The organism is Paenibacillus sp. DS2015, assembly GCF_050433705.1.
Classification (GTDB): domain Bacteria; phylum Bacillota; class Bacilli; order Paenibacillales; family Paenibacillaceae; genus Paenibacillus_AQ.
Map to the genome: position 1 here is coordinate 230,686 of NZ_JBNPWS010000001.1, position 115,343 is coordinate 346,028.

109 protein-coding genes (2 of these 109 only partly in view) are annotated in these 115,343 nt (G+C 41.8%); 28 read left to right on the top strand and 81 right to left on the bottom strand.

From position 1 onward, the window contains the following. On the bottom strand, window positions 1-69 hold the beginning of the coding sequence (gene pfkA / locus J2T13_RS01260; RefSeq protein WP_429367789.1) for a 6-phosphofructokinase. It extends 903 nt beyond the left edge of the window; the window shows 69 of its 972 coding nt (coding positions 1-69); its start codon is at window positions 67-69; the stop codon falls past the left edge of the window. Between the two features lie 24 nt (window positions 70-93). Then, entirely contained in the window at window positions 94-1,206 is a 1,113-nt protein-coding gene (locus J2T13_RS01265; protein WP_429367570.1) for a tetraprenyl-beta-curcumene synthase family protein, read from the bottom strand. A gap of 174 nt (window positions 1,207-1,380) precedes the next feature. Between J2T13_RS01265 and J2T13_RS01270 the strand changes: the two genes are divergently transcribed. Both J2T13_RS01270 and J2T13_RS01275 read left to right on the top strand, forming a co-directional pair. Next, a complete protein-coding gene (locus tag J2T13_RS01270; protein WP_429367571.1) occupies window positions 1,381-2,691 on the top strand; it encodes a multi antimicrobial extrusion protein MatE in 1,311 nt (436 codons plus the stop codon). 184 nt (window positions 2,692-2,875) lie between these two features. Beyond that, window positions 2,876-3,523, top strand: a complete 648-nt coding sequence (locus J2T13_RS01275) for a nitroreductase family protein (RefSeq protein ID WP_429367573.1) — start codon at window positions 2,876-2,878, stop codon at window positions 3,521-3,523. Window positions 3,524-3,599: 76 nt separating this feature from the next. Here the strand turns inward: J2T13_RS01275 and J2T13_RS01280 are convergent, their stop codons facing one another. Beyond that, window positions 3,600-4,346, bottom strand: a complete 747-nt coding sequence (locus tag J2T13_RS01280) for a YebC/PmpR family DNA-binding transcriptional regulator (RefSeq protein ID WP_429367575.1) — start codon at window positions 4,344-4,346, stop codon at window positions 3,600-3,602. 152 nt (window positions 4,347-4,498) lie between these two features. Then, window positions 4,499-4,696 carry a cold-shock protein gene (locus tag J2T13_RS01285; protein WP_429367577.1) on the bottom strand — a complete coding sequence of 66 codons (198 nt, stop codon included), beginning with the start codon at window positions 4,694-4,696 and terminating at the stop codon, window positions 4,499-4,501. 167 nt (window positions 4,697-4,863) lie between these two features. Between J2T13_RS01285 and J2T13_RS01290 the strand changes: the two genes are divergently transcribed. The 4 genes from J2T13_RS01290 to J2T13_RS01305 all read left to right on the top strand — a co-directional run bounded on the left by J2T13_RS01290 (window position 4,864) and on the right by J2T13_RS01305 (window position 8,715). Next, on the top strand, window positions 4,864-5,097 hold the full coding sequence (locus J2T13_RS01290; protein WP_429367579.1) for a hypothetical protein: 234 nt from the start codon (window positions 4,864-4,866) through the stop codon (window positions 5,095-5,097). Window positions 5,098-5,496: 399 nt separating this feature from the next. Continuing rightward, window positions 5,497-7,287 (top strand): oligoendopeptidase F, encoded by a 1,791-nt coding sequence (pepF, locus tag J2T13_RS01295; protein WP_429367580.1) that lies wholly within the window; start codon window positions 5,497-5,499, stop codon window positions 7,285-7,287. A gap of 77 nt (window positions 7,288-7,364) precedes the next feature. Then, the gene (locus tag J2T13_RS01300) at window positions 7,365-7,694 is read left to right on the top strand and encodes a LapA family protein (RefSeq protein ID WP_429367582.1); all 330 of its coding nucleotides are present in this window, start codon (window positions 7,365-7,367) and stop codon (window positions 7,692-7,694) included. After that, a complete protein-coding gene (locus J2T13_RS01305; protein ID WP_429367584.1) occupies window positions 7,666-8,715 on the top strand; it encodes a M42 family metallopeptidase in 1,050 nt (349 codons plus the stop codon). The genes J2T13_RS01300 and J2T13_RS01305 overlap by 29 nt, the downstream gene beginning before the upstream one ends. Window positions 8,716-8,862: 147 nt before the next feature. Here J2T13_RS01305 and J2T13_RS01310 read toward each other — a convergent pair whose 3' ends face one another. The 8 genes from J2T13_RS01310 to hemE form a co-directional block, all read right to left on the bottom strand. Beyond that, window positions 8,863-9,744 (bottom strand): EamA family transporter, encoded by an 882-nt coding sequence (locus J2T13_RS01310; RefSeq protein WP_429367586.1) that lies wholly within the window; start codon window positions 9,742-9,744, stop codon window positions 8,863-8,865. A 220-nt stretch (window positions 9,745-9,964) separates the two neighbouring features. After that, window positions 9,965-11,920 carry an ABC-F family ATP-binding cassette domain-containing protein gene (locus tag J2T13_RS01315; protein ID WP_429367587.1) on the bottom strand — a complete coding sequence of 652 codons (1,956 nt, stop codon included), beginning with the start codon at window positions 11,918-11,920 and terminating at the stop codon, window positions 9,965-9,967. A 42-nt stretch (window positions 11,921-11,962) separates the two neighbouring features. Beyond that, complete coding sequence (locus J2T13_RS01320) at window positions 11,963-12,772, bottom strand: DUF92 domain-containing protein (protein WP_429367589.1); 810 nt, start codon at window positions 12,770-12,772, stop codon at window positions 11,963-11,965. 3 nt (window positions 12,773-12,775) lie between these two features. Further along, window positions 12,776-13,399 (bottom strand): fumarylacetoacetate hydrolase family protein, encoded by a 624-nt coding sequence (locus tag J2T13_RS01325; protein ID WP_429367590.1) that lies wholly within the window; start codon window positions 13,397-13,399, stop codon window positions 12,776-12,778. Window positions 13,400-13,430: 31 nt separating this feature from the next. Next, window positions 13,431-14,177 carry a glycerophosphodiester phosphodiesterase gene (locus J2T13_RS01330; RefSeq protein WP_429367592.1) on the bottom strand — a complete coding sequence of 249 codons (747 nt, stop codon included), beginning with the start codon at window positions 14,175-14,177 and terminating at the stop codon, window positions 13,431-13,433. 13 nt (window positions 14,178-14,190) lie between these two features. Then, complete coding sequence (locus J2T13_RS01335; protein ID WP_429367594.1) at window positions 14,191-15,597, bottom strand: CapA family protein; 1,407 nt, start codon at window positions 15,595-15,597, stop codon at window positions 14,191-14,193. Between the two features lie 181 nt (window positions 15,598-15,778). Continuing rightward, on the bottom strand, window positions 15,779-16,720 hold the full coding sequence (gene hemH / locus J2T13_RS01340; protein WP_429367596.1) for a ferrochelatase: 942 nt from the start codon (window positions 16,718-16,720) through the stop codon (window positions 15,779-15,781). A gap of 46 nt (window positions 16,721-16,766) precedes the next feature. After that, complete coding sequence (hemE, locus tag J2T13_RS01345) at window positions 16,767-17,822, bottom strand: uroporphyrinogen decarboxylase (protein ID WP_429367598.1); 1,056 nt, start codon at window positions 17,820-17,822, stop codon at window positions 16,767-16,769. Between the two features lie 196 nt (window positions 17,823-18,018). Between hemE and J2T13_RS01350 the strand changes: the two genes are divergently transcribed. Then, window positions 18,019-19,230 (top strand): MFS transporter, encoded by a 1,212-nt coding sequence (locus J2T13_RS01350; RefSeq protein ID WP_429367599.1) that lies wholly within the window; start codon window positions 18,019-18,021, stop codon window positions 19,228-19,230. 339 nt (window positions 19,231-19,569) lie between these two features. On the opposite strand, the gene J2T13_RS01355 is transcribed toward J2T13_RS01350, so the two are convergent. Further along, complete coding sequence (locus J2T13_RS01355; protein WP_429367601.1) at window positions 19,570-20,202, bottom strand: O-methyltransferase; 633 nt, start codon at window positions 20,200-20,202, stop codon at window positions 19,570-19,572. A 192-nt stretch (window positions 20,203-20,394) separates the two neighbouring features. Here J2T13_RS01355 and J2T13_RS01360 point away from each other — a divergent pair, with 192 nt between their 5' ends. After that, window positions 20,395-21,546, top strand: coding sequence for a THUMP domain-containing class I SAM-dependent RNA methyltransferase (locus J2T13_RS01360; RefSeq protein ID WP_429367603.1), 1,152 nt, complete (start codon window positions 20,395-20,397; stop codon window positions 21,544-21,546). A gap of 199 nt (window positions 21,547-21,745) precedes the next feature. Continuing rightward, window positions 21,746-23,686 (top strand): LTA synthase family protein, encoded by a 1,941-nt coding sequence (locus tag J2T13_RS01365; RefSeq protein ID WP_429367791.1) that lies wholly within the window; start codon window positions 21,746-21,748, stop codon window positions 23,684-23,686. A gap of 216 nt (window positions 23,687-23,902) precedes the next feature. On the opposite strand, the gene J2T13_RS01370 is transcribed toward J2T13_RS01365, so the two are convergent. The 11 genes from J2T13_RS01370 to J2T13_RS01420 all read right to left on the bottom strand — a co-directional run bounded on the left by J2T13_RS01370 (window position 23,903) and on the right by J2T13_RS01420 (window position 30,536). Next, window positions 23,903-24,169: a hypothetical protein gene (locus tag J2T13_RS01370; protein ID WP_429367605.1), complete on the bottom strand. Its 267-nt coding sequence runs from the start codon at window positions 24,167-24,169 to the stop codon at window positions 23,903-23,905. A gap of 108 nt (window positions 24,170-24,277) precedes the next feature. Then, the gene (locus J2T13_RS01375; protein ID WP_429367607.1) at window positions 24,278-24,499 is read right to left on the bottom strand and encodes a DUF1450 domain-containing protein; all 222 of its coding nucleotides are present in this window, start codon (window positions 24,497-24,499) and stop codon (window positions 24,278-24,280) included. A gap of 29 nt (window positions 24,500-24,528) precedes the next feature. Further along, window positions 24,529-24,831 (bottom strand): HesB/IscA family protein, encoded by a 303-nt coding sequence (locus tag J2T13_RS01380; RefSeq protein ID WP_429367609.1) that lies wholly within the window; start codon window positions 24,829-24,831, stop codon window positions 24,529-24,531. A 139-nt stretch (window positions 24,832-24,970) separates the two neighbouring features. Next, window positions 24,971-25,222, bottom strand: coding sequence for a hypothetical protein (locus J2T13_RS01385; protein ID WP_429367611.1), 252 nt, complete (start codon window positions 25,220-25,222; stop codon window positions 24,971-24,973). A gap of 144 nt (window positions 25,223-25,366) precedes the next feature. Then, window positions 25,367-26,566: a M14 family zinc carboxypeptidase gene (locus J2T13_RS01390; RefSeq protein WP_429367793.1), complete on the bottom strand. Its 1,200-nt coding sequence runs from the start codon at window positions 26,564-26,566 to the stop codon at window positions 25,367-25,369. 243 nt (window positions 26,567-26,809) lie between these two features. Beyond that, entirely contained in the window at window positions 26,810-27,622 is an 813-nt protein-coding gene (racE, locus tag J2T13_RS01395; protein ID WP_429367613.1) for a glutamate racemase, read from the bottom strand. A gap of 146 nt (window positions 27,623-27,768) precedes the next feature. Further along, window positions 27,769-28,128 carry a YtxH domain-containing protein gene (locus J2T13_RS01400; RefSeq protein ID WP_429367615.1) on the bottom strand — a complete coding sequence of 120 codons (360 nt, stop codon included), beginning with the start codon at window positions 28,126-28,128 and terminating at the stop codon, window positions 27,769-27,771. A gap of 149 nt (window positions 28,129-28,277) precedes the next feature. After that, window positions 28,278-29,207 carry a DUF4261 domain-containing protein gene (locus J2T13_RS01405; RefSeq protein ID WP_429367617.1) on the bottom strand — a complete coding sequence of 310 codons (930 nt, stop codon included), beginning with the start codon at window positions 29,205-29,207 and terminating at the stop codon, window positions 28,278-28,280. Window positions 29,208-29,225: 18 nt separating this feature from the next. Further along, a complete protein-coding gene (locus tag J2T13_RS01410) occupies window positions 29,226-29,657 on the bottom strand; it encodes a DUF86 domain-containing protein (protein WP_429367619.1) in 432 nt (143 codons plus the stop codon). A gap of 85 nt (window positions 29,658-29,742) precedes the next feature. Further along, on the bottom strand, window positions 29,743-30,030 hold the full coding sequence (locus J2T13_RS01415; RefSeq protein WP_429367621.1) for a Dabb family protein: 288 nt from the start codon (window positions 30,028-30,030) through the stop codon (window positions 29,743-29,745). 86 nt (window positions 30,031-30,116) lie between these two features. Further along, complete coding sequence (locus tag J2T13_RS01420) at window positions 30,117-30,536, bottom strand: phage holin family protein (protein ID WP_429367623.1); 420 nt, start codon at window positions 30,534-30,536, stop codon at window positions 30,117-30,119. Between the two features lie 249 nt (window positions 30,537-30,785). Between J2T13_RS01420 and J2T13_RS01425 the strand changes: the two genes are divergently transcribed. Then, a complete protein-coding gene (locus tag J2T13_RS01425) occupies window positions 30,786-31,394 on the top strand; it encodes an XRE family transcriptional regulator (RefSeq protein WP_429367624.1) in 609 nt (202 codons plus the stop codon). A 119-nt stretch (window positions 31,395-31,513) separates the two neighbouring features. On the opposite strand, the gene J2T13_RS01430 is transcribed toward J2T13_RS01425, so the two are convergent. From J2T13_RS01430 to J2T13_RS01475, 10 genes are all read right to left on the bottom strand, one after another. Continuing rightward, window positions 31,514-33,187, bottom strand: a complete 1,674-nt coding sequence (locus tag J2T13_RS01430) for a ribulokinase (RefSeq protein ID WP_429367626.1) — start codon at window positions 33,185-33,187, stop codon at window positions 31,514-31,516. 1 nt (window position 33,188) lies between these two features. Next, window positions 33,189-33,893, bottom strand: coding sequence for an L-ribulose-5-phosphate 4-epimerase (gene araD, locus J2T13_RS01435; RefSeq protein WP_429367628.1), 705 nt, complete (start codon window positions 33,891-33,893; stop codon window positions 33,189-33,191). A gap of 345 nt (window positions 33,894-34,238) precedes the next feature. After that, window positions 34,239-35,336, bottom strand: a complete 1,098-nt coding sequence (locus tag J2T13_RS01440; protein ID WP_429367629.1) for a GntR family transcriptional regulator — start codon at window positions 35,334-35,336, stop codon at window positions 34,239-34,241. Window positions 35,337-35,438: 102 nt separating this feature from the next. After that, window positions 35,439-36,584 carry a sn-glycerol-1-phosphate dehydrogenase gene (locus J2T13_RS01445; RefSeq protein WP_429367631.1) on the bottom strand — a complete coding sequence of 382 codons (1,146 nt, stop codon included), beginning with the start codon at window positions 36,582-36,584 and terminating at the stop codon, window positions 35,439-35,441. Window positions 36,585-36,669: 85 nt separating this feature from the next. Continuing rightward, window positions 36,670-37,722, bottom strand: coding sequence for a sensor histidine kinase (locus J2T13_RS01450; protein ID WP_429367632.1), 1,053 nt, complete (start codon window positions 37,720-37,722; stop codon window positions 36,670-36,672). After that, complete coding sequence (locus J2T13_RS01455; RefSeq protein ID WP_429367634.1) at window positions 37,719-38,396, bottom strand: response regulator transcription factor; 678 nt, start codon at window positions 38,394-38,396, stop codon at window positions 37,719-37,721. Before J2T13_RS01455 ends, J2T13_RS01450 begins: the two co-directional genes overlap by 4 nt. Continuing rightward, entirely contained in the window at window positions 38,326-40,191 is a 1,866-nt protein-coding gene (locus J2T13_RS01460) for an ABC transporter ATP-binding protein (RefSeq protein ID WP_429367795.1), read from the bottom strand. The genes J2T13_RS01455 and J2T13_RS01460 overlap by 71 nt, the downstream gene beginning before the upstream one ends. A 117-nt stretch (window positions 40,192-40,308) precedes the next feature. After that, window positions 40,309-40,464 (bottom strand): hypothetical protein, encoded by a 156-nt coding sequence (locus J2T13_RS01465; RefSeq protein WP_429367636.1) that lies wholly within the window; start codon window positions 40,462-40,464, stop codon window positions 40,309-40,311. A gap of 32 nt (window positions 40,465-40,496) precedes the next feature. After that, the gene (locus J2T13_RS01470) at window positions 40,497-41,672 is read right to left on the bottom strand and encodes a S1C family serine protease (protein WP_429367638.1); all 1,176 of its coding nucleotides are present in this window, start codon (window positions 41,670-41,672) and stop codon (window positions 40,497-40,499) included. Between the two features lie 12 nt (window positions 41,673-41,684). Then, complete coding sequence (locus J2T13_RS01475) at window positions 41,685-43,052, bottom strand: FxLYD domain-containing protein (protein ID WP_429367640.1); 1,368 nt, start codon at window positions 43,050-43,052, stop codon at window positions 41,685-41,687. A 170-nt stretch (window positions 43,053-43,222) separates the two neighbouring features. Between J2T13_RS01475 and J2T13_RS01480 the strand changes: the two genes are divergently transcribed. Continuing rightward, a complete protein-coding gene (locus J2T13_RS01480; RefSeq protein WP_429367642.1) occupies window positions 43,223-43,420 on the top strand; it encodes a hypothetical protein in 198 nt (65 codons plus the stop codon). A 95-nt stretch (window positions 43,421-43,515) separates the two neighbouring features. On the opposite strand, the gene pstB is transcribed toward J2T13_RS01480, so the two are convergent. From pstB to J2T13_RS01500, 4 genes are all read right to left on the bottom strand, one after another. Then, the gene (gene pstB, locus J2T13_RS01485; RefSeq protein WP_429367644.1) at window positions 43,516-44,271 is read right to left on the bottom strand and encodes a phosphate ABC transporter ATP-binding protein PstB; all 756 of its coding nucleotides are present in this window, start codon (window positions 44,269-44,271) and stop codon (window positions 43,516-43,518) included. Between the two features lie 10 nt (window positions 44,272-44,281). After that, window positions 44,282-45,178 carry a phosphate ABC transporter permease PstA gene (gene pstA, locus J2T13_RS01490; RefSeq protein WP_429367646.1) on the bottom strand — a complete coding sequence of 299 codons (897 nt, stop codon included), beginning with the start codon at window positions 45,176-45,178 and terminating at the stop codon, window positions 44,282-44,284. Further along, entirely contained in the window at window positions 45,175-46,080 is a 906-nt protein-coding gene (pstC, locus tag J2T13_RS01495; protein ID WP_429367648.1) for a phosphate ABC transporter permease subunit PstC, read from the bottom strand. The genes pstA and pstC overlap by 4 nt, the downstream gene beginning before the upstream one ends. Before the next feature lie 90 nt (window positions 46,081-46,170). Beyond that, window positions 46,171-47,112 carry a phosphate ABC transporter substrate-binding protein gene (locus J2T13_RS01500; protein WP_429367650.1) on the bottom strand — a complete coding sequence of 314 codons (942 nt, stop codon included), beginning with the start codon at window positions 47,110-47,112 and terminating at the stop codon, window positions 46,171-46,173. Window positions 47,113-47,303: 191 nt separating this feature from the next. Between J2T13_RS01500 and J2T13_RS01505 the strand changes: the two genes are divergently transcribed. Beyond that, window positions 47,304-48,206, top strand: coding sequence for a LysR family transcriptional regulator (locus J2T13_RS01505; protein ID WP_429367652.1), 903 nt, complete (start codon window positions 47,304-47,306; stop codon window positions 48,204-48,206). 172 nt (window positions 48,207-48,378) lie between these two features. Here J2T13_RS01505 and J2T13_RS01510 read toward each other — a convergent pair whose 3' ends face one another. Genes J2T13_RS01510 through J2T13_RS01560 form a run of 11 tightly spaced genes read right to left on the bottom strand, consistent with a single transcriptional unit; the run spans window position 48,379 to window position 59,090 of the window. Next, complete coding sequence (locus tag J2T13_RS01510; protein ID WP_429367654.1) at window positions 48,379-48,921, bottom strand: flavodoxin family protein; 543 nt, start codon at window positions 48,919-48,921, stop codon at window positions 48,379-48,381. A 14-nt stretch (window positions 48,922-48,935) separates the two neighbouring features. Beyond that, window positions 48,936-50,171 carry an ATP-grasp domain-containing protein gene (locus J2T13_RS01515; protein ID WP_429367656.1) on the bottom strand — a complete coding sequence of 412 codons (1,236 nt, stop codon included), beginning with the start codon at window positions 50,169-50,171 and terminating at the stop codon, window positions 48,936-48,938. A 17-nt stretch (window positions 50,172-50,188) separates the two neighbouring features. Then, the gene (locus tag J2T13_RS01520) at window positions 50,189-51,406 is read right to left on the bottom strand and encodes an MFS transporter (RefSeq protein ID WP_429367658.1); all 1,218 of its coding nucleotides are present in this window, start codon (window positions 51,404-51,406) and stop codon (window positions 50,189-50,191) included. Beyond that, entirely contained in the window at window positions 51,396-52,325 is a 930-nt protein-coding gene (locus J2T13_RS01525; RefSeq protein ID WP_429367660.1) for a transketolase, read from the bottom strand. Before J2T13_RS01525 ends, J2T13_RS01520 begins: the two co-directional genes overlap by 11 nt. Beyond that, window positions 52,322-53,137: a 1-deoxy-D-xylulose-5-phosphate synthase N-terminal domain-containing protein gene (locus J2T13_RS01530; RefSeq protein WP_429367662.1), complete on the bottom strand. Its 816-nt coding sequence runs from the start codon at window positions 53,135-53,137 to the stop codon at window positions 52,322-52,324. Before J2T13_RS01530 ends, J2T13_RS01525 begins: the two co-directional genes overlap by 4 nt. Continuing rightward, the gene (locus J2T13_RS01535; protein ID WP_429367664.1) at window positions 53,130-54,971 is read right to left on the bottom strand and encodes a M20/M25/M40 family metallo-hydrolase; all 1,842 of its coding nucleotides are present in this window, start codon (window positions 54,969-54,971) and stop codon (window positions 53,130-53,132) included. The genes J2T13_RS01530 and J2T13_RS01535 overlap by 8 nt, the downstream gene beginning before the upstream one ends. Further along, a complete protein-coding gene (gene argC / locus J2T13_RS01540) occupies window positions 54,971-56,011 on the bottom strand; it encodes an N-acetyl-gamma-glutamyl-phosphate reductase (protein WP_429367666.1) in 1,041 nt (346 codons plus the stop codon). The genes J2T13_RS01535 and argC overlap by 1 nt, the downstream gene beginning before the upstream one ends. A 17-nt stretch (window positions 56,012-56,028) precedes the next feature. Continuing rightward, window positions 56,029-57,351, bottom strand: a complete 1,323-nt coding sequence (locus J2T13_RS01545; protein ID WP_429367667.1) for a DegT/DnrJ/EryC1/StrS family aminotransferase — start codon at window positions 57,349-57,351, stop codon at window positions 56,029-56,031. After that, window positions 57,305-57,997, bottom strand: a complete 693-nt coding sequence (locus J2T13_RS01550; RefSeq protein WP_429367669.1) for a degT/DnrJ/EryC1/StrS aminotransferase — start codon at window positions 57,995-57,997, stop codon at window positions 57,305-57,307. Before J2T13_RS01550 ends, J2T13_RS01545 begins: the two co-directional genes overlap by 47 nt. A 16-nt stretch (window positions 57,998-58,013) precedes the next feature. Then, complete coding sequence (locus J2T13_RS01555; RefSeq protein WP_429367671.1) at window positions 58,014-58,904, bottom strand: RimK family alpha-L-glutamate ligase; 891 nt, start codon at window positions 58,902-58,904, stop codon at window positions 58,014-58,016. 12 nt (window positions 58,905-58,916) lie between these two features. Further along, a complete protein-coding gene (locus tag J2T13_RS01560; protein ID WP_429367672.1) occupies window positions 58,917-59,090 on the bottom strand; it encodes a lysine biosynthesis protein LysW in 174 nt (57 codons plus the stop codon). A gap of 536 nt (window positions 59,091-59,626) precedes the next feature. Between J2T13_RS01560 and J2T13_RS01565 the strand changes: the two genes are divergently transcribed. From J2T13_RS01565 to J2T13_RS01595, 7 genes are all read left to right on the top strand, one after another. Continuing rightward, entirely contained in the window at window positions 59,627-60,976 is a 1,350-nt protein-coding gene (locus J2T13_RS01565; RefSeq protein WP_429367674.1) for an amidohydrolase, read from the top strand. Between the two features lie 3 nt (window positions 60,977-60,979). After that, complete coding sequence (locus J2T13_RS01570; protein ID WP_429367676.1) at window positions 60,980-61,942, top strand: ABC transporter ATP-binding protein; 963 nt, start codon at window positions 60,980-60,982, stop codon at window positions 61,940-61,942. 47 nt (window positions 61,943-61,989) lie between these two features. After that, window positions 61,990-62,982: an ABC transporter ATP-binding protein gene (locus tag J2T13_RS01575; protein WP_429367678.1), complete on the top strand. Its 993-nt coding sequence runs from the start codon at window positions 61,990-61,992 to the stop codon at window positions 62,980-62,982. Window positions 62,983-63,007: 25 nt separating this feature from the next. Next, window positions 63,008-63,958 carry an ABC transporter permease gene (locus J2T13_RS01580; protein WP_429367680.1) on the top strand — a complete coding sequence of 317 codons (951 nt, stop codon included), beginning with the start codon at window positions 63,008-63,010 and terminating at the stop codon, window positions 63,956-63,958. 15 nt (window positions 63,959-63,973) lie between these two features. After that, on the top strand, window positions 63,974-64,888 hold the full coding sequence (gene opp4C, locus J2T13_RS01585) for an oligopeptide ABC transporter permease (RefSeq protein ID WP_429367682.1): 915 nt from the start codon (window positions 63,974-63,976) through the stop codon (window positions 64,886-64,888). Between the two features lie 60 nt (window positions 64,889-64,948). After that, entirely contained in the window at window positions 64,949-66,628 is a 1,680-nt protein-coding gene (locus tag J2T13_RS01590; protein ID WP_429367684.1) for an ABC transporter substrate-binding protein, read from the top strand. Between the two features lie 210 nt (window positions 66,629-66,838). Further along, entirely contained in the window at window positions 66,839-67,204 is a 366-nt protein-coding gene (locus tag J2T13_RS01595; RefSeq protein ID WP_429367686.1) for a DUF2642 domain-containing protein, read from the top strand. A gap of 120 nt (window positions 67,205-67,324) precedes the next feature. Here the strand turns inward: J2T13_RS01595 and J2T13_RS01600 are convergent, their stop codons facing one another. The 4 genes from J2T13_RS01600 to J2T13_RS01615 all read right to left on the bottom strand — a co-directional run bounded on the left by J2T13_RS01600 (window position 67,325) and on the right by J2T13_RS01615 (window position 69,066). After that, complete coding sequence (locus tag J2T13_RS01600) at window positions 67,325-67,546, bottom strand: phage holin (protein ID WP_429367688.1); 222 nt, start codon at window positions 67,544-67,546, stop codon at window positions 67,325-67,327. Window positions 67,547-67,548: 2 nt separating this feature from the next. After that, window positions 67,549-68,097 (bottom strand): glucosaminidase domain-containing protein, encoded by a 549-nt coding sequence (locus J2T13_RS01605; protein ID WP_429367690.1) that lies wholly within the window; start codon window positions 68,095-68,097, stop codon window positions 67,549-67,551. 1 nt (window position 68,098) lies between these two features. Then, on the bottom strand, window positions 68,099-68,332 hold the full coding sequence (locus tag J2T13_RS01610) for a hemolysin XhlA family protein (protein WP_429367692.1): 234 nt from the start codon (window positions 68,330-68,332) through the stop codon (window positions 68,099-68,101). Window positions 68,333-68,616: 284 nt separating this feature from the next. Next, window positions 68,617-69,066 (bottom strand): MerR family transcriptional regulator, encoded by a 450-nt coding sequence (locus tag J2T13_RS01615; protein WP_429367694.1) that lies wholly within the window; start codon window positions 69,064-69,066, stop codon window positions 68,617-68,619. 173 nt (window positions 69,067-69,239) lie between these two features. Here J2T13_RS01615 and J2T13_RS01620 point away from each other — a divergent pair, with 173 nt between their 5' ends. Beyond that, window positions 69,240-70,091: an aldo/keto reductase gene (locus J2T13_RS01620; RefSeq protein ID WP_429367696.1), complete on the top strand. Its 852-nt coding sequence runs from the start codon at window positions 69,240-69,242 to the stop codon at window positions 70,089-70,091. Between the two features lie 147 nt (window positions 70,092-70,238). Here J2T13_RS01620 and J2T13_RS01625 read toward each other — a convergent pair whose 3' ends face one another. Further along, complete coding sequence (locus J2T13_RS01625) at window positions 70,239-70,439, bottom strand: hypothetical protein (protein WP_429367698.1); 201 nt, start codon at window positions 70,437-70,439, stop codon at window positions 70,239-70,241. A gap of 331 nt (window positions 70,440-70,770) precedes the next feature. Continuing rightward, window positions 70,771-71,985 carry an MFS transporter gene (locus tag J2T13_RS01630; RefSeq protein WP_429367700.1) on the bottom strand — a complete coding sequence of 405 codons (1,215 nt, stop codon included), beginning with the start codon at window positions 71,983-71,985 and terminating at the stop codon, window positions 70,771-70,773. Window positions 71,986-72,259: 274 nt separating this feature from the next. Here J2T13_RS01630 and J2T13_RS01635 point away from each other — a divergent pair, with 274 nt between their 5' ends. Next, window positions 72,260-73,024 (top strand): hypothetical protein, encoded by a 765-nt coding sequence (locus J2T13_RS01635; protein ID WP_429367702.1) that lies wholly within the window; start codon window positions 72,260-72,262, stop codon window positions 73,022-73,024. Between the two features lie 96 nt (window positions 73,025-73,120). On the opposite strand, the gene J2T13_RS01640 is transcribed toward J2T13_RS01635, so the two are convergent. From J2T13_RS01640 to J2T13_RS01690, 11 genes are all read right to left on the bottom strand, one after another. Beyond that, window positions 73,121-73,759, bottom strand: a complete 639-nt coding sequence (locus J2T13_RS01640; protein ID WP_429367704.1) for an NAD(P)-dependent oxidoreductase — start codon at window positions 73,757-73,759, stop codon at window positions 73,121-73,123. Window positions 73,760-73,912: 153 nt separating this feature from the next. Then, window positions 73,913-74,344, bottom strand: coding sequence for an Rrf2 family transcriptional regulator (locus J2T13_RS01645; protein WP_429367706.1), 432 nt, complete (start codon window positions 74,342-74,344; stop codon window positions 73,913-73,915). A gap of 92 nt (window positions 74,345-74,436) precedes the next feature. Further along, window positions 74,437-75,231 carry a (2Fe-2S)-binding protein gene (locus tag J2T13_RS01650; protein WP_429367707.1) on the bottom strand — a complete coding sequence of 265 codons (795 nt, stop codon included), beginning with the start codon at window positions 75,229-75,231 and terminating at the stop codon, window positions 74,437-74,439. A gap of 307 nt (window positions 75,232-75,538) precedes the next feature. Further along, entirely contained in the window at window positions 75,539-76,612 is a 1,074-nt protein-coding gene (locus tag J2T13_RS01655) for a protein-glutamate methylesterase/protein-glutamine glutaminase (RefSeq protein ID WP_429367708.1), read from the bottom strand. A 14-nt stretch (window positions 76,613-76,626) separates the two neighbouring features. Then, a complete protein-coding gene (locus tag J2T13_RS01660; protein ID WP_429367709.1) occupies window positions 76,627-78,618 on the bottom strand; it encodes a chemotaxis protein CheA in 1,992 nt (663 codons plus the stop codon). 7 nt (window positions 78,619-78,625) lie between these two features. Then, on the bottom strand, window positions 78,626-79,051 hold the full coding sequence (locus tag J2T13_RS01665) for a chemotaxis protein CheW (RefSeq protein WP_429367711.1): 426 nt from the start codon (window positions 79,049-79,051) through the stop codon (window positions 78,626-78,628). A gap of 33 nt (window positions 79,052-79,084) precedes the next feature. Next, complete coding sequence (locus tag J2T13_RS01670; RefSeq protein WP_429367712.1) at window positions 79,085-80,935, bottom strand: methyl-accepting chemotaxis protein; 1,851 nt, start codon at window positions 80,933-80,935, stop codon at window positions 79,085-79,087. Window positions 80,936-80,956: 21 nt separating this feature from the next. Continuing rightward, window positions 80,957-82,555 (bottom strand): methyl-accepting chemotaxis protein, encoded by a 1,599-nt coding sequence (locus tag J2T13_RS01675; protein WP_429367714.1) that lies wholly within the window; start codon window positions 82,553-82,555, stop codon window positions 80,957-80,959. Window positions 82,556-82,628: 73 nt separating this feature from the next. Then, the gene (locus J2T13_RS01680) at window positions 82,629-83,096 is read right to left on the bottom strand and encodes a chemotaxis protein CheX (protein ID WP_429367716.1); all 468 of its coding nucleotides are present in this window, start codon (window positions 83,094-83,096) and stop codon (window positions 82,629-82,631) included. A 243-nt stretch (window positions 83,097-83,339) separates the two neighbouring features. After that, entirely contained in the window at window positions 83,340-83,999 is a 660-nt protein-coding gene (locus tag J2T13_RS01685; protein ID WP_429367718.1) for a response regulator, read from the bottom strand. A 13-nt stretch (window positions 84,000-84,012) separates the two neighbouring features. Next, complete coding sequence (locus J2T13_RS01690; protein WP_429367719.1) at window positions 84,013-87,711, bottom strand: PAS domain S-box protein; 3,699 nt, start codon at window positions 87,709-87,711, stop codon at window positions 84,013-84,015. A 246-nt stretch (window positions 87,712-87,957) separates the two neighbouring features. Between J2T13_RS01690 and J2T13_RS01695 the strand changes: the two genes are divergently transcribed. After that, the gene (locus tag J2T13_RS01695; protein WP_429367721.1) at window positions 87,958-89,178 is read left to right on the top strand and encodes a GNAT family N-acetyltransferase; all 1,221 of its coding nucleotides are present in this window, start codon (window positions 87,958-87,960) and stop codon (window positions 89,176-89,178) included. 237 nt (window positions 89,179-89,415) lie between these two features. Here J2T13_RS01695 and J2T13_RS01700 read toward each other — a convergent pair whose 3' ends face one another. Both J2T13_RS01700 and J2T13_RS01705 read right to left on the bottom strand, forming a co-directional pair. Next, window positions 89,416-95,535 (bottom strand): carbohydrate binding domain-containing protein, encoded by a 6,120-nt coding sequence (locus J2T13_RS01700; protein WP_429367723.1) that lies wholly within the window; start codon window positions 95,533-95,535, stop codon window positions 89,416-89,418. Between the two features lie 211 nt (window positions 95,536-95,746). After that, the gene (locus J2T13_RS01705) at window positions 95,747-96,469 is read right to left on the bottom strand and encodes a response regulator transcription factor (protein ID WP_429367724.1); all 723 of its coding nucleotides are present in this window, start codon (window positions 96,467-96,469) and stop codon (window positions 95,747-95,749) included. A 360-nt stretch (window positions 96,470-96,829) separates the two neighbouring features. Between J2T13_RS01705 and J2T13_RS01710 the strand changes: the two genes are divergently transcribed. The 4 genes from J2T13_RS01710 to J2T13_RS01725 all read left to right on the top strand — a co-directional run bounded on the left by J2T13_RS01710 (window position 96,830) and on the right by J2T13_RS01725 (window position 99,437). After that, a complete protein-coding gene (locus J2T13_RS01710) occupies window positions 96,830-97,348 on the top strand; it encodes a PadR family transcriptional regulator (RefSeq protein WP_429367726.1) in 519 nt (172 codons plus the stop codon). Between the two features lie 86 nt (window positions 97,349-97,434). Beyond that, a complete protein-coding gene (locus J2T13_RS01715) occupies window positions 97,435-98,133 on the top strand; it encodes an ABC transporter ATP-binding protein (RefSeq protein WP_429367727.1) in 699 nt (232 codons plus the stop codon). Between the two features lie 26 nt (window positions 98,134-98,159). Next, window positions 98,160-98,936: an ABC transporter permease gene (locus J2T13_RS01720; protein WP_429367729.1), complete on the top strand. Its 777-nt coding sequence runs from the start codon at window positions 98,160-98,162 to the stop codon at window positions 98,934-98,936. A 168-nt stretch (window positions 98,937-99,104) separates the two neighbouring features. Further along, complete coding sequence (locus J2T13_RS01725; protein ID WP_429367731.1) at window positions 99,105-99,437, top strand: heme oxygenase; 333 nt, start codon at window positions 99,105-99,107, stop codon at window positions 99,435-99,437. Window positions 99,438-99,553: 116 nt separating this feature from the next. Here the strand turns inward: J2T13_RS01725 and J2T13_RS01730 are convergent, their stop codons facing one another. Together J2T13_RS01730 and J2T13_RS01735 are read right to left on the bottom strand one after the other, a co-directional pair. Beyond that, window positions 99,554-100,975: a hypothetical protein gene (locus J2T13_RS01730; protein ID WP_429367797.1), complete on the bottom strand. Its 1,422-nt coding sequence runs from the start codon at window positions 100,973-100,975 to the stop codon at window positions 99,554-99,556. A gap of 141 nt (window positions 100,976-101,116) precedes the next feature. After that, complete coding sequence (locus J2T13_RS01735; protein ID WP_429367733.1) at window positions 101,117-101,794, bottom strand: hypothetical protein; 678 nt, start codon at window positions 101,792-101,794, stop codon at window positions 101,117-101,119. A 97-nt stretch (window positions 101,795-101,891) separates the two neighbouring features. Between J2T13_RS01735 and J2T13_RS01740 the strand changes: the two genes are divergently transcribed. Beyond that, entirely contained in the window at window positions 101,892-102,695 is an 804-nt protein-coding gene (locus J2T13_RS01740) for an aminoglycoside N(3)-acetyltransferase (protein WP_429367735.1), read from the top strand. A gap of 91 nt (window positions 102,696-102,786) precedes the next feature. Here the strand turns inward: J2T13_RS01740 and J2T13_RS01745 are convergent, their stop codons facing one another. The 3 genes from J2T13_RS01745 to J2T13_RS01755 are packed head-to-tail and all read right to left on the bottom strand — an operon-like array spanning window position 102,787 to window position 105,706. Further along, window positions 102,787-103,596, bottom strand: coding sequence for an ABC transporter ATP-binding protein (locus J2T13_RS01745; protein WP_429367737.1), 810 nt, complete (start codon window positions 103,594-103,596; stop codon window positions 102,787-102,789). A gap of 54 nt (window positions 103,597-103,650) precedes the next feature. After that, the gene (locus J2T13_RS01750) at window positions 103,651-104,697 is read right to left on the bottom strand and encodes a FecCD family ABC transporter permease (protein ID WP_429367739.1); all 1,047 of its coding nucleotides are present in this window, start codon (window positions 104,695-104,697) and stop codon (window positions 103,651-103,653) included. Between the two features lies 1 nt (window position 104,698). After that, the gene (locus J2T13_RS01755) at window positions 104,699-105,706 is read right to left on the bottom strand and encodes a FecCD family ABC transporter permease (protein WP_429367741.1); all 1,008 of its coding nucleotides are present in this window, start codon (window positions 105,704-105,706) and stop codon (window positions 104,699-104,701) included. A 190-nt stretch (window positions 105,707-105,896) separates the two neighbouring features. Here J2T13_RS01755 and J2T13_RS01760 point away from each other — a divergent pair, with 190 nt between their 5' ends. Then, complete coding sequence (locus J2T13_RS01760) at window positions 105,897-106,892, top strand: ABC transporter substrate-binding protein (protein WP_429367743.1); 996 nt, start codon at window positions 105,897-105,899, stop codon at window positions 106,890-106,892. A gap of 154 nt (window positions 106,893-107,046) precedes the next feature. Here the strand turns inward: J2T13_RS01760 and J2T13_RS01765 are convergent, their stop codons facing one another. The 8 genes from J2T13_RS01765 to J2T13_RS01800 all read right to left on the bottom strand — a co-directional run. After that, window positions 107,047-107,202 carry a hypothetical protein gene (locus J2T13_RS01765; RefSeq protein WP_429367744.1) on the bottom strand — a complete coding sequence of 52 codons (156 nt, stop codon included), beginning with the start codon at window positions 107,200-107,202 and terminating at the stop codon, window positions 107,047-107,049. A 140-nt stretch (window positions 107,203-107,342) separates the two neighbouring features. Beyond that, a complete protein-coding gene (locus tag J2T13_RS01770) occupies window positions 107,343-108,287 on the bottom strand; it encodes an alpha/beta hydrolase (RefSeq protein WP_429367746.1) in 945 nt (314 codons plus the stop codon). A gap of 188 nt (window positions 108,288-108,475) precedes the next feature. Further along, window positions 108,476-109,561 carry a WG repeat-containing protein gene (locus tag J2T13_RS01775; protein WP_429367747.1) on the bottom strand — a complete coding sequence of 362 codons (1,086 nt, stop codon included), beginning with the start codon at window positions 109,559-109,561 and terminating at the stop codon, window positions 108,476-108,478. 135 nt (window positions 109,562-109,696) lie between these two features. Beyond that, window positions 109,697-111,160 (bottom strand): PstS family phosphate ABC transporter substrate-binding protein, encoded by a 1,464-nt coding sequence (locus J2T13_RS01780; protein ID WP_429367749.1) that lies wholly within the window; start codon window positions 111,158-111,160, stop codon window positions 109,697-109,699. Between the two features lie 68 nt (window positions 111,161-111,228). Further along, a complete protein-coding gene (locus J2T13_RS01785) occupies window positions 111,229-111,636 on the bottom strand; it encodes a MerR family transcriptional regulator (protein ID WP_429367751.1) in 408 nt (135 codons plus the stop codon). Between the two features lie 67 nt (window positions 111,637-111,703). Beyond that, window positions 111,704-113,161, bottom strand: a complete 1,458-nt coding sequence (locus J2T13_RS01790; protein ID WP_429367753.1) for a hypothetical protein — start codon at window positions 113,159-113,161, stop codon at window positions 111,704-111,706. Window positions 113,162-113,505: 344 nt separating this feature from the next. After that, on the bottom strand, window positions 113,506-113,793 hold the full coding sequence (locus tag J2T13_RS01795) for an immunity 53 family protein (protein WP_429367755.1): 288 nt from the start codon (window positions 113,791-113,793) through the stop codon (window positions 113,506-113,508). 176 nt (window positions 113,794-113,969) lie between these two features. Further along, on the bottom strand, window positions 113,970-115,343 hold the final stretch of the coding sequence (locus tag J2T13_RS01800; protein ID WP_429367756.1) for a carbohydrate binding domain-containing protein. The gene runs 3,897 nt beyond the window's last position; 1,374 of the gene's 5,271 nt are visible here — the last part of the coding sequence; the start codon falls outside the window, past its right edge; it ends in the stop codon at window positions 113,970-113,972.

Below are 115,343 nucleotides of genomic sequence, written 5' to 3' on the forward strand. Positions count from 1 at the left end.
TACTGCTGCATTCATACCTTGAGAATCTCCGCCACTTGTTAGAACTGCAATTTTTTTAACTGTCATGATTTCTAACCTCCCATTTCTCTATCATTACTTATACAAATGCTTACGAATCCAGCGACTATTCATGAAGAAGAAAAGCCTAGTCAATGGACTCTTTCTCATCAACCGCTTAGAAACGGAACGTACTTCCAGTTGCTCACTGACTTTAGGATCTGATAAATAAATGGCCAGCAAACCTTCAATAATAAGACGATGAAATGAAGGTGAGGGAATGTTGGCAACATCCTTCCTAGCAGATTCAACAAAGAACTCAATCCGATCTAGCAGGGTCTCAGTGTCTTTATAGTAATTACAAAAATTCAGATCTCCACCCACCCTATCTTCTTCTTGATCGATAAGATAGTCCAGCATAATATGCAAGCAGCATACATGTGGAAAGTAAGAAGTATGAATTGTGGTAGCCGTTGTTTCTGTCAAATGAGGATCACTTGCAGATAGAAACAGCATGAAGACACCTACGGTAGATCCCGTGGCGGCAGCAAATTCATTCCACCCCAAATGTGGTGTACGATCACGGTGTATTGACCACCAATTCAGCAAGGCTTCTTCTCTAAGATCAGGATCTATATGCTTATATACCTGCAAATCTGTATATAGCCCTACTAAATCCTGTATGAAAGGTAGTGCTGTAGCATAACCTGGGAGAAGTCGAATGCAGCTATGGCAAGTCTCAACTAATTTAAGTAAGTAACCCCCATCATTCTGTTCTTGACGGAGTTCGTAATAATGTAACGGCAGTGCGTCGGGATTAATGGCATCAAGCATAGACTGATGTAAGAGTCTGAAATCTTCCGGGTTCCTAGAAGTGCTACGATCACAAAGATTATCCAGATAATCACTGATGGTCTGATATGCCACAATTAATCTTATTAATGTATGTCGATCTGGTAGCTCAATTGCAGCATACACAGCCCCACCTTGACAATGAAACTGTTTGGTTTCAATGCTATCCAGTGCCTGCTTTCTTAGCTCTAGGTCTGGGATTTCACCAGCTACCTTACGCCAGCCGTCCAGTTCCTTACGCACTTCCGGTAATATATGCTTATATACCCGATTCATTAAATTTAATGGATTGCGCGGAACTTGATATTGGCTCTTCTCATTATCGTTCAATGACGTTGCCTCCACATTGTTGTACATTATTCTTATCAAATCATTCTTATTATAGTATGTACCACGATTTTGCACAAATAAACAAAGTCACAAATTTATTCTAGCTAAAAATGTTGAAACGATGATGAAATCACACCTTCCCCATTTTCTTTATGATATACTATCGGTGTTTCACAACACATCAGCCTGAGGAGACTTATCATGTCATCAACTGAGCCGCTCTCTTGGAGACGGTTGTTTTCTTTTTTTGTACCCCTTGGAATTTCCGCTTCATTAGTAACAATATCCCATGTCATTATTAATGGGACGCTAGCTAGATCCGACTATCCAGAAATCGTCATTGCTAGCTATGCCATCGCAGGTAGTATGCTTACCATCACAGAGCGTCCATCGACTCTGCTGAGACAAACATGTTCAGCCGTGGTCAAAGATCGTAATTCTTTTCGCGCGCTTATGTATATCACCAAAATATTTTTGGCGTTTGTGTTGCTCATAGGCTTTATTATTGTATATACGCCTATTGGTTATGCTATTTTCAAATATTTATTTGGTGTAGATAGAGATTTGTTGCCAGCCGTTATTGATGTCTATCAAATTCTAATGTTCGTCAGTATATTCTCAGTTATCCGTAATATATACCAAGGAGTTATCATTACCAACAACCGAACGAAATGGTTAACCATTGGCATGGCCATTCGTTTAGCGGGTATGTATGCCTTATCCCTATACTTCATTCTATCTGATAATATTGCAAGTGGTCGAGTAGGCGCCATTATTTTTTTAGTAGGGATGGTAATCGAAGCCTCTATTAGTTTTTGGGAAGGTCGTAAGATTGTAGCCAAAATGCCAGAAAAGGCAGAACTTCCTCTAGTTGAAACTAAAGGTGACGTATTTCGATTCTATAAACCGTTGTTGCTATCCTCCTTTGTCGCCATGTTTATAGGACCTGTCATTAATATTATGCTAGGAAAAACAACAGGAATTGTGTTAGCAATTTCAGCTTTCGCCGTGGCTAGCAGTCTGATGCAACTCATGCTTAGTTTCTTCACATACATCCATCAGATCGTACTTAATTTCCATTCCATAAACGCTGTACTAGTTAGAAAGTTCGCGCTTACGATTGGATTCATTCCGTTTATTTTGCTGGTAAGTATTGCCTACACCCCACTAGGACTATGGGTATTGGAACATCTGATGAGTGTCAAAGGTGACCTTTTAACCGAGAGTTTACGCACGTTAAAAGCTTTTGTGCTCTATCCACTTGTTATGCCATGGCTTGACTATGGGAATGGGCTAATCTTATTAAGAGGTCAGACAAAGACGATGTTTCGATCCCAGACCGCTAATGCCATCTGTACCGTTCTTGTTCTGTTATTGCTCATTTTCTTGTTTCCGCAGTGGAACGGGATGGTAGGTGCCATTGCACAATCACTTGGACTTCTTGCGGAAGCGGTCATTGTATGGATTGTCATCCGTAGAAATTATCGAGAACCTTCTTTAATACAAAAATAACATTACTACAACTTATATTCCATTTTCCCCAAAGCCTGAATTCAGATCTTCCACTGAATTCGGGCTTTCGTCATTTCATTTGCATATCAAGGTAGATTATCGGTATAATGTTTATTATCTAGTATTAGTATCAAGTACTAAATTGGTTATATTAAAAATATCTTAGAGAACAGGGGGTATCTCCGTGCAGTTTGACCAATTGAGGGAACTCATCCTCGCGCGCCGCAGCGTTCGGAATTTCACCGACCAGGATGTGTCTTTAGAAGATGTGAAAGATATGATCGATTGCGCCCGGTATGCTCCTAGTGATACCAATTCTCAAACATGGGAATTCATTGCTGTCATGAATCGATCCAAGATTAAAGAAATTGAACAGATGACATGGGAAAGGCTCCATCATATGGCTAAGGTAGCCGAAGACAACGGACTCGCACGTGAAGCCAAGCTTTTGGTGAAGTCGTTCGGTCCGTATGCCACAGCATTTGCCGATGCACCCGTTCTGATTGTTTGTTTAGCTACCCCCTATACTTCGAAATTTCGCGAACGAATTTTTGACCCTATTGGGTTCGGAAGTGAGACGATATGGCATGAAGAGGGAATTAAGAGCTCAAGCTTAGCTATCCAAAATTTAATGCTCGCTGCTCATGCAAAGGGACTGGCAACCTGTCCTATGACGGGGCCAGTTCTTCTCGCTGAGAAGCAACTCCGAGATTATTTAGACATTCCTCGGGATCGTCAACTTAACATGGTCATTGCACTAGGTCACCCCAAGATTCAACCGAAAGCAATATCACGTAAAGATATCGATGAAATATTACGTATTGTAGAATAGAATGAATAAAGGCACTGCCGCTTACGAGTTTCCATAAGCGTTCAGTGCCTTTATTCATTCACATGAAGATAGCCCTCTATCCAAGTCTAGCCATCTCTTCATCACTAATTTCAAAATTCGTATATACATCTTGTACATCATCATTGTCTTCAAAAGCATCCATCATCTTTAATAGTTTCTCTGCATTCTCACCTTCAACGCCAACCATATTCTGCGGAATCCAACTTACCTCAGAACTACTAAATTCAAATTTCGCTGCTTCCATTGCACTCTTAACAGATTCGAACTCATGCGGATGTGTCAACACTTCGAAACTATCCTCATTCGTCACAATATCGTCTGCACCAGACTCAATGGACTGCATCATGAGGATATCTTCATCTAGATCAGCGAATTTCTCACGATCAATAATTAGTATCCCTTTCTGATCGAACATATAGGCAACACAACCGGACTCACCCATGTTACCCCCGCGCTTATTAAAAATGGATCTAACATCAGCCGCGGTACGATTACGATTATCGGTTAAACATTTAACCATGATCGCTACGCCACCTGGACCATAACCCTCGTAGTAAATCTCATCGTATTCCACATTTTCTCCATTGCCCGATGCTTTTTTGATTGCACGTTCAATGTTATCCACTGGCATGTTGATCTGACGAGCATTATGGATAGCTGTCTTTAGACCAAAATTGGCATCCGGATTCGGACCCCCTTTACGTGCCTGTACATAAATCTCACGACCAAGTTTTACAAACTTATTGTTCTTAGCTTGGTCTGCCTTACCTTTACGATCTTTAAACAACTTAAACTTTGCCATAGCGATAGCGCTCCCTATAAAAATGTATAATTCGTCCCAAACAGTGTATCATTTGTAGACACAAAAAAAAAGCAGAGCCCTATTAAGAAATAGAACTCTACGTTCATGCTACGCTACATTATATGCTCAAGATATATAAAGATTAACATGTCTTATAATTTTTGCACGTTTGCTGCTTGAGGACCACGGCTACCCTCTGTTGTTTCAAATTCAACCGCTTGACCTTCATCTAAAGTCCTGAAGCCTTCCCCTTGAATGGCAGAAAAGTGAACAAATACATCCTCGCCGCCTTCTACCTGAATAAAGCCATACCCTTTTTCCGCGTTGAACCATTTAACTGTACCTTTCAAATAAATAACCTCCTAAGAATTACCGCCAATGATGGCGCATACCCTAATTATATTCATGAATTTCCACATCACGACGCATCTTTTACATCTTTTCAATGTTTATATTTGCTTTTTCAAGGGTGTCTGCGTTATCATTTTACAAAAAGAGTAAACGGAGAAATGTGCAGATGATTAAAAAACATGAAATATACAAAAAAGACAACTGGAATATGATGACGGTAGAGGTTCAAGGAAAATATATCGTTCTTCGTGAAATATCTGATCAATGGGGAGAAGATACACATACGTTCCTCAGTCGTCCAGCTTTGATGCATTGGGCTAATAACCGCTTTCCCAAGGAAGAGTTCCAGAATAATGAAGAAGAATGGCACCAACTAATGGCTGCTTTTAAAGAGGTATAATGCACTATGGATTCTAGAGACATACTTATCTTTATTATCCTTTCTTTCATACTTGGAGTTGCTTTGATTTTGGCCAAAAACTCCGTCCCACCTGCTTTAAAACGCTGGATGGCACTTACCGCCGTCATTATGATTCTGATTGCCTTTTCCTTAATCATATTCAGCTTCCTAAGCATGGGTTCCTAAAGTTAATGAAACAAGGATAAATAATCTTTTTTTGGTAGGGCCATACTAAGTGTGAATGTATATGTAAAGGAGGTACCTCTTGTGCAATTAACCAAGATCGTATCGTTCATACTCACACTTAGTCTTTTTCCTATCTCGTCAACTTCACCTTCTTTAGCAGCCCAGAAACAGACCCTTCAGTCTTCATCTCTAAATCATTTAAGGAGGATTCACATGGATCAAATTAAGAAACGTTCAGAAGTAGCTGTTGAGAATCAATGGAACTTACAAGATATGTTCACTAATCAAGCCGCTTGGGATCAAACCTATAACGAGGTTCAGAAAAAAACTAAAAAGGCAGACGATTTCCAGGGTACTTTAGATTCTGTTCAAGCCGTCAAAGCATGTTTCGAATTAGAAGACGAATTATCTCACCATATTGAACGTCTTTTCGTTTATGCTCACATGCATCATGATGAAGACACCACGGACCCTACATATCAAGCACTCACCCAAAAGGCCAAGAAATTAAGTGTTGAAGTCAGTGAAGCCCTCTCTTTCATCACACCTGAAATTCTATCTCTACCCGATGATAAACTTGACACCTTCATCGCTGATCCAGCACTAGCCGATTATAAATTTACCTTACAGGAAATGAAACGTGAGAAAGCTCATGTTCTGACTAAGACAGAAGAAGCGTTGCTAGCACAGGTCGGCAACTTATCCCAAGCGCCACAGACGATTTTTGGAATGCTTAATAATGCAGATATGAAATTCCCGAAAATTAAAGATGAGAATGGAAAAGAAGTTGAGCTTACCCATGGTAGCTATACTCAATATCTCGAAAGTCCTTATCGTGAAGTCCGGAGTCGTGCTTTTCATGCCGTATACGAAACTTATGCTAAGCAGAAGAACACGATTGCAGCCACTTTAAGTGCAAATGTAAACAAGAATATTTTCTATTCTCGTGTGCGTAAATATCCTTCTGTACTCGAGATGTCTCTCTATGGCGACAATATTGAGAAGGAAGTATACACGAACCTGATTGATACGATTCATGAAAGCTTACCTCTGATGCATCGCTATATGAAGTTACGAAAAAAACTACTAGGTGTCGATGAATTACACATGTATGATTTATTCGCGCCACTCGTAGATGAATACAAGATGGATATTACTTACGAAGAAGCAAAGAAAACCGTTAAAGCAGGCTTGAAACCGCTCGGTGAGAACTATCTTAATGCTCTACAAGAGGGTTACGACAAAGGTTGGATTGATGTGTATGAGAATGAAGGTAAACGTACAGGAGCCTATAGCTGGGGAGCTTACGGTACTCATCCCTATGTCCTTCTCAACCATAATGAAAACTTGAACAGTATGTTCACTTTGGCACATGAGATGGGCCACGCACTGCATTCCTATTATTCAGACAACAATCTGAAATACCGTGATGCGCAATACACCATTTTCTTAGCAGAAGTAGCATCGACTACCAATGAAGCATTACTTATGGATTACTTGCTCAAGAAATCAAAGGATCCTAAAGAAAAAATGTACCTTCTTACTTATTATGCAGATCAGTTCCGTACAACCGTATTCCGTCAAACGATGTTTGCTGAATTCGAGAAAATTATCCATGAGCAAGCGGAAAAAGGTGAATCTCTTACACCACAAGCTCTGTCAGACATTTACTATGATCTGAATCTGAAATATTATGGTAAAGACATGACTGTAGATAAAGATATTGCTATGGAATGGGCTCGTATTCCCCACTTCTACAACAGTTTCTACGTTTACAAATATGCGACAGGCTTCTCAGCAGCAACGAGCTTCTCTAAACAAATCTTGGAGGAAGGCCAACCTGCTGTTGATCGCTATCTCAACTTCCTGAAGAGTGGCGGTAGCGACTACTCTATTAATATACTGACCAAGGCTGGCGTTGACATGTCTTCACCACAGCCAATCCGTGAAGCGATGAGCGTATTCGGAGATTTAATTACACAAATGGAGCAATTGACGAAATAAACATGTGATTGTTATAAAATCCCTTGTCCAACTAGGTCAAGGGATTTTATAATATCATATAAGAAGGAGGTGCCCACATGAAAATGCAATGGTCATTAATAGCCGGATTATTATTCGCATTGTTGACTGCTATTTTTGCAGTAATCAATGTTAATTCTGTTGAAGTTAACCTTATGTTCAACGTCGTACATATTCCACTCATCGTTCTCATTCTAGGATGTACACTTATTGGTGGTATTATTGTTGGTTCTTATGGAATATTCAGGCAATATAGACTCCAAAAAGAAATAAAACGTCTAACTAAGCAGCTTGAACAATTGGAAGTCACACCCGATTACGTATACTCAAATATAGAAAAACCTAAGGAGGCAGAACCTTATGTCGATCCAACCGATCCAACCCGATGAACAATATCTACTAACGTTACTCCAGAAGCTACTTAATACTCCAAGCCCAACCGGCTTTACAAACGAAGTTATGAAGGTCGTGCAAGATGAGGCCACATCCCTTGGCGTGCCCCTCTCGTGGAATAACAAGGGTGGCGCCATCCTAAGTGTCGAAGGACATCAGAACAGCCGTACAGTTGCTTTGAGCGCCCATGTAGATACTTTAGGAGCTATGGTGCGAGCCATTAGACCCGACGGTACTCTTCGTCTTACGATAGTCGGTGGGTTCATGATGCAATCGATGGAGAATGAATACTGTATCATCCATACACGCAGAGGTCAGACATACACAGGTACCATTCTTACTACCCATCCATCTGTACATGTTTATAGCGATGCACGCGACTTCAAGCGTACAGAGGAGCATATGGAAGTCAGAATAGATGAACGTGTCGATACTGATGAAGACGTTAAGAAGCTTGGTATCTCTGTTGGCGACTTCATTTCATTTGATCCAAGAGTTGTCGTAACAGACAGTGGATATATTAAATCGCGTCATCTAGATGATAAAGCTAGTGTAGCCGCTCTGTTCGGGTTACTAGAATCCATGAAACGTGAAGGCTGGAAGCCTCAATATAATCTAAAACTCTTGATTTCAAATTATGAAGAAGTAGGTCATGGTGCCGCCTACATTCCTGACGATATTGAGGAATTGATTGCCGTCGATATGGGATGTATTGGCGACGATCTAAGTTGTAAGGAAACCGACGTATCTATTTGTGCCAAGGATTCTTCCGGTCCTTACGATTATGATATGACAAGTCGTCTTATAGCGCTGGCAGAGTCCCAAGGAATTCCTTATGCCGTCGATATTTATCCTCACTATGGCTCTGATGCCTCCGCTGCCCTTCGTGGCGGAAATAATATCCGTGCTGCATTAATTGGTCCCGGCGTTCATGCATCACATGCGATGGAGCGGACTCATAAGCAGGCAGTCTTCAACACAGCTAAGCTACTAGCTGCATATTTACAACAACCTTAAGCAGAATACGAAGGAAAAGAGCAGTTAGACTGTGGTAAGAATATCTTCAAAGATATTCACGAACAATGTTACTTAAAGACCAAAAAAGGGCACACCTTAGCCACCATGGCATGGGTGTGCCCTTTTTAATTTAATATAACTTAGAGTTTACAACAATCGGAGTGCTAGTATCCCTACTAATGATATGGCCATGCCTGTTACTTCTAATCTACTGAACTTTACTTTCACAAATACTCGCGTATATAGAAGAATCATGAGTACATTTATGGCAACTACGGCTGAGACCAGACTTGTAACACCGTACTTAAATGCACTAATGATTAATATCATTCCGAAGAAATTGGTTAGACCGATCAACATCCCCCATAAGAATGTCCGTTTCTCAGACCATCGATTTCCTTTCACTCGAACGACCTCAGAGCTCACTACCTTCTTGCTACTCTGCTTATTGGCGATAAACCACCATGATGCAAAAAAGAATGACCCAATGATAAACATAAAAGATAACGTTGGGAACAGTTCAGCTTCCAATTTAGTGGAATATTTACCTGCCATATCATTCATTCCAAAGAACAGCATAGCTAGCAATCCCCACTGAGCTCCTTGAAGGTTACCGATTCGCAGATCATTTGAATATCGTACTGTCAAAATACCAACAACGATGAGGACAAAAGCAAACAATTGCCCTATGGTTAATGTTTCTCCCCATAATAAATAGGCCAGAACCACAACCACCACTGGTGGAAGTCCTGTCAAAATAGCAATGAGTGATGACTTACCGACAGCGAATCCCTGAAACATACACGCGTTAGCTACACAGGAAAAAGTCCCCATAAGCAGGCCCGTTAGCGCACTTGTTGTCCATTCCTGACCAAATAAAAAACTAGCAAACACACTAGCGACAGCCCCTGTAAAAAATACCCCAAACAACATCAGATTTCGGTCTAATCCTTGCTGAGAAGACCAATGATAGAAAATACCCCGTAAACCGAAACAAATGGCTGAAAGGGCGGCGAGTAAAAGCCACATGATTGATTAAGCTCCTTCGTCTTGATGTCCATTTCTAATATGTATTTCATTGTTCACTATCATAATACCCTATTTCCAATCCACAAGCAGTGAATTAATCTATAGAGCTATCAAACTGCTAACATTCATGCTACGTCACTCCGCGCACTGGGACATTAAATAAATAAAGCGCAGTGCCTTGGAAGGGCACTGCGCTTTATTATCATCTATTAAGAAGAAGTTACGATTTACTCTCTTCAATCTTCTCAGCTAACTCATTCAGATATGTCCAACGACCCATCAAATGCTCAAGCTCCAACTGTGCCTCTTGTTGCTTCTGCATTAACTCTTGCAAGAGTGCAGAATCGTTAAAGGCTGCTTCCATTTTCAACGTAATATCTGCGATTTTCTGTTCACTTTTTTCAATCATTTGATCAATATTATCGTATTCTTGTTGCTCTTTGAAGCTGAATTTAACCTTCACCTGAGGTACGGATGAATCCTTCACTACCGGTGTGGCTTCTTTTACTTTAATCTCTGCTTTAGGGCTCTGCTGAGAAGCTGAATTTTCTTGAACACGCTCCGAACCTTTCGTCACATTACGCTTCATCCATTCCTCATATTCACTATAAGAACCAACATGAACTCTAAGATTTCCGTCCCCTTCAAAAGCAACGATCTTATCTACCGTACGATCCAAGAAATATCGATCATGTGAAACAGTAAAAACTACACCAGGAAAATCATCTAAATATTGTTCCAGTACAGCTAGTGTCTGGATATCCAAATCATTGGTAGGCTCATCCAGTAGAAGGACATTCGGTGCCGCCATTAGAACTTGAAGTAAGTATAAACGCCGCTTTTCTCCACCTGATAACTTAGAGATCGGTGACCATTGAAGTGTAGGTGGGAATAAGAAACGTTCTAACATTTGAGCGGCGGTAATCGTTCCACCATCAGCCGTCTTTATATTCTCGGCGACTTCCTTAATATATTCGATCACTCGCAATTTCTCATTCATCTCTTGATGTTCCTGCGTGAAATATCCTACTTTTACGGTAGAACCTAGCGTACTTTCTCCTCCACTCGGTTGAAGGTTCCCAGCTATGATATTTAATAATGTAGACTTCCCGCTCCCATTCGGACCGACAATACCCAATCGATCTTCCGGGACAGCAATATAACTGAAATCTTTAATAAGAATTTTGTCCTCTAAGCTATAGTTCAATTGATCAATTTCTAGAATTTTACGTCCCAAGCGGGTCGAACCCACCGATATATCCATAGCACCAGCACGTTGGATGCCTGGTTGATCCTTCAACTTCTCATAACGCTCAATCCGTGCCTTCTGTTTCGTTGATCTCGCCTTAGGACCACGGCGTACCCAAGCCAGCTCTGAACGCAATAGATTCTGACGCTTGTGTTCTGACGTAGCTTCTCTTTCTTCACGTTCTTCTTTTAATTCAAGGAATTTAGAATAGTTAGCTTCATACTTAAATAATCTTCCGTAATCCAACTCCAACATGACATTGGCTACGCGATCTAGAAAGTACCGATCATGGGTAATCATCAATAACGCTCCGCGGCGCTTCTGTAAATACTGCTCCAGCCAAGCCACTGAGTCATTATCTATATGGTTGGTTGGCTCATCAAGAATAAGCAACTCGCACGGTTGAATAAGTGCATTAGCCAAACCAACACGCTTACGTTGCCCACCGGAAAGTGTCCCCATAAGTGCGTCGAATTGCGTAATCCCAAGCTTGGAAAGGATAATCTTAGCTTCACTCTCCAACTGCCAAGCTTGCAATTCATCCAGTTCTTGATTCAACTCTAACATTCTTTCAACTAGCGTCATATCAGAAGGATTCAACTCAAGCAAGTCCATCGTCTGGATATAATCCCGTACCACTTTCATTTGTGGATCATTTCCTTGAAATACTTGCTGAAGTACTGTTAACTCAGGATCAAAATCAGGATTCTGTGCCAACATTCTCATCCGAACTGTATTTCCAATCGAGATTTGCCCTTCATCTGGCTTTTCTTGTCCAGCAATAATACGTAAGAAGGTTGATTTACCTGTTCCATTTACCCCGATGATCCCTACCTTGTCCTGATCTTCCATACCGAAAGAGGCATCTTGGAAAAGAACCTTTTCTCCATAAGTTTTGCTTATATGTTCAACAGTCATTATATTCATACCGTATATTCCCACTTCTCATATCTTATTTGGACAATTTATTTACAAACCCATCAGTATTGCAATAACTAGTGCTGCACATCCGCCCAGAATGGAGCTCCATATATTTACTGCATCATTATTCATTACATTCAAGCCTCGAATTTTTACTGTTGCTTGTCCACAGTGGTGTAACACTTCAACATCTTTCTCACAAACATGGCACTTATACATCACTTGTAACGACGCGCCTAATATCGAATCTGTGAAGGCTCCAACTAAACCTGCAATGAGCCCCACAAGTAACCATTTCAGAAGAGAAGGGTCTGGCGTTCCTGAACCGACTTCAAATAACCAAGCAAATCCCCCAATCATTGCCCCGCCCACAGCCGCTGCCATCGTGCCGAGTAGAGATACCCCACCAGACGTACCGGCAAGAAGCTTTCTACCATTCAGAACAGAACGAGGAGGTTTACGACTTAGACTACCCAATTCTGTAGCCCATGTATCCGCCGTAACCGTGGCCATGATGCCAATATACGCATATGCCCATCCTGAATGTGGCCATATCGCATTCGCAAGACACAACAACATACCCAGTCCACCGTTAGCTAGAACCTGTCCAGCGTCACGGCGACCTGTCTTGGCATAGGATTGTTCTAGTTCGGACTTATGACTTTGCTTGTATTTAGATAATACAGATCCGGAAACAAAAAATACAAGGAGTATGCCGAACCAGAATAGATGGCCTGCTGCAAAATAAATCGTTCCCATTACCGTAGCTGCTATTGCGCCCGATAGAGTAAGAGATTTCTTCCAGTAAGCTACCCCTGAGACAACTAGAGCACAGATGGCGCCGATGATCCACAACATCGATTAACCAACGACACAGCTACCTAGCTGCTGGTCCCCCCACAAAAGTTCGAACTCGTCACCCGAAGCTACAGGTCCAACACCCGCTGGCGTACCTGTAAAAATCAAATCTCCCTTGCCTAGTCCATAATGCAGTGCTATATAATCTACAATTTCCTGCAATGAAAATATCATATCACGAGTATTGCCTCGTTGGACTTCAGATTTATTGATCAACACGGTAAAGTCTTGATTTGCGATCTCCTCACTCCCAGGGAATGCAATATATGGGGAGAGTGGTGCTGAAGATTTGAACCCTTTAGCAGCTGTCCAAGGATGTCCCTTTTGTTTGATCGTACTCTGTACATCACGCAATGTAAAATCAATCCCTAACGCCATCACATCCACCAGCTCATTCACACGGTTTCCAGGTTCATAATCCCGTCCAATCAGGATCACGATTTCCCCCTCATAATGCACTTCTCCTTGATCCTTAGGTAGAGAAATCACGTGACCATCACAAGGAACTACCGCATGAGTAGGCTTCATGAAGATCATCGGTTCCTTAGGTACATCGTTCCCTAGTTCCAATGCATGTAACTTGTAGTTACGCCCAACACAGTATACATTTCGAATCAGTGAATTCATCGAAGTATCAGTCCTTTATTTTATTTATAGTTTATTGCCAAAAATATTTACGCGGCTTCATCGTTTTGTTCCATACATCTGGGCGGTTCGTACAGATCATAATCTCAGGATGGATCGATGCTATTCGCTTCATTCCCATTGCCTTATCGATTGTCCAGGCCATCACACTGATCCCTTTACTAACAAGGAGCGAAGCTAAACCTGAATCCAAATGAGAAGCTCCTATAGATAGATAGGAACAATCTAAATCCAATAGCTGCTTCACTAAATCAAGCGGTCTTCGATTGATAATCAGCCCCGTTCTAAAGGAGGGGTTGATTGCTTTCACTTTCCTCAAAGATTCGACTTCAAATGAAGTCAATACGACATCACTTTCCATCTTGTAGTAGGTAATCAAATCCATCACTGCTTGCTCTAGGCCAGGATACATGTTGCCCATTGTTTTCAGCTCAATATTTAAGTGGAGTCGTCCACAGGTCAGTTTCAGAACTTCATCCAGAGAAGGTATTCTCTCTCCTTCAAAAGCTTTCCCTTTCCATCGACCCGCGTCTAGTTGCTTAAGTATACTCCAAGTCTGATCCCTCACGTTCCCGCGTCCATTCGTTGTTCGCTCTAACGTAAAATCATGGATCACTACAGGTACACCATCTGATGAGAGCTGTACATCAATCTCTATCCACTGCACATAAGGCTCTTCCATCGCCAAAGTTATCGCAACTAATGTGTTCTCAGGAGCTTTTCCTGAGAACCCTCGGTGCGCTACACATGGGTTATTCATGGATTGTAACCCCCTATTCCGACTTCACCTTACCTTCTTTGTTAATGGTTACATTACCAACAGAGATATCTTGTACTTCTTTCATTAGTTTCTCGCCATCTGCAGCTAACATCGGTACAGGCTGACCAATTTCAGCATGAAAGGGAATTAGCTTCATTTCACATTTGCCTGTCTTCGTACAAGTCGTTTCAAATACAGCGGTTTTCCATGTAGCCTCTGTTGTGGATTTTGTAAATATGAAATTACCTGTGCTATATGCAATCCATTTACCTTTATATTGCTCAAGTCCCTGAAGAACATGGGGATGTCCCCCAATAACTAAATCTGCTCCAGCATCTACGAAACTATGCGCTAGTGTAGTCTGATGATCCTCAAGCACAGTAGCTTTCTCTTTGCCCCAATGGGCCATCACAATCACGATATCAGCGTTCTTGCGAGCTTCAGCAATTGAGCTTATCACCTGATCAGGATTATAAGCTTGAGCTACACCTGGCTTATCTTTACCTGCATACCAGCTTTCAACAGGTACGACCCGAGAAGCACTAACCAAAGCAATGTTCACCCCTTTACGAGTGAAATACTTAGGGGCATATGCCTCCGCTGCATTCTTACCAGCACCTGCGTACTCAACACCACTTTTATCAAGATATTCCAATGTATCTAATAGCCCTGATTCACCTTGATCGAGAATATGATTATTAGCTAAACTGACTGCATCAATGCCTGCTTGCTTGATCGCTTCAAGAGCCTCAGGTGATGACTTAAAGACAAATTGCTTATTCAGTGCACCTACTCCCATTGTTGTAACAGGGGTTTCCAGATTAGCAAAGGTCAGATCATCTTTCAGAAACATATCCCCCAAATGTTCAAAAGGGTATGAGTAGCCATTCTTCTTCAATTGATCCTCTACTTTACCTGAGAAGATCATGTCCCCTGCAAAATGAAACGTCAGCTTCTCATCTGATTCCACCTGGTCGTCAATATCTTCAACATCAATTACATCCGCTGGGAGTGTAGGGTTAACATCTTCAGATTCTTGTCTACTGCTCCGTGTATCAACAGGTTTCTGAGTAGGGGCATGCCCCTTTGATGGAACGGTATCCTTAGACTGTTCAACTTCTGGTTGTTGTTCTATCATAGTATCTGCTGAATCTTGCACTTTCTCATCTTCCAACCCTGCTGGTTCTTTGGATTCAGAAGGAACTTGAGTAGAACCGTCATCAGAACCCTTATTTGTTGTTAATGATGATGACACTGGTGAAGAAACAGAAGGGGATAAGTCCTTCTCTAGACTCATTAATAAAAGAATAATGGCAATCATCACGATGAGGCTTACATTTAACCATCCCCATACGCGTAATTTACGTTTCTGTCTGCCCTTCTTCTGGGCCTGGTTTTTTTGAGATCTTGGCGGGTACATATATACTCCTTCTTGGAACATGTTCATGACTCATACCTTTCATTATATCAGGTTCACATGAACAAAAAGAACCCCCCAGCGCAACTTGAGGAGTTCTTTACTAATTTTCTATACTTTAAGTCTCAGAGATTACCCATCGCGAAGCTAGTTCCATAGCCTACTTCATATCATGGGTTCTTCGTTATTCTCCATTTGTCAAATTACTCATAATGGAATCCCGAAGTGTCTCCATATACAATGGATCACTGTTCAATGAATCAATTCTCATTAAACGCATATCCAACTCTTTAGCTACCTGTTGAGCTTCTATATCTAGATCATATAGGACTTCTAAATGATCCGATACGAACCCTATAGGGGCAACTAGAACGTCTTCAACCTGTTCTTTACTCAGAGTTCGCATCGTATCAAGAACGTCAGGTCCAAGCCACGGTTCGCCCGTACGACCTGCACTTTGCCATGTGAACTGCCAAGCAGTAACACCTGTTCGTTCAGCAATAGCCTTAGATGTCTCCAATAACTGTTCAGGATAAGGATCACCCATCTTGATAATACGCTCGGGCAGACTGTGAGCACTGAACAACACCCTAACATCTTGACGATTCGCTCCAGCTTCCTCAAATCGATCAAGCTTCATGCTTACCCGCTCACTCAGCGCTTCGATTAATTGAGGGTGAAGATGGTAATTTCGTACAAAGGACATCTCGATCCCCAGTTCCGTCGCCTTTTCTTGAGCACGCTTGATATACGTCCCTACACTCATCGCGGAATAATGCGGTGCAAGTACAATACCTACCGCACGATCAATGCCATCCTTCTTCATCTGCTCCACACCATCTTCAATAAACGGAGATGCATGCTTCAATCCTTGGTAACAGACAAATTCAAGCTCCGAATGTTCGTTAGTATTGAGCGCATTCTGCAGTTGGTCGACCTGCTGATTCGTATTCTCTCGAAGTGGAAAAACACCCCCAACGATAGCCTCATACCGCCCAACTAAATCTTGCAGTTGCTCTGCTGTAGGAGCATTGCCTCTACGTATATGTGTGTAATAAGCCTCTATACCTTCAAGACTTTCTGGTGTTCCATACGACATTACCAATACGCCAATCTTGGACTTCATAACCATTTCACCTCTAAATAAAAGTTGAATTCATGTAAAAGTTAACTTAACCTCGTGGAGTCGATTGTAAAAGAGATGCTGAATATTCCTGCACATAAGCAGTCAATTCTCTTAGTTTATCAAGTGAAGCTTCTGGGAACAATCCATGTCCCAAGTTAAAAATATAACCCGGCTCCTGAATACCCTCGTCAATAATAAGCTTGGCATGCTGTTTAATCACATCCATCGATGCAGTCAAGATGAACGGGTCCATGTTTCCTTGCATAGCGAACCGACCACCTGTACGTCTACGTCCTTCTGGTATCGATACTCTCCAGTCGAGACCTATGACATTTGTCTGGAGATTCGTAAGAGTTGGGAGAAGTTCTCCAGAGCTTACACCAGGGAAATAAATTTTAGGTACATTCAAATCGGATAATTCGGTAAAGATACGTGTAATCGTCGGAAGTACAAAAATCTCAAAATCACGTGGTGCAAGTGCTCCCACCCAGCTGTCGAACAGTTGGAATGCTTTGCCCCCGTTGGCAATATGAGCTCGTACATATGTAATAACCATATCTCCAAGCTTGTCCATCAAAGCATGCCATATTTTCGGTTCACTATACATGATCGTTTTGGTATGGATGTAATTCTTGGAAGGTCTACCCTCGATCAAATAACTTGCAATGGTAAAAGGAGCACCCGCAAAAGTAATCAATGGTACATCCAGCTCTTTATCTAGAATTCGAATCGTCTCCATGATGTGGCTTAAATCTTGATCTACATCTATGGGACGCAGACGTTCCACGTCTGCAATGGATCGAATAGGATTCTCAATTACGGGACCGATATCCTTCACAATATCGAAGTTAACACCCAATGAGGCAACAGGATTCATAATATCAGAATAAAGTATAGCTGCATCTACACCTAGCTTTCGGACAGGCATTAACGATATTTCAGCCGCAAGCTCTGGTTGGCGACATATTTCAAGTAAACTGTATTTTTCTTTTATCTTCCGATATTCAGGGTCATACCGACCTGCTTGTCTCATGTACCAGACAGGAACATGATCCACATCTTGTTTAAAGCAGGCTCGGATAAACGTATCATTGTAGGTCACGACTTTGCCTCCATTATTGTGAATTATCTATCATATATTATGCCCTTTTTAAAAGTAAGTAACAACTATCACACACCACGAGGTCATGACAATCCTATGACATTCCTATTTCAGATCTACACATTCGCTGTGATATACTTATTTATTGTCCAACTCATAAAAGTTAACCAGCGCTACAGAAAGGACGTGTACCTATATGCCACAATGGAAAGTAAACCTCATCGTGCTTTGGATTGGTCAATTTCTAGTCAATGCCGGAATGACCATGATCACACCGTTTCTTGCCTTGTATCTTGCACGTGATTTAGGTGTACAAGGTGAACATGCCATTGGTATATGGGCGGGACTTATCTTTGCAGCTAATTTCATGACTTCCTTCTTATTTCAACCCTTGTGGGGGAAACTGTCTGATCGATATGGACGTAAAATTATGCTGTTGCGTTCAGGGTTTGGAATGGCCATTGTCATGGTCTTAATGGGATTTGCTCAGAATCCATGGCAATTATTGTTACTCCGTTTACTCAATGGTACGATATCTGGATTTAATCCTGCATCCATCTCCCTCGTATCAGGAACAACACCCAAAAACCGAATGGGATTTGCCATGGGCATCATGCAATCTGGATCCGTAGCTGGCACGATATTAGGACCTCTTATTGGCGGGATATTAGCTGATATGATCGGGTTTAGACCTATTTTCTACGTGACAGGTGTTCTTATATTTGCTGCCTCATTATTCGCGATGTTTATGGTTAAAGAGGACTTCAATCGTGAGGCGTCGTCTCATGCAGCACAGGTATCCGTTATTCAAGGCTTCAAAGAACTTGCGCACATCCCGCAATTGTTAGCACTCTTTGCCGTTACGTTCTTGCTTCAATTCGCGATGATTAGTCCCATGTCTCTGCTCCCTCTATATGTTCAGAAGCTACATAATAACACGGCAGATATTGCGTTATGGGCCGGCATGGTCACTGCTGTAACAGGCATATCCAATATGATTACCTCCCCTATCCTAGGTAAATTTAGCGATAAATTAGGTGCACATCGCATTCTAACTTACGCATTAATCGGGGCTGGTCTCATGCTCATTCCACAGGCCTTCGTGCAGAATGTATGGCAGCTCATTATCATTAGATTCCTGATGGGCGTATTTATGGGAGGTCTTCTGCCTAGCGTAAATGCCCTCATACGGTCATATACACCTGAAGGTATGGAGAGCAGAGCTTTCGCCTTTAATAGCAGCACACTGGCACTAGGGAACATGTTAGGGGCACTTGTAGGTGGATTCTTATCTGGATTCATTGGGATTGAGGGATTATTCATCATTTCAGGCTGTCTGCTCTTATTGAACATGGTATGGGTTAGAGCGAAACTTTATACTCGCAACACCCCCTCATCCTTTCGATAGATGACCCGTAACGACGCTCCGCATACGGAACATTTCTTCAATCGCTGTGGTCTCCAGATTTCCAAATCGGACCTGCGTAGCAGTTAAGGAGACCCAGCTAATGCTTTTCGAAGGAGCTTTCCTTCGAAACAGATTAGGCAACTGCTCCGCTTTTCCGGTTCATTTTATTAACCCGATATATTCCATTAATTCTTCTGCTTCTTTAGCCATTTCCATCTGAATACATATTATTTTTTCAAGTTGAAAGGCTTTTTCTTGTAGTGTAGAATTGTACAAAAAAAACGCATACCCTCACTAGCTTCTGGAGCATGCGTTAAAATATGTTAAGGCTCTATATTTCTACTTCACATAAGAAAGCGACAATCCATCGTACTCCGGTAACAAGGTGCTCACCAGTCTGTCATCGGTAGCAATCTGCTCATTAAAGCGGCGCATAGCTTGTACGGCTGGCCCATTCTTATCTGGGTTCAATGTTCGTCCACGTAAGAAACAATTATCCCCAGCGATTACAGCACCTGGTTCAGCTAAACTTATGGCATATTCTAGATATAGTGGGTAGTTTTCTTTATCTGCGTCAATAAAAAAGAGATTAAACTTACGTCCACTCTGCTTCAGCAATTCCAAATTATCCGCTGCCGGTCCAATCATGTATTCCACCTGCGACCCAAATCCTGCCGCTTCGAGGTTGCTCTTAGCTAGTTCTGCATATTCCTCTTTCAGTTCTAGCGACAATAATTTCCCACTTGTAGATAGTCCCCTTGCTAGACAAATACCACTGTATCCACCCAAAGCTCCAATCTCAAGTACCTTTTCTGCGCGGGATGTACGAACCAGAAATGTCAAAAGACGACCATAGGCTTGAGCTACAGAAACTTCCGGCATTCCTCGTTCTATAATACTTTGTTTCACTTGTTGCAACTTCTCATCTTCTTGGAATAATTGGTTAACATATTCATCAGGGGTTAAATTCAACACTTTTCCTCCTCGGGCTAACTTTCCATATAAGCATATTTGTTTTATAATTAGTGTTTGGTTAAGGCAAGATCACAATACTACCGTATTTCATTGTATGTGTTTTACTAAAAACCAGCAAGACTAGTAAATTTATAGGTCACCGGATGCAGCTGTTAAAGTCGCATAGATGGCCAGATGGGGTTGAATAGATTGTCACACTTACAATTAATCGCAACAGCACCGATGGGCTTGGAGTCTATCGTTGCACGCGAACTTAAAGAATTAGGTTATACGGATATGACTGTCGAGAATGGAAGTGTCACTTTTGCCGCAGATTTTGCAGATATTCCAAGATGCAATTTGTGGCTCCGTACCTCAGATCGTATTCTTATCAAAATGGGTGAATTTACAGCTACAACATTTGATGATTTGTTCGAGGGTACCAAAGCTTTACCTTGGGAGGACTGGATTCCTGCTAATGGCGAATTTCCGGTCAATGGACGCTCGCATCTCTCACAACTCAGCAGTGTCCCTGCCTGTCAAAGTATCGTCAAAAAAGCTATTGTTGAGAAGCTAAAGCTTACTCACAATACAGAGTGGTTCCCTGAGAATGGTCCTAGGTATGTGATTGAAGTGAACTTACAAAAAGATAAGGCTCTCCTTACCCTAGATACGACTGGTCCCTCGCTTCATAAACGTGGATATCGCAGACTTGCAACGGAAGCACCCATTAAAGAGACATTAGCTGCAGCAATGCTATTACTAAGCCGTTGGAACCCATCTAGACCGCTCTATGATCCATGTTGCGGATCAGGTACGCTTCTTATCGAAGCCGCAATGATCGGCTGGAATATTGCACCTGGACTTCGTCGCTCTTTCCCATCAGAGCACTGGAACAATGTGCCTAAGAGCTTATGGAACGATGCTAGTGAAGAAGCCTTCGACTTAGTACGCGATGACTTCCCACTTCAATTGACAGGTAGCGATATGGATAGCCGAGCGATTGAAGTTGCTGAGGCCGCTGCTAAGAGCGCCGGGCTCTCTGGACAGATTGACTTCCAAGTGCTTCCTGCATCACAGATTAGACCTCAAGGAGAATACGGTTGTCTCATTACGAATCCACCCTATGGTGAAAGAATGAGTGAAATCGAAGAAGTTGAGAAGCTCATCCGTCAATTAGGTCATACCGCTGCTCATTTACCGACATGGTCATTCTTCGCTATTACACCTACGAAACAATTTGAACATTATTTTGGCCGTAGAGCGGATAAACGACGTAAGCTTTACAATGGACGTATTGAATGTCAATATTTACAATTTCTAGGGCCGCTACCACCCCGGAATCCAAATCCACAACAATAAGGATAAACGTCTACTTCGACCCCACAGGTCGGCATTCGTTCACAACTAATAGGAGTTGCCTACATGGCAGCTCCTAAATTATTTAACAGCACAGATTTCGTAAACATACCCAATAGCAAGCTTATACTAAAAACTTATCCATCCAAATAGACATTTATAGGAGGTCTTATCCTTGCTAAGTAATCATGTAGGAATGGGGATGCAAAAAAGATCTTTATTCAATCGTCTCCTACACTTCTCATATCGCAACATCCTTATTTTCATAATCCTGATGCTATACAAATTAGTGTTATTCCATTACAGTCTCCATATTCACAATATCGATATGAATCCATTGGATTACATCATTGCAGTAGGTTCACTCATGCTCTTTTCCTTCTGGACATTATGGCTACCGCGTCGCGAACAATGGGTATCGCTTATTGTCTTGAATATACTTTTAACTGCAATCTTTTACGCTGATCTTGTATATTATCGATATTTTGAAGATATCATTACAATACCCGTACTTCTCCAGACTGGACAAGTAAGTTCACTCGGTGAGAGTATTCAATCGTTAGTGTTCTTGTCAGATCTATTCTTCTTTATTGATTGGATATTATTCATTCCGTACGTAGTCATCTTAATAAAACGCCGAAAACGAAAAAATAGGGTTCCAGCATACTCGGCTACAACAATCCCTCTAGGAAAAACATTATGGAGTCGCGCAATAAGAGGTGTTTTAACATTCGTACTTGGCTTTGCCCTTACCTTCGGCCCTATTAAATTCTATAGTGAGACTTGGGCTCAAGGTCTATTCGAAGGTAATTGGTGGAATATGGCTCTCTACAACACAACGGGATTAATAGGCTTCCATGGGTATGATATTTATAGATATAGTCAAGAACATCTTGGACCAGAACCTACTCTGCCTGGGGAAGAAATGGCGAAGATCAAGGAGTGGTTCCAACAGAAAAACGAGAAGACTACAATAAGTGACCCCTTATTTGGTAAATATAAAAATAGCAATGTTATGGTCATTCAAGTCGAAGCCTTCATGAATTTCATGATCGGTAAACGTATTAACGGACAAGAAATTACACCCAATTTCAATAAATTGATGAACGAAAGTATGTATTTCAGTAATTATTATCATCAAACAGGTCAAGGAAGAACATCCGATGCGGATTTCTCATCACAGAGTTCCCTACACCCATTACCATCAGGATCTGTATTTGTGCGTTATCCTGACCACAAGTATGATGTCCTGCCTGCCATTCTTAAGGGGAAGGATTATTCGACCAATGCCTTTCATGCCTATGATAGTAGTTTCTGGAACCGTTATACAATGTATGATGCCCTAGGGTATGATCGTTTCTACAGTAAAAACGATTATACGTTAGATGAGCCCCTTGGATGGTCGCTAGGTGACAAATCATTCTTCAAGCAATCTTTAGACGAGATGCAAACCATCAAAGAACCTTTTTACTCATTCCTAATCACCTTATCTAGTCATCATCCTTATGCTATCCCTAAAAGTAAACAAGAACTAGACGTAGGCGAATTTACGGGGAATATTTTTGGGGATTATCTTCAATCGATTCATTATGTGGACGCGGCACTTGGTCAATTCGTAGAACAAATGAAAGCCCAAGGATTATGGGACAACACGATCCTATACGTCTATGGCGATCACGATAATTCAATCAAAGATAAAGAATATTATGAGCAATTCTTAGGTCGAAGTCTGAGTGACCTTGATATGAAACAGATTATGAATCAAGTTCCCCTACTCATCCATCTACCTGATGGGGGCGAAGCCGGCACATATCCGGAAGTAGCAGGTCAGCTAGATATGATGCCTTCTATACTTCATTTACTTGGGATAGAGAGCAACTCTTATCATATCATGGGCAATAACCTTTTCGATGGACAGGAAAGATTCGTAACTCTCCGTACAGGTGCTTTTACCGATAGTAACGTATATTATATTCCATCAGCAGATGGGGTTTACGATCATGGAAGCTGCTACGATTTGAGTACACGTCAGATTACCGAAGTCAGCACCTGTCGTGCAGGGTTCGATCAAGTCGAGCAAGAACTTCACATCTCAGATCAAGTGATTCAATATGACCTCATTCGTAAATTGGATCAAGAATAGCTAGATTCAAGGGGAATCTTAGAGTCCGACTGAGTCAGGGGTCCCGTTCCTACCTATGACGCCAACAATCTAAATAAGTTCCGCCCCTACGCTGCGGGATCGGACATTGTTTCTTAATGTGACTGATAACAAACGTCAAACAGCAAGTTTCCAATAAACTGGAAACTTGCTGTTTTTTCTAATGTATACGACTTGTGAACTCCCATCATTCAGCGACTATTCTTCTATATCGACGGAATGAACTGTATCTAAGCGACTCTTCTCAACAGCCAACATCTCTTCAGCTAATTCAACGTTCGAACTCCCTTGAGCTTGTTTAAGCGCTTGTTCGGTGTGAGCCAATGAATTCTCGGCCTGTTTAACAAGATCCTCTGTTGGATGGCTAAGTGCTTGAGACACAGCATGATGAAGCCTACCTACAGCATTATTAGCCTGAGATACCGGTGTATTGGTCTGCATACTAGCGAAATCACGTTTAGGCATATTCTCACGCTCCCTTCACAACATATTCCTTACCACTCCACCCTCATTAGCTTGGTTTCTATGGATAGGAACTATGCACGAAGAAGAAAATCATCATTTACCAGTAAGCTATTTGATGAACGGAGCAACCTTCGCTAGCACTTCATCTTCTGTCGGTGCACTCAAATAACGGCCATTAATATATACAAAGGCGCGCTTACCGCAATGACCACAGTATGACTTGCAACCAATTTTGATTTCATCATCAGGTGCCATCTTCTTTAGTTTTGGTACAATACTTTTGAGTGGAGTATGCTTACATTTTTCACATACTCGGATATCATTTGCCATGTTAATTCCAACCTTCTTTAGTATACAGACTAGTGATCTCCGTGGTTCCCCTTAGATGGGTTGGTGATTACAAAGCCTTCTTCGGGAAAATATAGGTAGTCAATCTTAACACCATCAAGCAAGGGCTCATTAGGGTCTAAGATCACATCGATATCTTTATCTGTCGCCACTACTACGTCATTCTCTTGGGGGGTATCTAAATCCATGCCATAATGAGCATGATCACCATGAGCATGAGTAACGAGTACACGAACTTTTAATTGTTTATTTTCTTCTTTATCCAATTCCTTCTTGAGTACTTTGGCAGCGTTACGAGTTATCTTACAGTTCATCTTTCTCCATCTCCTGTTTAGATGTGATGTACAGCGAATAAACTAACCTAAGCTTGTCCAGATTAGTTTAATCCCTGATATATACTAAATATTCATTGTAAAGAAACAAGAGGTATTGTGCAATAGTGTACTCAAGAAACTAACGACTCTTGATGTTAGGATATTTACGTGACATGCGCGTTGTAAACCATCCCATTAGTAACAACGTTACGCCAATGTCATCAATGGGAAGTCCAGGTAACAAGTCGAGTGGCCATATCCAATACACAAATATAGGAATAAGGAACAACAGCTTGTCTCCCAATGAAACTTGTGAAGATGTAACATATCGCCCTATATTGCGAATCATTGTTGAACCCTGTTTAATGGATAATAGTCTTCTCCATTTCATGTTTGTTGTTCCTCCTTATAGAAAGTGTTCATGCACTTATATTATTCTAAAGAGGAAGCAATCGCTAGAAAACAAAACATACTAAAGCGACCGCTCCCTCTTATATATCATACGTATTTTTATTGAAAATGTTTCACCATTTTTTCAGAAAGTCATCATCTCAGCAACAATCATTCCAATTTCAACACTAATGTTATGGAAATCTTTAAGGGGTAATGGATTCATTCCAAGTCCCACCTCTACGGTGAATCCGGGTCTTCCAAATTGCTGAATAAACCAATCCTTATAGCCTGCGTCACTTCCCGTAAGTTTAACCGCACGATATCCACTAACTTGACTTAAGCGTCGACTCCAAGATTCACTTTCTTCAGGCTCATGGTTCCGATAATTCCAATATATTTCTTGTCCTTGGCTATGCAATGAAATGACTGCATCAGGCGAAATCTGCAATGTGAAATCTGCAAGTGCTATAGCTTCTGGTTCACTAAGTGGCGAGATACCAGGATAATCCCGTGGAGATGGCCTCTGTTTCCCTCTTCGGTTCACTTCTTCTTCCCAATGGGCTGGAAATTGATCGCCTAAATCAATCCCCTGTATATTAGCTTTCCAGTGTTTGAAATCATAGCGCTGATTGTTCCATTCCAATAATTGCGTATAGTAAGGGTGCTTATCCGTGATCCCTTCCTGTACTAATTCAACCCCATCGGGATTTGCCATGGGTAATAACCACAACGTGCATTCTTCCAGCCCAACTACGGGGTCATATCCATTCCAACGCTCCCTTTTCTGATAAGCGGACATATACTCCTCAATAAAACGCAGTAAGGTGGGTGTTGTAATCCATTCATTCGCATGGAGCGCTGCATTGACATGTATCTTTCTTTTACCTCTACCTATTTGCAACATGATAAGCGATTTCCCAAGCACACTCTCACCAATCGAGGTTGTCTTAATACAAGAATACGTACTCGTTAGATATTGAATATCCTTGAGCATATCGTGATATCCATATTCACCCTGTGGTTCTACAACATACTTGGATTCCGATGCAGGTAGAACTAGCGTACGTCCAACAGGAAAGCGATCTCTTGAGATGCCAGGATTTAATTGTTCAAGACCTTCCTCTGAAACAGAGAACGCTGCAGAGACACTCTCGATGCTATCCCCCGTCTGTATTTCATATCGACGTCTTGGGGATGAGGGAAGAAATAATATTTGTCCTGGAATGAGATAGGGTTGCTGAGCTGACCAAGGGTTCGCATTTACAATATTATCAAGAATAAGCCCTCTTCTTGAAGCAATACGTTGCAATGTATCTCCTTTAGAAACAGTATACTGCTGCATACAATCATTCCCTTCTGTAGGCTGCGACTTAAGATATTGTTCAAAAGTCATTTTTTTAAACAACCTCTTTAAGCAATCATCCATAGCGGCATTGTGGTTGATTGTATGCTTTTATCGTTGTCCCTCATGCTTGAAATTTAAATTTATTAGGATACTGGAAATTTTCATCCAACAGTAAACAACCTTAGCCGTTGAAAAGACTAAGGTTGTCAGTTTGGATATTACTCATATCTTACACGTTAATTACTCTTCGAACTTGGATACTTGCCAAACAACAGGTGTGCGCCGAATCTGTTCACCTAACCACACGTTTGCAATTTTTTTAAACATGTCACCATCGCCACTGCAGAAAAATTGATGCACAGGGCTTTCATCACCTCGAGCAAGTTTTCCTTTGTCATACAGTATCGTACTAATCTCTCGTGCAGTTTCATCTGCTGAGCTAATCAACTTCACATGATTCCCCATTACTTCCTGAATTGTATCCATGAGAAAGGGATAATGCGTACATCCCAGAATCAAACAGTCAATAGACGTTTGACGTATTCTCTCAAGAGACTCCTCAACAATTCTTGTGGTTTCAGACGAACGGAATAATCCCTGTTCCACAAGCGGAACAAGTAGAGGGCAGGCCTCACTCGTTACATGTACAAAAGGAGAAAGCTCCTTCAATGCTGCTGTATATGCCCCACTCCCAATTGTACCTACGGTTCCGATGACACCTACATCGCCCTTTTTGGTAGCACTTATCGCTGCTCTAGCTCCAGGATGTATAACACCAATGACGGGAATAGTAACTTTTTCTGATATATAAGTCAATGCCGCTGCCGTTGCCGTATTACAAGCAATAACTATCATCTTAGGTTCAAACTGAATTAAGTAATCAACAATTTGTTCCGTAAACAATCTAACTTGTTCAGATGTTCGTGGTCCGTATGGCGCGCGGGCGGTATCCCCGAAATAGATGATCTTCTCCCGGGGAAGTTGTCTCATGACTTCTTTGGCTACGGTTAGCCCACCTACACCTGAGTCTAATATTGCAATTGCATGTTGCACGAACCACCGCTTCCTTCTGTAACGAATTCTATTTTCTCACTTTGCTACTCTATGTTTAACATGAATGAAATGTACCTCAATCACAGGAAAACAGACCCTAATCCCCTAAACTATGGGATAAAGGTCCGCACTGTTCGAAGTTCACACTAAATATCGTTATCAACCTTATCAACATCTACAGAATCAATAACTGTAAGATCATCCAAGGAAGAGATATGTGCCAGCTGCTCGGAACTCCCTTGGAGTTCGCCCTTGCAGTGACGTAACGATTGTATATCCTGAACTAAGGACTCTGTCTTGGTTCTAACTTTATCATATAAGTTAATCCCATGTTCACTAGCAATTCCTACCAATTGTTGCGTTTTGTCGCCCACTTGATGTGTTGTATCCACGATATCTTTACGCAATTCACTACCCGCCTTGGGGGCAAGTAACAACGCCGTAACAGATCCAACTACACTACCTATTAAGGTTCCCCACAGAAAGCTCTTGTTCTTATCATTCATTCTAATATCTCTCCCTTTGGCTTAGGCTCTAGACAGTGCTGACCTTGACGTGCAATTGATGTTACATCACACACGGGCTAATGCCTAGTTGTTAATGCATTATAATCAGCTCTTGCTTGTCTTGACACTGCGGACAACAACAAATTTCATTAATCTGTTCTCCTAGCTTCCTGAGCAATACTTGGATTCAAATCTAGAACATAACGAGCTGGAACGACAAGCGCATGTTGGTGTTCACATAGATATCCTTTATTTGCAGATGTGCCAATGGTTTCACCATTCTTCACGATGTCGCCTTGATCATATAAGTATTTAGAAATAACAAGTAAATTACGTGCAATTTCTGATGGGTCCATTTCGGTGAAATGACACTGTAAATCGGGTATACCCAGTGCAGATAATCCTAACGTATCCATAATCATTTCCTTGGGCTCTGTATCCCCAGTATTAAATAGGCGAAGATTTACAGCTCCAAATAATTTCTCATCGAGTTCAATTGCTCCTAAATAAGCCGTAGGATCAACTAATTTATCACTCGTATGCCAGTAAATAGCCGTACAAGGTACCGCTTCAATCATCGCCATAACCAATCCCAATATTAATTCAAGGCGTTGCTTATAGGGAAGTCTCGCAGTAAATAAATCATGAACACGAATACTATATGTACAATTATTTACCGTTTGCCTAGCATCAGGCCAGTGCCATGATTGCTGAAGCGCACTATCGAAACGTTTAAAGTCACGGATCGGTTGTGGGGCATGAATAACACTCTGTGCAGGCACAACGCCATCCTCGAACGTTACTTTATGATCCATATGAAAAAAAACCTGAGGCGGAACACCATCTTCCTCCGCTCCACTAAAATCCAGGGCAAACGGAGAAGGTATTTCTTTCCCCTCTTCTGAGAACTTTAAGGTCCCCGTGTGCTCCTCTAGTACGGACAACAACTTATTTCGATTCAACACTGGCATTTGTTCAAATAGAAACTCAACCATGATCACCGTAGCGAAGCCTGAGACTTCGTCATCGTTCATTTCTTTCTCTTGTTTGTTATTCATTTTATTATTGTCAGAGGTCATACCATTTGTTCTCCTTTATTATCGTTCAGGTACCCATTCATTTTCTAAATACCTTCTAGTACTGTCTGTAAAGCGATTCAAGATATCCGGTAAAACAGCAGTTAATGGGTGTATTGATCTACGATCCCAATCACAATAGTCTTGTACCAATGGTTTACGCAGCTTAACTAACTGGATCAAGACCTGATAGATGTTGTCATCAAACACATTCTCTTCATAAGTGATCTGCACGATGTCCTCGTAACTGCTAGCATCACGCATAATGAATCCATCTATTAAATAACTACAGACGTCTGTCACAACTTCAATCGCTAGATGTAGTGACCTTTCTTGGACCAAGCCAAGAAGCAGTCCGTTATCCCACGATTCAGCCGCTATATGAAGCCCTTCTGCAATATCAGGTATAGCGTTGAGCCGTCGTTCAATCTGTTCTTTATTTACATAATACATGGCTTACCTCCATGAGAATTTTCAAGATCACTTAACTAAGCGTTAAGTTACAGTACACAAGGGTCTTCGTATGATTCATTTATGATTAAATTTCGTAATCTACACTAATAGAATGTTCCTTAGCTTCATTCATGTGCAGAATGACTTGCTGATGCACAGGATGAATCTGATAAGCATGTAAAGTCTCTAATGATTCAACTTCAGTTATAAGCGCAATGTCATACGCACGTTCAGATCGTACAACATCAATCCCCACTTCCAACGATAAGAGTTCAGGAATCTTTCCTTGCATATTACGTAATATATTCGCTGTTTTGTCGATACTTTCAGGAGAGCCATCTTTTAATTTAAATAGTACGATATGTTTGATCATGGAATATGCTCCTTGTCCTATTGAATTAATAAAGTTCATCAAAAATATAACATAATCTGCTCGGTTTGGGAAAGGAGCCTACCCATTTATGATTTATCATCGTCGCCCTGCTTATCCTTGTTCTTCAGTATATTAATGACACGTGTGATCTTATCTGGCAAAGGCAATCCTAATCGACCATAGTTTTCCGTAATGGATATCAATTCGTTGGTCATATAGAAATAAATAGCTCCGCTTTTTACCATCTCAACGTCCGTACCCAGCAAGAGATCTATTTGATGCCCCAACAATATAACCAGAAACATTAATGCTTTGCGTGATAATCCCCAGAACCCTATCTTACTATCTAGTCCATTTCCCTCTTTGAGAGACGCTAATACGCCTGTCAGATAATCGATGATTATAATCACTAGAAAGACGTTTAATAATTGATTCCACTCCCCAAAAGTAAACGCTATGAATGCACCTGCTACTCCGCCCAATCCATTTAACATTGCTGTATTCAAGTGATCACTCCTCTCACACACTCATATCTTACTATATGATGAAAGTTATCTTTTGCTCAGCTGTTTATCTTGTATTTAATAGATTTACAGATAGATTGATTTCGAGTTACTATTGAAAGCACCTTTGCAAATAAGGTACTATTTAAACAAGGATAAATGATTGTCCTCCCAAAAAGACGGCAATCGTTTACCAATAAACTAAGATGAAAGTCCAGACTTTCTAATATTTCCAATAAAATCGGAGGAATTATGCCTACACAACCAGAAAAACATTCGATTCAGGCTTGGTCTCTGATCAATCGTAAGTATTTAGGGAAAGGCGTTCGTGTGAAACGTTTCCGTAAACCGACTCGCTGTCAAATTCGCAACCGTGTACTCTTAGCTGTTCTAATGGTTAAAGACATCAAACTATCCAAATTAGCAGAAGAATTATCTGTCTCATCTCGAAGTGTAAGTGTATGGGTATATGAAGGACGGATTCCTTCTAAGAAAAATTTAGATAAAGTGTGCCAGTATTTGGGATATCCTCGTCATATTCTTTTTAATGAAGAGGTCATTCAGAAAAGCCCTGTCATTTGTCAGCCTTCCCACTCCCACTTTATGCGTAGAACGATTACACGTTCGCCTATACAGAACCAAATTCTTACGGGGTTATGTATGGTCCATGATCTATCTGTGAGTGATGTTAGTCAATGGATTGGAGCTCATCCAGGTACCTTTCGCAAATGGTTGCATCAAGGGACGCATCCTTCTCGAACATTTCAGGACAAAACGGAGCAATTTTTTCGCATTCCTAAATCCATTTTGTTTGCAGATTCCGTGCTGCATAATGACTCGAATGAAAACAATCATGAATAGCGGTCTTTCCCATACAAAAGCTCTGGTCACTGACAATACATGTCAAGACCAGAGCTTTGTTTAATTGTATTCATATCGATTGAAAGTGTTTATATGAACATTGCTAGTTTCTAGCTGTACTATTCCACTGCTTGTTCTTTCAAAGATTTCAAAGTCTTCATCACGTTATTCTTCCCTCGTCCGAAATAATCATGGAGCTTACTATACTCACTGTATAATACGTCGTAAATTGCTGCATTCTCCGGAATAGGTGTGAAGCTCTCATCACGAATCCGGGCCATTTTCTCCGCTGCATCTACAATGTTATCATAACCCCCAGCTTCACTACCCGCTGCGACAGCTGCGAACATCGCAGCACCAAGTGCCGGTGTCTGTGTAGAAGCGGCTACTTTAATTTCGCGACCTGTAACGTCAGCATAAATCTGCATCAGAAGCTTGTTCTTCTGTGGCAAGCCGCCACAAGCATAAAGGACATCCACAGGCACTCCATTGTTATGGAAGGCATCAACAATGGTGCGGGTTCCAAATGCCGTAGCTTCTAGAAGAGTCCGGTAAACTTCTTCCGGCTTCGTTAACAGAGTATACCCTACGATTAAGCCTGTCAGATCCGTATCCACTAAGACCGATCGATTACCGTTCCACCAATCTAATGCCAGTAGTCCTGTCTCTCCAGGACGGTAGGCAGCGGCCTTCTTCTCAAGCCATTCGTGAATTGAAATCCCCTCTAGCTTCGCTTGTTCTTGAACAGCAGCCGGTACAGCATGCTCTACGAACCAAGCGAATATATCACCTACTGCCGATTGGCCTGCTTCGTAACCAAAATAACCTGGAATAATGCCGTCCTCTACGGCACCACACATACCTTCAACTTCACGTTCATCATCCCCAAGCAGCAAGTGGCAAATGGAGGTTCCCATCGACATGACTAGCTTACCTGGCGTAACAACACCTACAGCCGGCACAGCCGCGTGGGCATCCACATTGCCTACAGCTACCGCCGTACCTGCAATAAGCCCCATTTGACTTGCCATTTCAGGCGTCAATCCTCCAGCTTTTGTTCCAAGTTCGAACACATCACCACGCAGCTTTGTCTCAGCAATATTCTCCATTCGTGGATCTAAAGCTTTAAAGAATTCCTGGCTTGGATAACCGTCACGTTTATGATGGATGGATTTATAACCGGCAGTACACTGATTACGCTTCAAGTTACCGCACATTTGCATAATAACCCAATCCGTCGCTTCCACGAACTGATCTGCTGCATCGTATATTCCTGGTGCTTCATTCACAATCTGCCAAACCTTAGCAATCATCCACTCTGATGAAATTTTACCTCCATATCGAGGAAGAAATGCTTCACCGCGTTCAGCAGCAATCTCATTCAAACGATTCGCTTCATCTTGTGCGGCATGATGCTTCCAGAGTTTCACCCAGCTATGGGGATCATCTTTGAAATCTTCTCTTAGACAAAGTGGTGTGCCTTTCTCATCAATGGGTAGCATGGTACAGGCTGTGAAGTCGATCCCAATACCGATAACATCCTCTGGTGAGATACCCGATTCTTTCATTACCGCTGGAACGGAATTCGTAAGTACCTCTATATAATCTTGAGGATGTTCCAGTGCCCAATCCATAGGGAGCTTCAATCCAGTTCCGGGTAGTACTTCGTCAATAACGCCATGACGATAAGGGGTCACATGTGTAGCAATTTCATCCCCATTTGACAGATCAACCAATACCGCACGTCCAGATTCCGTACCATAATCCACACCAATAGCATATTTGTTACTCATATTAGACATCCTCCTTCTTAGTCTGACCATAATAGGCATTCGCACCATGTTTGCGGAAGAAATGTTTATCTAGAAGTGCTTGATCCATAGATTCTAACTTAGAATTTAACACGAAGGATCTATAAGCAATTTTGGCAACTTCCTCGGTTACTACAGCATTATGGACAGCGTCATGAGCGTCCTTACCCCAGCAGAATGGAGCATGCAAGTTAACTAATACGCCAGGTACATCCATCGGGTTAATATCCTTAAATGTTTCGATGATAACATGACCTGTCTCTAGCTCATATTCACCTTCAATTTCTTCTACGGTCATCTTTCTAGTACACGGAATAGTCCCATAGAAATAGTCACCATGAGTTGTGCCCAATGCCGGAATCCCCCTTCCCGCTTGCGCCCAACTTGTTGCCCATGGAGAATGCGTATGTACAACACCTCCGATTCCTTCAAAGTTTCTATACAATGCAAGATGGGTTGGTGTATCCGAAGATGGACGTAAGTTCCCTTCTACGATTTCCCCTTGTAGATTGACAACTACCAATTGTTCCATTTTTAGTTCCTCATAAGGAATACCACTAGGCTTAATAACGACCAGTCCCTGCTCACGGTCTATCCCACTCACGTTTCCCCAAGTAAACGTTACAAGTCCGTGCTTCGGCAAGGCTAAATTTGCTTCAAGAACTTCTTCTTTTAATTGTTCTAACATGTATACAGCATCTCCTTTTCCTTAAGTTCATTTTCCCTGAAGATGATCATGTAAGCGCATAACATAATGACCCATATCATTTCAATCTTAGTGTAATAAGAAATGATTCCGCTTCATGCTACGATTACATTATACACTTGTACGTACAACTATTCCAACCCCTTTTTTAGAACAACAAAAAAACCTGCTTCGCCATCCTTTTAGCGACAGGAAACCGTTTCTTGTAAGCATACACGCCATGAAAATTTGAAACTTATACTTTCTCATTCCCTAACCATAAAGAGCCTTTTCTCATCGTGAGAAAAGACTCTAATTGGGTATCTAGATGAAGCAATCTAACATCCTTCATTCATTGGGGCTGGCTGTTGACTCTCGAATGATTAATTCAGGCTTATAGATCATCTGATTATCCTCTGGCAGTTCCGGCTTACCTTCAATCATTGCAATCATCCATTCAGCAGCTCTAATTCCTAACTCCTGCTTGGGATGACTGACGGTTGTAAGCTTTACTTCCGTTGCGGTTGCTAAGAATGAATCATCAAATCCTACAATCGATAGATCATGAGGTACGGATAATCCTGAAGAACGGACGGTATCAAGTAGAGTTACAGCCAATTGATCGTTATACGTGACCCAGCCAGTGGGTCTGTCCTCAACAGATTGACTTAAAAGTGTCTTCGCTTGCTGTATGGGTGTATCATTCTTCTCCTCCGTCGTATACGTAAACACTGAAGAGGGAGATAATGAGACATTGTATTTATGGTGCGCGCCAATGAAGCCTTTCATTCGACGAATCCCCTGCATATCATCCGTTTTGAAAAAACCTGCTAATCTCCGGTGTCCTAAAGAAATCAGGTGTTCAGCTGCAAGGAAACCGCCCAGCTCATCATCCACTCGCAGACAGGGTGAATTCATTTCTTCATAAGCAGCATTAAGCATTACATAAGGAATTCGTCTATTCTCCAACGTTAAAAAGTAGCTGAGATTGGGATTACGTTCTCCACTTTTGGTAGGTTCCATGATTACGCCACTGAGGGATTGATCGAGCATCATCTCAAGACACTCTCGTTCCTTGTTTCGATCATTATCTGTACTAGATAATACAAGACGGTATCCTCGGCTACGTAGTTCACTCTCAATACCTTGCACGATTAACGGGAATATGTAATCCGATATATAAGTCGTAATAACACCAATCGTCTGGGTACTATTATTATCAACCTTAACCCCAGGCTCATTAACTACGAACGTTCCTTTACCCTGAATACGAAATAGCCATCCTTCCTGTACTAATTCACCTATAGCCTGCCTCACCGTTTGACGACTAACCTTATACTGTTCGGAAATTTCATTCTCTGAAGGGAGCTGGCTTCCTGGCAAAAGTTTAGATGAATGAATCCATGATAGAATCTCATGTTTTACTTGCCTATATTTCGCAGTCATGTATTCCTCCGTTAGTACATTGATTTCTAATTGTGAAGCTCAAAGCATACGATATTATAACACAAAAAATAGTTGTACGTACAAGTATTAACGATTTTGATTCTAACGTTCATTTGTTTTTTGGCTCATATACTTTAGACCTGTATAACGATCTCTCAGTGTATGTGCTGTTTGTAAGGCTAGTGCGAGCAATTCCTCGGATACGCCAAGGTCTTGTATCGTTGTGGGCCCCCCTACTTGTTGAAGCCAATGACGCATTTGTGAACTTGTTGGTAATTCAGCGTATACCTTAAAGTTCTCATTCTCTTCTGTAACAGCCAAATGACGATAAATATCCGCTAACAAAGCCGAGGCTACACCTACTTTAGCTCCATGTAGAACCTGTTTGCGTCCTTTCTCAATGAACTCCATCTCCCAGCGATGCGAAATATGATGTTCACCACCAGAGGCCGGACGAGAGTGATCGATAATAAGCATGGAAATCCCTGAAGCAACTAAAGCTGTCATCAAGATGCGTAAACCATCCTTAGTACAAGCTGCAATCTCCTCTACGTTTTCCACACACTGCATTAAAGCTTCTTCTGTCATGTCATAAGCTAATGGGCAAAAAGGTTCATCCGCCATAGCTTTGGATAAACGCCAGTCTGCTAGTGAAGTATATTTACCTAACATATCGCCGAATCCAGCAGCTGTCATGACCTGAGGTGCAGCGACCAAGATATCTAAATCCGCAAAAAGCGCTGCTGGAGGTACAGCTTGAAATGTCGTTTTTACGCCTTGAACAATTAAAGGTGCGCCCGCTGAGGTGAACCCATCAACCGATGCTGCGGTAGGTACCGAAATAAACGGTTTATTCATTTTGAAACAAACAAATCGTACTAAGTCATGAATCGTACCCGAACCGACAGCAATAACAGCTTCCGATGATTGTGATACCCCTATCAGTACCTGCGCAATATAAGATTCATCTGCGATGACATCGCCTACTGCATTTTCAGTTAGTAGAATCTGATCTACCATAATCCCTGATGCTTTTATTGATTTCTCCACTGTATTGCCCGCTGCTTCAGCTGTGTGAGCGTCTTCAACGATCGTAACCTGTTGATACGATTTACTCAGTAGGTATGGAGCGACTTTGAATAATGCCCCCTCTTCAATCACAATATCAGTCAGATGCACTTCCTTGTGTGAATTGCCACAAAGACACTCCTTCGCCTGCTCATTCCATCGTGCAATTAGTTCCTGCAATCATATGGCCTCCTCAGTACTTAAGCTCTCTTATCGTCTCATCGTATCATAAAAGGTACATACAAGTTATGTGTAAACAGTAGATTTATTTAATCGGCACCGGTAGACTCACTACAAAAGCCGTTCCTTCACCAGGATTACTTTTTACACATACGTTTCCTTCATGTATCTCGACAATCTTCTTCACCAGTGATAGACCGAGCCCACTACCACCTCCGCTGGAACTCCTGGCTTTATCCACCTTATAGAAACGCTCGAAGATGCGGGGCAAATCCTCTTCAGCAATACCTATTCCGCTATCCCTTATCACCACCTCGACCCTCTTTTCTCTAGTCTGAAGTCGGATGTTAATAAACCCTCCCTGTGGGGTAAACTTGATACTGTTATGTAACAGATTGGTCCAGACTTGGCTCATCAGATCTTCCACCGCATACATAGAAATCTCTTCCAACTCCGCCTCCACTTCAATGTTCTTCCTTAGCCATTGCGGCTCAGAGGCCAGAATCATCTCTCGCAATTGCTTATCCAGACGATAAGGCTTGATCTCAAACGGGAAGCTGCCCGCTTCTAGTGCTGACAGCTTCAGCAGATTGTCACTGAGCCCGGACAGACGTACGCTCTCAGCTTCAATAATGTTAAGATAATGTCTTCTGTTGGCCACACTAAGAGTCTCATCCTGTAACGCATGTGCAAAACCACGGATAGAGGTCAGGGGTGACTGAATCTCATGCGATACATTGGAGATGAAATCCTGGCGCATCGTCTCCATTCGGCTAAGCTCGCTAGCCATTTCATTGATGCTCTCGACGATTCCCTCGAATTCGCCGTAATCCTTATTCTTCTCCAGAACAACATTGAAATCGCCCTTGCTAATCCGACGAATACCATCAATGATGGATTTGTGAAAGATACGTTCCCATCCTTGGATTACCTTATAGAATACCAACATAAGTATAAGAGAGATAATAATCCCAACCAAAACAATATACAATTGCATTAAATATTCTGAGGAAGGACGGCCAAATCTATCGTATATACGAATCATTAAGAGATAGGCTGCAGACCAACTAATACCAACGGAGATAAAAAAGGCCAAATAGATTAAGACGGCCTTAATTATTTTTTTGACATGCTTCATATATCTCCCTCCAGCCGGTACCCCAGACCTCGTATGGTTCGGATGACGAACCCACATTTCTCACGAGGAAATCGTTCACGCAGGCGATTGATGTGTACATCCAACGTACGCTCATTGCCCTCATAATCATAACCCCAGATATCTTGAATCAGTCGATCCCTCGTTAATGTCTGTCCAGGATAACTACCCAGTTTGAACAATAACTCATACTCTTTTAACGGCAGCGAAATCTCCCCATGATCCGTGCACGCCTCATAAGTCTTTCGATTCATACGTAGACGACCAATCATTACACTCTGCGCCGCCGAAATCTGATACCGTTTCAATAGCGCTTTAACCCTCGCTATAAGCACTAGTGGCTCGAACGGCTTTACTAGATAATCATCCGTCCCAAGCTCAAAGCCTTTAACAATTTGAGAGGTTTCACCTTTGGCCGTTAGCATTAAGATCGGAAAATCGTAGATCTTACGTATCTGTTGGCATAGCTCCCAACCATCCATATTCGGCATCATCACGTCGAGGATCACCATATCTACGATGGTGCTTTCTAGGAAATGAAGGGCTTCTATTCCATCGGAAGCCCCGTACACCTCATCTATGCCTTCAAGCCTCAGAAACACTTCCACTAATTCGCGAATGTTCGGGTCGTCGTCCACCACTAATATTCTTGTCATATATCTGTCTATCCTCCTCTACGACGCTATTATGATCTTCCGGTACTAGCATTTGCAACTGCTGGGAAGCAAATTGTTTGTATAGCTCATGGTTATGAAGTAGCTCTTCATGTCTTCCCATACCCGTAATCTGACCCTTCTCCATAAAAATAATCTGGTCGGCATTCACAACCGTAGACAGCCGATGAGCAATAACAACCGTTGTCCGTCCCTCCATTAGATTAGAAAGTGCCTTCTGTACAACAGCCTCTGACTGACTGTCCAGACTGGAGGTGGCTTCATCTAACATTAATATGGCTGGATTACGCAACAGAGCTCTGGCAATCGCAATCCGCTGCCGTTGTCCGCCGGATAGCTTCACCCCGCGTTCGCCTACATCAGTATTATATCCGTCTGGAAGTTCTTCAATAAAACCGTCGGCATACGCCATCTTTGCAGCACTGGTCATTTCATCCTTACTTACTTTCCTCTCCAGTCCGTACGTTAAGTTCTCGGCAATCGTTCCTGCCAGTAGTGGACTTTCTTGGGAAACATAGCCTATTCGGCTGCGCCAGGACGCTAGCGAGAAGGTTGAAACTTGCTTATCACCATACTTGATCACACCAGACAAAGGTTCATAGAACCTCTCCAAAAGGGAGAATAGCGTCGTTTTCCCACCTCCGCTCGGTCCCACTATCGCGGTTACCCCACCAGGTAGTATCTTAAAGCTCACATTGTTCAGCACGTTATCACCCGGCATATATCCGAAAGAAACGCCTTCCAAACTTATAGCAACCTCTGCGCTACCTATATTCTCTTCCCCTTCGTACTTTTCTTCTTCTACCCCCAGTGTTTCAATAATACGCTCTGAAGCACCCTTGGCTTTCTGAATTTGCGTAAAAAACATGGTCAACTGGGTAAGTGGCATCACAATATTAATCAGATACAGAATAAATGCGACCAATTCCCCAGCCGTCAAAGCACCCACCGATACTTGCATGCCCCCATAACCGATAATGATCACAAGTAACATCATGAATACAAAGGAGACGAGTGGACTGATCATTGCATTAATTTTACCTTCGCGGATTCCGAAGGACAGTAAATTCATAATCCCTGCTTTTCCAGCTTCATATTCTTTGCTTTCTGCCCCTGAAGATTTCACCAATCTTATTTCCGACAATACCCCACTTAGTGTAGCTGTGAACGAAGCCGTTTCGTCCTGCATACCCTTTGATATTTTGTACATCTGGCGCCCCAGTGGCACAAGGATGAGCGCAGATAGTGGAAGCACAGTAAACAATACCAACGTCATTTTCCAATTTAAATAGACCAGCACAGAGATTGAACCGACAATAGAGATCACTCCGGTAAAAAGACTTGCAATATGCTCTGAAACCAGCGTCTTGATTACTCCCGTATCATTCGTCATCCGGCTGACACTTTCACCAGTTCGGACCTCATTGTAATACGATACAGGCAGAACTAGGAACTTACGCCACAGACGTTCACGAAGACTAGCAACCATCTTCTGTCCGACATAGTTCAATAAATAAATAGCGATGCCGCCAGCAAACGTCTGCGCGATAAATGCACCTACGATCGCTGCAATTTGCATTTTGCTAATAGAAGCAAGTGAAAAGCCATCCACCAAATTTTTGGTAAACATAGGTATAAGCAATCCAACTAGAGTTGATACCATGCTAAGCGCAATAGCTATAGCCAGCAAACCATAGGAAGGCTTTGTTTCTTTGAGCAGAGTAAGGAAAGGTTTACGATTACTCACTTTACTTCCTTGATGGTTCGTTGAATACATATCCATGGATGTTCCCCTTTTCTTACGGATGTATGAAAGGTCTTCTACGATCCTTCCCTACCGTAAGAATACAATAACTCTCCTATGTAAACTGAAGTTAAACGAATAATCCCCATGTCACAGCGTTACTATCCAGCCAGGATGAAGATACCACTGAATACTGCTTATATATCCATTCCCATGTCTGAAATAACGTAGCTTGTTTTCGGGTTCATCAAAAAAGTAGATCTGGCTTCCGCAAAGGACAACCAGATCTACTTTTGTTATTTCCATAAAAAAATACGCTGTTAACCCAGCCTACATACCTACTCAACCTTCTTACCCTTGCCATACAAAATCATTAATTGACCATTCTCATACCCCAGCGTATAACTAAGCTGGTACTGTTGAAAGACTGTTTCTCCTTCGCGAAGCTCCTCCGCTGTTATTAGAGCACTTACTGTTGCGCCATCTTCATTCTCTTCTAGAGCCTTCACTTCATCGACAGTAACATGGGTGGTCAAAAGATAACCTTCACAGAAATCTTCATAGCTAGTGCTACTTTGCCAGTTACTCCCCACCAAGGAGTAAGCCGTTACGTAATCGCTTAGGTCTAGACTCTGATAGAAGTAAGTAACTAGCTCTTCAGCGGTAGAGTAAGAATCGTCGTATTTGATATTATCCGAGCTGCTACTGCTTGAACTGGACAGTTCTGTCATCGGGTGATCCGACCATTCCTCCACCTGTTTGAGCACACTGGTAATGGGAATGCTGAATCCAATTCCTGATTCCTGTATAGCTTGAGCCGAGTTGATGCCAATCACTTCTCCAGTGACTGCACTCACTAGCGGTCCACCACTGTTCCCATTAGTGATAGGCGCAGAAATTTGATACACATTGGTATAACTATAAGGAGTGATCTCAAAACTGCGGTCAAGACCACTAATGATTCCTGTCGTCACTGTATTCTCCAAACCGAGCGGACTGCCAAGCGCTAAAATTTCATCCCCGATCTCTGCTTTGAGCGTGCGTGTAATCGGCAATGGGTCCATACCCTTCATTTCCTCTACACGAACAACAGCCACATCGGTATCAACACCTATTCCGATGACAATTCCTTTATATTCCTCATGGTTTAATGTCCGTACTGTGACCTCACGTGAGCCTTCAACAACATGTGCATTGGTTAGTAGATCCCCTTGGTCATTATATAAAAATCCGGAGCCTATCCCATCCTCGCTCTCAATCGTCACCACGAGCTTCTGGCTAGCCTCAATAATATCCTTTCGGGTCTTTGGTTCTGTATCTGATTTACTGGATTCTTCATTTGATTCTTCATTTGATTCTGGTTGCGCAACCACTGTTTCTACTGGTGTCACCGCAAGCAGAGGTCCGCTGTTTAATTGCTGTTCAGCGGACTTGTGAATCATGAATGCTCCACCGGATCCCACTCCCAGAATGATCACACTGGTGATGATACTAGCCCATATTCCTTTAGACATTCTTGTGGCCTCCTATTCCAAATACCAAGTAGCATCAACGACATTTACTCGTGCCTCTTCTTCATATACTCCATAGTATGTTGCAGAAAATTCGCCAGACTCGCCGGATTCAAGACGGTATGGATATACCGTCGCAGTCGTTTCACCTATATACGATCCTGCAGCATCATAAATTTCTATATTTAAATCAACCGAATTAATAGGCCTTGTGGCTGTATTACTGACCGTACCGCTAATTTCAAGGTCACCGTATTCATCCAAAACAACCTCTAAATCAGTTACATAGACTGCTGCAGTCCGATTATTTAAGTCTTCCTCCGCAGCCTCTTGTTCAGCGAGTTGAACACGCTCTTCTTCTGCCTCTTCAAATGCCTGCTTCTCATTAAGAATCCGTTCCTTGTAGGTGCTTAATTTGTTATTATCCTCCTCGAAGGAAAGCCCCTTATCCACAGCCTGCAACGCACCAACATAATCCTTGCTCTTAAGCATCTTCTCAGCAACTGTATAACTGATTTCAACCAGCTTATTCATGATTAGCGTTTTCACTTCCGCTACTTCTGGACCCTCAAGCTTCGCGACACTATCCAGTTTCTCAGAGAGTTCCTCCACGGTGTCAAGCTGATCCAACTCACTTTTTACAGTCATAACCGTCAGCTTCACCTGATTCTCAGCTAACTCCTTCTTTATGCTGGCAAAAAGTGACTCATCCCTCTTCTCCAAAATCTTAGCAATTTTGTTCATGGAGGCTCCGCTTTCCTTCAGCTTTTGCGTCTTTAATTCATCAACGGCTTCCGCAAGTTGTACTTGTAATTCTTCCGCTTCTACTAGAATACTGCGATCCTGACCCAAAGCCTGATAACTAGGCCGCTTGGCAGCAGCCGAATCCAGCAACTCCATTGCTACTTTATAACGGCCAGCTAATGCTTCAGTTTCAGCGTTCTCATGCAGAGCCTGCACCTGTTCATTAATCTTAGCCTCATACTTTGAATAGAAAATCAAAGCTAATCCCACCGCGATTAACAACAACAGCGGTATCAACCATACAAAAATCCGACTCTTTTTACGAACCTGCGTATTAACGGAAGTCTCTTCATTATTAGGGGGTAAGAGTTCGTTATTACTCTGCTGAAGCGTGGCAGCTGTCTGCGTCACTGTCTCTGTGTGTATCTCCAACTCTACCTCAGTCTGTGGGTCTGTAGTTAATTGTGAGTGTGACAGTGACTCTGTCTCTACATTTATAGCTGCCCCTACCTCAATCTCTGTCCGTGCCGCCGCCTCTTGAAAGGCTCTTTGTTCTTCTAAAGTATGTAACTTTGTGCCACAGCTGGTACAAAATGCTGTGCCTGGCGTGCTCTTGGCTCCGCATATATGACAATACAATGCATTTTCCTCCATTATGTATTAGTTCTATATTCCTATTTATATCAACAATTATAATATAGTAAAAAGGAAAAATACACCAACAATTATATCACTTTATATATTTCTAAAGAAAATCATGAATATGAGGTTCATATTTAGTTCAATCTATATAGATGAGGTGAAACATAGTGAACATTAACAAAAGAATAGGAGCTTCACTCGGATTACTAGCGGGGACTACACTTGGAAGTGGTATTTCCTTCTTATTCCTTTTACAGACCTATGACCTAGTATGGTGTGTTACTATTGGAGGAGTTATAGGGATTACGCTAGGCATAGCTTTCAGCATGCTTAGCAACCCAAGCTCAAAGGGGTCCGTTAATTGAATTTCTCTATACAAACAAGCCGAAAACCGTGAATCTTTGTGTCCAAGATTCGCGGTCTTTTTATTGTAACGCCTCATTTGTATTGTAACTCTTCATCATCCAAATCTTCCTGAGATATATTCCTGCGTATTGGGATTGGATGGATTCGTAAATATTTTCTCTGTTTCATCATATTCTATAAGGGTACCAAGATAAAAGTAAGCGGTATGGTCCGATATTCTCGCAGCTTGTTGCATGTTATGTGTAACGATGACGATACTTAGTTCTTTTTTCAATTCAATGATCAGTTCCTCGACCTTAGCAGTAGATACCGGATCAAGAGCCGATGCGGGTTCATCTAACAGCAGAATATGCGGATTTACAGATAAGGCCCTTGCAATACATAGCCGTTGCTGCTGCCCACCAGACAAAGAAAGTGCAGACTGTTTCAATCGATCCTTCACTTCATCCCACAATGCAGCTTTCTGTAGACTACTTTCCACGATCTCATCTAACTTCTTCTTATTCTTAATCCCATGATACTTCGGGCCAAAGGCGATATTCTCGTAAATGGATTTATAGAATGGATTAGGACGCTGCCATACCATCCCTATTTTTTGCCGAAGCTTAATAACATCTGTACCCGGATCGTTGATATCCTCCCCGTCAATCCAGATCTTGCCTTTAATACTAGATCCCACAATCTCATCATTCATTCGGTTCAATGAGCGTAAGAAAGTTGATTTACCGCAACCTGAAGGACCGATTAGAGCTGTGACGCTTTGCTCTGGGAAGTCCAGGTCAATACTTTTTACTGCTTCATACTTTCCGTAGTAAACACTCAACTGTTCGGTTCGAAAGGTTGTTTGCATAGTTAGTCCCCTATTCCATAACTTTAGATGCCGTTAATGCTCGATATACTACTCTTCCTAGCCATCTGGCAAGCAAATTGAATATTAACACGAGAATGACCAGCACGGCTGAGGCTCCAGCAGCAATGGCTGCCGCATCGGGAGCAAGACCTTCACTATTGATTTTCCAAATATGCACGGCCAATGTTTCAGCAGGGCGAAAAGGATTAATCGGTGATGTTGGACTGAGCGGATTCCAATCTGTGAAATCAAGCCTTGGAGTGGACATCCCTGCTGTGAAGAGCAATGCTGCAGCTTCTCCGAATACACGTCCTGCCGCAAGTACCGTACCTGTAACTAAACTCGGTAAAGCTACTGGCAACAAGACAGAAGTAATAATTTTCCATTTCGATAATCCGAGGGCAAGTCCCGCTTCCTTCTGCTCTTTAGGAACACCACGGAAGGCCTGCTCGGTTACCCGTACCATAAGTGGAAGGTTAAAGATGGTGAGAACAAGTGCACCCGAGAATAAGGAGAATCCGAATCCAAAAGTATTTACGATCAACAAGAAACCGAACAAACCCACCACAATCGATGGAAAAGAGGATAGAACTTCTACAACTAGACGAATAGTTCCAGTTATTTTACCTGGCTTTGCATATTCAGCCATATAAATCCCTGCGCCCAGCCCTAGAGGAATCGTAATAAGCAATGTTAATACTAATAAAAAGAGAGAGTTAAATAACTGCGGACCTATTCCGCCCCCTGCTCTGATGGTCTGAGGTACAGACGTTAAGAAAGACCAACTAATATGACTTAGCCCCCTGAATAGAATAAATCCAAGTAGACCTAAGAGTACAGCGACAATAAGTAAGGAAAAGGTGACAATCACGCCAGTAGCTATTTTATCAGCTGTTTTCGGTTTCAAATCCGATGTCTCCTTTCCAAGAGCCTAACGATAATTACAAATATAAACGTCATAATCATGAGCGCTAGTGCCATACTCCATAGTGCGTTGTTCTGAACCGAGCCCGTGACTGTATTCCCCATATTAAGCGTAATAATACTTGTCAAGGTTGCTGCCGATTGGAATAACGATTGCGGAATGTGTGGAGCATTACCAATCACCATCTGAACGGCCAAAGCTTCACCAAATGCGCGAGCCATCCCAAGTACAACCCCTGTCAGAATCGAAGGCAATACAGTAGGGATAATAACGCTAGCAATCGTCTGCCAACGTGTCGCACCAAGCGCATATGAGGATTCCTTCAATCCCTTGGGTAATGAACTTAAAGCGTCCGTAGTAATACTTGTAATGGTCGGCAAAATCATGACAGAAAGTACAAGCGCTCCTGCAGCAACCCCGATTCCTTGCCCGGGAAAGATGTCACGAAACAATGGTACAATAACTGTCAAACCTACAAATCCATAAACAACAGACGGAATTCCAGCTAGCAACTCAATCACCGGTTGCAGCAGTCTTTTACCCCAAGAAGGAACGATTTCCGTCATGAATAAAGAGGCACAAATACTTAATGGACTGGCAATTAACGCCGCTAACAAGGATGTAGCAAAAGACCCAACAATAAAAGGTAGAGCCCCGAATACAGGATTTTCGCCATCAGGGTCCCATTTCGTCCCAAATAGAAAGTCACTTACATGAACGCCGTTCGTAAAAAAGGTCGCCAGTCCTTTCGATGCCACGAAGTAAATCATGGACACGATAATGATCACGAGGAGAGATACACAAAAGGTGGTGTAGATCCGACCCACCCAATCCTCTACGTGATGTTTTTGGATAAGGACAGGTGATTGTTTTTTAACTTTCATAGTTGTCCTTCTTTCTTAAAGTGAAAATAGAGGCAGATAATCCGCCTCTTCGACAATATTCTACTAATCGATGCAGTCCTATTATTTCAATTATTTCTTTGTTATGTTACCTTCTACATCACGAGTAACTTGCATATTGGAAGCTGGAATATAACCAAGTTCTACGACATCACCATTCTGAATTTCATCAGAAGTCATATAATCCAAGAATGCTTTTACAACTTCATTCGGCTCACCCTTGGTATACATGTGCTCATAAGCCCATACTGGATAGGTGCCTGCTGTAACATTATCAACGGTTGCGTCTACACCATCGAATTGAATAGATTTGATTGAATCATCTAGATAAGACAATGCAAGGTATCCAATCGCTCCAGGTGTCTCAGCCACAATCTTTCTAACGTTACCTGATGATTCTTCTAGAATTGAACCTGCAATATCATCAACCTTTGTACCTAGTGCATATTTTTCAAAAGTACTACGTGTACCTGAACTACTCGGACGGTTCACGATAACAATCTTCTCATCAATACCGCCAACTTCATTCCAGTTCGTAACTTTACCTGAGAAAATATCTACGAGTTGTGCTTGAGTTAAACTATCTACACCTGTATCTTTATTCGCTACTGTCGCCATAGCCACGACTGCCACTTGATGATCAACTAGTTCTTTCGCTTTATCTGCATCAGCATCTTTCAACTTCTCTTCTGCAAACACATCAGAATTACCGATATCTGCTTGGCCGCCAGACACTTGAGTAAGACCTGTTCCGCTTCCTCCGCCTTGTACTTGTACTTGTATTTTGGAATATTTAGAATCACCCATGAATTTCTGTCCAACCTGTTCAACCAAAGGCTGTAAAGCCGTTGATCCAACCGCAAGAATAGATCCACTTAATGTTGTTTCTGTCGAGTTTGCTGTTCCTTGGGTTGCGTTGTTCGTAGTGTTAGCACCGTTGTTCGATCCACATGCAGCTGTCACAAGTAGTAGGGCCAGTGTACTCATCATGAATAATGGTTTCTTTAATTTCATTTATTAATCTCTCCCCTGTATGTGTGCTCAACGTCGTGAGCTTTCTGTATAACTTACAAACTTATTGTAGTTCTCGAACATTATTGCTAAAACGTTAGTTTGTAAATGCAATAATAAATTTTAATATATAAACTTTATAACTTCATAGAATAAATCTATAATAGAACTATAAACTTTGAGATGAGGATAAAATGATGAGCATTCTAAAGCTAATGATCCTTGTATATATCGAGAAATATAAAAAGGTGACGGATGTGGCTAAAGAGTTGAATATAAAGCAGCCCTCTGTTACTTTTCATATGAAAAGTCTAGAGGAGGAGCTCGGAACAGCCCTTTTCGAGTCCAAAAGAGGAAGGATGTTACTTACAGAAGCCGGTAAAGCTCTCTATCCCTATGCATTAAAGATTACCGGTCTAGCCTCGGAAGCGAAAAAAGTCGTTCAAGATTATGCAGCCCTGGACAAAGGAACTTTACATATTGGCGTAGATAGTCTCGCTAGCATATCTCCATTACCCAAAATGATTAGCGACTTCTCCAAAATGCATACGGGTATTTCTCTACAAGTATCTGTTAAACCTACAAATTCTATTAAACAGATGCTTATCAACCAAGACGTCGATATCGTATTCTATTATTCCTTAGATCCTACTGAAAATATGCAAGAACCTATCCAAACAGAAACTCTATTTAAGGATGAATTAGTTGTCATCTTCGGACCCCATCACCCGTTCACGAACCTTAACAACATCGATGTGCAACATATTGCAAAGGAATTTTTCATTCAACATGCAGAAGAATCATTTATCAAAGAATTTACATTAGACTTATCCAATAACAATCGAATTCATCTGTGGGAAAGAATACAAATGGACTCTTCCGAAGCTATTAAATTAGCTGTTAACGCAGGAGAGCACATCTCCTTCTATCCGAAAAGAGGAATTACGCACGAGCTAGCATGTGGTCAACTGATGTGTCTGCCTATGCCAGAACAGACTTCCACTCCCATTCAATCGATCATGGCCTCTTATCCCGATACAACTCATTCCTCATTACGAAGTGAGTTTGTACAATTTGCTCGAAAGTATATGCTATAACTCCAATTTGTTAACTGAGCTAATTTAACTAATACGTATAATCGTTTTGCACTACTGCAGTTTGGTTTGGTTTGTTTGATTATGTATTCACGAACGACAATAATCCACCAAGTTCAGAACTGGCGGATTATTGTCGTATTAATGATATAAGACCTCGATATAAGAGTGAGAATTAAGCGCTAGGCGCTATTTTCTTCCTTAATTCCCCCACACGAGCAAGCGCAGCGGCATCCTCCAGAATCGATTCAGGTTCATTTCCCTTGCCTATAATATGTCCATCAAACTGGGTTCCTGTAAAATCGAAAATATATTGAAATTGTTGGATCAGAGGTAGCCCTTTTAAATGTGGTTCATCGTCCCCAACAGCGATAACATAGGCTTTTTTGGTGGACATTTTTGATATGAAATGAGGTCTATCTTCACGTAATGATTGGGACCAGCGATCGATAAATGTCTTCATAACGCCAGATACGCCATACCAATAGATCGGTGTCGTAAACACAATCGTATCCTGCTCCAATACAAGGTCAATCAGTTTATGGTAATCATCTTCTGGGTATTCTCCAGGTTCAGTATGACGATAGTCCGTTATAGGTTGAAGATTATAGTCCGACAAATAGATTCGATCCGCATCCAAACCCTCAACTAATAAATCAGCTAGTTTGTCTGAATTTCCATGTCTACGTGAACTTCCGTAAAGCACAACAACTCCCAATGTGATCTTCCTCCTTAAGTATAAACAAGTTCAATATTCCGTATTACCGCTAACGCTGATTCTCTGGCTTCTATTGGAGTGTTACCCACAGTAATGACATAGCCCAATCGATCATCAGAACTTTTCGGAACAATGATATGATCACCTAATTGAACTGAAATATGAGAACGAATGACATGTTCATTATTCTCGATATGTTCAAGCCCGTGAATATGTGATACGATCCCTTCTTTTTCTGCAGTCAAATAAGCTACTGAAGCGGCTCTGTTCTGATGGGTACTCAGGTCGATGGGAAGATCCAAATAATAATGAACTGTAGCTTTGAAGATATCAAACCCTAAGGCTTGAATTAATAAATCTGACGAGATATTATCTCCACCGGGTCTGCCATTCACTTCAATAATTCGAGGTCCTTGTTCAGTCAGCTTAATTTCCACATGACTAGGACCATTAATGAGTCCTATTGCCTTTAGTGCACTGACAGCCGTATGAATGATATCCTCTTCTCTCTCAGGATATACTGAAGTCGGTAACGTATGCACAATCTCAACGAAATATGGCAATGGTGAAGTTGTTTTTTCGGTAACAGCAGAGAATATTGGGTTCCCGTCCTGTAAAAAAAGTTCTACGCTAAACTCCTGTCCATCTAGATATTCTTCGATTAAATACTCCTCTCGGACTTTAAAGTCCATATAGGTTTCTTTAAAATCAAATATTTCAGTCATCGCTTGTTCCAACTCACTTGAACTATTGATAAAAAAAACATTTTGACTACTCGAAGCATTGGTTGGCTTCAGTACGACTGGATAACCAATCTCACTAGCTGCTAATGCTGCTTCTTCATAGGTTTTAACTTTCTTAAACTTTGCGCTAGGAACAGCGTGATCTGCATAGGCTTCTCTGGCTAAATCTTTATTCCTTGCTTTCAGCGCTGCTTCATAAGGCACTCCCTTTAGCCCGAGTCGTTCTGCCACCTTCGCAGTAAGATGTGAAGCATAATCTGTTGCCGGAATTAGAGCGTCGAGCTTATCAGAGTATGCCGAATGAGTAATGGCTTCATACAATGAGTCTTCATCTCGAATATCCGCAATAATCAGATCATCAAATAGCCCCTCATACCCATACTTCGCAGGATTATCATAAGAAGAGACAATCGAAATGATCTTGTAGCCCTCTTCATACGCAGCTCTAACAAAACTAACCCCGTAAAAACTCGGCTCAACAAAAGCGACTATTCTTTTACTATTCATCTCGTCCCTCCACTTCATTAGATTGTTAAGTTTTGGTTACTAGCTTTCACTTTACTTCCTAACAGTTGATACAACACAAACCCTAATAGCATTAGAACACTCATGCACATAAAACCTACACCCGCAGAATAACGTTCGATAAGTACACCCAGACCTGAGGCAAAAACCGTCTGCAACAGTAACGAAATCGCCATCCAAACCGATAACGCTCTTCCCATATAAGACTTGGATACCGTCTCCATGATCGTTGTATTTATCAATATTCGTAATGAAGAATTACTAAGACCAATACATACACTTCCTATATATAAGACAAATATATATTTATTAAATGCCAAGGCAAGTAAGCTACTAATGGCTAACAAGAAAAACAGTGCAATCGTTCCTTGTTTCGATATTTTTCGAGCAAACGGTGCCGCAATAAACCCAGATATAAGTCCTCCTATGCCATAACACATATCTGATAATCCGAACACTACAGAATCACCGCGAACAGAGTTAGTGACATATCCCGGAAGCACGACATTATAGATCATCGTAGAAATTAAAGGGACAATCGCTACAACTCCTATCCAAAAAATATAGGGTCTCTCCTTTAGGTAGGTAATACCATTTTTAAAATTAGCATAGAAGGTCTCCTCTTTATTGTCTATCACAATAGGACTGTATTGGACCCTATAAAGGAATAGGCTGCTTAGAATAAATGCGATAGCATTAATTGTTAAAATAAGTTCGAATCCAGAGTATTTATACAATATGCCTGAAGCCGCACCTGCCATAAACATGCCCACCTGTAAGCTGATCTCCACTAACGAATTACCATTGATTAATTCTTTCTCTGTAAGAAGCTCTTGCACTAAGCTTCTAGATGCCGACATATATATCGACCAACTCATGCCATTGATAATCGTAAAAAAATATAGATATTCCGTATGAAATCCAAATATTAAAAATAGACAAATTATCGCAACGATTCCTAAGGTCCGAAATAAATTAGTCCATAAAATAATTTTTTTGCGATTGAATTTATCGGTCAACGTCCCAACAAATGGGGAAATCACTAACCCAGCAATCACATTTAAAGAGAGCATGAACCCAATCAATTGAATTGACCCTGTCTGATCCATAAGAAACCAATTCGCTCCAATGGTGCTCATGCCCACGCCGAATCCCGAAATAATATCTGAAAAGAAAAAATGACGGAAATTCCTTGGTTTTAGAATACTAAAAACCATTTGTACCCCCTATTAGATGTATTTGCTGTTGCAACGGTTCAAGTCCAAAACCTAAGTAATCCAGTACATCTTTATGAGAGCCACCATAAATGGGCCACTTTTCACCACAATCATGAGAGTAGACTTTGCACTCAGGCATTAATAAAGCTAGATTGGAAGCTGAGCTTCCTGTAGCTCTATGTTCTTCCACGACAAGAAACGTATCCGAAAGTTGCTTTAAGTCACCGATATAACTTTTTAAGCTAGTTAAATCTACATAACATAAGTGTGCATGAACAACCGAGTCATTGTCTTGAACGATCTGTTTACATAGTTCAGTTGCCTCTTCCCCGATTGATATTAAACAAAGTTTAGTGTCTGTGGATACTTTTCCTTCAATAATGAGTTCTTTACAACTACTTTCCTCCGTTCGATCAAGACTGTCATAAACAGCATTTCTCGCCAGACGAATATAATAGGGTTCTTGCGATACCGCAGCTTCCTGGATAACCTTCCTAGTCTCTAACTCTCCATGGGGACAAGCAATTCGTATATTCTGAAAAGATTGGATAATCGCAATATCTTCTAAACAATGATGAGTCGTGCCAAACCAACCCCCTGAAACTCCACCATAAGCAGCAACTATTTTGATGTTTTTCTCCATATATCCCATGGCTAATTTGATACTTTCCGCAGCTCTAACAGCAGCAAAAGAAGCGAAGGTTGAGAAAAAAGGAATAAAACCTGCTTCGGCTAGACCTGCCGCTATATCAACACTAGCCAATTCTGCTATCCCTAAGTTAAAAAAACGGTCGGGATAACTTTGTTCAAATGGGTGATTCTTCCCACCTAAGTCTGCTTCAATACAAATGATTCTTTCATTATTAAAGGCAAGCTTTGTGAGTTCATCCCGATATGATTCCCTTCCTGATTTTCTCATCCTAAACTCCTCTTCCATTTACTAGCGACTCTTGGGGGTATTTTGGCGTAATGAGCATCTGGATTTCCCTCTATAGCTTCTACACCCTTTCCTTTAACTGTTGTGGCTAGCAGAGCTAATGGTTTCTCATGTTTGAGCTCTAATGCAGCTAAAATTTGTTCCATGTTATGACCATCTATTTCTTCCACTTGGAACCCAAATGATTCAAATCTTGCTCTCAGGTTATTGAGCGGTGATATATCTCTGACATAACCATCATTCTGACCGCCATTACAATCTATGATATAAATGAAATTTGAGATTGATTTAGCCTGAATAATCTGAGCTGTTTCCCAACATAGACCCTCTTGCAGTTCGCCATCGCCACCTAACACGATACCTAAACCATCAAGATTCTTAACTTTTTGTCCTAATGCCCAGCCCGCCGCATAAGGAATACCGTGTCCTAAGCTCCCTGTCGAGAATGGGATATGGGGCAGTTTATGATTGGGATGACCCGTGAATAAGGAGCCTTTCTCACCGTAAGAATCAGCAGGATTATCTTCAATGAGCCCATACAGATAAAGTGCTGCATACAACGCCGCCGCTGTATGACCTTTACTAAGCACAATAACGGTGTTCTCGTCTTTTGCATATTTTGAATAAACACCAATAAGAAGATCTATTACCGATAAACTTCCACCTATATGGCACCCCGTCTCCGAGGCAGCCATATCTATAATCAGCTTTCTTGCTTCTTGGGTGATTGCAACTAAGTTATTTAGATGCTCAGCATGGGGAATAGGCTCATATAAGGTTTCTATATTATTCACTCCCTTTCAACCTAAACCATTCTCCAACGGCTTCTTTAAGAATGGTTCTAGTCGCTTCCACCTCTTTTATATCCAAGTATTCATGATTCGTATGATCTAAGCTGGAGTCTCCAGGGCCATAGGCAACCATGGGGATCGATTCCCATGTCGTTGCCAGTGTGTTCATATCACTCGTTCCACGTTTTTTGATATAATGGATGGACTTTTCTTCCTTCGCGAAGCTACGAACAAACGCTTTGACCAATACACAATTACGTGGATTAGCAAATCCTGGTGTAGCGCGTAACACCTTAACAACCACCTCGTCACCGAAATCCAATGCGATCTTCGAAGCGTACTCCTTGCCAGCAGGAGGTGAAATTCTAAAATTCAATATCCCTGTTACTGTGAGTATTCCTTTCTCATTACTGTGTTGGATATCAATCAGTGACGATAGACATTGTGGGTCAATGTTCTGCACCCTTGCACGTATTTCCTCGACAACCACATGTAATTGATCGATAACACTCAGTGCATCCTTGGCAGCCGTATGTTCTTGGGGTCGACTGATGGTAATCTCCAATTTATATAGTCCATAGTAGCCCAATGTTAGACTACCTTCTCCACTGGGTTCACCAATAATCACGGCATCGGCGCTGTAATGATCTTTAATATAATGAGCTCCTTTAGAAGACGATATTTCTTCTTCCACGGCACCTATAACAAGTAAAGAACCATCCGAAGGCACTTCAACATCTCTCAACATATGAACGAAATTCACGAAACATCCTTTGGCATCTACCACACCCCTGCCTGTAATCCCATCACGATCACTTTCAACTCTCCAGATATGCGGAACGGTGTCCAAATGCCCTAGAAGCATCAGCTTGTTAGGTCCATTTCCTTTTTCAAAAACAATGTTACCCACTTCATCAATCCGACCCAAAACGCCTGGATATTGAATGGTATCCAACAAATAATGAGCTAGCTCATGTTCACCTTGGGAAATCGAGGGAATGCGCACAACCTTATTTAATAAGTCCATATCATTTAAATCTCTTTCCATATTCCAAAACCAAGTTTTCCCTGTGCCCGCTAACGTATGCGGTCCAGTAATACATACATCGCAGATCCCATGTTGCATGGCTAAATTTGCAGCCCGTACCTTTTGTTTCATTCTTCCTTTAATCGAATGTAATTCATCACCTAAATAAACATCCGAGAGGGTGGATCTTTCATCTTCTACGTTCTCAAGTATTCCGTAAGTACTCGTCACAAATCTTAGATGTTGTGCTTCTAACGCAATCGCTAGATGGGCTGCGAGCACGTCAGCATCAATATTAATGAACTCCCCAAGCTCTTTATCTATGATGGGAGGTGTCAGGCACACGACATCAAATGTAGCTAAAGTAGCTTTCAAGAATTCCACATTACACCCTGTGAAGTGTCCAAAGAACGAATCTCTGACAATGACTGCTTTATTGTTTTTTAATACTTTGAGAGGTTTAGCTTTGGTTCCAAAGACAATCTCATTCTCCCCACCTGATTGTGAGAATACGTTAAGATGATGTTTCCTCAGATTTTCATTGACGATCGGGATAATAATTTCATCATACGCAGCACGAATGATGGGCATTTCTTCAGGGGAACAGTATCGAACTTCATCCCCACTTACTAACGTAAGAAACGGTATCTCTCGATCAATATTGTTATATTTTTGTTTAATCCCTTCAGCGCCACCTGCCACCAAAAGAATCTTGCCACCTCTGTGTACAATCGCACTGATTTCCTCAAATATCTCCGGATGATTCACAAGAGTACTGCTTCCTAACTTAATAACATATAAGTGATCCATTAAGGCCATACTCCTTCCAATTCAGATTGTAACCCTGTCTCCTCAGGGAAACCCAAATAGAGATTTGCCGCCTGAATCGCTTGTCCTCCAGCCCCTTTGATTAAATTATCTATACTGGCGATAGATACACAATTATTACCGTCGACATAGACACCCACTTCCGCGTAATTCGTTCCCGCTACCGTTTTGATCATAGGATTAGAATTGTGCCCGACGTTGGAATTGAAATAATGGATAAACGGTGGGGATGCATACGTGCTATAAAAGGCTTTTTTCACATCAATCTCTGAGACTTGTTCTTTAAGAATCGAATAGGATGTAACCATGATTCCTCTCGGCAGATCAAGACTATAGGTAGAAAATTGCAGATCAATTTCTTTGTCAAAATACGTTTTGAAAGCAAATTCAATCTCTGGCTTATGTCTATGCCCATGTACTTTATATGGTCGGAAATTATTCGTACGCTCAGCATGATGCTCAGTCGTCGTTTTTCCACCTCCACTAGAGCCTGTTTTTGCATCGGTAACAATGCGATTCTCGATTAAGTCATGAGCCAAGAGCGGATACAAGCTATAAATCGTTGCCACAGCCATACAACCCGGAAGATTTACGACCTTAACATTACGATCGATCCTGCTAAACTCAGGAATATAGTAATAACTAGAGCCATGAAATTCGTGCTTTAGTGTTTCAGGATAATGTTGTTGTAAGAGTTCCAAATCTGTAACTCTATAATCTCCACTTACATTAAAAATATAATCCGTATGCAGGGATACCTGGTTAATCACTTGGGGCAAGACACCTGTTGGCAAACAAGAAAAAATGATGTCATATTTACTGTTCAGGTCGGAAATTTTACTGAATTTTAAGCCATTCGTTCTTTTCCCATGTCTAAACGCCATGAAGTACTTGTCTACTGGACTTCCAGCTTTAGACTCTGAAGAGACAAATTCCACTTGAAAGAAGGGATGTTTACTTAACAACCTGTATATTTCAGCGCCTGTAAAACCAGTTCCGCCTAGAATTGCTACTCGTTTCACACTATATTCAGAGGTACTCATCCTAATCTAGCATCCCTTTCATACAGAACTGAATCATTCGTGTTTCTGTCTACGATTTGACGAATGATGTCTGGATTAGCATCGATTTTTTGGAAGACTAAGGCGTACGCTTGAATTCTTTCATATTCAATGGGTGATCTTAACTCTCTGCATATTGTTAAGGTAGACCGCAACATTTTTAACGTTTCAGGGAAGTTGTGAATGTCATAACCTAAATCATCACGTTCTGATAATGTAAATGGAAAGCCGTTTCCAAAGCCGATCTTATTCTTAAATGGAAGATGCCCTGGGATCGGAACGTTCTGCCATTCTCTTGCGAACACACCTTCACTCATCGCCAGTTCTTGAATAGCCTCTTTCACTTTATAATCAGCAAGATCCTCTAAACCCAAGTTTGCTGGCGTTAACTTGATTCTGTACATGTTATAGCTATGCTTGGAACCTAGCGGTACAACGGGTCCTCTAAAGAGCTTTGTCTTCGAAAGAACCTTCGTTAGATACCCAGCATTTCTTGCTCGGATAGCATCATAATAGGGGAGACGCTCCAACTGACTTATCCCAAAAGCTGCTGCAATCCAAGACATTCTGTAATCAATGCCCGAATCCTCGAGGAAAGCCAAAGCTCTCTCATAGTCTTCCTTCTCCTTGAAAAAGGCTATGCCACCTTCGCCTCCAACAGGGAAATTTTTATCTGCCATTAAACTTTGACCGGCACTATCGCCGATGGAGCCACATTTTTGATTACCAATCGAAGCCGAATGAGCATGAGAGGCATCTTCAACTAAACGTAAAGAATATTTCTTACTGATTAGGCTTAATTGCGTGAGGTCTGCTGGCAATCCATGTACATGGACTGGCATAATCACTTTCGTTCTACTGGTAATCGCCTGCTCTACTTTGGCAGGATCTAGGCAATAGGTTTGTGGATCAATATCCACAAAAATGGGAATAGCCTTCGCAGCCACGACGGCCTGTGCAGTAGCAATAAACGTGAACGCGGGTAGAATCACCTCATCGCCTGGTTGCACCCCAACTCCCACTAAAGCTAGATGAAGGCTGGAAGTCCCACTTGCGGTAGAAATCGCATAATTAGCCCCCACATAATCACGATATTTTTCCGTGAATTCATCGATGACACGATCTGGATCCTGCTGGATCGAGATTAACATCTGCATAACGTCTTCTTTGGTGATGATTGGGAAGTTTGTTTTTCGTACATCCTCAGGGATGACAGCAGGGCCACCTTTATATGCCAGCTCTGCTGTTATCCAATCATCTGAAGGTAGTTCCAACAGCTTTTGTATGAAATCTGTCTTCATTCTGGTGGTTCCTCCTTAGCAAAGTTAATTTCACACACGCCCCCACTAGGGGGCTTAAGCGATAGTTAAACTGAATGGCTGGCTCGATATCGGAATCACTTTCTTCTTGCGTCCACATCGTTTTCAAATCAAAAGCACCAAAAATCTTTAGCCTCTCCGCTTTCTTCCAAATAGAAATGTCATTCACCGCTAATGCAGCGCAAGGACCAAACCCTAAATCCGTGAAATCTAATACAAGAACTTGATTTTGAGTTGAAGTTGCCTTGGATAAGACCACTTCTTCTAACTCATTGAGATTTTGCCAATTCACTGAAATGGTTGTAAAACCAAGTCCAATATCTAGATCATCCTCTAAATTAACTCCTAACCAATATAAAAACTTACGTTCTTGATCCGTTGCTTGTTCTAGTCGAGTAGATGAACCATGTACAATATTCTGTCCCCATAATGCACCATGAACAGCACCTGTATAGCTATTGAATAGTGCTACATGTTTAGCCTTGGTTATCTTACTGATACTTTTTTCTAAACCTTTTAATTCATTCTCGTTCTTCTCAATACTCATAATTACACCTGAATTAAGAACTCTAGATAATACAAATGAAAGCGAGAAGTAGTTATCTTTTTGGATCACGGAATCTGTCATTGTGCCTCCTTTATTATTAATTTATTGTTTGAGCAAATTTACTTTTCAACGCTATTTTTTGCTTTAGGTATTGCGCTATATGATAGGCAACATCGACACCGTGGATCTTCCATGACTTGGAGAACTCAGGGTTTTGATTGATTTCGCATACGAGATAACGGTTATGTTTGAAATCATAGAATAGATCTAATCCATAGATACCTTCTCCCAAAACATCAATCAGTTTATTACATATAGATCCAATCTCAGAGTCAATGTCCATCGGTTCAATTTCAGCGCCAAGGTGTGTATTGGTTTTCCAATTGTCGACGGATACTCTGCGGAAAGCCACAATGGGCTTACTTCCTACAATCACGACTCGGATATCGAAGTCTCCCTTTTCAACAAATTCTTGAACTAGGACTGGGAAGGATTGTTGTGTTGGATCGATAGATTCTCTTGCCGCTGTCCATGCATCCAAACCATCTTTGCCCACTATTCTCGCAATTCCTCTTCCCCACGATGAGCTCGCAGGTTTGATCACAAAGCCATCACCAAAATCATCAAACCATTCCGTCAGATTGGACGATGTAAAGGCCACCTTAAATCTGGGCTGCGGAATATTAGCTTGTTGAAATACAATCGATTGATAAATTTTATTCGTACAAATCGTAATCGCCTTAACTGAATTAACAGTGTCAACGCCAGCTAACTCCAACATGGTTGATCGACTTAGAGCTTTTTTTTGAGAAAGGCAGCGAATGAGAGCTAATCCAACTTGCTCAGATCTATCTGTTTCCAAAGGTAACTCCATCGAATCAAGATTGATTTCTACGTTAAAGGCATCATCTTTAAGAAAATCAGCTATGCGTTTTTCTTCCTCACGCAGTTTGGTTACACAGATGAGAATATCTGTATGGTTACTCATTTCCCAGCTCCTTTACTCACCCCATGTTTCTTCAATTTCAGGAGCGAGTTCTATAGTTATCACATTTTTAACAGCATGTACTTCATGTTCTTGACCGCATGAGGAGCACTCCACGATCTCCCCCGTTGTTGCATCTTCCTCTACACTAAAATCAGACTTGCATACCAGACAATTTAAGCTACTCATTACCATCTTCCACCTTTCGGATATAATTTGACTACACCAACCTGAATAGTTGGTTTAAATGTATCATTCAACTATTAAAACGTAACCTTTGATGACCTTTTAAATTCCCAGATAAATGGGTTGTTGAAATTTGTATTAAAACTATCATATATTTTCCAATTAAGTCAATTAAAGTTCGATAAGATTCTTCTATTACACTATAGAATATTCTGATACACGCTCTGTAAAGTAAATCTGCGCATAGCCATCTATTTTACGCATCCTCTAAGAACGTATAAACAAAGTGATCCTATCTATTATCCCTAAATCATGCTGATAGCGTCATCATATAGTTCTTCTATCTTCGAATAGAAAAAAGCTATTATATGGTAATTTACGCAAAAAATTATATGTGATATATTATCCCCATTATTCACAGCAAAATTATTGGAATAACATATTCCTAGGTATTAACAATCAGACCCAAAGGAGGAACTGCCCTGAGCAAACAACAGATAGTGCAGTGGTTGGATGAAAACAAAGAGCCATTTGTAAACTTGGCCAAGGAGATTTGGGAGCGACCCGAGCTGGCATTTGGCGAAAAATTCGCTTCTCAATTGCAACAATCTCTTTTGGAGGGCAATGGCTTTTCACTCCTCACAAACGTAGGCGGAATACCCACTGCATTTGTCGCAGAATTTGGTACAGGTCAGCCGATTATCGGTATTTTGGGTGAGTATGATGCTCTTCCAGGCCTATCCCAAACTGTTGGCGTAGTGAAGGAAGAAATCCAAACCAATGGCCCTGGTCATGGTTGTGGACACAATCTACTAGGAACAGCTGGTGTAGCCGCCGTTATTGCTCTTAAAAAGATTTTAGAAGTGGAAAATATCGTTGGGACGATACGGTATTATGGTTGCCCCGCTGAGGAAGTATTGTCTGGGAAAACATTTATGGCTAGAGCAGGTGTTTTTAATGATTTAGATTGCGCACTGTCTTGGCACCCAGGAACTACAAATATGGTGGCAAATTACCGAACCTCAGCGCTAACCTCCGTTGAATTCTTCTTCAAAGGACGGACTGCTCATGCAGCAACAGCTCATTTGGGTAGAAGTGCACTCGACGCCGTTGAATTAATGAACATAGGCGCTAATTATCTGCGGGAGCATGTTGTAGACGGTACACGTATCCATTACACCATCACCAATGGAGGTGTGGCACCTAATATTGTGCCGGATAAAGCTAGTACTTGGTACTTTCTACGAGGAGCCAATCGGAAGGAGGTGGATCAAGTGTTTGAACGAGTGATCAAAATTGCCCAGGGTGCAGCGCTAATGACCGAAACGGAAGTCAGCTGGGAAATTAAAGCGGGTGCCTACGATCTTAACGTAAATGATACTCTTAATCAGCTTATGTACAGGCAAAAGGATGTTATCGGCCCTCTCCAATTTACAGAAGAAGACCACGCATTTGCAGAAGCTCTGGTCGAAACACTTGATCCATCATCAAGAGAAACTTCGCAAAGAATGCTAGCCCAATTCGGTATACATGAGAACACACTGCTACCCACCGAATTCATTCGTTTTACATCGCCGGGTGGGAGTGTTGCGGGATCTTCAGACGTAGGTGATGTCTCTTGGATTACTCCCGTTGGACAGGTCGGAACAACCTGCTCTGCTGTCGGCATCCCATTACATACCTGGCAAGCTACAGCTTCATTCGGGTCCCCCATTGGCTTTAAAGGTATGATCCATGCCTCTAAGGTTCTCGCCCTTACGGCATATGAGCTACTGGTTGATGGAAAGGAAGTTCTTGAGCAAGCACAAGCAGAATTCCTGCAGTCGACTAAAGGAAAAGCTTATATTCCGGCCATTCCTAATGAAGTAAAAGCTCCGGTACTCGTGTAAGCGATGGATAACTTACTGGAAGTTCATCGACTGCAAACTGTATTTCGATCCGATCGCGGCGATGTGACCGCTGTCGATGAAGTCAGCTTTAAGATACAGCTGGGTGAAACCATCGGAATCGTAGGAGAATCTGGATGTGGAAAAAGTGTTACCTCCTTATCCATCATGAGTCTGTTAGGCAAGGAAGGTCGTATTCAGCAGGGAGAGATTTGGTTTAATGGGACCAATCTAGCTGAATTGTCGGAGACAGAGCTTCGCCTGCTACGTGGCAAAGAAATCGCAATGATTTTTCAAGAACCTATGACGTCTCTTAATCCGGTTTTCACTATTGGTAATCAATTAATAGAAACGATCCGACTGCACATGAAGTTAAACCGTAAAGATGCTAAGTCTTACGCCATTGAAATGCTAACCAAAGTTGGTATTTCTCGTCCCGAAGCGATCCTGAAGGAATATCCACATACTTTATCCGGTGGAATGCGCCAACGCGTCATGATCGCTATCGCGCTTGCTTGCAAGCCCAAGCTTCTCATCGCAGATGAACCTACCACTGCACTTGATGTCACCGTTCAAGCTCAGATCTTGAGTTTAATGAAGCTGCTTCGTGAAGAAAGCGGCGCATCGATTATGCTGATCACACATGACTTGGGCATCGTTGCAGAAATGGCTGATAAAGTGATCGTGATGTATGCTGGCCAAATTGTTGAAGAAGCCGATGTCTACTCCTTATTTGAGGAGCCGCTTCACCCTTATACCAAAGGACTATTACAATCCATTCCTGGTACGGGGGATGATAACAACGACCGATTATTCGGTATCCCTGGCACGGTTCCATCTATACAGCGAATGCCTCAGGGCTGCAGGTTCCATACCCGCTGCGAGTATGCTACGGAACAATGCGTTCATGAGCAGCCGCAATTAAAGACAATTTCACCTAACCATCATGTGAAGTGCTGGCTGTATTAGGGTTATTTACGACCTGAATTGAGTGAGGAAATGGGGAGTAGTATGAAATGATAGAAGCTGAGAATTCACTTTCCCAAGCTCCATTAGTCCGAATCGAGCGATTAAAAACCTACTATCCCATTAAAAAGGGAATCTTCTCTCGGACAGTAGGACACGTCAAAGCCGTTGACGATATTACCCTCAATATCTACGAAGGTGAGACATTAGGACTCATCGGAGAATCCGGGTGTGGCAAATCCACCATCGGTCGTTCCATAGTAAGGCTCGAGAATCCTAGTGAAGGTAGTATATTTTTTCAGAATGAAGATATCACACCCTATTCTAACCAACAATTAAAGCCGATTCGCAAGCAGATGCAAATGATATTTCAAGATCCCTATTCATCGTTAAACCCGCGAAAAAAGATCAATGAAATCTTATCCGAGCCGTTTATCGTACACAAGCTTGTTGAATCGAGAAAGGTACAGCACAATGTAGATCAATTATTGGATGCAGTCGGCTTACCACGCTCCTACAAAAATCGTTATCCTCACGAATTTTCTGGTGGGCAGCGTCAACGTATTGGGATCGCGAGAGCTATTTCTTTACGTCCCAAATTCATTGTATGTGACGAGCCGGTCTCTGCGCTAGATGTATCTATTCAAGCTCAAATCTTAAATCTACTTAAGGATTTGCAAAAAGAGTTAAATCTCACTTATTTGTTCATTGCGCATGGGGTTGGCGCAGTGAAATATATTAGCACTCGGGTTGCAGTCATGTACCTCGGAAAAATAGTAGAGGTCGCAGATCAAGCTACTTTATTCAATCATCCCAAGCATCCTTATACGCAGATTTTATTAAATGCCAGCCCAGTGCCAGATCCTAAGCTACGTCATAAAGAACGATTCATTATACAGGGTGAAGTCCCAAGTTCCGCCAACCCGCCTGAGGGATGTCGATTTCATACACGATGTCCTTACGTGCAGGAAAAATGTAGACACGAAGAGCCAGCAATCACGGGTGTGCTTCACGCCGTTGCCTGCCATTATCCCATAAGTTAAAGCTTGGAAAAGGAGGAAGCTTCTTATGCTCCATTACATTGTTAGACGCGTGCTAATTGCGGTTCCGGTTTTATTAGGCATTACCATTCTCAACTTTTGCATTGTAAATCTAGCACCTGGCAATCCGGTTGATATGTACCTCGATCCCAATACACCCAAGCAGCTAATGGAAGCTAAGAAGGAAATGCTTGGACTCAACGATCCCATCATCATTCAGTATTTCAAATGGCTCTGGCAATTGCTTCACGGTGATTTCGGTTTTTCCTTTAGCTCCTTTGCTCCTGTTACACATATCATCGGGGAACGTATCGGCCCCACCCTTGTGCTGACTTCGATTTCTTTAACCGCTGGGCTCTTAATAGCCATTCCCATTGGTATTATAAGCGCGGTCAGACAAAACACCCGGTTTGATTACATCATGACAGGCCTATCATTTATCGGAACTTCCATTCCACAGTTTTTTCTTGGACTAGGTCTAATCTATATTTTTGCCCTTCATTTCAAAATACTACCTACGGGCGGGATGCTGACAATAGGTGGCGATGGCAGCTTAGGGGATAGAATCAGACATCTGATTCTTCCCGTCTCCGTACTTACGATTGCTATTGTCGGTAAGAAAATAAGATATGTACGTGCAAGCATGCTCGATGTGCTAAAGCAAGATTATTTACGTACCGCTCGCGCCAAAGGCCTGCATGAGTTTATTGTCACTAATAAACATGCACTGCGTAATGCGCTTATTCCAATCATCACTGTGTACGGTATGGAAATCCCCCTATTACTCGGAGGAAGTATTATTATTGAACAAATTTTTCAATGGCCTGGCATCGGGCAGCTGACCATGCAATCCATATTATCGAGGGATTATCCCACCCTAATGGGTTTGAACTTTATAGCTGCAATTATTGTACTTGCGACTAATTTAATGACGGATATTCTATATTCAGCAGCAGATCCACGTGTCAAATATAACTAGAAAGGGGGGATTCGTATGTCCTTAACGGATATCCAAGTGAAAACCAATACCCGGATAATGGACACTATAGAAATCATAGAGTTGGAGCCTGAGGAACGCTATAGCCAGCAGATCATTCGCCGCTTCAAGAAAAACCGATTAGCCGTTGCGGGCCTTATCTTTATCATCCTGCTCGTATTTACTGGACTGTTTGCTCCATGGTTAACGCCGCATAACCCTAATGAAGTGACTGCCTTCTTCTCAGCTTCCCCTTCTTCTGTTCATTGGCTTGGAACAGACCAAGTGGGGAGAGATGTTCTAAGCAGACTCATTTATGCAACTAGAATCTCCCTGATCGTTGGCTTTCTCACTGTATCGATCTACGTTACCGTAGGTACGACAATCGGCTTAATCTCCGCTTATTATGGAGGCTGGATGGATATGTTCGTCATGCGACTTAGTGATATTTTCATGGCTTTTCCTTATTTAATGGTCATCTTGGTCGTCGTCAGTGTATTGGGTTCAAGTCTTACCACCATCATTCTCGTTCTTGCTCTATTCTCATGGCCTACAGTGGCTCGTTTGGTTAGGGGAAATGTACTTTCACTCAAGCAATTGGATTATGTAAAAGCTAGCATCGCCCTTGGATTAAGTCCGTGGCGTATAATGTTTAGTCATATTCTGCCCAATACCCTTGGTCCCATTATCGTTAATGCCACGTTCGGTATAGCTGCTGCGATCCTAAGTGAGGCAGGGCTTAGCTTTCTCGGGATGGGGATCCAACCCCCAACACCTAGTTGGGGAAACATGCTCAGCGATGCTCAATCTTTAACCGTATTAACCAATCAACCCTGGCTGTGGGTACCTGCTGGATCTATTCTTTTGCTTACCGTATTAGCTATCAATTCCATGGGCGATGGGCTTCGAGATGCATTAGACCCCAAGCAATAAAATTCTTAGGATTCGAACTACCTCTATTATTAAAATATGATCTATAAAGGAGATCTTCCGATGAAATCAATGAAACACCTTCTATCCATCAGCTTATTATCTTTATTCGTTCTCATCCTTGCTGCCTGCGGCTCAACAAAGGAAAACGCTAATAAATCAGCTTCCCAGCAAAGTCCACCCGCAGAGAACGCTGCGGATACGACAGAACCCATCGCGAAAGAAGAAACAACGGCAAAACCAAAAATAGTCTCCATTGGGATTGTTAATTCCCCTATTACTTTAAACCAAATCAATCATCAAGGAGATTCTGCATCCCAAACAGTACTCAACATCATCAATGATTCACTCTTTGATCTAACAGAATCATTTGAATTTGTCCCTAAGATTGCTTCATCTATTGAAACAACAGATAACCAAACCTTTGTCGTTACCTTGAATCCAAATGCTAAATGGAATGACAACGAGCCCTTCACTACAGCTGATGTAGCTTTCACATTAAAAACTGCACTGAATCCCAAGGTTGAAAGCACCATTCGTATTGCTTTTGTCGAGGGCCTAGATGATGCGGGTAAAATCCCTTCAGGACAAACGGAGATCTCCGGGCTCAAGATTATTGACAAACAGACTTTTGAAGTTAAAAGCAAGACACCTATCGACCCTAATATTTTCAAAGAAAACTTTGCTACGAAAATCAACTTTTTGCCGGAACACATTTTAAAGGACATCGATCCTGCACAATTAGCGACTGACCCCTATTTTCAGAATCCTACCGTAACCATTGGTGCATTCAAATACTCTAAGTTTGCCAAAGACCAATATTTTGAAGCGGTACGGAATGAAAATTACTATCTTGATATCGCTAAGCTAGATAAAATCATCGTTAAAGTACTGCCTGCAACAAATCTAGTAGCCCAACTACAAACCAACGAAATCCAATTAAACTCCTTGCCCGTTGGACTTATTCCCATCACAGATTATGAAACAGTCAAAGCATTACCTAATATTGACCTCACCTCAAGTACTCCATCAGAGCCTGCAGAGTTATTTTTCAATGTATCGAAGATTACAGATCCTAAAGTACGCCAAGCTTTTGCATACGCGCTTAACCGTCAACTGATCGTTGACCAGCTGTTTAAAGGACAGGCAGATGTCATCGACGGTGGTGTTCCGAACAATCACCCATACTACGCCAAAGATACGAAGCTATATACGTATGATCCTGAAAAAGCAAAACAACTGCTCCAAGAAGCTAATTGGGATTCCAAACGTGAAGTTCAGCTGCTTGTTCCTTCAGGCAATAAACTTCGTGAACAGGCCGCCGACATCTTAGTTCAGAACTTGATTGCCGTTGGCGTAAATGTGAAAATCCAAAAATTTGACTTTGGTACGTTGATCGGAAAAGTAGACAAAGGTGATTATGATTTAACCATCTTTAATCGTGATTATTATTTTGAGCCGAGTTTATATTTCACACTATTTAAAAGCGATAACGAAAATAATTTCCTTCACTATAACAATCCACAGGTGGATGCGCTTATTGCCAAGGGGGAAACCGAGACTGACCCCGCGAAGCGCCTGGAGACTTATAATCAGCTACAAGCTTTATTACACGAGGATCTTCCATCCATCGCCATATATTCCGAGAAGCGTTTACAAGCCGTTTCTAAAGATATCATTGAAGGTAAACCCGCGAATGTCGGACAATTTAATAACGTGAATAAATGGGACTTAAAAGAGTAATGGCAAAATAATTTTAAATAAATAAGGCAGCCCGTTGTAATAGAATATCTATCGTAACGGGCTGTTAATCATTATACAATGCTGAGGGGTCCATTATTTTCGAAAATATATTCACCAAACCTAGGCATTTGCCATACACTACCTTGAGATCAAAACAGCAACCTAACCCAAGGAGTGATTGTTCTGGAACATTATCAAATGCCACGCTTTATGCAACCGAACATGCAACCCAATATCCAACCGAATATTCAATCGAACATGCAGCCGAACATGCAGCCGAACATGCAGCCAAGTATGCAATCAAACATGCAACCGAATATGCAACCGAACATCCAAAGTATGCATTCCAATATTCAGCCACACACACAGCAAAAGCCATTAGTCGTATATCCCGTTGACCCTTGTGTAGTGGAGGCATTGAAGTCCCTAAAAGGACAATGTGTACTGTTGGAAACAACGCGTGGAAAAATCGAAGGCATTGTATGTGAAGTCAAGCCTGACCATGTTATCTTACAATCACGCGGCAAAAATTTCTATGTGCGCATAGCTGAGATTGTCTGGATTATGCCTGAGTAAAAGGTATTTAAAGAGGGGATATAGTTTGTGAGCTGTTTTGCGCAGCTCTTTTTTTTCGTTGTAAAGCTAGACGAGGATAAATCCCTATAATAGATGTAACATGCTGAATCAATGTAGTTATCAAAGATTATATCCCGAGCTGTCTGGTCTGGTCGGATTAGAAACAATACCAAGAATAACTAATAACCCGAGTATCGTATTCATCAGCGTGAGGACTTCTCCTGACATTTGCTCCGTTAACTCATATATTCCTGTTATATTTCCAAACAACTGCGCCAGCAGCAATACTTGTGAAATAATACTTGCCCATAAAGCCCCGTTACGCCATCTTTGTTTGTTCATCATCATTTGCCCCCTTTCATATTGTTCTTAATCATTGTGAGTACACCTGGATCAAATAGCCCCATATTATAGATCATCTGGATCATGTTTAGCTCTAGCTTGGACTTATCGGCTGAAGTCGTGATTGCATTAGCTCGCTTAGCAGCCATCACAGCATCTGTGTAATGGCTGAGGTAAGCCTCTTGTCCAGACATATTGAGACGTCTCTCCATTGCCGTTATCCGCTTGTTCTGTTCCTCTATCATTTTTATTAATTGTGCGATTTGAACTACAGTCATATCTTCTTCCTGCTCCTTCCCCGCTGAATCCTCGTTATTCTTCAAATCATATTGATATAAATTGTGCGTATCCATAATAGAAATGAGCTTATCCCCCACAGTCCCTTTTCCTTTGATACCAAAAAGATTGTTAGCCTTATTGGTCAATCCACTTTCACCCCATGCCGACTCTAGTGCAGCTTGAGCAATGGTGAGGGATGCAGGAACGCCACAGTTACGGTAGTCTTCAATGGCATATGCAGCCATTTTTAAGATAAATTCATTATTGTTCAATTTACAGTCCTCCCACTTTAATAGCAGTCACTATTGTAGCCATTACAATAGCTATGATTGATCCACTGATGGTACGCCACAGCCACTTCTGATTATCTTCAATCTCATCAAGTCGATGGTGCGCTGATTTGGCTGAATTCAACGCTTCCTGAGCAATATCTTTAGCATTCAATTGAGCATCTAATTTGGTCTCCACCCGAGTTAACCGTTGTAATATTTCGGTCGTATCTTCCATTGATCTCCCCCCGCTTCAAGAAATAAAAATTGCCCTCAGGTTATGAGGGCATAAAAAATACACCATTTAAGGTGTGGTTGATGTTGCGTATAATCGTCCGGATGCGAAAGAAAAAGACCAACAATTAATTAATTAATATGTTGGTCGACTCCAGTAATTCCTTATTCAACTATCGTTACCCGTTAGTTCAATCTAGACTGATGTGAATCTTGTTCATTGCCAAGCCAATTAGGAGTTTAAAACCGAGTATTTTCTTCAGAGCGGTTGGGTCTCATGTAGATCTCTCACACCTTCCGAACAGTGGGCGAGTAAAATACGTCACTATGCATATGCTGAATTTTGTCCCAGTTGCCAGGATTGGTCGTGTCTGGAGAGCGGTGCTCCAGAATGGCTTGATATAGGGCGGTTTTTTCTTCCAAATGGGCAACGTGCTGTTTGGCTTCTTCGAGCTTAGCGAGCGCCGCTTCTTTATGCTCCATCATGAGTGCGGAGCGTTGCGGAATGGTCGAATCTCCTTCGAGACAGAGATCGACGTACATTTTTATGACTTCAATCGGCATACCGGATTGCTTGAGGCATTTAATGCCATGTAGCCAGTTGATCGATTCTTCGTCGAACATCCGAATATTATTTTGATTGCGCTGTACGCTTGGCACCAGGCCTTTATCCGTGTAAAAGCGTACAGCGTGCTCAGTTAGTCCCGTTATTAGGGCGGCTACTTTGACCGTATGCATGTGAATTCTCCTCGGCAAATAAATTTTTGAAGATGCCTTGACTTCGTGTAACACGAAGGTCATAAGCTTATTGTAATGCAAATGAGCCGTAAGTGGAATCCCTCTCTGCAGTTCCCGATTCAGGGGTTACGCGCCGTTTGCTATTAGACATTTGAACATTAGGAGGAATTACAATGCAAACCGTAACATTAAACAATGGTGTAAAAATGCCGATCATCGGCTTTGGTGTCTACCAAGTTCCGAATGCTGAAGAATGCGAGAACGCGGTATATGAAGCGCTGATGGCCGGTTACCGCCTGATCGACACCGCCGCCGGTTATCTGAACGAGGAAGCGGTCGGACGCGCGATCAAGCGCAGCGGTGTACCGCGTAAGGAGCTATTCATCACGACCAAGCTTTGGGTTCAGGATGCCGGTTACGAGAGTGCCAAGCTGTCGTTTGCCAAATCCTTGAAGAAGCTACAGCTCGACTATCTCGATCTATACCTTATTCACCAGCCGTTCGGCGATTACTACGGCGCTTGGCGTGCGATGGAAGACCTGTACCGCGAAGGCAAGATCAAGGCGATCGGTGTCAGCAACTTCCTGCCCGACCGACTAATGGACCTCGTCGTGCATAACGAAATCGTGCCCGCGGTCAACCAGGTCGAAACGCACCCTTTCTACCACCAAATCGAGAGCGCCGCTTTTATGAAAGAGCAAGGAGTACAGCACCAGTCATGGGCTCCGTTTGCTGAAGGACTTAACAACTTGTTTGGCAACGATGTGCTGGCCTCGATCGCAGAAAAACACAACAAGTCCGTAGCCCAGGTCGTGCTTCGCTGGCTTGTTCAACGTGGAGTCGTTGCTATTCCAAAATCGGTGCGTAAAGAGCGGATCGTCGAAAACTTCAACATTTTCGATTTTGAGTTGAGCGCGGACGATATCGAACAAATTTCCACTCTCGATACGCGGGAAAGTCTTTTCTTATCGTACCGCGATCCGGAAGTCCCCAAGATGATGGGCAACTGGAGAGTCGAACTGTAAACCTTGATCGAACCGTAAACTCATCACGCGTTTATCCTCATATCTATTAAGAAAGGAAAGGACAGGGCGGGCACGCCTGTCCTTTCTTTACTTGAATTATTGCGGCAAGCATAAGTTTGGAAAATCCTTAGAATAGCCAAACTGCTACTACCCGGCGTAACGATGTCCATACTCCAACAACCAATAGTTGACGTGGTGTACATACATTGGATGTGTCAAAGTGTTGCTGGTCTGATTCTTCATTAATACTTCATCTCCGAACAAACGTTGCACATGATAACGTTGTACCAAATCCCAACTGAGCTGTGCCAAAACTGTATTGTTGGAATTTAATAATGTAGGAGACATGCGATTAAATGACCCCTATACTCCCCTTTCCTCTACTGCTGTAGGAGAAAAAGAACCTCCATACGTCATTCCTCCAAAATTACTATACTTAGAAAAATCATTAAGCATCATACCCGTACCTACCAAACCAAATATTTCCTCTCCCGCCTTCAGCGAAACGGTGTCCCCGCTGAGTTACATCATCTGTATGAATAAATAGAATGAACTAAAGGCCAAACCTTACTATATATTGATTGTCTTTGGAATCTAGAGCGCTTTGAAGATAAAACTTTAGTTCAATCTATTTAAATAAGGGATTAGCTAAATTAGCTAATCCCTTATTTATATGGACCTATTCAGACATAAGTTTCTGACTGTTTCTATTTTCTACTCTATGATGAAGAACATAGTAAATGACGATGGCTAGCGATACAAACAGTCCACCTATTAAATACATGGTGTGATAGTTCGTTTTTGCTGCAATTAGACCTAGAACGTATGATCCAACCGCATAACCCAAGTCAAAAAACACAAAATAGGTTCCAGTGGCTAACCCTTGTCGATGTAGAGGAGAAACCTGAATCGCAATCGTCTGGAAGCTAGGTAGAATCGCACCAAATCCTAATCCTATTACCCCGGCAGTAATGAGAAATATTGGGGCAGTATATGCTTGGCTCAACCAGACCATCCCTATAACGAATAATATAATCCCTGGGTATACAAGAATATGCGCCCCCTTGCGATCAAAGAGTCTTCCCGTAAAAGGCCGAGTGATCAGAATAACTGCTGCAAACACAACGAAAAAGTAACTTGCTATTTGTTCAAGACCCATGGACTTTGCGTACACAGAAATGAACGTCGAAATGGCCCCGTAAGAAAAGGCTAATACAAATCCAGCCAACGAAATGGGTATCGCTTTAGGCTCAAAATACCGTTTTATATCCCATTTACTGAGCACAGAGGGTACAGGTACATGCTTAGGAATTTGCGTAATTGCACTGCATCCTAGAGACAACAATGAAAATGCGCTAATGGTTATGAACAACACAAAGAAATTAGTATGGCTCGTCATGAAGAGTCCAAGAAAGGGTCCCATAACCATCGCAAGACTCATAAATAGACTGAAATAACCAATCCCCTCCCCCTTTCTCTCTTTCGGAATAACATCAAGCACGACAGCTGAGGTTGCTGTTGCCGCAATACCAAACGAGATACCATGTATAAACCGAACCACCAACAACAACGTATAATCTTGAATAAACAAATAGGAGATCGTACACAATGTAAATAAAATAAGCGACATTATCACGATCATCTTTCTACTCATCTCATCTAACCATTTCCCCGTCAGAGGACGAAAAATAACAGCAGCAATTAGAAACACCGTTGTCACTAAACCAATATCTTTTTGGCTACGTCCCAAATTCTCTAGAACAAAGGTTGGTAATGTAACGGCTAGTATGTAGAAGGTAACATAAATAAAAAAACTACTAAAACTAATCGATAAAAAATTCCGGCTCCATAACGTTTCCTTCTGTTCTTTCTCCACTATTCTCTCTTCTTTCATTACATCAAGTTTAATCTCTCAGATGTTTTGTCTTATAATACTTGTCATAACAAGTATATATAAATCAGAACATAAAGTAAATATAGTTGTTATAACAATTATATCTACTTTGTTCATATTAATCTAAAAATCGAGGAATCGGGGACAACTTGCCCCGGCCTCTCACATTAATGGGTTAGACAATTCCAACTATCGTTCTTATTTATATATAAAATTACATAATAGCAACTTATTGTTTTCTACATCTTGTATAATGAGCTATGTTAAATCGATAATGAATAGAAAGAAGGGAATTAACATTTATAAAAATCCTATCTTAATTCTAAGAACCGTGATTTTCTGCAGTGCCTTGTTAGCCGCTTGTGGTAATGAACAGCCACCTGTTGCTCGTGAAACACCAATTCCAATTGCTCAGAGTGCTGAATCTGGAAATGAAACAGAGTTAAAATCACGATATATGGATAATGCATACAGCATTGATCTGGATTCTATTCAGGAGGATCCCACCGTCCGTGCTCAAGTAAATACAGAGGTAGGAGAACTCTTTGTTATTTCTAAAGATAAAGAAGAAATTGGCCATATCGGACTGCCGAGTGTCTTCGGTGCAGAAGGTGACCTCACTTTTAGAGGTCATTATGATGTGGTTTACAAACATGATGGTTCCGAACAAGTAATCAAAGAATTTAACGATCTCATATTTGTACAGAAAACCGATAAACCGATTTCTTTTGAAAAGATTAGCTTTGAGACGGTAGATATCTATCTACTTACTCCAGAATATATGGCCACTAGAGGTTATAACTCTTATGCCTTTGGTATTAATAAAGAAAATGCAGAAGTTTTTCCTATAACCTTTAAAAAAGGTGAAAATGAGAGAGAAACAATTAATTATGCAGTGGATCACTTTCCTAAAAATGAAAATGAGAAATTAGTTGTGACTACTCGAAATAATGAATTGCAAAACCATGAATCAGAACTTATAAAGATAACATTCACATTAAATTTATCTCTAAAGCAATTTGTAGCGAAATCAGAATAGTTGATAGAATAATTAATACAGATTTATTAGCCCTTCAAAACCCATATCCTTAGAGCTAACCGTCAGACTCGCTCTTCACACTCAAAACTAAAGTTATTACGCTTCAGATACAATCGTAAAACGCTCATTTAAATGCTGCGCATTCTCGATCTCATCAAGTACGGCAATGGCATAATCCGCATAGCTAACATAGCTTTCCCCTTTGGCATTGACAATGAAGTTGTCTTGTCCTTTTTGATATGAACCTGTTCTTTTTCCATCAGGATTGAAGAACGCAGCTGGACTAATAAAGGTCCAGATCACCCCATTTGAATTATTCAAATCTTCTAGGTTTTGGACTTGATTATTTGCTGCTGCAACATATTCCGCTGGAAATTCTGGTGTATCTACCAATCGAGTTGTTTTTGCTTCATCTACATACAGACTTCCAGCTCCACCTACCACAATTAAGCGAGTGTCTGGAGAACCTTTAACCGCCTCAATCAGAACTTTTCCAGCTTCTACATATAAATGCTCTTGTCCAACAGGTGCTCCAAATGCATTGACAACTACATCTAGGGCTTGGATATCTTCACTGTTCAAGTCAAAAATATCCTTCTCTATAATGGTAACTTCTTGGTCTTCTAATTTATTAGCATCTCTAACAATAGCCGTTACTTTGTGCCCTCTGCTTTTAGCTTCTTTTACGATTAAACTTCCAGCTTTACCCGTTGCTCCAATAATTCCGATCTTCATAATAAATTCCCCTTTTATAATGTAACTTATTTAATTACCTGTAACTATAATAGTTACAATATAGGTATTTGTCAACTTTTTCACACAAAAAAAACGATCAATACCCTTCCCCATCGAGTATTAACCGTTTACTATTTTTCAGCATATTTATGTTTATTCATTCCCTTGTTTCGCCATCTCATACACAACCTGCTTCAACGTTTGCTCTTTCAATCTATCTTCCATGGCTTGCTGTGCGGCTGAGAATAGCGGTTCAATCGAGGATTGAATATTTCGTCCCACCATACAATTGGGATTAGGTGCACCGTGCACAGAAAATAACTCATTCTGCTCCACTGCACTAACAGCCTTATAAACATCAAGTAGCGTAATATCCTCTACAGCACGAGCAAGTTTAGCACCCGCTATTCCGGGTCTAACTGTCACTAGACCTGCTTTATGAAGCATTCCCATAATTCTCCGAATAACTACTGGATTCGTATTTACACTTTCAGCAATAAACTCCGAGGTATTCACAGTGGTCTTATTGATTTCTAACAAGGACAATATATGAATCCCAACAGCAAAACGACTACTTATGGCCACCCCTAATTCCCCCCTAACTTACACAGATAAATCTTGTGAATCTTCTTGTAATAATTCTAGTTACCTTTGAACATCTTGTCAAATGGGTCTTATTATGCATTTCTATGGATTTCCCTCCGCGCTGCTCGTTCCTCATCTCTTACTTGTGGACAAGTGTAGCAATAATACCCATTCTCTATCTTGTGATAAAGACAGCACGCATGTTTCATTCGTAATTGTTTTTCCGGGTCTTCCATATGCTCCACCATACGAAACTTTACATTAAAAGGATTTTTTATTCTTCCAAACACATGTGAATCTATTTCTTCTTTTAAGAATATATAATCCTGTTTCAGACGTTCTTTTACCTTAGTCTGAGTTGCTTCTATTATATACGACTCTATGTACTTCTCGAACTTTGTAGGCAGTTGTCCCCATACTTGGCCTACATTCCAGTTTGTTATATTAGATAGAGTCGCGAACAAAGGGCGCATACTTTCGCTATACAGATTCACTAATCGTTGCTGAAGCCATAGTTGTCTATTCTTCTCGTTCGTTGGCGCTTTCTGTTCCGTACAGTCATGGATTTGAAAAGATACAGGGACTCGAGCTTGTGTCGTCGGTATGAAGTGGATGGTCAAATTAATGAGTGACATATCTAATGAACTATTATAGACCGATATGATATATTGCTGAGCTAATGCGATATCTCCGATCCAGCGTGCGAAATAGGCTCCTGCTGCAGCCAAGTCAAGTGCCTTTACGAACGGCGTCACATGTGCCAAGAACTCCTGCATATGATCAGGATCTACTAAATCTAACCCTTTCACCGAATACATAGCATCCTGAGGCTTTACTTTTGTAATCTGAAATTCTATCGCCAACTTGTTGAAATCCAAAGTCTCCATCGCTATCTACTCCTTTCCCTATAACTATTTATCATAATAAGTGCTTTAAATCTACCAATAAGAGACGAATTTTAAGGGTTATGCAGTGAACATGATCCTGTTCATAACATAACCCTCTATTATAACAAATCAACGAGATTCTTTTAAGAAACTTATGCCAGTTACAATCTATTTATTATTTATTTCAATCTACCGTCTTGGCATCATAATCCGCAATAACCTGCACCGCCTCTTGCTCTTTCCCTACAATTTGACCCATTGTCTTACAAGAAGTATATGCTTCCCAACCTTTAGGTTGATATTGAACTTATCGTTTTAGGCCACCTGTAACTTCCAATATTTTTGAAGTGATCAGATGCAAAGGAACCGTGTAGTCTACACATCCCAATTCGACTGCAGATCTTGGCATTCCATATACAATACAAGTCTCTTTGGATTCCACAATAGTTGAATGTGACCCTGCTTGTTTAGCAGACATCATTCCTCTCGCCCCATCGCTCCCCATTCCGGTCATAAGAATAAAATGCCGCTTTAAGCTATTCAATTTAGATATGGAATTAAATAGTACATCAACCGATGGACGGTGGCCTTGAACCTGGGACTCCTGATGAAGTTGGATTCTAAATTCTCGATTCGTCTGGACAACGATCATATGGTAATCGCCAGGTGCAATATATACCGTTCCGCCTAGCACAAGTTGGTTGTGTTCTGCCTCAACCACTTGAACGTTGGACAATCGATTTAATCGATCTGCCAGGGACTTCGTAAACTTGGGTGGCATATGCTGAACTACAAGTAGGGGGAAGGGAAAACCTGCGGGCAGAGCTGTAATGACAGTATCCAACGCCTTGGGACCCCCCGTTGAAGTACCTATCGCTAGAATCTGATCAAATTCCTTCGCCTGTCCGGTCAGAGCACTCTTTTTTTTCCCTATATCTACTTTTGATACTGTTACATTGCTAATTATAAGATTTCTTAGAGGTATTTGTGCAGCTTGCTTAATTTTGAATACCAACTCTTCTCTTACCTTGAATAAATCAAAGGAATTCGAACCTGATGGTTTAGAGATGAAATCCACTGCACCGTTCTGCAGTGCTGTAATCGTTGCGGAAGCCCCCTCTTGTGTAAGCGAGCTTAACATAACTATAGGTGTTGGCCGATGTTCCATGATTCTTGTCAAAGCTTCCAGACCGTTCATTTCCGGCATTTCAATATCCATCGTCACAACATCTGGCTTAAGTTCCTTTACCATGCTAATGGCTTCCAATCCATTTCGTGCAGTTCCAATTACTTCGAGTGCAGCATCCTCTTCAATTAGACGCGAAATTAGTCTTCTCATAAACACCGAATCATCTACTACAAGTACCTTTATTTTCTGCACAACATCTCTTCTTCCTATCGTTGATGATTGATAATCCCCGATACCTCTAAAATTAAAGCCACTTTTCCATCGCCTAATATCGTGGAACCTGCGATACCCTCCACTTTACCCACATAAGATCCCAACGACTTGATAACAATCTCCTGATTACCAATCAACTCATCTACGGCTAACGCCAACCTTTTCTCCGCCGATCCAACAATGACTAACTGAATATGATCTTTCTTCTGTTCTCCTCTAGGCATTTTGAAATGGTCCTGTAGCCAGACGATTGGGATGATCTGATTACGTAATAAGATAACCGATTGCCCTCGAACGGTTTCAATCTCGTTATTCCTTATTCTAACAATCTCGGCGATGTTACTCATCGGAATAATGAAGGTTTGATCATTCAATTTCACAAGTAAACCGATGATGATTGCAAGCGTTAATGGAAGCTTGATCTTGAAACAAGTTCCTTGCCCCAATTCTGTCTCAATATCGATCAGACCGTTCAGATTTTCAATATGACTTCGGACAATATCCATACCTACGCCACGTCCAGATATATCACTTACTTTACTGGCTGTCGAAAATCCTGGCCGAAAGATTAAATGAATAGCCTCTCTGTCGCTTAATAACCCCGCTTCTTCTGGAGAAATGATTCCCTTACTCAGTGCAGAACTCCTCATTCTCTCGGCATCAATGCCCGCACCATCATCTTCCACATAGATAACCACTTGATTATCTTCATGAGCCGCCTTTATTTGAAGGGTTCCTTTGCGATCTTTACCAGACTGCTCCCTTTGTTCAGGTCGTTCGATTCCATGATCAACAGCATTCCGGATTAAATGAATGAGTGGATCTGCAATTTCTTCAATTAATGTGCGATCCAATTCTGTTTCTTTTCCCTCGATCACAAGTTCAATATCCTTGCCCAAATCGCGAGATAGATCTCGAATCATACGCGGAACACGGTTAAACAACTGTTCGATCGGAAGCATTCTTGTCTTCATGACGCTTTCCTGTAGATCAGCTATAATACGGGAAAGATGATCTGAAATTTGACCAAGCTCATCCACGGACTCATCTGTGAATATTCTTCTTTGCGTTCGCTCCACTTGATTGATTCGAGTGTGATCAATCACAAGTTCCCCAACCAGATTCATGAGATGATCCAAGCGCTCCACATTTACGCGAATGGTCTGCGTTTTAGACTTACCCCTATATGCTTGATCTTCATTTACATTTATTCCTTGCATTTCGATCTTCTTGTCAACGGACACTGCCATCTCAGTTGATAGGAATTCAACTTCAACCCCATCTACTTCAGATAATGTCGCTACGAAATCTTGCAATTCCTGACTGCTCTGCATACCTGCATATAGAAATTGAATTTCAAAAGTCTCATTCCCTTCTTCTCCTATTCCATCTATATCTGGTAATGAGTAAAGAACATTTCCCCACTCACACAATTTAGAGTGAATAAGATAGAATCGTGCCCCCGTAATGACACACTCCCGAGAAATACGTACAGCAATCCAAAATACTTTAAGCCCGTGATCCTGAGCCTCATGTATTTTCAACGTCGTATCCATGTTTAGTGTGGGCTTACTCCAATCGTCCAGTTTCAGCTCTCCCCGCTCTTCAGACGATTGTTTATAGGCCTGAAGATCTCGAACACATCCTGAGATATCCGTTACCGTCTCATCGTCGCGGATAATATCCTTCTGCAACTCTTTAAGACAATCTATGGATTGAAAGAGAAGATCGATAAGCGAAACCGTAACTTTCATGACTTTACTTCTTACTTGGTCTAGCAAGTGCTCCATTTCATGGGTTAATAGTTTCAATTCCTCATAACCCATCGCAGCTGATGAACCTTTTAAAGTATGAGCGGCACGAAACAGGCTTTGAACGACTTGTTCGCTTTCCCCTTCTTGCTCAAGTTGTAATATAACCTCATCCATAAGCTGCAGCTGTTCCTCAAGCTCCTCTAGAAAGACCTCTTTATATTCAGATAACAACGGTCATTCACTCCTGTTCTTGAAGCAAGATTTCATTCAGCTTTAAGATGGCTACCAGAGCGATGTTAGTTACACCAATGCCCACGAAATAGTTACCATCAATTCCACCTAAGCGTTCCGGAGGTGCTTGTATATCCGAGAACATCGTGACTTTATTGACTCGATCTACAATAATTCCCACAGTATCCTCTTGATGATGAACCACAATGATGCGGGTCGTTCTCGAATATTCCTTTTCTTCAAGATCAAAAAATTTCCGTAAACTAATGACGGGTACGATCTTGCCTCTAAGATTAATGACTCCTTCTACATACGATATGACGTTTGGGAGTTGGGTAATATCCTGGATCTTGATAATTTCGTGAATATCTTGAATGTGAATGGCATAGTGTTCTTCCTCAATAGCAAATTCAATATATTGTTCTTGCCCCATCGTCAACATCATACCTCCCGTATTTACCCTCAGTTATTTAATTTTAAAAATAGAAACAGACTCATTCAGACCTTCGGCAAGTAATGCAAGCGAATGTGATGTTGCTGCCGTTTCCTCCGATGCAGCTGCAGCCTCTTGACTCGCGGATGAGATACTTTCTATAGATTGCATTACTTCATGCGCTTGTGCTGCCTGCTCTTCGCTCGCAGCGGCAATTTCATTAACCTTATGTTCCGTTTCACTAATCATCGCCATAATTTCTTTGAATGCTTGTCCTGTCAGCTGAGACTGGCTGACGCCACTTGCTACAGCTATTACACTCTTATGAGTGTTTGCTTGCATTTCCTTAATAATGGAGGTAATCTGCGTCGTAGCCTTACCACTACGTTCGGCCAACTTCCGCACCTCATCGGCGACAACCGCGAAACCCCTCCCCTGATCCCCAGCACGTGCAGCTTCAATCGCAGCGTTCAAAGCAAGTAAGTTGGTTTGGTCCGCGATATCATCGATCATTTCAATAATCTCCCCTATCTTGATAGAGTCCTCTTCCAAACGTCCCATTTGAGAACTAACCTGAGTCATGCTTTCAACGGATTGTTTGACGGTTTCACCACCACCCTGGGCTATTAAAGTTGTTTTTCCAGCAAGCGTAGCGGCATCCTCAGCACTCTGCGCAACAGAATTGATAGCTAAGGAAAGTTCACTAAATTGTTCGTACATCATCTGCGATGCCTCAGCCTGCATGGAACTTCCATTGGCAACTTCTTCTGTTGTTGCCGAGATTTGCTGGGATGCTGCCGCAACATTCTGAGAAGAACTTAGTACTTCTCCGATCAAATCTCGTAATTTACGAATCATATCATTAACAGATACGGATAAATGCCCCAATTCATCATGGGAACGAATGTCGACTACCTCAGTCAGATCTCCGTCGGCGATTTTTGCTGTTGCACTCATCAACTGTTGAAGTGGTGAGTTGATTGAACGGATAATCCAAAAAACAAGCAGAGCTCCAAGTAATAAAGAAACAAAAATAACAACCAATGTTGTATATAGAATCCCTCGCGTTGCGCTCGCAATTTCAGACATTTCAATGCCGCCAACTATTTTCCAACCTGTTAGTTGATTGGTTGCAAATACCGCCCTTTTGCTCTTTCCTTCAAACACATAATCTACTATGCCTGTATCAGACTTATAGAATTGGGGTATAAAAGAAGCACTAGCTTCTGTACCCGGGGCAATCGACGGATGAACCATATAGTTCTGATCCTTATCCATAACCGTCACAAAGCCCCCATCTCCAATTTTAATCGTATGGATGGTTTCAGCTAAATCTGTCAGGTTAATATTACTTGCTACTACACCCGCCCCATCACTCGTTACCTTCGAGGGAACGACGACGATGTCACCCGTTGCAGCGGAAATAGATGGTTTGTTAACGACAACTACATCTTTATTTGCCATCGCTTGGGTATACCATGCTCTCGTCCGTGGATCATATTCTTCCTCCATCTTTTGCTTCGGAGACCGGATCATGAGTCCCTCTTCCGTTCCAAAGAACACCGAGAGAAATCCTGGATGGAGATTGATATATTGATCTAGTATGGTTTGAATCTGTGGACTTTCAGATCCTTCGATCATGGCTGAATGAATACGATTAGAGAGGTATTCCTTATCTGCGATAGCAGATGAAATAAGCGAAGTAATTTGGGTATCTGAGAACCTAACGGCTTGCTCTGCATTCTCAATAATCTGATTCGTAACCGAAGTTGCTGCTTTCTGATAAGAGAACCATCCGATCGATATACTAGGCACGAGTAGAATCACTATAAAAGCAATGATCAATCGAGTTTTAATTGTAAAATCTAATCTTTTTCTAAACATACAGGTTCCTCCTTATTACGGTTATCTGAGTTTGAAAACAGATACCAGACCATTTAATTCCTCTGCAAGTTGAGCCAATGATTTAGCCGTTGATGCGGTTTCTTCACTACTTGCTGCTACTTCTTGGGTTGCTGCAGATATACTTTCAATGGAGAACATAACCTCTGAGGATTGTGCGGCCTGTTCCTCGCTGGCTGCAGCTATTTCGGTTACTTTGTAAGATGTTTCATTCATCATCGATAGGATATTTTCAAACGCTTCACCGGTCTTATGTGAGGAAGCAACTCCCTCTTCTACCGCCTTCACACTCTGTTGCGTGTTCTCTTGCATACCTTTGATAATTCTCGTAATCTGCTTCGTTGCCTCACTGCTTCGCTCAGCTAATTTCCTTACCTCATCAGCTACAACTGCAAATCCTCGCCCCTGGTCCCCAGCACGAGCTGCCTCAATGGCTGCGTTAAGTGCCAGAAGATTTGTCTGGTCCGCAATATCGTCAATGACTTCAATAATCTCACCAATCTTATTCGAATCTCCTTCAAGTCGAGACATCTGTTCATTCACATTTGTCATCCCATCAATGGAGAGTTGCACTACTTTACCTCCGTCTTGCGCGATGTTCATCGTTCTCTCAGACAGTTCAGATGCTTGTTCAGCACCCACAGCTACGGAATTAATAGCTATAGATAACTCTTGGAACAGCTCGTTCATTGTTTGGGCTGCGCTAGCTTGATTCACACTGCCGCTCGCAATTTCCTCTGTACTAGCTGAAATCTGCTGGGAAGCCGCAGAGACCGTTTCTGCAGAGACCAGGATTCCACCTACTGTCTCTCTTAAATTCAGAATCATCTCATTAACTGAATTAGCCAATATTCCGATCTCATCTTTGGTATCCATATCCGAAGTCTCGCTTAAGTCCCCACCCGCTACTTTCCCTAGCAATATGACCACCTTCTTTAACGGTCGTGCTATAATCTGGGAGATCAGATAGCCTAAGCCAATGCTAAGGAGGAGTGCAACAATAATAACACTGAACGTGATAGTTCTAGAGGATGTATATAGGTTACTCGCATAAGTGCTCGCACTTTCAGCCTGTTTCATGTTGATCTCAATCAAACTATCTAGAAGATCCTGCATCTTTTTCGTTGATGCATTTAGAGGTCCTTCTAACAAATAAGCAGTATAATCCTGTGAGCTTATATTGGTTCTGTTCACCTTAAGTACTTCATCTACGCTATCGGTATAATTTTTCCATGCGGAGGGGAATTCTTTCATCTTCTCCAGCTCTTCTTGTCTCAAGGCAGTACTAGAGTATTTATCAACTACACCTACAAGACTATTAATATTTACATCAATTCGATCCTCGAACTCCTTTATCTCTGCCGTTGTTTTAGCCATCGTATTTACATCTCGTATCTCTATTCTATTTAGCATGAATAAATCATTTGCTCCCGCTAGATAAGTAATAGGAATTAATCGATTATCATACATATCATCAATGGATTCATTCATTTTACTTAAATTGCTTATGCCATAAAACCCAACGATGCCCAATATAATAGAAACAACTGCAAACGCGGAAATTAACTTCATCGTTGTCTTTAAATTATAAAACCACTTCATGTTCCAACACTCCATTTATAATATTTTAGTATTTATACTTCCTATAACTTTGGCATCTATGCCTTTACCCAGCTCAAACACCGCTCCTAGGCTTTGAAGAAAGCAAGCTTAAATGGATCTGTCCTACATTTTTGAAATCTAACGTCACTGAGAGGCCTTGCTCAAATCCATACATTCGAACCCTTCCCACCATAATTATTGGTGGTGTAATATCAATGTATCTCCCCATTTCCGATATTATAGTAGAGGTTCTCCCCGCAATCATATTCATAATCTCAGCTATACAGCTATGGAACATCTCTCCGCTCAGCGACATTCCATACAGAGATTCTCCTAATTTGATAAAAGTTTGACGTTCCCCTTCCATTAGAATTCTCCCAGATACATCACCTGCAATACCCACAAGTACGCCCATTTCACTCTGTAATACAGTATTCGCAAACGATTTCGGTGATTGAATTCTACTGGGAATCGTGATGATTTGGTGCACAGATTCAATCGTGATGGCTAATAAATCTCTAACTTCCTCATGACTATTCACCTATATCTTCCCTTCCACTTCACTTCAAAAATTGATACTTAAGAACTAAATCATCATAAACTATGGGAAGAAGTTGGTAACCGAATTTCTTTTGCGTGACCGCGCAATAATATTGCGGTTTCTTGCAATGGATATACCTATATCTGATTCACAAATTTATATTTGACAATCTGTCACAGAAAAAATCCCGTTTCACAATGATGTGAACGGGATTCATTTACATAATAACTATTTCGCAAAAGTTCATTCGTGATTAAAATCTGAAGAGTCCAAGATCCCCATCTGTTTAGCCTTTATTGCTGCTTCCATTCTTGATTTAACATTAAGCCTTTGGAATAGACTAGTTAAACTATATTCCAGCGATCGCTGGCTCATAAGGACATTCTCGGCTATTTCTTTATTCCTTCTTCCTTTCGCTACCTCTTTTAATATTTCATATTCCTTATTGCTAATATTGAAGTTGGCCTGTTCTTCTTTTGCTTCCAGTCCCATGAGCGTCGTTCTTCTCAACTGCTTAACTAAGGAGATTGGGAGAATAACTTCTCCCCTTAAGGCACAACGGATTGCTGTAACGAGCTGTTCTCTATTCGTAGTTTTGAGTATAAATCCAAATATGCCCGATTCAATCATCAAGTTAAAGTGGTTATTAAATTCATACCCCGTATAGATTAATATGATAGCAGCCGAATTCATTCTCAATACTTTTTTGGCCAAATCAATTCCATTGTCATCGGCAATATGAAGATCGAATAACATCACATCAAATGATTGCGAACTTACCATTTCCATAACTTCCGCGGCAGAATTAGCGAGATAAACCTTCATATCTCCTTCCAGTTCAAGTATCATTCTAGTGCCTTCCATGACAGATGGATGATCGTCAACCAACAAAATGTGAATCATATTACTTTCACCTCTATATCATATAATTTTCCGTTACATATCTATTACTTAGAGGTATAGCTATAAAGATTGCAAGGCCATTATTATTAGATGAAATAAATTTTATTGTCCCATTCATACTACGGACCCGCTCCCTTATACCATAGATACCCATACTTTTATATGAATTTTCAGTCCTTGTAACATCCATACCAATCCCATTATCTTCATATTCCAATCGAATGTATTCGTCTTGACCAGCAAATAGAATCTGAACCTTCGTTGCACAAGAGTGTTTCGTAGCATTAGCTAATAGCTCTTGCACAATACGATATAACCCAATAAGTTGATCCTCATTTAACTTATGGCCTAAATTATTTGCCTCAAACTGAATACTATAGTCAGAACGTAATTGCGTAAATTCGAATAGTGCCTCCAGCGAAGAAATAAGTCCATCTCTAATTAACATAGGCGGTCTTAGCTCATTACATGTGATTCGTAGTTGATAAACAACATCGAGTAAACCCTCGGAGATTTGTCCAAGTTGCTCCTTAAGTGCTCCGTTGATAGATCTATCTGTCAAAAGTAGATCAAGCTTGCGATACCAGATAATCTGCTCTTGGAGTGCAGAATCGTGTAAATCCTGCGCGAGATGTTTTCTCTCATTCTCGGACAGATTGAACATGAATCGCAGAAGCCATGTAGGAGTGACTTGCTCGGATCCAACATGTTCAAGCTGCTTGGTTAGATCTTCGATGATCAGAAAGTTATCAAATAGAACATTAACATAGCGGGTGAGCGTTACAAGCCAGACTCTAATAGATGTAATCTTTAAGCCTAGCGGTTTTTCATCAATACAAAGTATATAACTTTTCTCCTTGTTCTCATCTATCTTAAGGGAATAACCCTTGTCTGTTTCGATAATTTCGCATAATTTATCACGGTTATGTTCCACCTCTATTATACTTACGTTTGAAACCTCTAGTATATCTCTTACTTCTTTCAACAAGCGCTGTTCCATCTGACTGATTTTCATAACGCCGAAGAGATCATGCGAAAAATGATCTAAACTCGTCTGTAAACGGAAATACCGTTCCTCGCTTTCACGAATAACTTGCTCCGTAACCTTTCTATCCTCTTCCGCCCTTTTTCGATCCCTGATATCACGAAAAATGGATATTCCAGCATTTTTCCCCTTGTACGGAATCGTGCTGGCTACCACTTCGACATCGATAATTAATCCATCTGCACGAATGACTTTTTGTTCCACAAGAGTGGCGAACTTTTGTTGCTTATAGATCGTTTCTCCCAGTCGCTCCTTCACCATCATCGTATAGTCGGGATGTACACAATCAAAAATAGATTTACCTACCAATTCGCTTAAACTTGATACTCCGAATAATTCAAGACCGGCAAAGTTTACATAAATAAACTTATAATCGCTATGGAGGACGATGGCTTCAGGTGACAATTCAATAAGGCGCCCACTTAGCTCCTCGCTTTCCAATAGAGCTTGTTCTACTTGTTTCTTCTCTGTAATATCTTCAAACATAAGCTGTATAGAGGAAGAATGGGAATCATATATGGATAACATTGATACATTAATAACGCAGCCATCCGAACGAACGACTTGATATTCGGCAGGGAGAGAGTAGCCGTTCAACAACGTATTATCCATGGCTACTCTTACAGATTCACGGTAATCTGGATGAATCCATTCCATCAAATTCGTTACAAGAGTATCCTTTTTAAGCTCTACACCTAGTATCTTGGCACCAGCCGGATTAATATAACTAATTTTACTTTCCTTATACACAGCGATCGCTACCGGAGAGAGCTCTACCAATCTACGATAGCGTTCTTCGCTTTCTTGGAGAGCTCTTTCCATCTTTAGGCGTTCGGTAACATTCGTTATTAAAATAAGGGTCATCTCTGTTATATCGTCATATATTCCAATAATCTCTGTTTCAATGATTTGACCATCCAGCGGAATGATCTTGTACTCCTCGGCTCCTATGTAATTCTTATCTGCTAATTGCCACCAGCTACTCAGAGCCCTTTCACTATAGTCTGAATGTATGAAATCGTAAATCGACTTCCCCATTAATTCATCAGTCTGGGTTGCTCCAAGCAAGTGCATTCCTGCTGGATTGATATATACCATTTCACCCTGGCGGTGGGAAATCATCGGTTGAGGCGACAGCTCAATCAGTCTCCGATAACGTTCCTCGCTTTCTCTAAGTTCGTTTTCGATTTCCACTTTTTTAGTAATATCTCTCGATAAGATAACAATGTTCTCCATCTCTCCATCATCACCAAATACTGGAGTTCCCATAGATTCAAGATGAATGATATGACCATTGGCTTGGACAAAGCGCATTCGTAACAATTTACTTCTTTTAGTTTGCAACATATCCACGACCTGATCTATCATAAATTGCCTATCATCCTGATGAATGTATTCCAATATCGTTGTGTCCTTAATTAATTCTAAAGGGATACCCATTATTTTCTCACAAGAAGGTGAAGCCACAATGAAATTCCCATCAGAATCTAGGACAACCATCAAATCCTTCATATTATCAGTTATTAACCGATACTCTGCTTCACGTTCAGCCAGCCTTTTCTCTACTTCCCTATTTACCGTTACGTCTTTAGCGATCGTAAAAGCGCCCACAATTTGATCATTCACTTGAATTGGAATATTTTTCATATCCCAGTAAATAATTCTTCCATCTTTATGAACCGATTGTACAGCATAATGTTGTGCATGCCCTGCTATAGACTTTTCAAAACAATCCGTCATCACCCCAGTATGCTCAGCACCAAAGACATCCATCATTGTATGACCCTCTTCAGCTACATTCAATTGTTCTCCAGTAATCTTCTCCGCAGCCGGATTGATAGCCAAAATATTGCCGTGAAGATCTAATTCGCATACAACATCTGAGTTGCATTCAAATAAAGATTTATAGCGTTGCTCACTTCTACATAGAGCTTCCTCCAGAACCTTTCTCGCGGTAATATCAGCCACCATACCATCGAGACGAACCACCTTTTGGGATTTATCCAGACTTGAGATGATTCTAACTTGGATCCACCTTAGTTCACCATTCGAATGGACAATCCGATATTCGCTTAGATTTGGCATCCCTTTTCTTGCAGATACTATGATTTTATCAGTAAGAGATTTATCTTCTTGATGGGCGATATCTGACCATAAATGAAGTCCTTTTGCCTCCTCGACTGAATAACCCGTAATTTTAGTTATTGCATCCGAAATGAACGATACTTTCTTCGAAACAATATCATAAGACCAAATGGCCACGTCAATTTTATCCAACATCTCTTGATACAATGAAACTGTGCTTGCTAAATGTTCTTGGGCAGCTCTTTTCTCGGTTATGTCGAGTACAACTCCATCTATTCGATAAACCTCGTTATCCTCATTTAGAACAGGAATACCAATACTTTGAACCCATCTGAGCCCATTTTTCTGATTAAAGATGCGATGCTCAATGCTATTTGTCCGACCCGCATATAACTTGTCCATGTGTTTATTGAATATATGAATATCTTCCGTATAAACCATTTCCTGCAAGAAATTGGGTCTGTGGTAAATTTCCTCGCCAGAACAACCCGTCCACCTCATGAAGCCAGCAGACATGCTTAGCCGATTTATTGTTTTATCAATAGACCAAGTGGTTGTATCGCTGTTACTAAGTGAATTCATACCTGAGACCACCTTCTCCTTAAATCTCTCTTCCTCTCATAAAATTAACAGGTTATTGCGGATGGGTAAAGCCTAACTTATTAAAGAAAATCCTTACATTATAATCAAATCACCTTAATGAAAATAAACATAAATTTCATCTCAGGATATAACAGATTCCTGACTTGTAATTTGGCCTCATTTGTTCACTTTCCAATTTAATGTTAAAATATTGGCTACTGTCGTTTCTAAATGGAGGTTTGATCTATGAGTCGCCGTAAACTGCAAGACAGACTCAAATTGAAAGAAGTCGAAACCGTACACGGGGAGCAATTCAATAATTTATTGCGCTATGTATTTCAAGTAACCAATCGAGATCTCCAAACCTTTGGCTGGGAGAATAGGGAGATTGCTCAGTCTAAGCTTCCGATTCTCAAGCATGCCGATGTTATAGGTTGGTTTGATGGCGAGAAGCTTATATCCCAGATTGCTGTGTATCCCTTCCAAGTGAATATTTATGGTCGTATTTATGATATGGGAGGACTAACAGGCGTTGGAACCTACCCTGAATATGCTAACTTGGGCTTAATGAACAGACTTATGCTCCATGCTTTAAGTAAAATGCGGAATCGGAAGCAATCCATCTCATATCTGTATCCGTATTCTATCCCTTATTACAGGCGCAAAGGTTGGGAGATCATTTCCGATAAAATCTCTTTTGAGGTCCCAGATACCCAACTGCCAAAGCTAAAAAATGTACCCGGAAATGTAGAACGAGTAACCATTGAGCATCCTGATATTAAGAAGATCTATGAGCAAGTTGCATTGCTACACCACGGGGCCATGCTCCGAAATGAGCTGGCTTGGGAAGAATATTTACGTTGGGATTTAGATGACATGACCGTTGCTATCTACTATGACAGCAATGATTTACCCATGGGTTATTTATTATATTGGGTGGCTGAGGAAATATTTCATATGAAAGAAATGGTTTACATCAATGAAGAGGCTCGAACAGGTTTATGGAATTTCGTTAGTGCCCATTTCTCGATGATAACACTTGTCAAAGGTGACATCTATAAGGATGAGCCGCTATCATTCATGTTAGATGATGGCGATATTAAGGAAACGATCGCTCCCTATTACATGGCTCGAATTGTAGATGTCACCCTCTTCATTGAGCAGTATCCTTTTCAATGTCTGGAGAAGGAAAGTAAGCTTATATTCAATCTGCATGACCCTATGCTTGAATGGAATCAAGGGACATTCACATTAACTGTGGACACATCGGGCAAGGGATACTTAAAAGAAGGTGGACTTATGCCTTCCATTACCATTGACATCTCTACCTTAACTACCATGCTGATGGGTTATAAGCGTCCAACTTACCTCGCTCGAATCGGTCGAATTCAATCCGGTGATAATTCCATCCATCTACTGGAACAATTAATTAATCGTGAGCATCCCTATTTCTCTGATTACTTCTGATACGCTTAGAAGAACATCATTACAAACTCGTTTCCCCATAATATATTCCAGTGATTCTAGCTGCTCCTTAAACTAGGATCACTCTTCATTTTCAGGAGAGTTGCAAATACTCAATAACTTCCGAGTTGGGACAATTCTCAATTTCACCACAACATAAAAAGAGGTCAACCAGAAGAAACTGGCTGACCTCTTAATAACAAGAGAAATGTTAGTTCAATTTATTCTATTTAGTTGTATTTACTTACCAATACGAGCGAAAGGAACCGTCAGTAAGTCGATATCGCCCCACTCTTTTGGAGAGTTGGAGTCACTTACTCCTGGCGTATCGGAAGTAGCAGGATCATTAGGAAGAGTATCCACTGGCGAGAATTCACCTTGGTGGAGCATTACACCAATTCCTGCGTTCTGTATATCCGGATTTCCGATTGCGCTTAATGGAATTTTTGCTTCATAGAAAGTATCACGATTCACATCGTGGCCAAGCGCCATGAAGTCAACTAATTTGCTTGGATCGGTAACATCATCAGCGTCTTTAACGCCCCATAAGGTACTGTATCCTTTGCCTTTAGCAAATTTAACGGTAATTCCTGCAGCTGCGCCTGTCTTATAGTTCACTCCCGCATCATCAACAGGGAACATACCGTTTACGGCTCTGGAAATGTAACCGGAGTGGAACATATTCGAAGCGATGTTAAATTGATAATCTGGAAGGTTGACTCCGCTCCATATTGGTTGAAGTCCGTTTTTCTTCCACATATCATGTGTTGCTCCAGCGCCCGCAATCGTATCGATCGCAAGTGTTTGCGGCATATCCATGGATCGGATTGGTGTGCCGCCTGCTGAACCAGCATTAGCAGGATCTACAATGTCTGTTACATCTACATACTGCCAAGCAAGGTACAGGTAATCGCTATCCCATGCAGCCCACAAATGGCTTAGATCCATTGGCGATTCATGAAGAGACCAATTACTACCAAGCGTACGCGGATCGTCACCAGCCATGTCAATGGCAATCAGCATTTCATCTGTCCATTCACCAGCATTAACGCCATCAATCGTGATTGGAGATAATACGCGCTTACCGAATGTCGGATTCGTAGAGTATGGTTTATTTCCACCTGGAATGATGACAGTTCCCTTTAATGTTGTAACTGCGATCCCAGTGCTTTCTGCTGAAAAGTTATTAGCAGCGTCGTAAGCTTTGACCGAGTAATTATATGATGTTTCGCCTGTTAATCCAGTGTCCGTGAAACTAGTCGTTGTCGAAGTTCCCACTGAAGTTCCATTGCGATAGATCTCATAACCTGCTACAGCAACATTATCCGTTGAAGCTGTCCAAGATAGACTCGCCGTTGTTTCGGTCTTTCCTGTAGAAATAACATTCACCGGCACACTTGGCGCTTGTGTATCGGAACCCCCTGAGGTTACAACACTTACTTCGTTGCTGACACCGGAACGATTGCCCGCTTCGTCGTAAGCTTTGACTGAGTAATTATATGATGTTTCGCCTGTTAATCCTGTATCCGTGAAACTAGTCGTTGTAGTCGATGTACCTACTTTAGCTCCATTACGATAGATCTCATAACCTGCTACAGCAACATTATCCGTTGAAGCTGTCCAAGAGAGGCTCACCGTTGTTTCGGTCTTACCCGTAGAGGCAAGATTCGCCGGCACGCTTGGCGCTTGTGTATCGGAACCGGACGAGGTTACAACATTTACTTCGTTGCTGGCACCGGAACGATTGCCTGCTTCGTCGTAAGCTTTGACTGAGTAATTATATGATGTTGCGCCTGTTAATCCAGTATCCGTGAAACTAGTTGTTGTCGATGTACCTACTTTAGCTCCATTACGATAGATCTCGTAGCCTGCAACCCCAACATTATCCGTCGAAGCTGCCCAAGACAAGCTCACTGTGGAATTGGTTTTGCCAGTAGAAGCAAGGTTCATCGGCGTGCTTGGCGCTTGTGTATCTCCTGGCTCGTCTGTAGAGTATTTCATATCATCGACGATAAAGCTTCCTGTACCATTCGCTCCAGATTTAGATCCACGAAGGATAGCATACACCCTAGCACTAACTGCCGTCGCTGGTGTTTTACCTTTTAACTCCAGCGGAATATACCCACTCGTAACCTCCGTTTGATCTACCTTTGCGTGACCAACATATGCCATGCCAGTATTGTAAAAGTTGATGTATAACTGAACCTTTGCATTAGTCAAGCTGTTCACTTTAAATTGACCACTTGCGGTATATGGTGTATTTCCTACAACCGGAACAGCCTGATTTACCATAGCCGTCTGATCATATAACAAATTGGAACCCGTCACCTTCTGTGCTTTATTTCCAGAAGCAACTGGTGTTGTTACCAATTCGAATGATGAGTTTGCGCCCGTTGAAACTACTTTCGTCCAATTGTTCCCCACACCATTAATTCCTGTGTAGAGTTCAAATCCAGGGTTAAGAAGTAAGTTATTAGTGACTTCAGCTAATGTGGTCACGTTGGAAGCTATACTAGGAAGGGACACATTCCCTGCTGCATCTTTCGCTTTCACTGTAAAGCTGTAAATCGTGAATGGTGTCAGCCCTGTAACGGTAAAGCTGGTTGTTGCTCCCGTTACACTTCCAGCCAACTCACTACCTTTGTAGATGTCATAGCCAGTTACAGCCACGTTATCCGTCGAAGCCACCCATTGAAGAGTAACGGAAGATGACGATACGGTGCCTGTTAAGTTAGTGGGTATTGAAGGTGAGATTGTATCTGCTCCAGTTGGCACTTCAACTGTTATCTCACTGCTATATCCAGAGAAGTTATTTGCAGCATCACTAGCGCGAACTTGGTACTTGTAAGTCGTACCCGCTATTACCGTGCTGTCAATGAAAGTTGTTGTATTAATATTAAATTTCTCTGTGGTTGTACCTACCTTTCGGCTTATTTCGTAGCTTTTCACACCAACATTATCCGTAGAAGCACTCCAAGTCAGAGTAACAGCCTTAGGTGTTCCCGTACTGAGATTACCCGCAAGATTAGCAGGAATAGAAGGTGCAGTAGTATCGATGACTACCGGTTTTTCACCGACCTTCACTTGTCCTGCAGCACCATTATTTCCAGGAATGTAAATATTGTCACCTACATTGAAGAAATAGTTCTTCTGGCCATTACTATCCCACACGTTGCTTCCGTTATTGAAGCAAGCTTCCAATCGTGTTGCCGTTCCGATATCGATCGTGATTTTTTTGTAACCAGGGCTTAAAGGATCATTCACCATGGTCTTGCCTGGTACGGCCGTCCATGTTCCCCCCTCTGCACGATAGTGGATATTAACATTCGTTCCACCCTCTTTGTAGTACACAGTCACTTTATTACCTGGGGCTGGAATTCCCGGTTTACCCGCAGTTACAACGCCAGCATTATACGTATTATCGCCTTTATTAAAGAAGTAGTTTTTTTGGTTGTTGCTGTCCCATTGTCCGCTACCATTATTAAATGCAGCTTCGACACGAGTTGATGTTGAGTTTCCAAGATCAATGGTGTATTCGGCGTAACCAGTAGTTTCAGACTCTGCCATCTTCACACCTGGAACAGCCGTCCAAGTTCCACCCTCGATACGATAATGGATGTAAGGCGTTGAGTATCCTTTCTTGTAATATACTGTAACGCTGTTGTCGCCACCCACTTCAGGTGGATTAGTTGTTACACTCAAATCGTTACTTGGATCGGATGTGCCGCCAGATTGGCTTCTAGCAATAACTTTATAAATATATGTCGTTTCCGATGTCAATCCGCTATCCTTATAGGTTGCTGCTGTAGGTGATCCTACTTTGACATTGTTGCGGTATACATCGTATCCAGCAATTCCAACGCTGTCAGTGGAACTATTCCAAGTTAGCGTTACCGTTTTGTCCGATTTAGCAGATGTAATCAGGTTCGTTGGTGTAGTTGGTTTAGTTACGACACGCGGATCCGTATCGTGCCAAGTGCTTCCGTCATACCAGCCTGTTGCTACTCGTGTGAAGCCAGCTTGATTCTGTGCAGGTAACTGCTTACCTGTACTGTCTCTAAAGATAAACGATGCCTTTTCAGCGGTGTTGAAGCTGTAAACGTACCAATCGCCCCCAGCACTCTCCATAGCTGGAGCTGTAGCCCAAGTAGGGTCATTGTCCTTAGGTGCTGTATCGTAGAAGTAAAGTGCTGGAGTTCCCCAGTTGGCAGGTTTCTTGAAGAATATTTGTAGCTTGGCGTTAGGATCTCCCTTCGTAAAGGTGTAGGATGCTGTTCCATTGCCATTCTCATTCGTAGCCATCAATTTCAGTGTCTTCGTATCATCAATGGCCATGTCTGCACCAATGGTGACCGTTGCACCGTTTGTAAATGTAATGCCATTAACCGGATCACTACCATCAAGTGTGTACTTTCCGCTATCCGCATTCTTCACAGAAAGCGTTAAAGTTGTTGTTTCAGTTTTGAATTTACCTCCAGCTGGAGAAACCGTAAGAACTGGGAATTTTAAATTAACGCCCACGTTCTCAATCAGAATAACCCCAGTGGAACCGGCAGTAAACTTGGCTTTGCCGTTACTTACAACGACTTCACTTTTCGTGTACGCATCGCGCACAGTCGTGCCGTCAGGGAATACGCCAGATACGTTAACATCTACAGTACCCGAAGCCCCCGTTGCAACAACAACTTTATCTAGAATATCGCCTTTCTCATAGGTACGTGAGAAGGTATAAGGACCGTCTGCTATTTTTGCATGGGTACCTGCACCTACAGCAATGTGATTGTTTCGGAATTGTCCAATCTTCTGCCAGTGTTCCAGAATACTCTGATTCTGGCTACCCCAGTTCATAGATGAGCGTGACCCTTGATCTGGGTCTGAGCCCGTAGCACCAAACGGTCTTCCAGATTCATCTCCATAGAAAGTTTGGACACCACCTGGAAGCAGCAGCATCGCTGTACCCGCTTGTATCAGGCTACCACGATTGTAAAGCCCTCTATCGTGTGAAGAGATATAGCTAAGCACGTTATAGTTAGGCAGATCGTTATTAAGTTCACCTGCATAGCGGGAGAAGATGCCTTCCAGATCACTCATGTTCGCTCCTTGGAACGAGAAGTTAATCAGGGAATCGAATCCATTATTGAAATAAGTGCTGTCTCTACCGAGACCTTGACCCCATACTTCACCTGTCATCCAGAAGCTATCACTCCAATTTGCTCCTGGTTTCGTTGGATTGTTCTGTCTCCACTTCGTAAGAGCACTGTTGGTGCTTGTTTTTAACTCTTTCCAAACGTCTGCGCCTACATGTTTTGCAGTATCGACACGGAAACCGTCGATTCCGAATTCTTCAACCCATGAGGACAGCCATTTCGTCATGTACTCCTTCGGAGCGATGTTCAGGTCTTTGCGATATTGCTTAGCAGCTGGAACGATCCAGTTGTCATAACCACTAGTCTCTTTGTTGAACTTTGTTTTCAAGAGGGGTGGCAATCCCGTTCCACTTGTCGATTCAGTCTTGATGTCAGGCAAGAAACCTACACAAAGCGTAAGGTCGCCACCTCCACATTGGTCGTAACCCGCAATGTTGCTTGCGCGAACCCAACTATTGCCCCACCATGAAGCCCATGCACTAGTATTATTTGTATTCATAATGGTATTGTGTGTATGCCAAGTCTGACCTTGACTTTTATTCGGAGTCCAAGAGCCGGCCAGTCCACCACTGTCTCCATATCCGTATTCTGCCATGTCCACGACAGTAGCATAACCAACATGGTTCATAATAACATCGAGAACAACACGGATTCCTTTGGTATGTGCGAGATCAACAAACTCACGCATCTCATCAATGGTGCCAATGCTTTTATCCATTTCAGTAAAGTCGAGTCCATAGTAACCGTGATAACCGTAGTGGGCAAAGTCACCATCTCTACCCCCTACCCATCCGTGCATTTGTTCCCACGGTGCAGTAATCCAGATCGCATTCGTACCTAGATTAGTGAAATATCCTTCTTCAAGTTTCTTCGTCAAACCTTTAATATCTCCGCCATGGAATGTACCCACATCAGAGCCCCAAGCATCTGTTTTAGGTCTTCCATATGCGCCATCGTTGCTTGCGTTACCGTTGTTGAAACGGTCCGTCATGACAAAGTAAACGTTTGCATTATCCCAACTAAATGGACTGATATCTTGTACTATTCCATTTGTTGCTACTGTTATAGCTGGTTCAGAAGCTGCCGTGAGTATAGGCGTATTTGTCACCTCTGCTGCCGATGCTACTTGACCATTGGGCATTACTGCAAAACTCCATAACATAGAGCAGAGCAACACCATGCTCAAGAAAACTTTACAACTCTTTTTTACCATTAGCTTGTCCTCCTCGTAGAACTAAATTGTTAGTTAAAGCAAGTAACATGATCTGCATTCCATTGATGGTATTTACCCCCTTCAATCTGCAAACGTTTGCACCTTAGTCAATCTTATCAACCTATGTTAAAGTTTAGTTAAATTATCGAAAAAATAAATCATAGATTTGAAAAAAATGAGAACATGGATAGCTTTTTAATTTGGGGTTAGGTTAGGCGTCGTTTGAAACTTCTACTAGAGATACCGCTCCGTTAAATTTATATCCGGCACCTCTGACAGTATGGATATAGAGTGGTTTTCTTGGTTTCTTCTCAATTTTTTGCCGCAAGTTATAAATATGAACCATGACAGTCCGTATATCTCCCTGCTTAATATCTCTCCATATAAGATCATATAGGGTTTCAGTATGGAACACGCGATTTGGATTCTTGGCTAAGATAACAAGGAGTCGAAATTCTTTGGAGGATAAGATCACTTCCTTACCATTGGACAGAACAGAGTGCGCAGAGGGATCAATTTCTAAGCCTGGATAAAGTATCAAATGACGTTGATGAACAGGGAAAGCTCGTTTGTATCTGCGAATATGTGCTTTTATCCGAGCATGTAACACATCAAAGCTGAATGGTTTAGCCACATATTCATCTCCCCCTCGGTTTAAAGCTTCAATTCCCAGAGAATCATCAGCATGATGACTGGTAAATAGTACAGGTTTATCACTAAATTTGCGCAACTCTGTACATAAGTCTAAACCGGATACGTATGGCATCGATACATCAAGAATAATAAGATCAGGATCATGGGAATGAATGAGGGTGATTGACGCTTGGCTGCTGTAAGAATAGCTAACGGCTTCGAATCCATGCTCGGACAAATATTGAACCAGAAGTTTGCGAGTGTCTGCATCATCATCCATGATTATGATTTTATCCCGCATAATTAATTTCTCCTTTCATATCAATTGAAAGCGTATTCTAATATAGAGATATATTGCCCATTCAACCCAATTGGATGACTATTCGCGAAGGTTCATCTCAGGTCCATTTTACCTATAATTATATTATTATGGTAAAATAAGGACTTCAACTTGTGTTCAATATTAACATTATAAGAGCATTTATAAGCGGGTATATTGACCTATTTTTCCGTAAAAAAAACATCATATTTTGTCAGTTTAGTTGGTTGTATATGTAAATAAACTTCATTGTTGACACACGCAGCTATCTAAGTTATGTTAATTTCATTAATAACCAATGTTGGATAATCAGAGTCAACTATTCGAAATAGGAGGATTACTGTGGCAAATTTAATTGTGCTTGCTCTACTCCGTCAGCGACCCATGCACGGTTACGAAATCCAGCAAATCATTCAGACCAGTCGAATGGATGTATGGGCCAACTTACTATCTGGTTCCATATACTATGCTCTTAACAAAATGGAACAGGACGGTCTTCTCCGAACGGACAGTGAGGAACGAACCGGCGCACGACTCCGCAAGATTTATGCCATTACTGAGCAAGGCGAGGAGTTGTTTCAGCAACTGGTACGGGAAACATTAACTTTAACCCCACATTCCGTTAAGTCGGACTTTGTGCTTGGGCTAAACTGGATCGATGCCATTCCCAAGGAAGAAGCACTTGATTTATTAAATCGAAATTTAAGACAAGTCGAAGCAACCCTTCTTCTATGGCACGAAGGGAAAGAAATCAAAGGACTCTATGGCCTTTCGCCGATTGGGGAAGCATCTTTTGATAACGCAATCGCTCTATTGGAACAGGATATTACTTTCATCAAGCGGATCATAGAATTACTATAGAAATAATCGCCGTCTACTATGACGAGATTATTTTAACTTCATATCCAACATTGGATATACTAACTTGGTTAAGGAGATGATCTACGATGAAATCGGTCATTCAAGCACGGGGTTTAGTAAAGAAGTATGGGTTGCGCACGGTTGTAGATGGGCTGGACTTGTTCCTTGCGCAAGGAGAAGTACTTGCGATTATAGGCCCCAACGGCGCAGGAAAGTCTACAACCCTTGACATGATCCTAGGTTTAAAGGAACCCGACGCAGGCACGATTACGTATTGGCGTAAGGACCCTTATCGTCAGATCGGTGTGCAACTGCAATCCACACCGTTCTTCCCAGGCTTCAATGCACTGGAAAACATGCGAATGTTTGCTGCTTTCTACGGACTTCGGTTGACAAACGATGAAATTTTATCTGTGCTTCATCAGTGCGGCCTTCAGGACGTGGCTCGAACTTATGCAGACCGCCTATCCGGGGGTCAACAGAAACGTCTCTCCATTGCCATGACCCTTATGCACAATCCGGAACTCCTTTTCCTCGACGAGCCGACTAGCGCGTTAGACCCGCGTGCTCGCCGCGAAATTCGAAGCCTCATACAGTCACTTACGATTGCTGGGACTACGGTTGTCTTTACATCGCACGATATGGAGGAAGTCCAAAAACTTGCTACTCGAGTTGTCCTGATCAACGCTGGTCGAATTATGGCAACCGGTACACCTGCTGATCTACTTGATGAATATAACGTAACTAGCTTGGAAGACCTCTATATCCAATTAACAGAAAACTAAGATTTAAAGTTGAAGGAGGAACCACTATGACCATCATTCTAAAGACTATGCTTTATGGCATCTTTAGAGATACGCACACCTTGGTCTTGACTATCTTTTTTCCAATAGCCTTACTTATCGGATTGGGGCTTTATTATGACGATCCTGCCTATTCCGAACGTTTAGTTGTAGGTGTCCTTACGACCAACGTACTGTTTGGTGCGACCATGGTCACTGCATTTAATGTTATGGCACAGCGAAACAGAGGTATATACAAACTACTTCGTGTGACTCCCTTCTCGACGACTGCATTCATCTGCTCGATGACCGGCGCAAGAACCGTGCTTACCCTGCTCGTGAGTAGCAGTATAATTATCATAGGTATTCTCATTTTTGGAATTACAGTCAGTTTACCTGGAATCGCGCTTATGCTCTTGATCATGCTTGCGGGTACGGTATGCTTTACAGCTGTAGGATTCATCGCAGCCAATCTATCCAAAGACGAAAGCAATGTCAATATGATATCTAATTTGATCAGTTTCCCCATGTTATTTACGAGCGAGGCCTTTTACAGTATGCAAAATGCACCCGACTGGATACACATCATCGCTAGATTGCAACCTTTCCACTATTTTGTAAAAGCCATGTCAGTTGCTCTACATCCTAATGGACCCATCCAAGATATCTGGATATCATTTGCCGCACTAGTCGGCTTTGCCATTCTCTGCTTACTTATTGCCGTTCTCACATTTCGCTGGGATACGGAAGGGACGGTCATAGGAAGAAAATCATCTCGCAAAAAGCTACACGAACACGAAGCTTGAATTTGGATGAACGCACTAAAAATACGCTCAATCAAATCTATATCTCTGTTAGCTGCGTACACGACATTTGCTTTTCATTCTAAAAGGATTAAAATAAATAAGAAATTATTAACACAACCACGGTCCAATGATACAGAAAATACGACAATAGAGGAGCAATGTAATCATATGATTATCGTAACGAACAGAATTAAAGTAAAAAAAGGAATGGGTGCAGTCATGGCACCTGGTTTTACAGCGCCAGGTCCATTAGATTCAACTAAGGGTATTGTAAAAGTAGAGGTACTACTAACACAAAACTTACCCGATTATGATGAGCTGAACGTCAATATGTATTGGGAAACACAAGAAGACTTTACGACTTGGAGAAATAGTGATGCCTTCAAAGCCGCTCATAAACGTCCAGAACCAAGTTCAGATGAGACTCCGAAAGAATCACCTATCATTGGCAGTGAAATCATTACCTACGATATAGCAGCGACGAAAGAAATCACTAAATAATTTGTCTGTAGACAGGGCTGCCATATCTTTGGCAGCCCTTTGTTCTCTATAAAAGGCTTAAGAAACAGTCTTAGGACAGATACCTTATCATTTCATTAAGTTTATCTTTATATATTCTAAACTAGGAACATGGCGACAACGGTCGTTACGCTGAGACCGATTAGCACAGGCTTTAAATTTCGTCTTGCTAGCTCGAACGGGCTCACGCCGCAGATCGCCGCCGCTGGAATCAACGCCCACGGGATCAGCGTTCCGCCGCCAACCCAGATTGCAGAAATCTGCCCGAGTGCCGTCAAGGTAGCCGCGCTGGAATGTGTAGCGACAGCAAACAACTGGGCTATCGACCCTACGAGGGAGATGCCTGAGAAGCCAGATCCGTCAAGTCCAGTAATAGCTCCGGTAACGGTTGAAGTGATGGCACCTACAGCACCATTCAACGGTACGTTACCTGCTAGAGCAACACCTAGATCATTCACAATCCCATGCGAAGCTTCGGGAAGTACTTTCCCGAACAGGTCCGTGAATGCTGCATCGCCAAGGTAAAAGAAGGCGGCAATGGGGATGACAGGTCCAAATACTTTGAATCCAAAGACGAATCCTTCGATCAGATACGAAGTTATCTTCTCTAAGCCCTGATTCCGATGTGCCAATAAGGTGACTGCGATTAGAATAAGTACTGCAGTCCCGCCTACTAAGGCTGTTGCATCACCACCCTGCAACTTAAGCAGGAACATCGCTGTAAGGTCAGCGGCGAACAACAGTGGGATCACGATCGCCAGCCATTGTTGTACCCGTGGACCCATCACCGCATTGTTTTCCTCATCACCATCCTCATCTCCTGAGATCAACCCGCCGCCAGTATGTTTAACCGATATAAGTCCGTCTCTCCAAGTTCCGTTCCGTAAATCTCTACGCATCATCCAGAATGCCGTAAACGTAGTTACTACCCCCATCACGATCACGAGGGGAATACTCGCCGTCATGACGCTACCGACTGGAATCCCAGCTGCATCTGCAGTCAATTTAGGGGCTCCTTGGATAATATAGTCACCCGAAAGGGCAATACCATGACCGAACAAATTCATTGCCACAGCAGCTCCAAGCGCAGGTAATCCAACACGGATTGCAACTGGAAGCAATACAGCACCAATCAGAGCCACCGCAGGCGAAGGCCAGAAAAAGAAGGAAGTCAGCATCATAATGATTCCGATTCCCCAATAGGCCAGAGCAGGCGTGCGCAGAAAACGGGTAAGCGGTGCCACCATGGTTTCATTGATACCTGTACGAATCAAAACCCGGCTCATGGCCACAATGATTGAAATAATCATAATCGTACCCATGAGTTCTTTTGTCGCATAAAGAAATGAATTAAAAATCCCCGATACCGATCCACTAAGCGTCTCTGTTGCAAGTATCCCAAGCACAAATATACCTACCACGCAAATCATCGTCGTATCACGTCGCTTAATTAACAGTAACATTATAAAAACAATAAACGTCAGATATACCCAATGAATCGCAGTTAACTCAATCCCGATCATGGAGCCTCACCCCTTCTCCCCTATCACAAATGGTGCTAATAGATTATGCTGGGGCATGGGCAAGTGTTCAGTAAAAAATAGAACACCAGACCCAAGGCCGCTGCTCCAACTTTCATTCATTAATTAGACCAAAGTTTGCTATTGAAACATTAGCCTCGCTAAGCAAGGCATAGCTCCCCGTGAACATGGCCGAAGCAACCGTAATCGGGGCAATATGCTTGAAAAGGACATGCTCCGTGTCCTTGTAGGCTCCAGTAACGGCAAGCTAGATTTCAACGTCAACTTCGCTCTCTTTATAACCCACATCGTGAAAAACCGCCAGACTGTAGCATGATTGGCAAGTTGCAGAAGTTCTCCTGCTTCCTTCTCTAATCGTGCCCACAGTTTCCCTTCTTGATCGTAAGCAGGAATAATATCTCTAAGACTTGCTACATATCTCTCCGGAATTTCCTTTAAGCTAACATCATAGTTCATCTTTACACGATCCTCTCCTAATCTATGAATTGTATTCTGGAGGAGCGTCAGCTTCTGTTGCAGCACCTCTTCCTCCTCTTTCATCTGGGCAAGATGAATAATCAAGTGTTTTCTTAGGCTCTCTGCATCGTCATATTCCGTTAGAATTTTCCCAATCGCCGAAATCCCAAATCCCAGACCCTTCAGGACCTGTATTCTATTGGAAATTATTAATTGTGCCGCACTGTAATAACGATAACCTGTGAAATATTCGGAATTACAGGTAAGGAAATAGAGAATCACATCCCCATATAGTTTGAAAATATTAACTGAATTTAATACAATACTGTGAGAATTTATCATACAATTAAAAGGCAACGTTCTTCTGATGATGCCAGAGATACCCCTTTAACGCTAGAGGAGTTGTCTGCTTTTTTTATAAAGGAGAGGGGAATGGACCATGATTGATAATAACAAACCAAGAGTTATTTTAACTGAAAAGGACTTAATTCAACAATTTAGAAACTGTGGATTAGCTGAGGGACAAACCGTATTTGTTCATACTTCTTTGAAAAGCCTGGGGTTCGTTGTAGGCGGAGCCGAAACGTTAATACGGGCGCTTCTACAGATTGTGGGGGAAGAAGGTACGCTAATGATGCCGTCCCAGACATGGAAAAATCTTGACCCGATCACGGGTGTCCATTGGGAAGCCCCTGTAGAATGGTGGCCTATGATACGGGAACACTGGCCAGCTTATAATAAGCAAGTTACTCCAGCCATTGGCATGGGCGTAGTTGCTGAAATGTTCCGTAAATGGCCAGAAGCTCAAAGGTCAGATCACCCTGCAAGATCAATTGCCGCAGTAGGTAAATATGCCGAATATTTAACTAAAAACCACGACTTAACTGAGATATTTGGCAAAGGCTCTCCAGTAGATAAACTATATGAACTAGACGGGCATGTCCTATTAATAGGTGTAGGTTATGACAAGAATACATCCTTGCATTTAGCTGAAACTAGAGCTAACTTTCATTCTAAAAGTTTCTCTGAGGAGAGTAGCGCGATCATGGTCGATGGACAAAGGCAGTGGGTAACTTACGACACTCAGGCCGTCGATGACGAAGATTTCGTTAGATTAGGAAACGAATATGAGCAATCCAATACCATCATCGTTCATAAGGTAGGCAATGCGGATGTTAGATTTATAAAGCAGAGACCTCTGATTGATTGGGCCGTTTCATGGATGGAGACACATAGGCAGTAAAGTATAATTTCCGTAAAGTGTACCGACTTCTAGAGTCAATGTTTATAGAAAGAGCCATCTTCCCGATGAAGACGGCTCTTCTCATTCTTATTTATCTTTGGCTCACAAGAGCCAACTTCCGCCCTTTGCCATAAGGAACACAGAACGGTGTTCCGAAGATTGGATCTGTTGCTACTTGGCACTCCATATCGAATACATCACGGATCAACTGCTCGTTTACGATCACTTCCGGCGCGCCCTGTGCATAGATATGCCCTTCTTTAACAGCTACGATGTTATGCGCATAACGACAGGCGAGATTAATGTCATGAAGAACCATAACAATGGTGCGATTCTCTTGTTCATTAAGGTCGAACAACAGGTCAAGAATTTCTATCTGATGTGTCATATCAAGGTATGTCGTTGGCTCGTCCAGCAGGATCGTTGCGGTGTTCTGAGCGAGCGTCATTGCGATCCACGCCCGTTGTCGTTGGCCACCGGAGAGTGAATCTAATGAATGGTCGGACAGTTCTTTCATGTGAGTAACCTCAAGCGCCTTATTCACCATCTTCTCATCTTCATGTGACCACTGCTGCAGAAAGCTTTGGTAGGGATATCTCCCCTGTTTAACCAGCTGCCCAACAGTCAATCCTTCTGGAGCGATTGGACCCTGTGGCAAGATGGCGAGGTTCCGTGCTACCTCCTTACTCGATAGCTTCGCAATATCACGACCATCCAGCAGAATAGATCCCTCTTGAGGCTTCAATAATCGAGCGAGGGAACGCAGTAACGTTGACTTACCACAGCCGTTGCTACCGATGAATACAGTAATTTCACCTGGAGGAACTACTAAATCCAGATTTGAGAGAATCGGATTTTTTCCATAGGATAAGGTTAGGTTTTTGGCTTGAATGACGGTCACGAAGTTCACTCCCTTTATGATGTTCGTTCTATACTCAATAGAGTTCCGGAAGCACTAAGCTGTCTTACGACTACGGTATAGTAAGTAGATGAAGAACGGTGCTCCAATAGCGGCAGTAAAGACACCTGCTGGAATGTCGAGCGGAATAAAAGCAACTCTAGCTACTAGATCCGATAGTAGCAATACGAGCGATCCAATGAGCGCAGATACTGGAATAACACCACCGTATGCGGGTCCAACAAGCTTGCGGGCAATATGTGGAGCCATTAGGCCAATAAAATTGATTGCACCGCCAATAGCGACCGCTGCACCTGCAAGTGCAACACTGATAATAAGCAAAATTGTTCTTTTGACATGAACGGAACTACCCACGCTTGTAGCGACCTCGTCCCCTAACTCTTGGACATTCAGATGTCTAGCATAAATAAGCGAAACAGGTAATAACACAACAATCCAAGGCAACAGAACCTTAACATCTCGTTCCCATGAAACGCCATATATACTTCCTGTCATAAAAGTGAATGCCTTGACCGCAACGGCTGTCGGTGTGAAGGATGCTGTAAGGATCAGCATGTAAGTAACTGCCGTTAATGCAGTGGACATACCGATACCGATGAGCACCAGTCGAAGTGGAGTAATACCTCCACGATAGGCGAATAGATAGATAAGAAAGGCAGCGGCAAAAGCCCCTGCTACGGCACTTAATGGCATAAAACGGATGCTTACATGTGAGAAATATAGAATGAATACAACGGTACCCAGCGATGCTCCGCCAGTAATACCTATAATATCTGGTGAAGTAAGTGGATTACGTACGATGCCTTGCAGTAATGCTCCTGAGACAGCAAGTGCTGCACCAACCATAACAGCGATGATGACACGTGGCATCCGGAGTGAGAAGATAATCATCGCATCGGATGCATCCCCCATACCTAATAGAGTACGAATGACATCAACGGGGTAGATTGTTTTACTACCGAGACCTACACAAAAGATCATAGCAACCAGATTAGCAATAACCAATAGGGAGACCATTGTCACGGTTCGACGATCGATTTGGAACGAATGATTACGCCCCCTGAATACCAACCATTTATTCATATTAGACACGCCCCCCTCTTCTAGCAATATAAACGAAGAAAGGAACACCGATAATGGCAGTCATTACTCCAACAGGTACTTCTTTAGGAAATGAAATATATCTTGATCCGATATCAGCAGTTAGCAGTAGAATACCTCCCAGCACGGCACAGTAAGGAATGGCCCAGCGATAGTCTATTCCAACCAAGTGACGTGTAAGATGTGGGATAATTATCCCAACAAAAGCGATAGGACCCGCAATAGATACGGAACCCCCTGCAAGTAGAACGATGATGATTCCTGCAAATAATTTTATGTATATCGTTTTTTGTCCAAGTCCAGTGGCGATATCTTCCCCTAGTGCTAACAAGTTCATATGTCTAGCCAGTACTAATGAGCCTAAAAGTGCAATACCCATATAAGGAGCCGCAGCTATAAAAATACCCATATCCCTTCCCGCCACAGAGCCGACGAACCAGTATAATACCTGATCGAACGTTTGCCCCCCCGTTAACAGAACACCAAGTGTGAGCGACGAAAAAAAGGCTGTCATTGCAGCCCCAGCAAGCGTAACCTTTAGTGGAGTAAGGCCATCACTCCCCATTGAGCCAAGTACATATACAAGTATGGCAGTAAAGGCCGCCCCCATGAAAGCAAGCGTTGCAAATGTAGATAGACCACTTGCTCCGAAGAAGGCCGATCCAACTACGATGAAGAAGGCCGCTCCTGCATTAATACCGAAGATACTCGGTGAAGCAAGCTGGTTACGGGTTATGCCTTGCATCAAGGACCCTGCAACCGCTAGACCCGCTCCTGCTATCGCTGCTATAAGTGCTCGGGGCATTCTTGCCGTCTGAATAATGAGATGTTCTTGTGAGCCATTAAATGCGGTATACGATTCTATAATGGTGTGCCAACCAATATTTGTCACTCCAAATGCAATGCTGCAAATCATTCCAGCGACAAAGAAAATCAGACCCGCTATCAATCCCACAATCTTCTGTAAGCGCGTAGTTAGTAGAGTGCTCATAATTTCCTCTTTCCTATTGTGAACAATAAAATGGGTTCTGAATAATTCTAGGTGATGGGTTAGAAAGTGTCAATGATTATGAAAATCATTATCATGAAATCATTGACTATAAAATGAGCACCTGCTATAGTTTTATTTGCTGTTGATAATGAGAATCATTTACATAATGAAAAGGGGCGTCTAGAACAATATGTTAAATCTATTAAAACAAAAATTTACTTTGACAACTTCCGCAACATTGCTTGCGTTAGCAGTCATTGTATCAGGATGCGGTCAAGCTGAATCTAATAACAATACGGGCACAGTAAGCCCAGCAGAGACAGCCACACCGAAATCAGAGGATGTACGCAAAGTAACTCACTCTATGGGTGAGGCCGATATTATAGGAACTCCGGCTCGTGTCGTCGTGCTAACGAATGAAGGAACTGAAGCGTTATTGGCGCTGGGGGTTACACCTGTAGGGGCTGTTAAATCTTGGACAGGTGACCCTTGGTATGAGCACATCGCAGCAGACATGGAGAGTGTTACGGTCGTAGGGGACGAAAGCCAACCCAACCTAGAACTCATAGCTAGCCTAAAGCCTGATCTGATTATTGGTAACAAATTGCGTCAGGAGAAAGTATACGAACAATTAAAAGCCATCGCACCCACTGTATTCTCTGAAACACTTCGAGGAGAATGGCAATCGAACTTCAATCTCTATGCTGAAGCATTAGGCAAAACAGTCGAAGGTGACAAAATAATTGCCGATTACGATAGCCGTACTGTAGATTTCAAGGAAAAAGCAGGCGACAAGCTCAATCAGAAAGTATCTGTTGTTCGCTTCATGGCAGGGAAAACACGTATTTACTTAGAGGATACCTTTACCGGGGTTGCCTTCTCCAAGCTAGGTATTATTCGTCCGGATAATCAGAAATACACAGACACATTCGTTGAGGAAATTACGAAGGAACGTCTTCCCGAAGTCGATGCAGATATGCTATTCTACTTTACTTATGAAACTGGGGACGGCAAAGGAACAGAAATGGAAGACGAAATGCTTAAAGATCCGCTATGGCAAAGTCTTAATGTCGTAAAAAATGAAAAAGCAATCCGCGTGAGTGATGCGGTCTGGAATACGGCTGGTGGTGTAATTGCTGCTAACCTTATGTTAGATGAACTTTACACGATTTATGATATCAAATAATATACAGGCATTCAAAAAAGCAGCTCCATCCTCGTCAGAGGATAGAGCTGCTTTTGGTTTTCCAGCCTACTAACCAAATTTACAACGGCTTTCACCGCGAAATCATTCATAGAACTCCGAACTATTCGTGACATTCTCTGGCAGTATCTACGAACTAATTTTCCGGATGTTCTATCAGCTGTTCTATCTCGGGCTGCACGTCCGGATTGAACTCTGGCGGAATAACCAGTGGCTGTGATTCCTGCACGCTATCCGGCTTCATTTCAGGAACCACCTTAGAAGGAATTTCAGGTGGGAAATCTTGCTTCATAATATAGTACCTCCTCTATTTATGTCATTGCTCCTCTACACGCACCACTCATCTTTATATAACCTAATACGGAGACGGCTATACCCTACCCTGACAATATCAACAGAATTGACCTTACGATTTACTTGGAGATAACCATTTCACTTCAGACTTGTCCGTACATATTGACCGATATTAACGATGGCTTGTTGTGCCTCAGGTAGCATGTAGGCTAGAAATTGAAATACACTCCACATATTCTCCCATACTTCCAGATGAACTCCGATACCTGCAGCTGTTGCGCGATCTGCAAATCTTGTAGCGTCATCTAATAACACTTCATGATCACCTACTTGGATCAACAAATCAGGCAGCCCCTCTAAATTCATCCTCAAAGGTGATAATAACGGTATTTCTTCCGTCCGGTTACCTATATATACATCCAGTATCTTTTGATTCCCCTCTCGACTCCCCGTAGGATCAAGTTCCGATCGACTCAGATACGATTCACCATCTAAATGAACGAGGTCGGTATGCGGTGATAGTAAAAATGCCCCCGCTGGAAGCTCCTCTCCAATATCCCGTAGAGTAAGCAACGTCATAAGCGCAAGACTCGCGCCTACAGAATCTCCTCCAAAGACAATATTACGGGATGAATATCCGTTGGCAAGTAACCAGCGATAAGCACTCAAGCAATCGTCATTAGCAGCGGGGTACAGATGCTCAGGCGCAAGTCGATATTCGACAGTCAATACTTTCACTCCACTTGATTTCGCTAATCTTGCGGATAGATCACGGTAAAATTCACAATTACCTGCAACGAATCCTCCCCCATGAAAATAGAGGATGGCTTGGTTCAAGCTTTCTTGAACTGTGCTATCAGGTATGATCCACTCACCACTTAATGTTCCCATCGTTGTCTTCTGAACTTTAACATCTGAAATACTGGACATATTTCCCGCAGCTTCGGCCATTTCACTTCGTATTTTCTCCACCGATTTGTTATCCATTCTGTTGGCTTGCCTTAGATATTGTTTAATCGCGTTAAGCTGTTCGATACTCGTTTTTTCCAATGTGATCCCTCCTACAGGTTCTAATTTCTTCATTATAGAAGCTGTAGTAAGGTACAAGGTCAAGCTAAGGTTTCGATTTATTTCAATAGGAATACCCCTGAGGAAGTAGCATAAGAGGAAAGAAAGAGCCGAAAGATATGCCTAATAGCTCATCTTCTGGCTCTTCGTTCATGCTGCATATATAAGTTTAAATAGTTCTAAACCTTTCATTAGGTCCACCCTCATTGCTTCTGCCACACGATTTCTCCATTGCGATTGATATAAGCATACAAATCATCTGACGAGTCCGAATTATACAGATAAACCTGCGCTAGATCGCCCGAGAAGAAATTTGCCCATTCAAACTGCTGCTTAATGACAAATGTACCAGAAGTATTGATATATCCATATTTTCGCCCTGTACTTGCAGGAGCCAACCCACCTGAGAACTTTTCTCCAACTTTGATATTATGGATAACCTTCTCCCCTTTCTTGTTAATGTAGAAGGTTACGCCATTCCGTTCAACAAAAGCCAGTCCATCCGAAAATGGCCTCGCCAAGGAATATTGAGGGGGTAGGAGGTATTTCCCTGTCTTGTCGATATATCCATACTTGCCGTTCACATATACAGCCGCCACTCCCTCGGAAAATGCCTCAGCATAGTCAAATCGGGTAGATACTATGAGTTTCCCAGAAGTATCGATATACCCATATTTCCCGCTCACTGTATACTTAACAACCGCCAGCCCTTCAGAAAAATCTGATGTAGCGCTAAAGCGATAGGGTATGACCAACTCACCCTTTGTATTGATATAACCTGTAGCTTTTCCTTGATTGACTCGAGCCAGCCCTTCCACAAAGTTAAATGCTTTGTGATAGATTGGTGGAATAACCACGTCCCCTTGACTATTGATATATCCATATTTGATCACAGAAATCCCATCGCTGTTCTGAAATTTGGAGGTATATAGCGCCAGCCCATCATACAGAACACCACAAGTATTCAGCGGACATTCGAACAGTTTATCTCCCGTTACACTAAAGTAAATTTGCTCTAATTTCGCTCGATCTTCCACAAAGACAGGGCTTCCGGGTTGGCCAGGATAAGCATAACCACTACTATCATAAATCGGCTGTATAACAGTCTCACCTTTGCTGTTAATAAAACCATATTTGCCCTCTACCTCAATGGGATAGAGCTGTTCATCCGCTAACTTCTCCTTCTCAGTCTGAACAGAAGCAGACACCTTCGCCTGCCCTTGCCCCATCTCCGCAAGTCCAAGAATAATGACTATTACTCCGAAAAAAATACTGATCCGTTTGATCATTCTTATTCACACTCCTATTCCTATTATTTAATTACCACTTTCATCCTTTCTACTAACAAATAGCACCCCATATGCTCCGTATGCACGAATGTGAACACCTCTAAATAAATGAATTGCTCTAGTCTACTGTGGCAATCATGGAAATGGTAATTTCACATAGCCCACTTCCTCTACCAGGTGTTGACCTTGGGGTCCTTGCATCCACTCTAGAAAAGGAGCAATCATTGGCTTAGGCTTATCCTTCTTCAATGTAATCGCGTATAAATTTGCGACAAATGGATAGGTACCCTTCGAAATATGTTCAACATTTGGTTCCACATCATTGATTGCTAGCAGTTTAATCCCTGTGCTTTGATTCATTCCTGTTGCAAAGAAGCGAAATGAAAACCCAATCGCATTGTCATAATTCCGATAATCAGCCACTTGCTCAAGAATTCCGCCCATACCACGTGGTACTTCTTCTTTTAAAGGTTTAATTAAAGGTACGTCTGCCATAATCTTTTCCAAAAGGGTCTGACTTCCTGAATTTTCAGGACGTTGGAAGGCAATGATCTTCTTATTTTTCCCACCAAGCTCCTTCCAGTTCCGGGTCTTACCAGAGTAAATATCCTGAATCTCTGATACTGCCAAGCCCTTGATCGCATTGTTTTCGTTCACAAAGAAAACGAATGCTTCTTTGCCAATGGGTGTCATGACTAGTTCGCGTCCACTCTCTTTGGCCATTTCCAGCTGATTGGCAGAAGGTTCTGCCCCAAAATAAATATCAACTTCTCCTGACAACAGCCGTTCGTATGCATAAATAGTGTTGGTAAAAGTGACTATTGTCCCCTTCGATTCCCCTAAACCTGGCAGGGCATAGGTTGCCTGTGCAAAGGCAGAGTAGACGGGAAAGGCAGCTTCTGCTCCATCCATAATAAGCATGTCTTGGGGATCCTCAATCTTGAATGTTGCTTGTTCCGCGAGCCGCGGCAATTGGTTGTTAGGATTTGATACATCATAGGGCCATAAGTCAGTGCTGGAGTAACCTCCTCCATACTTAAATCCATAGGAAGTGAGAACCGTTTGGCTTCGTTGCCACTGTACTGCACTCCCAACTCCAGTGGCTAGTAATATAATGATGGTTGCCGAGGCCAGCTGTCGTCGATCTATTCTGATTCTCGGCTGCCGTAATCTCTCTTTAAAGAAATAGCCTAGGAAAAAAGCTGAATTATAAAACAAAGGTGCCAAAAAATATATGATTCCTGTCCCTTCGAATGAAGTCATAAAACTAATAGGGAGAAACGGTATTTGCAAAAAGGCATGCACTCCCCAAGCTGAGCTTCCATAAAAACCGCCGCTGAATAACATACATACAGCCCATAGTACAACGGTATATCCTAGGGGGAAAACAACGGGTAAATATCTTTTACCGAAGTTGTCTGGAAGATGTCTGTCCATAGCGGCAAATACACCGGATGATGTCCCACTTACGAGCATCAACGCCATTGTAATGATCGAAAAACTCAATTGTGTACTATTCATCAACACCAATGTCGCTATGGAAAAGATAAAGGGTATCACACCACAGTATAATAGCAATATCCGTAATACATATCCCATCCTATTCACTCCTTCAGCTTTACTATTCCTAATTATCATCACTGTTTATGGTTTCTTAATATATCAAACTAAGGCTCCATATGAAGTACTTGAAGTGTCGCTTGTAGTTCGGGATGTTTGTCCTCCGCTTGCAGGTTAGTTCTCAACTCTGACAACATCACCAATGTATTCTCCTTTTGGGAGATCTCTGAATGGATTCCTTTCATTTTCCTATCGATAACAGCTATAAAATCAGTCAGACTGATGTGGTCGCTCTCAGATTTTATCAGCGATTTTTTGATCTCCTTCAATGTAAATCCGCAAGACTTAGCATTCTTAATAAAATTAAGCCTATTCAGCATCTCTTCCGAATAGAGGCGATAACCAGATTCAGACCGTATCGGTGATGGAATTAGGCCCTGATTCTCGTAATATCTTAAAGTCTCTACATTCACATTCGCCAATTTAGCGATTTCTCCCCGCAAGTAGCCTGACATCGTCAGCAATCCCTCCTTAAAAAAGCAGAAAGGAATATTCCCCCTGCAATCTGTCTCATAAGCATTATTAATACGTTTCGGAATACAAGTGATTATTAATCAAATCAACTACATCCTTAGCCTTCTTATCGGTAGCTGCTAGCTCGATTAAGTTCTGTATATTAGCATCCAAACGATGTTCTAATTCCACAATATCGTCAAGGGTAGCCCCTGTCCATTCCATCAAATCAGATTCTTCGAATCCACCCTCTTTTATGACAATATTCATCTCACTTTGGAGTTGATTCCAACCGCTCGAAAGTGAGTTAATCGAAGTGCGGATATTGCCTTGATCGCTTAATGTTTTCCCTCTTACATACTTATTTACGGACGTATGTACATCTAATATCGAGTACGCGTTTATGATGGTCCACATCGTGCCTCCACCTGTTTCGATATAATTATAGTGATTAATATCATTTACAATATCGACTACAAGTTGCTCATATCGATTGACTTTCTTTGCGAATGCTACTGGTTTAGTAGATATCAGAAGCTTCGTATCTTGTTCAAAACAATTTCCAATCAAGCTCGTTAAGTAACTCTCAGAATACGTAGAAGGGCTCGAGAATACGTTTAGTGAATCATATATTGATGCATACCCTGTATCCCCTAAATCAAATAATTCTTTGCTACACATGAGTGGAGCCATTCTATCAAACTCCGTCTCATTATCTGCGCTACGAGTCTTAGGTGTCAGGATAAGTTTTAGAATCCTCTCCCCTTCTTTCACAACAAGGTTTACCGTATCATTCTTTCCAGAACGATTAATTAAATCATTATACCAAGGCAGTTGAATATATGACTGCCCTGTAAAGAAATATACGGAAGCTCTAGTAACACTTATTGCTGGCTTCGTGGTATCCCCTCCAACATATTCTCCTATAATAATGATATCCTTCTCTCCATCATCATTCAGATCTCTGAAACTCACAGCATTAATATGTCTAAGATTAGGGTTATTAGGGAAGCTTTCAGGTAGAGTGTTCATTACAAGTTGATTGGAATTTACAATGTAGAAATTCAGATGCGGTACTTTATTCTTGATATAATAACCCGCAACAAATCTCACATGTCCCCAGTAATCCGTATCCATCCAGAACGACTGTTCCTCAATAACCGTAAACCCATCATCTAGCAATTGTTCTAAGGTTCGATCTTCTTCCTGTTGATCCGATGCCGAATCTAAATCCTCTGCTGGTTCTGGGATACTTGCTACGACTTTCCCCTCTCCTTTGGTTTCTTTCTTAGGATCTTCCTTCCGCTCACGATCTACTGCTTCTTCATGATTTGTTGGTTGATCCTCTAGCTCATTCTGTTCCTCTAGCTCATTCTCAATGCGCTTGGTTTGTGTATCGCTATCCGATATTATCGTATCCTCTTTAATCGTTGGTTCTGCCCCACTTTTATTATCATTTGCAGAGCAAGCCGTTAAGAAGAAGACCATCGTTAATATAAGAATATGTATTCCCGCTTTAAGCTTCATGATCACGATTCCTCCCTTATGTACATTTCACATCCATTGATCCAGTAATAATTTCCCATTAATTTCATATTACAGAAAGGATCTATTTTATTCAATCAAAGATATATTATCGAATTGGCAGTCTGAATCACTTTCGGTACAATAGATGTCATATGAACTTGTGTATTTATCTGTTGGATAATACGAGTCGATAGGAGAAAATAGGATATGAAGGTTATCGTTATTGGGGCTGGCATTGGTGGATTAAGCGACTTTCTTTATCGTGTTAAGCACGATGAATTAGTATAAACTCAGTGTTGGGTCATAGCGAAGGTGTCCGTAGTGACAGTACTTTAGGTCCTTAGCTATTCTTCTACCCATTCCTTAAAGAGCTTCACCATTTCTTCTAAATTTCTCAATCCACCTGCACCTTCAAAATAGCCATCTTTGATCCAACATCTCACCCAGTCATTGTCATCCCGATCTATTATTATTTCATTTAAAGGTTTATCTTCTAATTCCGTAGCAAGCAGAGGAATGGTGACTCTCCATCCGGGTGTATCTATCGATTCAATCTTCAATCCATGTGTATGCTCCCATTCATCATCACAGTAACTCTCATACCAGCTTTCTAGCCATTTAAAATAACTCATGCGTCTGATCCTCTTTCCTTTTTTTGATTACTTACGAACATTACACATCATCTCTATCCCCTATGATATATCAACAACGATAGAAGGATGGCATTTATATTAGAAAAACAAAAATAAAGAGCCAAACTCGGCTCTTTATTCTTATTTGTTCCGCATCTACCCAAGGATTAGAGGAACTATAGATCTTTCCAACGTAATACTGTAATGCTCACATTCTCCGTTCCCCCAGCAGCTGTATGGCTTCGATTATCAATATCACTTGCGTTTGAATGGGTCTCTACATTGCTCCATGCGCCTCGAGTTATTTTATAATCAATCTTGGTGCCCGCTTCTAACGTTAGCGATATGCTGTAGGTTCCGTCATTGTTCTTAGTCAGTTTATAGTTAGAGTCCGCTGGAAGCCAGTTATTAAATGTGCCTGAAATATATAAAGAATCTGCTGCGGGTGTATTCGCAGGAACGGTAACCTTTATATTTACGCTATTCGTTTGAACCTGAGGCTCTCCTGATGTAATGACACCTGAAGTAAATGTAGATGTTCCAGGAGAGAACACATAATTTTTACCCCCGTTGTTATCCCATGTCCCGCTACCATTATTGAATACAGCTTCCAATCCGGTAGCCGAACCAACATCGATAGTAATTTTGTTGTACCCTGTTACCTCTGATGTTAGCATGGCTATCCCAGGTGCATTCGTCCATGCACCTCCAATAGGGCGATAGTGGATAAAAGGAATGGCAAACCCTTGTTTGTAATAAACAGTTACCGCGTTAAATGGATTAGTGTTAGGGTTGGTAGATACACTAACTATGGCGCTCGCGGCAGATATACTACCCGTAGCATCATACGCCTTCACAGTATAGCTATATACCGTTGCTGGCGTTAATCCACTATCGGTATAACTTGTTGATGTGCTAGTACCTACTTTTAGTGAATCTCTCCAGACTTCGTACCCCGTTACACCTACATTATCTACAGATGCTGTCCAGCCTAATGTAATGGTTGTTTCTGTCTTCGTAGTTGCGGATACATTGGTTGGTACAGTTGGGGCTATGACATCCACAGGCGTCGCAGTCGTGGTAACACTGACTGCTGCGCTTGAGGCAGAGATATTACCCGCAGCATCATACGCCTTCACAGTATAGCTATATACCGTTGCTGGCGTTAATCCAGTGATTGAATAGTTAGTCAAGGCAGTCGTTCCTACTTTAACGCCATTCCGCCAGATCTCATAACCCGTTACACCGACATTGTCCGTAGAAGCTGTCCAACTTATTGTAGTTCTTGTGTCTGTTGTTCCTGTTGAGGTTACATTAGTTGGAATCGTTGGTGCTGTGATGTCTGCTCCTTGTGGGAGTCCTGCTGAAATGACACCAGCAATAAATGTGGATGTGCCGAGAGGGAAATTATAGTTTTTGCCCCCATTGTTATCCCATGTTCCGCTTCCGTTATTGAATACAGCTTCCAAACCCGTTGCAGAGCCGACATTGATTATCATTTTATTGTAGCCTGCTACTTCCGATGCTGGCATAACTACCCCAGGTGCAGT

What these genes read in the sequence shown, in the direction of transcription:
- J2T13_RS01265 (WP_429367570.1), bottom strand. Translation starts at nt 1,206, where the DNA reads ATGTACAACAATGTGGAGGCAACGTCATTGAACGATAATGAGAAGAGC.
- J2T13_RS01270 (WP_429367571.1), top strand. Translation starts at nt 1,381, where the DNA reads ATGTCATCAACTGAGCCGCTCTCTTGGAGACGGTTGTTTTCTTTTTTT.
- J2T13_RS01280 (WP_429367575.1), bottom strand. Translation starts at nt 4,346, where the DNA reads ATGGCAAAGTTTAAGTTGTTTAAAGATCGTAAAGGTAAGGCAGACCAA.
- J2T13_RS01290 (WP_429367579.1), top strand. Translation starts at nt 4,864, where the DNA reads ATGATTAAAAAACATGAAATATACAAAAAAGACAACTGGAATATGATG.
- pepF (WP_429367580.1), top strand. Translation starts at nt 5,497, where the DNA reads ATGGATCAAATTAAGAAACGTTCAGAAGTAGCTGTTGAGAATCAATGG.
- J2T13_RS01300 (WP_429367582.1), top strand. Translation starts at nt 7,365, where the DNA reads ATGAAAATGCAATGGTCATTAATAGCCGGATTATTATTCGCATTGTTG.
- J2T13_RS01305 (WP_429367584.1), top strand. Translation starts at nt 7,666, where the DNA reads ATGTCGATCCAACCGATCCAACCCGATGAACAATATCTACTAACGTTA.
- J2T13_RS01310 (WP_429367586.1), bottom strand. Translation starts at nt 9,744, where the DNA reads ATGTGGCTTTTACTCGCCGCCCTTTCAGCCATTTGTTTCGGTTTACGG.
- J2T13_RS01315 (WP_429367587.1), bottom strand. Translation starts at nt 11,920, where the DNA reads ATGAATATAATGACTGTTGAACATATAAGCAAAACTTATGGAGAAAAG.
- J2T13_RS01320 (WP_429367589.1), bottom strand. Translation starts at nt 12,772, where the DNA reads ATGTTGTGGATCATCGGCGCCATCTGTGCTCTAGTTGTCTCAGGGGTA.
- J2T13_RS01325 (WP_429367590.1), bottom strand. Translation starts at nt 13,399, where the DNA reads ATGAATTCACTGATTCGAAATGTATACTGTGTTGGGCGTAACTACAAG.
- J2T13_RS01330 (WP_429367592.1), bottom strand. Translation starts at nt 14,177, where the DNA reads ATGAATAACCCATGTGTAGCGCACCGAGGGTTCTCAGGAAAAGCTCCT.
- J2T13_RS01335 (WP_429367594.1), bottom strand. Translation starts at nt 15,597, where the DNA reads ATGTACCCGCCAAGATCTCAAAAAAACCAGGCCCAGAAGAAGGGCAGA.
- hemH (WP_429367596.1), bottom strand. Translation starts at nt 16,720, where the DNA reads ATGAAGTCCAAGATTGGCGTATTGGTAATGTCGTATGGAACACCAGAA.
- J2T13_RS01350 (WP_429367599.1), top strand. Translation starts at nt 18,019, where the DNA reads ATGCCACAATGGAAAGTAAACCTCATCGTGCTTTGGATTGGTCAATTT.
- J2T13_RS01365 (WP_429367791.1), top strand. Translation starts at nt 21,746, where the DNA reads ATGCAAAAAAGATCTTTATTCAATCGTCTCCTACACTTCTCATATCGC.
- J2T13_RS01370 (WP_429367605.1), bottom strand. Translation starts at nt 24,169, where the DNA reads ATGCCTAAACGTGATTTCGCTAGTATGCAGACCAATACACCGGTATCT.
- J2T13_RS01375 (WP_429367607.1), bottom strand. Translation starts at nt 24,499, where the DNA reads ATGGCAAATGATATCCGAGTATGTGAAAAATGTAAGCATACTCCACTC.
- J2T13_RS01380 (WP_429367609.1), bottom strand. Translation starts at nt 24,831, where the DNA reads ATGAACTGTAAGATAACTCGTAACGCTGCCAAAGTACTCAAGAAGGAA.
- J2T13_RS01385 (WP_429367611.1), bottom strand. Translation starts at nt 25,222, where the DNA reads ATGAAATGGAGAAGACTATTATCCATTAAACAGGGTTCAACAATGATT.
- J2T13_RS01390 (WP_429367793.1), bottom strand. Translation starts at nt 26,566, where the DNA reads ATGCAGCAGTATACTGTTTCTAAAGGAGATACATTGCAACGTATTGCT.
- J2T13_RS01400 (WP_429367615.1), bottom strand. Translation starts at nt 28,128, where the DNA reads ATGAATGATAAGAACAAGAGCTTTCTGTGGGGAACCTTAATAGGTAGT.
- J2T13_RS01405 (WP_429367617.1), bottom strand. Translation starts at nt 29,207, where the DNA reads ATGACCTCTGACAATAATAAAATGAATAACAAACAAGAGAAAGAAATG.
- J2T13_RS01410 (WP_429367619.1), bottom strand. Translation starts at nt 29,657, where the DNA reads ATGTATTATGTAAATAAAGAACAGATTGAACGACGGCTCAACGCTATA.
- J2T13_RS01415 (WP_429367621.1), bottom strand. Translation starts at nt 30,030, where the DNA reads ATGATCAAACATATCGTACTATTTAAATTAAAAGATGGCTCTCCTGAA.
- J2T13_RS01425 (WP_429367624.1), top strand. Translation starts at nt 30,786, where the DNA reads ATGCCTACACAACCAGAAAAACATTCGATTCAGGCTTGGTCTCTGATC.
- J2T13_RS01430 (WP_429367626.1), bottom strand. Translation starts at nt 33,187, where the DNA reads ATGAGTAACAAATATGCTATTGGTGTGGATTATGGTACGGAATCTGGA.
- araD (WP_429367628.1), bottom strand. Translation starts at nt 33,893, where the DNA reads ATGTTAGAACAATTAAAAGAAGAAGTTCTTGAAGCAAATTTAGCCTTG.
- J2T13_RS01440 (WP_429367629.1), bottom strand. Translation starts at nt 35,336, where the DNA reads ATGACTGCGAAATATAGGCAAGTAAAACATGAGATTCTATCATGGATT.
- J2T13_RS01450 (WP_429367632.1), bottom strand. Translation starts at nt 37,722, where the DNA reads ATGAAGCATGTCAAAAAAATAATTAAGGCCGTCTTAATCTATTTGGCC.
- J2T13_RS01455 (WP_429367634.1), bottom strand. Translation starts at nt 38,396, where the DNA reads ATGACAAGAATATTAGTGGTGGACGACGACCCGAACATTCGCGAATTA.
- J2T13_RS01460 (WP_429367795.1), bottom strand. Translation starts at nt 40,191, where the DNA reads ATGTATTCAACGAACCATCAAGGAAGTAAAGTGAGTAATCGTAAACCT.
- J2T13_RS01465 (WP_429367636.1), bottom strand. Translation starts at nt 40,464, where the DNA reads ATGGAAATAACAAAAGTAGATCTGGTTGTCCTTTGCGGAAGCCAGATC.
- J2T13_RS01470 (WP_429367638.1), bottom strand. Translation starts at nt 41,672, where the DNA reads ATGTCTAAAGGAATATGGGCTAGTATCATCACCAGTGTGATCATTCTG.
- pstB (WP_429367644.1), bottom strand. Translation starts at nt 44,271, where the DNA reads ATGCAAACAACCTTTCGAACCGAACAGTTGAGTGTTTACTACGGAAAG.
- pstC (WP_429367648.1), bottom strand. Translation starts at nt 46,080, where the DNA reads ATGAAAGTTAAAAAACAATCACCTGTCCTTATCCAAAAACATCACGTA.
- J2T13_RS01500 (WP_429367650.1), bottom strand. Translation starts at nt 47,112, where the DNA reads ATGAAATTAAAGAAACCATTATTCATGATGAGTACACTGGCCCTACTA.
- J2T13_RS01505 (WP_429367652.1), top strand. Translation starts at nt 47,304, where the DNA reads ATGATGAGCATTCTAAAGCTAATGATCCTTGTATATATCGAGAAATAT.
- J2T13_RS01515 (WP_429367656.1), bottom strand. Translation starts at nt 50,171, where the DNA reads ATGAATAGTAAAAGAATAGTCGCTTTTGTTGAGCCGAGTTTTTACGGG.
- J2T13_RS01520 (WP_429367658.1), bottom strand. Translation starts at nt 51,406, where the DNA reads ATGGTTTTTAGTATTCTAAAACCAAGGAATTTCCGTCATTTTTTCTTT.
- J2T13_RS01525 (WP_429367660.1), bottom strand. Translation starts at nt 52,325, where the DNA reads ATGAGAAAATCAGGAAGGGAATCATATCGGGATGAACTCACAAAGCTT.
- J2T13_RS01535 (WP_429367664.1), bottom strand. Translation starts at nt 54,971, where the DNA reads ATGGATCACTTATATGTTATTAAGTTAGGAAGCAGTACTCTTGTGAAT.
- J2T13_RS01545 (WP_429367667.1), bottom strand. Translation starts at nt 57,351, where the DNA reads ATGAAGACAGATTTCATACAAAAGCTGTTGGAACTACCTTCAGATGAT.
- J2T13_RS01550 (WP_429367669.1), bottom strand. Translation starts at nt 57,997, where the DNA reads ATGACAGATTCCGTGATCCAAAAAGATAACTACTTCTCGCTTTCATTT.
- J2T13_RS01555 (WP_429367671.1), bottom strand. Translation starts at nt 58,904, where the DNA reads ATGAGTAACCATACAGATATTCTCATCTGTGTAACCAAACTGCGTGAG.
- J2T13_RS01560 (WP_429367672.1), bottom strand. Translation starts at nt 59,090, where the DNA reads ATGAGTAGCTTAAATTGTCTGGTATGCAAGTCTGATTTTAGTGTAGAG.
- J2T13_RS01570 (WP_429367676.1), top strand. Translation starts at nt 60,980, where the DNA reads ATGGATAACTTACTGGAAGTTCATCGACTGCAAACTGTATTTCGATCC.
- J2T13_RS01575 (WP_429367678.1), top strand. Translation starts at nt 61,990, where the DNA reads ATGATAGAAGCTGAGAATTCACTTTCCCAAGCTCCATTAGTCCGAATC.
- J2T13_RS01580 (WP_429367680.1), top strand. Translation starts at nt 63,008, where the DNA reads ATGCTCCATTACATTGTTAGACGCGTGCTAATTGCGGTTCCGGTTTTA.
- opp4C (WP_429367682.1), top strand. Translation starts at nt 63,974, where the DNA reads ATGTCCTTAACGGATATCCAAGTGAAAACCAATACCCGGATAATGGAC.
- J2T13_RS01590 (WP_429367684.1), top strand. Translation starts at nt 64,949, where the DNA reads ATGAAATCAATGAAACACCTTCTATCCATCAGCTTATTATCTTTATTC.
- J2T13_RS01595 (WP_429367686.1), top strand. Translation starts at nt 66,839, where the DNA reads ATGCAACCGAACATGCAACCCAATATCCAACCGAATATTCAATCGAAC.
- J2T13_RS01600 (WP_429367688.1), bottom strand. Translation starts at nt 67,546, where the DNA reads ATGAACAAACAAAGATGGCGTAACGGGGCTTTATGGGCAAGTATTATT.
- J2T13_RS01610 (WP_429367692.1), bottom strand. Translation starts at nt 68,332, where the DNA reads ATGGAAGATACGACCGAAATATTACAACGGTTAACTCGGGTGGAGACC.
- J2T13_RS01615 (WP_429367694.1), bottom strand. Translation starts at nt 69,066, where the DNA reads ATGCATACGGTCAAAGTAGCCGCCCTAATAACGGGACTAACTGAGCAC.
- J2T13_RS01620 (WP_429367696.1), top strand. Translation starts at nt 69,240, where the DNA reads ATGCAAACCGTAACATTAAACAATGGTGTAAAAATGCCGATCATCGGC.
- J2T13_RS01625 (WP_429367698.1), bottom strand. Translation starts at nt 70,439, where the DNA reads ATGTCTCCTACATTATTAAATTCCAACAATACAGTTTTGGCACAGCTC.
- J2T13_RS01630 (WP_429367700.1), bottom strand. Translation starts at nt 71,985, where the DNA reads ATGAAAGAAGAGAGAATAGTGGAGAAAGAACAGAAGGAAACGTTATGG.
- J2T13_RS01635 (WP_429367702.1), top strand. Translation starts at nt 72,260, where the DNA reads ATGAATAGAAAGAAGGGAATTAACATTTATAAAAATCCTATCTTAATT.
- J2T13_RS01640 (WP_429367704.1), bottom strand. Translation starts at nt 73,759, where the DNA reads ATGAAGATCGGAATTATTGGAGCAACGGGTAAAGCTGGAAGTTTAATC.
- J2T13_RS01650 (WP_429367707.1), bottom strand. Translation starts at nt 75,231, where the DNA reads ATGGAGACTTTGGATTTCAACAAGTTGGCGATAGAATTTCAGATTACA.
- J2T13_RS01665 (WP_429367711.1), bottom strand. Translation starts at nt 79,051, where the DNA reads ATGGGGCAAGAACAATATATTGAATTTGCTATTGAGGAAGAACACTAT.
- J2T13_RS01670 (WP_429367712.1), bottom strand. Translation starts at nt 80,935, where the DNA reads ATGTTTAGAAAAAGATTAGATTTTACAATTAAAACTCGATTGATCATT.
- J2T13_RS01675 (WP_429367714.1), bottom strand. Translation starts at nt 82,555, where the DNA reads ATGAAGTGGTTTTATAATTTAAAGACAACGATGAAGTTAATTTCCGCG.
- J2T13_RS01685 (WP_429367718.1), bottom strand. Translation starts at nt 83,999, where the DNA reads ATGATTCACATTTTGTTGGTTGACGATCATCCATCTGTCATGGAAGGC.
- J2T13_RS01690 (WP_429367719.1), bottom strand. Translation starts at nt 87,711, where the DNA reads ATGAATTCACTTAGTAACAGCGATACAACCACTTGGTCTATTGATAAA.
- J2T13_RS01695 (WP_429367721.1), top strand. Translation starts at nt 87,958, where the DNA reads ATGAGTCGCCGTAAACTGCAAGACAGACTCAAATTGAAAGAAGTCGAA.
- J2T13_RS01700 (WP_429367723.1), bottom strand. Translation starts at nt 95,535, where the DNA reads ATGGTAAAAAAGAGTTGTAAAGTTTTCTTGAGCATGGTGTTGCTCTGC.
- J2T13_RS01705 (WP_429367724.1), bottom strand. Translation starts at nt 96,469, where the DNA reads ATGCGGGATAAAATCATAATCATGGATGATGATGCAGACACTCGCAAA.
- J2T13_RS01715 (WP_429367727.1), top strand. Translation starts at nt 97,435, where the DNA reads ATGAAATCGGTCATTCAAGCACGGGGTTTAGTAAAGAAGTATGGGTTG.
- J2T13_RS01720 (WP_429367729.1), top strand. Translation starts at nt 98,160, where the DNA reads ATGACCATCATTCTAAAGACTATGCTTTATGGCATCTTTAGAGATACG.
- J2T13_RS01725 (WP_429367731.1), top strand. Translation starts at nt 99,105, where the DNA reads ATGATTATCGTAACGAACAGAATTAAAGTAAAAAAAGGAATGGGTGCA.
- J2T13_RS01735 (WP_429367733.1), bottom strand. Translation starts at nt 101,794, where the DNA reads ATGATAAATTCTCACAGTATTGTATTAAATTCAGTTAATATTTTCAAA.
- J2T13_RS01740 (WP_429367735.1), top strand. Translation starts at nt 101,892, where the DNA reads ATGATTGATAATAACAAACCAAGAGTTATTTTAACTGAAAAGGACTTA.
- J2T13_RS01750 (WP_429367739.1), bottom strand. Translation starts at nt 104,697, where the DNA reads ATGAATAAATGGTTGGTATTCAGGGGGCGTAATCATTCGTTCCAAATC.
- J2T13_RS01755 (WP_429367741.1), bottom strand. Translation starts at nt 105,706, where the DNA reads ATGAGCACTCTACTAACTACGCGCTTACAGAAGATTGTGGGATTGATA.
- J2T13_RS01760 (WP_429367743.1), top strand. Translation starts at nt 105,897, where the DNA reads ATGTTAAATCTATTAAAACAAAAATTTACTTTGACAACTTCCGCAACA.
- J2T13_RS01765 (WP_429367744.1), bottom strand. Translation starts at nt 107,202, where the DNA reads ATGAAGCAAGATTTCCCACCTGAAATTCCTTCTAAGGTGGTTCCTGAA.
- J2T13_RS01770 (WP_429367746.1), bottom strand. Translation starts at nt 108,287, where the DNA reads ATGAAGAAATTAGAACCTGTAGGAGGGATCACATTGGAAAAAACGAGT.
- J2T13_RS01775 (WP_429367747.1), bottom strand. Translation starts at nt 109,561, where the DNA reads ATGATCAAACGGATCAGTATTTTTTTCGGAGTAATAGTCATTATTCTT.
- J2T13_RS01780 (WP_429367749.1), bottom strand. Translation starts at nt 111,160, where the DNA reads ATGGGATATGTATTACGGATATTGCTATTATACTGTGGTGTGATACCC.
- J2T13_RS01785 (WP_429367751.1), bottom strand. Translation starts at nt 111,636, where the DNA reads ATGTCAGGCTACTTGCGGGGAGAAATCGCTAAATTGGCGAATGTGAAT.
- J2T13_RS01790 (WP_429367753.1), bottom strand. Translation starts at nt 113,161, where the DNA reads ATGAAGCTTAAAGCGGGAATACATATTCTTATATTAACGATGGTCTTC.
- J2T13_RS01795 (WP_429367755.1), bottom strand. Translation starts at nt 113,793, where the DNA reads ATGAGTTATTTTAAATGGCTAGAAAGCTGGTATGAGAGTTACTGTGAT.